This window comes from Bacillus sp. YBsi01, assembly GCF_038406745.1.
Classification (GTDB): Bacteria; Bacillota; Bacilli; order Bacillales; family Bacillaceae; genus Bacillus; species Bacillus siamensis.
Genome location: NZ_CP151679.1, coordinates 2,006,791 through 2,121,069 on the forward strand (window position 1 = coordinate 2,006,791; position 114,279 = coordinate 2,121,069).

The 114,279-nt window shown below is 46.5% G+C and carries 106 protein-coding genes, 22 tRNA genes, 3 rRNA genes and 1 riboswitch (2 of these 132 cut by a window edge); of the genes, 43 read left to right on the forward strand and 88 right to left on the reverse strand.

Features of this window, described 5'->3' with window-relative positions; genetic code table 11:
• The 3 genes in view from AADZ70_RS09925 to AADZ70_RS09935 are tightly spaced (at most 58 nt apart) and all read left to right on the forward strand, a layout consistent with a single transcriptional unit that may run on beyond the window.
• Nucleotides 1-1,069, forward strand: partial view of a cytochrome ubiquinol oxidase subunit I gene (locus tag AADZ70_RS09925; RefSeq protein WP_029575342.1) — the 3' portion only. The gene continues 263 nt to the left of window position 1, outside the view; 1,069 of the gene's 1,332 nt are visible here — the last part of the coding sequence; its start codon lies off the left edge, out of view; its stop codon occupies nt 1,067-1,069.
• Nucleotides 1,070-1,090: 21 nt separating this feature from the next.
• Entirely contained in the window at nt 1,091-2,131 is a 1,041-nt protein-coding gene (locus AADZ70_RS09930; RefSeq protein ID WP_016938470.1) for a cytochrome d ubiquinol oxidase subunit II, read from the forward strand.
• Nucleotides 2,132-2,189: 58 nt separating this feature from the next.
• A complete protein-coding gene (locus AADZ70_RS09935; protein WP_016938469.1) occupies nt 2,190-2,351 on the forward strand; it encodes a DUF1540 domain-containing protein in 162 nt (53 codons plus the stop codon).
• 325 nt (nt 2,352-2,676) lie between these two features.
• Here AADZ70_RS09935 and menC read toward each other — a convergent pair whose 3' ends face one another.
• The 6 genes from menC to AADZ70_RS09965 form a co-directional block, all read right to left on the reverse strand.
• Nucleotides 2,677-3,792 (reverse strand): o-succinylbenzoate synthase, encoded by a 1,116-nt coding sequence (gene menC / locus AADZ70_RS09940; protein ID WP_342006980.1) that lies wholly within the window; start codon nt 3,790-3,792, stop codon nt 2,677-2,679.
• Nucleotides 3,789-5,252 carry an o-succinylbenzoate--CoA ligase gene (locus AADZ70_RS09945; protein WP_342006981.1) on the reverse strand — a complete coding sequence of 488 codons (1,464 nt, stop codon included), beginning with the start codon at nt 5,250-5,252 and terminating at the stop codon, nt 3,789-3,791. The genes menC and AADZ70_RS09945 overlap by 4 nt, the downstream gene beginning before the upstream one ends.
• Nucleotides 5,253-5,339: 87 nt before the next feature.
• A complete protein-coding gene (menB, locus tag AADZ70_RS09950; RefSeq protein ID WP_016938465.1) occupies nt 5,340-6,158 on the reverse strand; it encodes a 1,4-dihydroxy-2-naphthoyl-CoA synthase in 819 nt (272 codons plus the stop codon).
• Between the two features lie 58 nt (nt 6,159-6,216).
• A complete protein-coding gene (gene menH, locus AADZ70_RS09955) occupies nt 6,217-7,041 on the reverse strand; it encodes a 2-succinyl-6-hydroxy-2,4-cyclohexadiene-1-carboxylate synthase (RefSeq protein WP_342006982.1) in 825 nt (274 codons plus the stop codon).
• The gene (gene menD / locus AADZ70_RS09960; RefSeq protein ID WP_342006983.1) at nt 7,029-8,765 is read right to left on the reverse strand and encodes a 2-succinyl-5-enolpyruvyl-6-hydroxy-3-cyclohexene-1-carboxylic-acid synthase; all 1,737 of its coding nucleotides are present in this window, start codon (nt 8,763-8,765) and stop codon (nt 7,029-7,031) included. Before menD ends, menH begins: the two co-directional genes overlap by 13 nt.
• Nucleotides 8,762-10,177: an isochorismate synthase MenF gene (locus AADZ70_RS09965; protein ID WP_045926396.1), complete on the reverse strand. Its 1,416-nt coding sequence runs from the start codon at nt 10,175-10,177 to the stop codon at nt 8,762-8,764. The genes menD and AADZ70_RS09965 overlap by 4 nt, the downstream gene beginning before the upstream one ends.
• A gap of 284 nt (nt 10,178-10,461) precedes the next feature.
• On the opposite strand from AADZ70_RS09965, the gene AADZ70_RS09970 reads away from it, so the two are divergent.
• Both AADZ70_RS09970 and AADZ70_RS09975 read left to right on the forward strand, forming a co-directional pair.
• Nucleotides 10,462-11,181, forward strand: a complete 720-nt coding sequence (locus AADZ70_RS09970; RefSeq protein ID WP_016938461.1) for a TraR/DksA C4-type zinc finger protein — start codon at nt 10,462-10,464, stop codon at nt 11,179-11,181.
• A gap of 133 nt (nt 11,182-11,314) precedes the next feature.
• Nucleotides 11,315-11,785: a tryptophan-rich sensory protein gene (locus AADZ70_RS09975; protein WP_016938460.1), complete on the forward strand. Its 471-nt coding sequence runs from the start codon at nt 11,315-11,317 to the stop codon at nt 11,783-11,785.
• A 35-nt stretch (nt 11,786-11,820) separates the two neighbouring features.
• Here AADZ70_RS09975 and AADZ70_RS09980 read toward each other — a convergent pair.
• The 24 genes from AADZ70_RS09980 to AADZ70_RS10095 form a co-directional block, all read right to left on the reverse strand.
• Nucleotides 11,821-11,892 (reverse strand) — tRNA-Glu (locus AADZ70_RS09980).
• A gap of 3 nt (nt 11,893-11,895) precedes the next feature.
• A tRNA-Ser gene (locus AADZ70_RS09985) sits at nt 11,896-11,986 on the reverse strand.
• A gap of 3 nt (nt 11,987-11,989) precedes the next feature.
• A tRNA-Asn gene (locus tag AADZ70_RS09990) sits at nt 11,990-12,064 on the reverse strand.
• A 9-nt stretch (nt 12,065-12,073) separates the two neighbouring features.
• A tRNA-Ile gene (locus AADZ70_RS09995) sits at nt 12,074-12,150 on the reverse strand.
• A 15-nt stretch (nt 12,151-12,165) separates the two neighbouring features.
• Nucleotides 12,166-12,239 (reverse strand) — tRNA-Gly (locus tag AADZ70_RS10000).
• Nucleotides 12,240-12,246: 7 nt separating this feature from the next.
• Nucleotides 12,247-12,322, reverse strand: a tRNA-His gene (locus tag AADZ70_RS10005).
• A 21-nt stretch (nt 12,323-12,343) separates the two neighbouring features.
• A tRNA-Phe gene (locus AADZ70_RS10010) sits at nt 12,344-12,419 on the reverse strand.
• 12 nt (nt 12,420-12,431) lie between these two features.
• Nucleotides 12,432-12,508 (reverse strand) — tRNA-Asp (locus tag AADZ70_RS10015).
• A gap of 5 nt (nt 12,509-12,513) precedes the next feature.
• Nucleotides 12,514-12,590 (reverse strand) — tRNA-Met (locus AADZ70_RS10020).
• Between the two features lie 19 nt (nt 12,591-12,609).
• A tRNA-Ser gene (locus AADZ70_RS10025) sits at nt 12,610-12,702 on the reverse strand.
• Nucleotides 12,703-12,709: 7 nt separating this feature from the next.
• Nucleotides 12,710-12,786, reverse strand: a tRNA-Ile gene (locus AADZ70_RS10030).
• 2 nt (nt 12,787-12,788) lie between these two features.
• A tRNA-Met gene (locus AADZ70_RS10035) sits at nt 12,789-12,865 on the reverse strand.
• A 20-nt stretch (nt 12,866-12,885) separates the two neighbouring features.
• A tRNA-Ala gene (locus AADZ70_RS10040) sits at nt 12,886-12,958 on the reverse strand.
• A 4-nt stretch (nt 12,959-12,962) separates the two neighbouring features.
• Nucleotides 12,963-13,039 (reverse strand) — tRNA-Pro (locus AADZ70_RS10045).
• A gap of 18 nt (nt 13,040-13,057) precedes the next feature.
• A tRNA-Arg gene (locus AADZ70_RS10050) sits at nt 13,058-13,134 on the reverse strand.
• Between the two features lie 9 nt (nt 13,135-13,143).
• Nucleotides 13,144-13,229 (reverse strand) — tRNA-Leu (locus tag AADZ70_RS10055).
• A 19-nt stretch (nt 13,230-13,248) separates the two neighbouring features.
• A tRNA-Gly gene (locus tag AADZ70_RS10060) sits at nt 13,249-13,323 on the reverse strand.
• Nucleotides 13,324-13,332: 9 nt separating this feature from the next.
• A tRNA-Leu gene (locus tag AADZ70_RS10065) sits at nt 13,333-13,416 on the reverse strand.
• Nucleotides 13,417-13,428: 12 nt separating this feature from the next.
• Nucleotides 13,429-13,504, reverse strand: a tRNA-Lys gene (locus AADZ70_RS10070).
• 37 nt (nt 13,505-13,541) lie between these two features.
• Nucleotides 13,542-13,617: transfer RNA gene (locus AADZ70_RS10075), tRNA-Thr, on the reverse strand.
• 29 nt (nt 13,618-13,646) lie between these two features.
• Nucleotides 13,647-13,722: transfer RNA gene (locus AADZ70_RS10080), tRNA-Val, on the reverse strand.
• A gap of 23 nt (nt 13,723-13,745) precedes the next feature.
• Nucleotides 13,746-13,861, reverse strand: a 5S ribosomal RNA gene (gene rrf, locus AADZ70_RS10085).
• Nucleotides 13,862-13,912: 51 nt separating this feature from the next.
• Nucleotides 13,913-16,834, reverse strand: a 23S ribosomal RNA gene (locus AADZ70_RS10090).
• Nucleotides 16,835-17,008: 174 nt separating this feature from the next.
• Nucleotides 17,009-18,558, reverse strand: a 16S ribosomal RNA gene (locus AADZ70_RS10095).
• Together the 16S, 23S and 5S rRNA genes with 21 tRNA genes alongside form the textbook arrangement of a ribosomal RNA operon.
• 429 nt (nt 18,559-18,987) lie before the next feature.
• Nucleotides 18,988-19,088, forward strand: a riboswitch (TPP riboswitch).
• 99 nt (nt 19,089-19,187) lie between these two features.
• Here AADZ70_RS10095 and thiT point away from each other — a divergent pair.
• Nucleotides 19,188-19,769: an energy-coupled thiamine transporter ThiT gene (gene thiT / locus AADZ70_RS10100; RefSeq protein WP_342006984.1), complete on the forward strand. Its 582-nt coding sequence runs from the start codon at nt 19,188-19,190 to the stop codon at nt 19,767-19,769.
• 30 nt (nt 19,770-19,799) lie between these two features.
• Here thiT and AADZ70_RS10105 read toward each other — a convergent pair whose 3' ends face one another.
• Both AADZ70_RS10105 and AADZ70_RS10110 read right to left on the reverse strand, forming a co-directional pair.
• Entirely contained in the window at nt 19,800-21,329 is a 1,530-nt protein-coding gene (locus AADZ70_RS10105) for a flotillin family protein (RefSeq protein WP_342006985.1), read from the reverse strand.
• Nucleotides 21,330-21,348: 19 nt separating this feature from the next.
• Nucleotides 21,349-21,879: an NfeD family protein gene (locus AADZ70_RS10110; RefSeq protein ID WP_016938182.1), complete on the reverse strand. Its 531-nt coding sequence runs from the start codon at nt 21,877-21,879 to the stop codon at nt 21,349-21,351.
• A 145-nt stretch (nt 21,880-22,024) separates the two neighbouring features.
• Here AADZ70_RS10110 and AADZ70_RS10115 point away from each other — a divergent pair, with 145 nt between their 5' ends.
• Entirely contained in the window at nt 22,025-22,513 is a 489-nt protein-coding gene (locus AADZ70_RS10115) for a DinB family protein (RefSeq protein ID WP_016938181.1), read from the forward strand.
• Between the two features lies 1 nt (nt 22,514).
• Here the strand turns inward: AADZ70_RS10115 and AADZ70_RS10120 are convergent, their stop codons facing one another.
• The 3 genes from AADZ70_RS10120 to betB form a co-directional block, all read right to left on the reverse strand.
• Nucleotides 22,515-23,096: an MOSC domain-containing protein gene (locus AADZ70_RS10120; protein WP_342006986.1), complete on the reverse strand. Its 582-nt coding sequence runs from the start codon at nt 23,094-23,096 to the stop codon at nt 22,515-22,517.
• Between the two features lie 71 nt (nt 23,097-23,167).
• Nucleotides 23,168-24,376, reverse strand: a complete 1,209-nt coding sequence (gene gbsB / locus AADZ70_RS10125; protein ID WP_016938179.1) for a choline dehydrogenase — start codon at nt 24,374-24,376, stop codon at nt 23,168-23,170.
• A 17-nt stretch (nt 24,377-24,393) separates the two neighbouring features.
• Nucleotides 24,394-25,866 (reverse strand): betaine-aldehyde dehydrogenase, encoded by a 1,473-nt coding sequence (gene betB / locus AADZ70_RS10130; RefSeq protein ID WP_342006987.1) that lies wholly within the window; start codon nt 25,864-25,866, stop codon nt 24,394-24,396.
• A gap of 200 nt (nt 25,867-26,066) precedes the next feature.
• Here betB and AADZ70_RS10135 point away from each other — a divergent pair, with 200 nt between their 5' ends.
• From AADZ70_RS10135 to AADZ70_RS10145, 3 genes are all read left to right on the forward strand, one after another.
• Nucleotides 26,067-26,627, forward strand: a complete 561-nt coding sequence (locus tag AADZ70_RS10135; RefSeq protein WP_016938177.1) for a GbsR/MarR family transcriptional regulator — start codon at nt 26,067-26,069, stop codon at nt 26,625-26,627.
• A gap of 164 nt (nt 26,628-26,791) precedes the next feature.
• Nucleotides 26,792-27,331, forward strand: a complete 540-nt coding sequence (gene bslA, locus AADZ70_RS10140; protein ID WP_016938176.1) for a biofilm surface layer hydrophobin BslA — start codon at nt 26,792-26,794, stop codon at nt 27,329-27,331.
• A gap of 159 nt (nt 27,332-27,490) precedes the next feature.
• Entirely contained in the window at nt 27,491-28,159 is a 669-nt protein-coding gene (locus AADZ70_RS10145; RefSeq protein WP_016938175.1) for a TrkA family potassium uptake protein, read from the forward strand.
• 32 nt (nt 28,160-28,191) lie between these two features.
• On the opposite strand, the gene AADZ70_RS10150 is transcribed toward AADZ70_RS10145, so the two are convergent.
• Nucleotides 28,192-29,037 carry a glucosaminidase domain-containing protein gene (locus AADZ70_RS10150; RefSeq protein WP_264819036.1) on the reverse strand — a complete coding sequence of 282 codons (846 nt, stop codon included), beginning with the start codon at nt 29,035-29,037 and terminating at the stop codon, nt 28,192-28,194.
• A 137-nt stretch (nt 29,038-29,174) separates the two neighbouring features.
• Entirely contained in the window at nt 29,175-30,350 is a 1,176-nt protein-coding gene (gene hmpA / locus AADZ70_RS10155) for an NO-inducible flavohemoprotein (protein WP_342006988.1), read from the reverse strand.
• A 214-nt stretch (nt 30,351-30,564) separates the two neighbouring features.
• On the opposite strand from hmpA, the gene AADZ70_RS10160 reads away from it, so the two are divergent.
• A complete protein-coding gene (locus AADZ70_RS10160) occupies nt 30,565-31,206 on the forward strand; it encodes a cupin domain-containing protein (protein ID WP_045925814.1) in 642 nt (213 codons plus the stop codon).
• A gap of 57 nt (nt 31,207-31,263) precedes the next feature.
• Here the strand turns inward: AADZ70_RS10160 and AADZ70_RS10165 are convergent, their stop codons facing one another.
• Nucleotides 31,264-31,584 (reverse strand): hypothetical protein, encoded by a 321-nt coding sequence (locus tag AADZ70_RS10165; RefSeq protein ID WP_342006989.1) that lies wholly within the window; start codon nt 31,582-31,584, stop codon nt 31,264-31,266.
• A 1,143-nt stretch (nt 31,585-32,727) separates the two neighbouring features.
• Nucleotides 32,728-33,858, reverse strand: coding sequence for a Rap family tetratricopeptide repeat protein (locus AADZ70_RS10170; RefSeq protein WP_342006990.1), 1,131 nt, complete (start codon nt 33,856-33,858; stop codon nt 32,728-32,730).
• Nucleotides 33,859-34,175: 317 nt separating this feature from the next.
• Here AADZ70_RS10170 and AADZ70_RS10175 point away from each other — a divergent pair, with 317 nt between their 5' ends.
• The gene (locus tag AADZ70_RS10175) at nt 34,176-34,379 is read left to right on the forward strand and encodes a hypothetical protein (RefSeq protein ID WP_342006991.1); all 204 of its coding nucleotides are present in this window, start codon (nt 34,176-34,178) and stop codon (nt 34,377-34,379) included.
• Between the two features lie 290 nt (nt 34,380-34,669).
• Here the strand turns inward: AADZ70_RS10175 and AADZ70_RS10180 are convergent.
• From AADZ70_RS10180 to AADZ70_RS10190, 3 genes are all read right to left on the reverse strand, one after another.
• Nucleotides 34,670-34,742 (reverse strand) — tRNA-Ala (locus tag AADZ70_RS10180).
• A 125-nt stretch (nt 34,743-34,867) separates the two neighbouring features.
• The gene (locus tag AADZ70_RS10185; protein WP_045925819.1) at nt 34,868-35,698 is read right to left on the reverse strand and encodes an undecaprenyl-diphosphate phosphatase; all 831 of its coding nucleotides are present in this window, start codon (nt 35,696-35,698) and stop codon (nt 34,868-34,870) included.
• A gap of 91 nt (nt 35,699-35,789) precedes the next feature.
• Nucleotides 35,790-36,950, reverse strand: coding sequence for an AI-2E family transporter (locus tag AADZ70_RS10190; RefSeq protein ID WP_016938165.1), 1,161 nt, complete (start codon nt 36,948-36,950; stop codon nt 35,790-35,792).
• Between the two features lie 179 nt (nt 36,951-37,129).
• Here AADZ70_RS10190 and AADZ70_RS10195 point away from each other — a divergent pair, with 179 nt between their 5' ends.
• A complete protein-coding gene (locus AADZ70_RS10195) occupies nt 37,130-38,116 on the forward strand; it encodes a Gfo/Idh/MocA family oxidoreductase (protein WP_016938164.1) in 987 nt (328 codons plus the stop codon).
• Between the two features lie 31 nt (nt 38,117-38,147).
• Here the strand turns inward: AADZ70_RS10195 and AADZ70_RS10200 are convergent, their stop codons facing one another.
• From AADZ70_RS10200 to AADZ70_RS10220, 5 genes are all read right to left on the reverse strand, one after another.
• Complete coding sequence (locus tag AADZ70_RS10200; RefSeq protein WP_016938163.1) at nt 38,148-38,672, reverse strand: type 1 glutamine amidotransferase domain-containing protein; 525 nt, start codon at nt 38,670-38,672, stop codon at nt 38,148-38,150.
• A 65-nt stretch (nt 38,673-38,737) separates the two neighbouring features.
• Nucleotides 38,738-40,744, reverse strand: a complete 2,007-nt coding sequence (locus AADZ70_RS10205) for a methyl-accepting chemotaxis protein (protein ID WP_016938162.1) — start codon at nt 40,742-40,744, stop codon at nt 38,738-38,740.
• Between the two features lie 115 nt (nt 40,745-40,859).
• Complete coding sequence (locus AADZ70_RS10210; RefSeq protein ID WP_342006992.1) at nt 40,860-42,845, reverse strand: methyl-accepting chemotaxis protein; 1,986 nt, start codon at nt 42,843-42,845, stop codon at nt 40,860-40,862.
• 127 nt (nt 42,846-42,972) lie between these two features.
• Nucleotides 42,973-44,961: a methyl-accepting chemotaxis protein gene (locus AADZ70_RS10215; protein ID WP_342006993.1), complete on the reverse strand. Its 1,989-nt coding sequence runs from the start codon at nt 44,959-44,961 to the stop codon at nt 42,973-42,975.
• Nucleotides 44,962-45,144: 183 nt separating this feature from the next.
• Entirely contained in the window at nt 45,145-47,130 is a 1,986-nt protein-coding gene (locus tag AADZ70_RS10220; RefSeq protein WP_045925866.1) for a methyl-accepting chemotaxis protein, read from the reverse strand.
• 142 nt (nt 47,131-47,272) lie between these two features.
• Between AADZ70_RS10220 and AADZ70_RS10225 the strand changes: the two genes are divergently transcribed.
• Complete coding sequence (locus tag AADZ70_RS10225) at nt 47,273-48,010, forward strand: protein-glutamine gamma-glutamyltransferase (protein WP_326352410.1); 738 nt, start codon at nt 47,273-47,275, stop codon at nt 48,008-48,010.
• Between the two features lie 17 nt (nt 48,011-48,027).
• On the opposite strand, the gene AADZ70_RS10230 is transcribed toward AADZ70_RS10225, so the two are convergent.
• From AADZ70_RS10230 to AADZ70_RS10260, 7 genes are all read right to left on the reverse strand, one after another.
• Entirely contained in the window at nt 48,028-48,279 is a 252-nt protein-coding gene (locus tag AADZ70_RS10230) for a hypothetical protein (protein ID WP_016938157.1), read from the reverse strand.
• A 25-nt stretch (nt 48,280-48,304) separates the two neighbouring features.
• Nucleotides 48,305-49,336, reverse strand: coding sequence for a nitronate monooxygenase (locus AADZ70_RS10235; RefSeq protein ID WP_342006994.1), 1,032 nt, complete (start codon nt 49,334-49,336; stop codon nt 48,305-48,307).
• Nucleotides 49,329-49,751 (reverse strand): secondary thiamine-phosphate synthase enzyme YjbQ, encoded by a 423-nt coding sequence (locus AADZ70_RS10240; protein WP_095241426.1) that lies wholly within the window; start codon nt 49,749-49,751, stop codon nt 49,329-49,331. Before AADZ70_RS10240 ends, AADZ70_RS10235 begins: the two co-directional genes overlap by 8 nt.
• 121 nt (nt 49,752-49,872) lie before the next feature.
• Entirely contained in the window at nt 49,873-51,531 is a 1,659-nt protein-coding gene (locus AADZ70_RS10245) for an alpha-glucosidase (protein WP_342006995.1), read from the reverse strand.
• A gap of 90 nt (nt 51,532-51,621) precedes the next feature.
• Nucleotides 51,622-52,911 (reverse strand): hemolysin family protein, encoded by a 1,290-nt coding sequence (locus tag AADZ70_RS10250; RefSeq protein ID WP_269774397.1) that lies wholly within the window; start codon nt 52,909-52,911, stop codon nt 51,622-51,624.
• Between the two features lie 42 nt (nt 52,912-52,953).
• Nucleotides 52,954-53,631: a zinc metallopeptidase gene (locus AADZ70_RS10255; protein ID WP_007408641.1), complete on the reverse strand. Its 678-nt coding sequence runs from the start codon at nt 53,629-53,631 to the stop codon at nt 52,954-52,956.
• 46 nt (nt 53,632-53,677) lie between these two features.
• Nucleotides 53,678-53,941: a hypothetical protein gene (locus AADZ70_RS10260; RefSeq protein ID WP_045925825.1), complete on the reverse strand. Its 264-nt coding sequence runs from the start codon at nt 53,939-53,941 to the stop codon at nt 53,678-53,680.
• Between the two features lie 133 nt (nt 53,942-54,074).
• Here AADZ70_RS10260 and AADZ70_RS10265 point away from each other — a divergent pair, with 133 nt between their 5' ends.
• Together AADZ70_RS10265 and AADZ70_RS10270 are read left to right on the forward strand one after the other, a co-directional pair.
• Nucleotides 54,075-54,329: a protein mistic gene (locus AADZ70_RS10265; protein ID WP_016938151.1), complete on the forward strand. Its 255-nt coding sequence runs from the start codon at nt 54,075-54,077 to the stop codon at nt 54,327-54,329.
• A complete protein-coding gene (locus tag AADZ70_RS10270; RefSeq protein WP_047477012.1) occupies nt 54,326-55,312 on the forward strand; it encodes a potassium channel family protein in 987 nt (328 codons plus the stop codon). Before AADZ70_RS10265 ends, AADZ70_RS10270 begins: the two co-directional genes overlap by 4 nt.
• Here AADZ70_RS10270 and AADZ70_RS10275 read toward each other — a convergent pair.
• From AADZ70_RS10275 to AADZ70_RS10285, 3 genes are read right to left on the reverse strand one after another with little or no spacing between them, the layout of a single operon-like run.
• Nucleotides 55,309-55,713, reverse strand: a complete 405-nt coding sequence (locus AADZ70_RS10275; RefSeq protein WP_016938149.1) for a YugN-like family protein — start codon at nt 55,711-55,713, stop codon at nt 55,309-55,311. The two genes, AADZ70_RS10270 and AADZ70_RS10275, sit on opposite strands and share 4 nt — an antisense overlap.
• 22 nt (nt 55,714-55,735) lie before the next feature.
• Nucleotides 55,736-56,134, reverse strand: coding sequence for a transporter (locus AADZ70_RS10280; protein ID WP_198698063.1), 399 nt, complete (start codon nt 56,132-56,134; stop codon nt 55,736-55,738).
• Nucleotides 56,135-56,152: 18 nt separating this feature from the next.
• On the reverse strand, nt 56,153-57,505 hold the full coding sequence (locus AADZ70_RS10285; RefSeq protein WP_342006996.1) for a glucose-6-phosphate isomerase: 1,353 nt from the start codon (nt 57,503-57,505) through the stop codon (nt 56,153-56,155).
• A gap of 328 nt (nt 57,506-57,833) precedes the next feature.
• Between AADZ70_RS10285 and AADZ70_RS10290 the strand changes: the two genes are divergently transcribed.
• Both AADZ70_RS10290 and ycaC read left to right on the forward strand, forming a co-directional pair.
• A complete protein-coding gene (locus AADZ70_RS10290) occupies nt 57,834-58,400 on the forward strand; it encodes an NADPH-dependent FMN reductase (protein WP_099744224.1) in 567 nt (188 codons plus the stop codon).
• Nucleotides 58,401-58,503: 103 nt separating this feature from the next.
• The gene (gene ycaC, locus AADZ70_RS10295; protein WP_016938145.1) at nt 58,504-59,148 is read left to right on the forward strand and encodes an isochorismate family cysteine hydrolase YcaC; all 645 of its coding nucleotides are present in this window, start codon (nt 58,504-58,506) and stop codon (nt 59,146-59,148) included.
• A gap of 125 nt (nt 59,149-59,273) precedes the next feature.
• Here ycaC and AADZ70_RS10300 read toward each other — a convergent pair whose 3' ends face one another.
• Together AADZ70_RS10300 and AADZ70_RS10305 are read right to left on the reverse strand one after the other, a co-directional pair.
• A complete protein-coding gene (locus tag AADZ70_RS10300) occupies nt 59,274-60,446 on the reverse strand; it encodes an iron-containing alcohol dehydrogenase (protein WP_198698066.1) in 1,173 nt (390 codons plus the stop codon).
• Between the two features lie 86 nt (nt 60,447-60,532).
• A complete protein-coding gene (locus AADZ70_RS10305) occupies nt 60,533-61,696 on the reverse strand; it encodes an iron-containing alcohol dehydrogenase (RefSeq protein WP_016938143.1) in 1,164 nt (387 codons plus the stop codon).
• A 230-nt stretch (nt 61,697-61,926) separates the two neighbouring features.
• On the opposite strand from AADZ70_RS10305, the gene AADZ70_RS10310 reads away from it, so the two are divergent.
• Nucleotides 61,927-62,163 (forward strand): DUF378 domain-containing protein, encoded by a 237-nt coding sequence (locus AADZ70_RS10310; RefSeq protein ID WP_003152104.1) that lies wholly within the window; start codon nt 61,927-61,929, stop codon nt 62,161-62,163.
• 47 nt (nt 62,164-62,210) lie between these two features.
• Here AADZ70_RS10310 and yugI read toward each other — a convergent pair whose 3' ends face one another.
• The 3 genes from yugI to AADZ70_RS10325 form a co-directional block, all read right to left on the reverse strand.
• Nucleotides 62,211-62,603, reverse strand: coding sequence for a S1 domain-containing post-transcriptional regulator GSP13 (gene yugI, locus AADZ70_RS10315; protein ID WP_007408653.1), 393 nt, complete (start codon nt 62,601-62,603; stop codon nt 62,211-62,213).
• Between the two features lie 197 nt (nt 62,604-62,800).
• A complete protein-coding gene (locus AADZ70_RS10320) occupies nt 62,801-63,970 on the reverse strand; it encodes an aminotransferase (protein ID WP_095241419.1) in 1,170 nt (389 codons plus the stop codon).
• A complete protein-coding gene (locus AADZ70_RS10325; protein WP_016938141.1) occupies nt 63,971-64,471 on the reverse strand; it encodes an Lrp/AsnC family transcriptional regulator in 501 nt (166 codons plus the stop codon).
• Between the two features lie 151 nt (nt 64,472-64,622).
• Here AADZ70_RS10325 and AADZ70_RS10330 point away from each other — a divergent pair, with 151 nt between their 5' ends.
• Complete coding sequence (locus AADZ70_RS10330; protein WP_095241418.1) at nt 64,623-65,444, forward strand: alpha/beta hydrolase; 822 nt, start codon at nt 64,623-64,625, stop codon at nt 65,442-65,444.
• A gap of 23 nt (nt 65,445-65,467) precedes the next feature.
• Here the strand turns inward: AADZ70_RS10330 and AADZ70_RS10335 are convergent, their stop codons facing one another.
• Nucleotides 65,468-65,728: a DUF1871 family protein gene (locus tag AADZ70_RS10335; RefSeq protein ID WP_045925833.1), complete on the reverse strand. Its 261-nt coding sequence runs from the start codon at nt 65,726-65,728 to the stop codon at nt 65,468-65,470.
• 86 nt (nt 65,729-65,814) lie between these two features.
• Between AADZ70_RS10335 and AADZ70_RS10340 the strand changes: the two genes are divergently transcribed.
• The 3 genes from AADZ70_RS10340 to AADZ70_RS10350 all read left to right on the forward strand — a co-directional run bounded on the left by AADZ70_RS10340 (nt 65,815) and on the right by AADZ70_RS10350 (nt 68,816).
• A complete protein-coding gene (locus tag AADZ70_RS10340; protein WP_342006997.1) occupies nt 65,815-66,981 on the forward strand; it encodes a MalY/PatB family protein in 1,167 nt (388 codons plus the stop codon).
• A gap of 119 nt (nt 66,982-67,100) precedes the next feature.
• A complete protein-coding gene (locus AADZ70_RS10345) occupies nt 67,101-68,384 on the forward strand; it encodes a HAMP domain-containing sensor histidine kinase (protein WP_095241416.1) in 1,284 nt (427 codons plus the stop codon).
• Between the two features lie 45 nt (nt 68,385-68,429).
• Nucleotides 68,430-68,816 (forward strand): kinase-associated lipoprotein B, encoded by a 387-nt coding sequence (locus tag AADZ70_RS10350; protein WP_342006998.1) that lies wholly within the window; start codon nt 68,430-68,432, stop codon nt 68,814-68,816.
• 24 nt (nt 68,817-68,840) lie between these two features.
• Here the strand turns inward: AADZ70_RS10350 and kapD are convergent, their stop codons facing one another.
• A complete protein-coding gene (kapD, locus tag AADZ70_RS10355; RefSeq protein ID WP_342006999.1) occupies nt 68,841-69,458 on the reverse strand; it encodes a 3'-5' exonuclease KapD in 618 nt (205 codons plus the stop codon).
• Between the two features lie 151 nt (nt 69,459-69,609).
• Between kapD and AADZ70_RS10360 the strand changes: the two genes are divergently transcribed.
• The 3 genes from AADZ70_RS10360 to AADZ70_RS10370 all read left to right on the forward strand — a co-directional run bounded on the left by AADZ70_RS10360 (nt 69,610) and on the right by AADZ70_RS10370 (nt 73,254).
• The gene (locus AADZ70_RS10360; RefSeq protein ID WP_342008057.1) at nt 69,610-70,854 is read left to right on the forward strand and encodes a multidrug efflux MFS transporter; all 1,245 of its coding nucleotides are present in this window, start codon (nt 69,610-69,612) and stop codon (nt 70,852-70,854) included.
• 90 nt (nt 70,855-70,944) lie between these two features.
• Nucleotides 70,945-72,819 carry a transglycosylase domain-containing protein gene (locus AADZ70_RS10365; protein WP_016938134.1) on the forward strand — a complete coding sequence of 625 codons (1,875 nt, stop codon included), beginning with the start codon at nt 70,945-70,947 and terminating at the stop codon, nt 72,817-72,819.
• A 21-nt stretch (nt 72,820-72,840) separates the two neighbouring features.
• Nucleotides 72,841-73,254 carry a thiol-disulfide oxidoreductase DCC family protein gene (locus AADZ70_RS10370; protein WP_016938133.1) on the forward strand — a complete coding sequence of 138 codons (414 nt, stop codon included), beginning with the start codon at nt 72,841-72,843 and terminating at the stop codon, nt 73,252-73,254.
• 14 nt (nt 73,255-73,268) lie between these two features.
• On the opposite strand, the gene AADZ70_RS10375 is transcribed toward AADZ70_RS10370, so the two are convergent.
• Nucleotides 73,269-73,826, reverse strand: a complete 558-nt coding sequence (locus AADZ70_RS10375) for a YufK family protein (RefSeq protein ID WP_045925838.1) — start codon at nt 73,824-73,826, stop codon at nt 73,269-73,271.
• Nucleotides 73,827-74,000: 174 nt separating this feature from the next.
• On the opposite strand from AADZ70_RS10375, the gene malK reads away from it, so the two are divergent.
• The 6 genes from malK to AADZ70_RS10405 all read left to right on the forward strand — a co-directional run bounded on the left by malK (nt 74,001) and on the right by AADZ70_RS10405 (nt 81,446).
• Nucleotides 74,001-75,602, forward strand: a complete 1,602-nt coding sequence (malK, locus tag AADZ70_RS10380) for a malate sensor histidine kinase MalK (RefSeq protein WP_342007000.1) — start codon at nt 74,001-74,003, stop codon at nt 75,600-75,602.
• Nucleotides 75,595-76,302 carry a response regulator gene (locus tag AADZ70_RS10385; protein ID WP_016938130.1) on the forward strand — a complete coding sequence of 236 codons (708 nt, stop codon included), beginning with the start codon at nt 75,595-75,597 and terminating at the stop codon, nt 76,300-76,302. Before malK ends, AADZ70_RS10385 begins: the two co-directional genes overlap by 8 nt.
• 399 nt (nt 76,303-76,701) lie before the next feature.
• Nucleotides 76,702-77,775: a BMP family protein gene (locus tag AADZ70_RS10390; RefSeq protein WP_342007001.1), complete on the forward strand. Its 1,074-nt coding sequence runs from the start codon at nt 76,702-76,704 to the stop codon at nt 77,773-77,775.
• A 139-nt stretch (nt 77,776-77,914) separates the two neighbouring features.
• Nucleotides 77,915-79,447 (forward strand): ABC transporter ATP-binding protein, encoded by a 1,533-nt coding sequence (locus AADZ70_RS10395; RefSeq protein ID WP_342007002.1) that lies wholly within the window; start codon nt 77,915-77,917, stop codon nt 79,445-79,447.
• Nucleotides 79,440-80,486, forward strand: a complete 1,047-nt coding sequence (locus AADZ70_RS10400) for an ABC transporter permease (RefSeq protein ID WP_047476991.1) — start codon at nt 79,440-79,442, stop codon at nt 80,484-80,486. The genes AADZ70_RS10395 and AADZ70_RS10400 overlap by 8 nt, the downstream gene beginning before the upstream one ends.
• On the forward strand, nt 80,487-81,446 hold the full coding sequence (locus tag AADZ70_RS10405; protein ID WP_049627257.1) for an ABC transporter permease: 960 nt from the start codon (nt 80,487-80,489) through the stop codon (nt 81,444-81,446).
• 44 nt (nt 81,447-81,490) lie between these two features.
• Here AADZ70_RS10405 and AADZ70_RS10410 read toward each other — a convergent pair whose 3' ends face one another.
• The gene (locus tag AADZ70_RS10410; RefSeq protein WP_047476990.1) at nt 81,491-81,709 is read right to left on the reverse strand and encodes a hypothetical protein; all 219 of its coding nucleotides are present in this window, start codon (nt 81,707-81,709) and stop codon (nt 81,491-81,493) included.
• 241 nt (nt 81,710-81,950) lie between these two features.
• Here AADZ70_RS10410 and AADZ70_RS10415 point away from each other — a divergent pair, with 241 nt between their 5' ends.
• From AADZ70_RS10415 to mnhG, 7 genes are read left to right on the forward strand one after another with little or no spacing between them, the layout of a single operon-like run.
• On the forward strand, nt 81,951-84,353 hold the full coding sequence (locus tag AADZ70_RS10415; RefSeq protein WP_342007003.1) for a Na+/H+ antiporter subunit A: 2,403 nt from the start codon (nt 81,951-81,953) through the stop codon (nt 84,351-84,353).
• Entirely contained in the window at nt 84,350-84,781 is a 432-nt protein-coding gene (locus AADZ70_RS10420; protein WP_016938123.1) for a Na(+)/H(+) antiporter subunit B, read from the forward strand. The genes AADZ70_RS10415 and AADZ70_RS10420 overlap by 4 nt, the downstream gene beginning before the upstream one ends.
• Complete coding sequence (locus tag AADZ70_RS10425; RefSeq protein ID WP_003152063.1) at nt 84,781-85,122, forward strand: Na(+)/H(+) antiporter subunit C; 342 nt, start codon at nt 84,781-84,783, stop codon at nt 85,120-85,122. Before AADZ70_RS10420 ends, AADZ70_RS10425 begins: the two co-directional genes overlap by 1 nt.
• Nucleotides 85,115-86,596 (forward strand): Na+/H+ antiporter subunit D, encoded by a 1,482-nt coding sequence (locus AADZ70_RS10430; protein WP_049627261.1) that lies wholly within the window; start codon nt 85,115-85,117, stop codon nt 86,594-86,596. Before AADZ70_RS10425 ends, AADZ70_RS10430 begins: the two co-directional genes overlap by 8 nt.
• A gap of 5 nt (nt 86,597-86,601) precedes the next feature.
• Nucleotides 86,602-87,078 (forward strand): Na+/H+ antiporter subunit E, encoded by a 477-nt coding sequence (locus AADZ70_RS10435; RefSeq protein WP_016938121.1) that lies wholly within the window; start codon nt 86,602-86,604, stop codon nt 87,076-87,078.
• A complete protein-coding gene (locus tag AADZ70_RS10440) occupies nt 87,078-87,362 on the forward strand; it encodes a Na(+)/H(+) antiporter subunit F1 (RefSeq protein WP_016938120.1) in 285 nt (94 codons plus the stop codon). The genes AADZ70_RS10435 and AADZ70_RS10440 overlap by 1 nt, the downstream gene beginning before the upstream one ends.
• Nucleotides 87,346-87,720, forward strand: coding sequence for a monovalent cation/H(+) antiporter subunit G (mnhG, locus tag AADZ70_RS10445; protein ID WP_016938119.1), 375 nt, complete (start codon nt 87,346-87,348; stop codon nt 87,718-87,720). Before AADZ70_RS10440 ends, mnhG begins: the two co-directional genes overlap by 17 nt.
• 39 nt (nt 87,721-87,759) lie before the next feature.
• Here the strand turns inward: mnhG and AADZ70_RS10450 are convergent, their stop codons facing one another.
• The 6 genes from AADZ70_RS10450 to degQ all read right to left on the reverse strand — a co-directional run bounded on the left by AADZ70_RS10450 (nt 87,760) and on the right by degQ (nt 92,560).
• A complete protein-coding gene (locus tag AADZ70_RS10450; protein WP_049627263.1) occupies nt 87,760-88,143 on the reverse strand; it encodes a hotdog fold thioesterase in 384 nt (127 codons plus the stop codon).
• A 21-nt stretch (nt 88,144-88,164) separates the two neighbouring features.
• The gene (locus tag AADZ70_RS10455) at nt 88,165-88,809 is read right to left on the reverse strand and encodes a response regulator transcription factor (RefSeq protein ID WP_016938117.1); all 645 of its coding nucleotides are present in this window, start codon (nt 88,807-88,809) and stop codon (nt 88,165-88,167) included.
• An 80-nt stretch (nt 88,810-88,889) separates the two neighbouring features.
• Complete coding sequence (locus tag AADZ70_RS10460; protein ID WP_016938116.1) at nt 88,890-91,181, reverse strand: histidine kinase; 2,292 nt, start codon at nt 91,179-91,181, stop codon at nt 88,890-88,892.
• An 11-nt stretch (nt 91,182-91,192) separates the two neighbouring features.
• Entirely contained in the window at nt 91,193-91,357 is a 165-nt protein-coding gene (gene comX, locus AADZ70_RS10465) for a competence pheromone ComX (protein WP_007613432.1), read from the reverse strand.
• Nucleotides 91,357-92,268: a polyprenyl synthetase family protein gene (locus AADZ70_RS10470; protein ID WP_029575319.1), complete on the reverse strand. Its 912-nt coding sequence runs from the start codon at nt 92,266-92,268 to the stop codon at nt 91,357-91,359. Before AADZ70_RS10470 ends, comX begins: the two co-directional genes overlap by 1 nt.
• Before the next feature lie 151 nt (nt 92,269-92,419).
• Nucleotides 92,420-92,560 carry a degradation enzyme regulation protein DegQ gene (gene degQ, locus AADZ70_RS10475; RefSeq protein WP_013353398.1) on the reverse strand — a complete coding sequence of 47 codons (141 nt, stop codon included), beginning with the start codon at nt 92,558-92,560 and terminating at the stop codon, nt 92,420-92,422.
• Between the two features lie 465 nt (nt 92,561-93,025).
• Between degQ and AADZ70_RS10480 the strand changes: the two genes are divergently transcribed.
• Nucleotides 93,026-93,367, forward strand: a complete 342-nt coding sequence (locus tag AADZ70_RS10480) for a hypothetical protein (RefSeq protein ID WP_045925849.1) — start codon at nt 93,026-93,028, stop codon at nt 93,365-93,367.
• A 4-nt stretch (nt 93,368-93,371) separates the two neighbouring features.
• On the opposite strand, the gene AADZ70_RS10485 is transcribed toward AADZ70_RS10480, so the two are convergent.
• From AADZ70_RS10485 to AADZ70_RS10560, 16 genes are all read right to left on the reverse strand, one after another.
• Complete coding sequence (locus AADZ70_RS10485) at nt 93,372-94,595, reverse strand: EAL and HDOD domain-containing protein (RefSeq protein WP_342007004.1); 1,224 nt, start codon at nt 94,593-94,595, stop codon at nt 93,372-93,374.
• 129 nt (nt 94,596-94,724) lie between these two features.
• Nucleotides 94,725-96,191 (reverse strand): nicotinate phosphoribosyltransferase, encoded by a 1,467-nt coding sequence (locus AADZ70_RS10490; RefSeq protein ID WP_095241408.1) that lies wholly within the window; start codon nt 96,189-96,191, stop codon nt 94,725-94,727.
• A 17-nt stretch (nt 96,192-96,208) separates the two neighbouring features.
• Entirely contained in the window at nt 96,209-96,760 is a 552-nt protein-coding gene (locus tag AADZ70_RS10495; protein ID WP_016938111.1) for an isochorismatase family cysteine hydrolase, read from the reverse strand.
• Between the two features lie 88 nt (nt 96,761-96,848).
• Nucleotides 96,849-97,247, reverse strand: a complete 399-nt coding sequence (locus AADZ70_RS10500) for a YueI family protein (RefSeq protein WP_342007005.1) — start codon at nt 97,245-97,247, stop codon at nt 96,849-96,851.
• 65 nt (nt 97,248-97,312) lie between these two features.
• Nucleotides 97,313-97,561, reverse strand: a complete 249-nt coding sequence (locus AADZ70_RS10505) for a YueH family protein (RefSeq protein ID WP_047476977.1) — start codon at nt 97,559-97,561, stop codon at nt 97,313-97,315.
• A gap of 71 nt (nt 97,562-97,632) precedes the next feature.
• Nucleotides 97,633-97,854, reverse strand: a complete 222-nt coding sequence (locus AADZ70_RS10510; protein WP_016938109.1) for a spore germination protein — start codon at nt 97,852-97,854, stop codon at nt 97,633-97,635.
• 61 nt (nt 97,855-97,915) lie between these two features.
• Nucleotides 97,916-99,022 (reverse strand): AI-2E family transporter, encoded by a 1,107-nt coding sequence (locus tag AADZ70_RS10515; protein ID WP_045925850.1) that lies wholly within the window; start codon nt 99,020-99,022, stop codon nt 97,916-97,918.
• A gap of 138 nt (nt 99,023-99,160) precedes the next feature.
• Nucleotides 99,161-99,397, reverse strand: a complete 237-nt coding sequence (locus AADZ70_RS10520) for a DUF2642 domain-containing protein (protein WP_016938107.1) — start codon at nt 99,395-99,397, stop codon at nt 99,161-99,163.
• A gap of 138 nt (nt 99,398-99,535) precedes the next feature.
• On the reverse strand, nt 99,536-100,066 hold the full coding sequence (locus AADZ70_RS10525; RefSeq protein ID WP_007613450.1) for an HD domain-containing protein: 531 nt from the start codon (nt 100,064-100,066) through the stop codon (nt 99,536-99,538).
• Nucleotides 100,067-100,231: 165 nt separating this feature from the next.
• A complete protein-coding gene (locus AADZ70_RS10530) occupies nt 100,232-100,963 on the reverse strand; it encodes a (S)-benzoin forming benzil reductase (protein WP_016938106.1) in 732 nt (243 codons plus the stop codon).
• A 60-nt stretch (nt 100,964-101,023) separates the two neighbouring features.
• The gene (gene essA / locus AADZ70_RS10535; RefSeq protein ID WP_082083383.1) at nt 101,024-101,497 is read right to left on the reverse strand and encodes a type VII secretion protein EssA; all 474 of its coding nucleotides are present in this window, start codon (nt 101,495-101,497) and stop codon (nt 101,024-101,026) included.
• Nucleotides 101,498-101,504: 7 nt separating this feature from the next.
• The gene (gene esaA / locus AADZ70_RS10540) at nt 101,505-104,630 is read right to left on the reverse strand and encodes a type VII secretion protein EsaA (protein ID WP_342007006.1); all 3,126 of its coding nucleotides are present in this window, start codon (nt 104,628-104,630) and stop codon (nt 101,505-101,507) included.
• Nucleotides 104,627-109,102: a type VII secretion protein EssC gene (gene essC / locus AADZ70_RS10545; RefSeq protein WP_342007007.1), complete on the reverse strand. Its 4,476-nt coding sequence runs from the start codon at nt 109,100-109,102 to the stop codon at nt 104,627-104,629. The genes esaA and essC overlap by 4 nt, the downstream gene beginning before the upstream one ends.
• Before the next feature lie 54 nt (nt 109,103-109,156).
• Nucleotides 109,157-110,440: a type VII secretion protein EssB gene (gene essB, locus AADZ70_RS10550; protein WP_188154509.1), complete on the reverse strand. Its 1,284-nt coding sequence runs from the start codon at nt 110,438-110,440 to the stop codon at nt 109,157-109,159.
• A gap of 14 nt (nt 110,441-110,454) precedes the next feature.
• Nucleotides 110,455-110,694, reverse strand: coding sequence for an EsaB/YukD family protein (locus AADZ70_RS10555; RefSeq protein ID WP_016938101.1), 240 nt, complete (start codon nt 110,692-110,694; stop codon nt 110,455-110,457).
• Between the two features lie 74 nt (nt 110,695-110,768).
• Entirely contained in the window at nt 110,769-111,062 is a 294-nt protein-coding gene (locus AADZ70_RS10560; protein ID WP_003152013.1) for a WXG100 family type VII secretion target, read from the reverse strand.
• 315 nt (nt 111,063-111,377) lie between these two features.
• Between AADZ70_RS10560 and AADZ70_RS10565 the strand changes: the two genes are divergently transcribed.
• The 3 genes from AADZ70_RS10565 to AADZ70_RS10575 form a co-directional block, all read left to right on the forward strand.
• Nucleotides 111,378-112,607 (forward strand): PucR family transcriptional regulator, encoded by a 1,230-nt coding sequence (locus AADZ70_RS10565; protein ID WP_342007008.1) that lies wholly within the window; start codon nt 111,378-111,380, stop codon nt 112,605-112,607.
• A gap of 103 nt (nt 112,608-112,710) precedes the next feature.
• Entirely contained in the window at nt 112,711-113,841 is a 1,131-nt protein-coding gene (ald, locus tag AADZ70_RS10570; RefSeq protein ID WP_049627275.1) for an alanine dehydrogenase, read from the forward strand.
• 117 nt (nt 113,842-113,958) lie between these two features.
• A protein-coding gene (locus AADZ70_RS10575) for a YukJ family protein (RefSeq protein ID WP_049627276.1) crosses the window boundary here: on the forward strand, nt 113,959-114,279 show its beginning. The gene runs 357 nt beyond the window's last position; only the first 321 of its 678 coding nucleotides appear in the window; its start codon is at nt 113,959-113,961; its stop codon lies beyond the right edge, outside the window.

Sequence of the window (114,279 nt, forward strand, 5' to 3'; positions counted from 1 at the left end):
CAGAGTGATGTCACTCCCGTTTCAAATTGAAATTTATGCTTTCTTTATCGAAGCGCTGTTTATGTCCATTTATGTCTATGCCGCTGACCGGCTGACTCCGGCGATGCGCATCATTGCGGTTATTTTCGTTTTGATCGGCGCCGCGGCATCTGCCGTCTTAATCACAAATGTTCACGCATTTGAAGGAACGCCGGCCGGCTTTAAAATTTTAAACGGCAAAATCACTGACGTCGAACCGTGGGCCGCATTTTTTAATCCAAGCTTTTTCACCACCGCGGGCCATGTCGTTCTGACGGCTTTCATGACCGGTGCATTTATCGTCGCCTCAGTAGCAGCTTATAAAATGCTGAGAACGAGAAAACAGGAGCAGATATACCGGTTTCACCGAAAAGCGCTGCTGCTCGCTTTAACGATCGGCGGAATCTTTTCCATTATTGCTTCTTTAAACGGACACGAATCTGCCCAGCTTCTTTACGAATACCAGCCTGAAAAGCTTGCGGGCGCAGAAGGGCTGTTCGAAACAAGATCACACGCTCCGCTTGCGATCGGCGGTTTTACCGATCCAAAAGAAGAAAAAGTAAAATGGGCGATAGAAGTGCCGTGGGCTTTAAGCTTTTTGGCTGCAAACAGCTTTGATACCGTCGTTAAAGGGTTGAACGCGTTTCCGAAAGACGAGTGGCCGCCTTTATTCATCCATACTCTGTTTAACGGAATGGTCGGCATCGGAATGCTGCTCATTTTATACTCCATCATCGGCATCGTATGGAGAAAAATCTTAAAGAAAGACAGCTTTCCGACTTGGCTTTTGATTTTATTTTTAACAGCAGGACCGCTCAGTCTGATCGGAATTGAATTCGGGTGGATATTCGCTTGTACGGGACGGCAGCCATGGGTGATTTATCATCTGCTGAAAACATCAGATGTCGTCACCACAACCGGTTCAATCGGCTTGCTGTTCATCCTGTTTACGGTGGTTTACGCCATTTTGGCGGCCGCAGTCATTTATGTGCTGCTTTATTATTTCCGCAAACATCCCGTTGAGGAGGATGTAAAAGCGGCGGAATCTTAACAAAGAAAGGGCTGAATTGAAATGGACATTACCATGGACGCTCTCATCGCGATATCAATCGTATGGGGCTTCGTGTTTATCTACGCGGTCATGGCAACGATGGACTTCGGAGCCGGCTTTTGGTCGATGATTTATTTAAATAAAGAACAAACAAAGGCGACAAACATCGCCAACCGTTATTTGTCCCCGACATGGGAAGTGACCAATGTCTTTATCGTCGCAATCGTTGTCGCCCTTTTCAGCTTCTTTCCCGGGGCAACCTTCGTGCTGGGGACCGTTTTATTGATTCCGGGGAGTATCATTCTGCTGCTTTTAGCGATCCGCAGCGGCTTTCTCGTCTTCTCCAATACGGCGAAGGAAAGAAAAATCATGAGATATATCTCCGGAATTTCAGGCTTCATTATTCCTGCCGTGCTGATTTTGGTCCTTCCGGTCACACACGGGGGATTTATCGACAAGACGGGCGGAGTGTATCACTTAAATTTGGCAAATGTCTTTACAAGCCCAAATGCGTATGCGTTTATCGGCTTTGCCATTTTAAGCACCTTGTTTTTATCTTCGCTGCTTCTGGCTGACTTTTCAAATGTTGCGGAAGAGGAGCATGCGTACCGCATCTACAGACGGAGCTCTTTAATAACAGGGCCGCTGTCACTTCTTTTTGCCATCTTCATTATGGTGACATTACGCTCTGAAGCCGGCTGGCTGTATACGGGGATGATGAAAGACAAGACATGGCTCATCCTGTCTGTCATTACATTTATTATTGCGGGCGCGGCCCTGTTTCTGCCGAATAAACGCTTCGGCCAGAACATCGGCAAACCGAGAATCGCCATGATCGCCATTGCGCTGCAATATTTCCTGGCAAGCTATGCGTACGGACGGGCCCACCTTCCTTATATGATTTATCCCGATATTACGGTCATGTCTGGGTTTACGGAGCCGGCAACCTTCAAGGCGCTGTTTATGACGTATATCGTCGCTTTCATTATTTTGTTTCCCGGGTTTTATTTCTTCTGGAAGCTCTTTATGAAAGACAGACGTTATATCCGCCAAGAGGAATAACAGAAATCAGAGCGGTTCATACTAATGGCGTACCTTTTATCATGGAGGGAGAGTCAGCATGGATCATCAAAAAATACTGTGTGAAGTCAATAACTGCTCTTATTGGGGCAAAGGAAACAAATGCACGGCCGACGCGATTTATGTTGTCAGCCATACAGGCGAAACCGCTGAAAAAAGTGAAGAAACCGATTGCAAAACCTTTAAACCGTATGATTTATAAAAAAAGAGCTGTTTTTATACAGCTCTTTTTCATTTCCGCGCCGATGAGAAGCACGGCAGAAACGGCAAATTTGCGGCGGCAGACGGTACAATCCGTATCGCATTGTCATGACATGCACAGAATTTTTTATCAAAATGTACATGTTTGCCTCAGCCAGAAAACGACGAGAACGATGTTAAGCTGAGACTGTTTGAAAAAAATTATCGCATTCGCCTGCCAAAAAAACCGGCTTTTTCAGCCGGTTCAAACGGGGAAGGGGTGATGTTGAACAGTTTTAATATAACAGCAGCTTACAGTGTACTCAACTTGCTGAAATAAAGTTTTATCAGCTGTTTGTTGTGAAAACGTCCATTTGGGTGACGTATTTTCTCATTACTTCCTGATTCACGCTGACACCCAGTCCAGGATCGTCCGGAACAGAGATAAATCCCTCTTCGATACGGATGTCAGGAGTAACGATATCCTCCTCCCAGTATCGGTCTGATGAGGAAATGTCACCCGGTATCGTAAATTGCGGCAGCGAAGCAAGCGCGACTGTCTGCGCTCTCGAAATGCCGGTCTCGAACATTCCGCCGCACCATACCGGCATGTGATGCTCTCTGCATAAATCATGTATTTTTAAAGCTTCTGTCAGGCCTCCTACACGCGCCGGTTTTATGTTAATGATTTTACAGCTTCCAAGCTCAATCGCCCGCCTCGCGTCATCAAATGAGCATATACTTTCATCAAGACATATCGCCGTTCTCAAATGTTTTTGCAGGTGGCGGTGATCGACAATATCATCTGCCTGAAGCGGCTGTTCTATCATCATTAATTGGAATTCATCCAATTCTTTCAGCCTGCTGATGTCTTTCAGTTCATATGCCGAGTTGGCATCTGCCATCAGCGGTAAGTTCGGGAAACGGCTGCGGATGGCTCTGACCAAATCAACGTCACGGCCGGGCTGAATTTTTATTTTTATACGTTGATAACCTTCTTTTAAATATTGCTCAATTTCCCGAAGCATCACATCATCCGAAGCAAGACCCACTACGACCCCGGCGGGCACTTTATCTCTTTTGCCCCCTAAGGCTTCTGCGAGAGATATCCCCTTTTTCTTGGCATATAGATCCCACACGGCTGATTCGAGCCCCGCTTTTGCCATGCGGTTTCCTTTGAAACGCGCGAGACTGTCAGGCACTTCTGACGGATGGAAAAACTCGCGGCCTACGATATTTGGGATGAAAAAATCTCTCAGCATATGCGCGCATGTCTGAATCGTTTCTTCTGTATACCAAGGAGAAGAAAACGCCGATACCTCCCCCCAGCCGGTTCTGCCGGTTTCATCGATCGCCTCCACGATCAAAAATTTGCGGTCCTGCAGCGTTTCAATACTTGTTTTAAACGGTTTTTTCAGCCTCATACTTACATGATAAAGGGTGATTTTTTCAATCTTAATCATGACAATTCTCCTTTACGAAGCTCATTCAGCCGATGTCTCATCAGTTTATTGGACGCGTTCCGCGGGAGCTCGTCAACCGCGAAAAAAGCAGCCGGTACTTTATATTTTGCAAGGCGTTCACGGCAAAAGGCGGCCAGCTCTTCTGCACTGACAGAAGAAGTCAGCACGAGAAAGGCATGCGGCACTTTCCCCCACTTTGGATCTTCGGCTCCTGAAACACCTGCTTCCGCTACAGCCGGATGGGCAAGCAGCGCCGCTTCCACTTCAGCCGGATAGATGTTCTCTCCGCCTGAAATGATGAGATCCGACCGTCTGTCCAGCACATATAAAAACCCTTCGTCATCTAAATAACCAAGATCGCCCGTTTTAAACCAGCCATTATGAAAAGCGGCCTGATTCGCTTCATCACGATGATAGTAGCCTTTCATCACATTCGGGCCTTTTACCGTGATTTCACCGTGTTCAAACGGCGCACAGCGATTTCCTTCTTTTTCAATTCTGATCTCGCATGAAAACAGCGGTTTACCGGCCGAGCCGAGCTTTTCCATGCTGAATTCAGGTGACAGCGTGACAATCTGTGAGCAGGTTTCGGTCAAGCCGTAAGACTGGAAGACCGGAAATTGCTTTCTTCGGCATTCTTCAAGGAGCGGCAGCGGGGCCGGCCCTCCGCCAAGCAGAATGCACCGCAATGATTCCGGACATTGTTCGGTTTCTGAAAGCAGGCCTGAAAGCATTGTCTGCACCGCTGATATGATCGTGACCCGGTGTGAGCTGATGCTGGCAAGCACATCAGTAACTGAAAATTTTCGGTGCAGCACGACGGGCATACCGTAAATGACCGACTTAAACAGTGCAGACAGACCGCTGATATGAAACAGCGGCAGCGCAATAAGCCAGCGGTCCCGCTCCGTGACCCCCAGATTCAGCGCAGACGATACAGCGCTGGAATAATGGTTTCCGAAAGTCTGCTGCACCCCCTTCGGTCTTCCCGTTGTTCCTGACGTATACATAAGAGTCGCCGTATCATCAAGTGTTACATAAGCTTCCGGCTCCATGTCACCCGCCTTTTCAGCTTGCAGCTCGTCCACATCTGCGACAGCGACTGCAGATTCATAATCTTCGCGGCAAAAACCGTCTTCCGTCAATAAAAGCTTCGCCTCTGAATCTTCGAGCTGAAACAGCCGTTCTTGTTTTGAGAGCTTCGTATTTAACAGCACCGCTTCCGCTCCTAATAAGAAGCAGGCGTGAACGGCATAAATCATTTCTGGGCGGTTAGAAAGCAAAATTGCAACACGGTCTCCTTTTTTAAGCTTGCAGTATTCGGACAGCCGCGCGGCCATTTGTTCAGAAGCATGATACAATTCTCTGAATGTCATCTGTTTGTTTTCAAATATGAGAGCGATTCTCTCAGGTGTCAGCTGAGCCCTTTGAATGAGCCAATTTGGCTGTTCTGTCAGCATGTTATCATCTCCGAGGTAAAAGTACTGTGTTTGAAAAGAAAACAGCTTGGACCAGAGCGGCTCAAGCTGTTTCGTAGTGTCATCTGATCACGGAAAACGAGGGAACTGACCGAAATCCGGACTGCGTTTTTCTTTAAAGGAATCGCGGCCTTCTTTCGCTTCGTCTGTCGTGTAATAAAGAAGTGTTGCATCTCCCGCAAATTGCTGAATTCCGGCGAGGCCGTCTGTATCTGCGTTAAATGCCGCTTTAAGGAAACGAAGGGCTGTAGGGCTTTTCTCAAGCATTTCCTCACACCATTTAATGGTTTCCTCTTCAAGTTTCTCTAATGGGACAACCGTATTGACAAGACCCATGTCGAGCGCTTCCTGCGCATTGTATTGACGGCACAGATACCAGATTTCACGGGCTTTCTTATGTCCGACGATACGCGCCAGGTAGCCTGAACCGTAACCGGCATCAAAGCTTCCCACTTTCGGTCCGGTCTGACCGAAAATCGCGTTATCAGCCGCAATCGTTAAATCACAGACGATATGAAGCACATGGCCTCCGCCGATCGCGTAACCTGAAACCATTGCTACAACCGGTTTAGGAATCACGCGGATTAAACGCTGAAGATCAAGCACGTTCAGACGCGGGATCTGATCGTCTCCGACATATCCGCCGTGACCGCGGACTTTTTGGTCTCCGCCTGAACAGAATGCTTTATCTCCCGCTCCCGCAAGAACGATGACACCAATATTAGAGTCATCACGCGCACAAGCAAATGCGTCAATCATTTCTGATACCGTCTTAGGAGTAAATGCGTTATGTACCTCCGGGCGGTTAATTGTTATTTTTGCAATACCGTTATACGTCTCGTACAAGATTTCATCGTACTGACGTTCAGTTTTCCATTCTGCAGCCATTGATATGACCTCCTTCATTTTTGCCTGAGTCCGGCCGAAAAGCTATTTTCTATATGCTTTACAAGCCGTATAAAAACTCACTTACTATCTTACCAAAAATTCGCGGCTGTTCCACATGTACCGTGTGCCCCGCCTGTTTGACAACCTCTATTTTACTTGATGGGAGCAGGTTATGCACCTTTTGATTAATCACGCAAAACTTTTCGTCCCATTCACCGCATATAAGCAGAACGGGCGCCTTGATGCGGTCTAATGCATCCCACCAGGAAGGCTGCGAGCCCGTCCCCATTCCGAGCAGACTGCCTGCAAGTCCGGACGGATTATTTTTCAGCCTGCCGGCACGGATGGACGCCTTTACGCTGTCCGGCAGAGAAAGCTGCGTGGCAAACAACGGAATGCCCTCCCAATAATCGACAAACGATGTGATGCCTTCCTTCAATATAAAGTCCGCAAGCTTCCGGTCTGACTGAATCCGCTTTTTGCGTTCCTGAAGCGTGCTGAGACCCGGAGTGGAGCTTTCCAAAACAAGCGCTGACACCCGATGCGGAAATGCCTGTGCAAAGGAATACGCAAGTCTTCCCCCCATAGAATAACCAATAAGTTTCACTTTGTGAAGTTTTAATTGATCAAAAACGGCGGCAAGGTCCGCAACCTGCCGGCTCGTACTGTACCTTGCCGCTTGCACAGGCGCGTCTGTCTCCCCGTGACCCAGGCAGTCAATCATCACCATTCGCTCGCTGGGAAACATCTCGCGCAGAAACATCCATGATTCTTTACTGCCCGTAAATCCGTGCAGGCAAACAATTACTTCAGACGAGCGGTCACCGGTATCATTCACCCGGTAGCACACTCCGTCAGCCATTTTGACAGTTACAGTCTCCATTCTTTTTTCACTTCCCGCACTGCGGCCTGCAGCAGATCGCGATGGAATTGAACTCTTGATGTCCGATCTGTTTTCAGCTCGATAATATGAAGTCCGGGCTTGTCCGCCTGCGGCTGATACGCATCCTTAAATGCTTCCCATGTCTCAGGGCAAGTATACGTCCCGCCATACAATGCTGCGGCATGCTTGAAATCAAGGCCCGTCGGCGTACCGAACAGTTCTTCAAAATGAGTTTTATCAGATGCCTGCGGCAAAAATGAGAAAATCCCGCCGCCATCATTGTTTATTAAAATAACCGTAAGCGGAATTCCAAGTTTTTTAGCCGCTAACAGCCCGTTTAAATCATGGTAAAACGATAAATCTCCAATCACAAGCGTGACGGGAGCTTCTGTTCCCTCACATACGCCCATAGCCGAGGAAACAACTCCGTCAATTCCGTTAGCACCGCGGTTGGCATAGACGCGGAAGGAACGATCTTGCTTTTCAAAGAAAGTATCCACATCGCGAATCGGCATGCTGTTGCCGACAAAAATCGAACTGTCTTCAGGAACAAGGTGCTGAAGGTGACGATATACATTTCCTTCGAATGACAAGTTATCCATGCCCGCATGCTGTAAATGGCCGCGGAACCGTTCATTGACAAACTGCCATTTCTCCAGCCATTCGGATAGCCGTCTTCCCGTTTCAACTGAACGGACCGCTTCCAAAAACACCGACGGATGGCAATGAATCATATGCGCGCCGGCCTGAGTGGGATCTCTCCACCCTCCGTCTTCATCGACGATAAACTGCTCAATGGCAGGATCATCCCTGAGCCATACAAAGAGCGGTTTGGAAACCGGCATCGGACCGAAGCGAATCACAGCTTCCGGACGCAGCACTTCTTTTATCTCCTCATCTCTTAAGAACGAGTCATAAGCATCAATGATCAGCGCCTTATCATGCTTTCCGTTTCGCAGATTTGAAAGCGGATCAGCCAAAATCGGGAATTGAAGTATCTCGGCAAGCGCGAGGATCTGCTGTTTTTCTGCTTCACCGTGAATTTCGCCGCAGACGATCATACCCTTTTCGGTATTCGCAAGACGCTCTGTAATATGACGCAGTGAGGCCGGATCGGCAGACTGAATCCCTGTTGTGACAGAGACATGCCGATCTGCTCTCATTCTTTCAAAAGGCCGGGCTGACAAATCAGGCATCAAAGGCTCCCTGAGCGGCACATTGACATGCACCGGTCCCATTGGCTGCTTTCCCGCTTCACTTGCGGCTCTGTCGGCCAAAGTTCTGATATAACTCAGCATTTGAGGATTTTCCTCGGGAAGAGCCGAGTCTGTGAAAAACTTAACAAAGTTACCGAACAGAAAATGCTGGTTAATCGCCTGAGGCGCCCCTACTTCCCTTAATTCATGGGGCCGGTCAGCAGTCAGGACAATGAGAGGCACTCTTGAATAATGAGCCTCAATCACGGCCGGATAGAAGTTAGCCGCTGCCGTTCCTGACGTACAAATCAGCATGACCGGACGCTGGCGGGCTTTTGCAAGACCGAGTGCGAAAAAACCTGCGGATCGTTCATCAATTTGTATATGGACTTGAATATCCGGGTGGGCCGCTGCCAAAACCGCCAGCGGAGTCGACCTCGATCCGGGACAAACGACCGCGTCGGTTACACCACAAAGAGCGAATTCATCAATAAAGCTTCCGATATAATGTGTAATCGGGTTTGTCAAAGCCTTTCACCTCCTAAAGCAGAGATCATCGGCTTTAGTTTAATTTGTGTTTCTTCATATTCTGATTGCGGATCTGAATCTTCAACAATGCCGCAGCCTGCAAAAAGGCGCGCCCTTTTGTCTTCAATCAATCCTGATCGGATGGCCACGACAAATTCTCCGTTTTCCCTGCCGTCCATCCAGCCGATCGGCGCCGCGTACCACCCGCGTGTCATCGGTTCAATTTCAGCAATAACATCAACAGCTTTCTGCTGGGGCGCTCCGCCCAATGCCGGTGTGGGATGCAGCTTTTCAATTAAATCAAACAGCGAAGCAGACGTTTTAAGACGGCCGGTGATCGGCGTATATAGATGCTGCACACTTTTTGTTTTATATAATTGCGGACCTGCAGGCTTTTTCACACCACTGCAGCTCGATAAAAAAGCATCGTTTATCATTTGAACCACAAAATCATGCTCCGCCAGGTTTTTTTCGTCATGCAGCAATTCTTCGCCGAGAACGTCATCTTCTTCCTGACTTTCTCCGCGCTTAATTGAACCTGCCAGACAAGAGGACATGACGTCTTTGCCGGATTTTTTGATCAGCCGTTCCGGTGAAGCGCCGACAAAGCATTTATTTCCCTGCTCAATCGCAAAAACATAGCTTGTCGTTTGGTCCGTCAAAAGCTTGCGGACAACGCTCTCCGCCGGAATTGGCCCGTCATATGACAAAACGACTTCCCTTGCCAGCACGACTTTATCATATTGATTTGCTTTCATATCATTTGTTGCTGTTTTAATGGCGTCAAGCCAGTTTTCTACATCAAGTTCTTCCGCTTTTGTTAAATCAGGATATTCCTCATACGTCATTGAAGAAACTGTAAAAGCTTCAGAAAAAGATTTCAGACGTTTCAGCACATCTTCTGCCTGATTGCCGTCTGCCGCCCATTGATTGACGGTTAAATAATCACCATCCGCCGTCTTTGTCAGCATGAGTGAGGGAATAAAAAACAGTCCTTCTTCGAACCCATCCCATTCGTCTCCTCTTTCTTCAGCGGGATTAAATGAAAAACCGCCGAATAAGACAGGGCCGACCGCGGTTTGCGCCGCCTCTTCTTCTTCATGAATATGATAAGCCGTCTTTTTAAAGCGCTCCCATTGTTCAAAAACGTCTTGATAACGTTTTTCGTTTTTTTCATTCGATTGGAACAGCGCTTCTGTGCCAAGACCGACTATTGTTAATTCACTACCGGGTTCTGACCAAAAAAATCGTTTGCCTTTATATTTTTTTGCTCCGTCTTTGAAAAATGATAGAGGGTCTAAAGACGCAATACGTCTTGAATAGCTCAATAAGACAGCATGGTTGACTTGTTTGGCTTTATGTAATGCATGATCTGCTTCCTCTCGGAACGTATGCTGCACCGTTGTCACCATGAGACATTCCTCCATAATCCGTTAAATGCTTTTAATACAATACACCTGTGATGACTTTGTGTCAAACACACAGATTTGCGCACGACAAAATGCCTGCATTTCTTATTATAAACCTTTTTGCGCAAATGAATAAAGAAACAAACTTGAATTTTCTTTCCCCACTCTCGGCAATCACTGTATCCTTTACTTTACTGTGGGAAAACGACCATTTTTATCCACCATTTTTCTGCACAAAAACGTTCATACTAACAGTCATAAGCATCACATAGAAACGAGGGAATGATGTGCTTACAAACGAACAGATCACACACTTGAAAAAAGAGCTCGAAGAAGCCAAACATGATATCTTAAGTCGTTTTAAAGAGAATGACCAATTTCAATTAACAGATGAATTCCCGTATCAGTCATCCGGCGAATTGTCTTCCTATGACAATCATCCCGGCGATCAGGCGACTGAATTATACGAGCGTGAAAAAGATCTGGCGCTCCTCGACCATGAACGGGAGCACCTTCGCGACATTGATTACTCCTTGAAACAAATTGAAAACGGCACATACGGTATTTGTGAAGTCAGCGGCAAAGAAATCCCTTATGACAGACTGGAAGCTCTGCCGACGGCTACCACCTTGGCGGAATATTCCTCTCAGGATGCCGTTTCTAAAGACAGGCCGATTGAAGAGGAAACACCGTTCGGACAGTTTGAATTTGATGATGATGAATCAATACGGCCGCCTTACGATAGTGAAGACTCATATCAGGATGTAGAGGAATACGGAAACTCAGAAACACCTCAAGATTTAGAGGTTCCGCCTCTCAGCTACAACGATATGACAATGAACTCAGAAGAAAACATCGGCTATGTTGAGGATTATGAAAATTTTATCGCCACAGATATTACCGGAAAAAACATTTCCGTGTATCCAAGCAGAGACCACGAAAAATATGAACAGGAACTGGATGAAGAAGGAATTATGACGACTTTCGGCGATCTTCATGCTGACTAAAACCCCGGTAAGCCGGGGTTTTTACATTTGTTGCATTTTTGCAATGGAAACTCATACACTTATTGATGCATAGCTCTCAAAAAGGTTTGACCTTTCTAAAATCGGGAATGACATTGAACAATGGAGGGAAGAGATGAAAAAGAAGTATATCGGTGCGATCATTGTATTTATCATTACATATGCCTTGTTTTCCTTAGCGGGGTTTCTCTTTCCCGTAGATCGGGAATGGTACGACGCGCTTCAAAAACCTGACTGGACGCCGAGCGGATCAGTAATAGGCATCATATGGGCGGTTTTGTTTGCACTTATCTCCCTGTCAGCAGCCTTGGTATACGTAAAGCTTTCATGTAAAGAATCCAAAGCTTTCTGGGTGATGCTTCTCATCAATTATATCGTGAATCAAGGATTCAGCTTTTTTCAATTCACACAGAAAAATTTGCTTGCTGCATCTATCGATTGCCTGCTTGTAGCCGTTACAACACTCATTTTATTGATGATTGCCAGTAAATACAGCAAAGCTTCAGCCTGGCTTTTGGTTCCTTATTTATTATGGAGCGCTTTTGCCACATACCTGTCTTTTACCATTTACAATATGAACTCATAATAAAAAACCTTGCATAGTATGCAAGGTTTTTTTAATGACCCGTACGGGATTCGAACCCGTGTTACCGCCGTGAAAGGGCGGTGTCTTAACCGCTTGACCAACGGGCCTTATGGCGGAGAAGGAGGGATTTGAACCCTCGCGCCGCTTACACGACCTACACCCTTAGCAGGGGCGCCTCTTCAGCCACTTGAGTACTTCTCCATATGGCTCCACAGGCAGGATTCGAACCTGCGACCGATCGGTTAACAGCCGATAGCTCTACCACTGAGCTACTGTGGAAAATTATCATGGTGGGCCTGAGTGGACTCGAACCACCGACCTCACGCTTATCAGGCGTGCGCTCTAACCAGCTGAGCTACAGGCCCACGACAATATAAAAATGGAGCGGGTGATGGGAATCGAACCCACGACATCAGCTTGGAAGGCTGAGGTTTTACCACTAAACTACACCCGCATTTGTTTGGGGCGATTGATGGGAATCGAACCCACGAGTGCCAGAGCCACAATCTGGTGCGTTAACCACTTCGCCACAACCGCCAAAACAATATTAAATTAAAATGGTGGCTCGGGACGGAATCGAACCGCCGACACACGGATTTTCAGTCCGTTGCTCTACCAACTGAGCTACCGAGCCTTTTTATATAAATGGCGGTCCGGACGGGACTCGAACCCGCGACCTCCTGCGTGACAGGCAGGCATTCTAACCAACTGAACTACCGGACCATTTTTGGTTGCGGGGGCAGGATTTGAACCTGCGACCTTCGGGTTATGAGCCCGACGAGCTACCGAACTGCTCCACCCCGCGATGATGATTAAATTAGATATGGCGGAGGAAGAGGGATTCGAACCCCCGCGGGCTTTGACACCCCTGTCGGTTTTCAAGACCGATCCCTTCAGCCAGACTTGGGTATTCCTCCGTATAAGTGGTGGACCTTGTAGGACTCGAACCTACGACCGGACGGTTATGAGCCGTCTGCTCTAACCAACTGAGCTAAAGGTCCAATGGTAGCGGCGGAGGGGATCGAACCCCCGACCTCACGGGTATGAACCGTACGCTCTAGCCAGCTGAGCTACACCGCCAAAAAACAATTAAAATCAAGTGGAGCCTAGCGGGATCGAACCGCTGACCTCCTGCGTGCAAAGCAGGCGCTCTCCCAGCTGAGCTAAGGCCCCAAAGTGGTCGGGAAGACAGGATTCGAACCTGCGACCCCATGGTCCCAAACCATGTGCTCTACCAAGCTGAGCTACTTCCCGATTTTTCAAAAGTATGTATGGCGCGCCCGAGAGGAGTCGAACCCCTAACCTTTTGATCCGTAGTCAAACGCTCTATCCAATTGAGCTACGGGCGCAACAATAAGTGCCGAGGGCCGGACTTGAACCGGCACGGTAGTCACCTACCGCAGGATTTTAAGTCCTGTGTGTCTGCCAATTCCACCACCCCGGCATGGATGGTATAGTTTAGTTGGAGCGGAAGACGGGATTCGAACCCGCGACCCCCACCTTGGCAAGGTGATGTTCTACCACTGAACTACTTCCGCGTTTGGCAATGCGGATGAAGGGACTTGAACCCCCACGTCTGTAAAGACACTAGAGCCTGATTCTAGCGCGTCTGCCAATTCCGCCACATCCGCAAGAAAAAAACATGGTGAGCCATGAAGGACTCGAACCTTCGACCCTCTGATTAAAAGTCAGATGCTCTACCAACTGAGCTAATGGCTCTTTTTACAAGAGACTTATATAGTATAACATATAAAAGTGGTGCCGGCAAGAGGACTTGAACCCCCAACCTACTGATTACAAGTCAGTTGCTCTACCAATTGAGCTACACCGGCCTAATACGCCAACTTATGTATGATAGAAATGGTGGAGGATGACGGGCTCGAACCGCCGACCCTCTGCTTGTAAGGCAGATGCTCTCCCAGCTGAGCTAATCCTCCGTATATTACACTTACGTGTAATGGCTTGGCGGCGTCCTACTCTCACAGGGGGAAACCCCCGACTACCATCGGCGCTGAAGAGCTTAACTTCCGTGTTCGGCATGGGAACGGGTGTGACCTCTTCGCTATCGCCACCAAACCATTGAGAGTGTTCTCTCAAAACTAGATAACAGTAAGCATACATTCAAAAATGGTTAAGTCCTCGATCGATTAGTATCTGTCAGCTCCATGTGTCGCCACACTTCCACCTCAGACCTATCAACCTGATCATCTTTCAGGGATCTTACTTCCTTGCGGAATGGGAAATCTCATCTTGAGGGGGGCTTCATGCTTAGATGCTTTCAGCACTTATCCCGTCCGCACATAGCTACCCAGCGATGCCCTTGGCAGAACAACTGGTACACCAGCGGTGCGTCCATCCCGGTCCTCTCGTACTAAGGACAGCTCCTCTCAAATTTCCTGCGCCCGCGACGGATAGGGACCGAACTGTCTCACGACGTTCTGAACCCAGCTCGCGTACCGCTTTAATGGGCGAACAGCCCAACCCTTGGGACCGACTACAGCCCCAGGATGCGATGAGCCGACATCGAGGTGCCAAACCTCCCCGTCGATGTGGACTCTTGGGGGAGATAAGCCTGTTATCCCCGGGGTAGCTTTTATCCGTTGAGCGATGGCCCTTCCATGCGGAACCACCGGATCACTAAGCCCGACTTTCGTCCCTGCTCGACTTGTAGGTCTCGCAGTCAAGCTCCCTTGTGCCTTTACACTCTGCGAATGATTTCCAACCATTCTGAGGGAACCTTTGGGCGCCTCCGTTACCTTTTAGGAGGCGACCGCCCCAGTCAAACTGCCCACCTGACACTGTCTCCCCGCCCGATAAGGGCGGCGGGTTAGAAGGTCAATACAGCCAGGGTAGTATCCCACCGATGCCTCCACCGAAGCTGGCGCTCCGGTTTCCAAGGCTCCTACCTATCCTGTACAAGCTGTACCAACATTCAATATCAGGCTGCAGTAAAGCTCCACGGGGTCTTTCCGTCCTGTCGCGGGTAACCTGCATCTTCACAGGTACTATAATTTCACCGAGTCTCTCGTTGAGACAGTGCCCAGATCGTTGCGCCTTTCGTGCGGGTCGGAACTTACCCGACAAGGAATTTCGCTACCTTAGGACCGTTATAGTTACGGCCGCCGTTTACTGGGGCTTCAATTCGCACCTTCGCTTACGCTAAGCGCTCCTCTTAACCTTCCAGCACCGGGCAGGCGTCAGCCCCTATACTTCGCCTTACGGCTTCGCAGAGACCTGTGTTTTTGCTAAACAGTCGCCTGGGCCTATTCACTGCGGCTCTCTCGGGCTTGCACCCTAACAGAGCACCCCTTCTCCCGAAGTTACGGGGTCATTTTGCCGAGTTCCTTAACGAGAGTTCTCTCGATCACCTTAGGATTCTCTCCTCGCCTACCTGTGTCGGTTTGCGGTACGGGCACCTCTCACCTCGCTAGAGGCTTTTCTTGGCAGTGTGGAATCAGGAACTTCGCTACTATAATTCGCTCGCCATCACAGCTCAGCCTTCACGGGAAACGGATTTGCCTATTTCCCAGCCTAACTGCTTGGACGCGGATATCCAATACCGCGCTTACCCTATCCTCCTGCGTCCCCCCATTGCTCAAATGGTGAGGAGGTGGTACAGGAATATCAACCTGTTATCCATCGCCTACGCCTTTCGGCCTCGGCTTAGGTCCCGACTAACCCTGAGCGGACGAGCCTTCCTCAGGAAACCTTAGGCATTCGGTGGAGGGGATTCTCACCCCTCTTTCGCTACTCATACCGGCATTCTCACTTCTAAGCGCTCCACAAGTCCTTCCGGTCTTGCTTCACAGCCCTTAGAACGCTCTCCTACCACTGTTCGAAGAACAGTCCGCAGCTTCGGTGATACGTTTAGCCCCGGTACATTTTCGGCGCAGAGTCACTCGACCAGTGAGCTATTACGCACTCTTTAAATGGTGGCTGCTTCTAAGCCAACATCCTGGTTGTCTAAGCAACTCCACATCCTTTTCCACTTAACGTATACTTTGGGACCTTAGCTGGCGGTCTGGGCTGTTTCCCTTTCGACTACGGATCTTATCACTCGCAGTCTGACTCCCAAGGATAAGTCATCGGCATTCGGAGTTTGACTGAATTCGGTAACCCGGTAGGGGCCCCTAGTCCAATCAGTGCTCTACCTCCGAGACTCTTACCTTGAGGCTAGCCCTAAAGCTATTTCGGAGAGAACCAGCTATCTCCAGGTTCGATTGGCATTTCACCCCTACCCACACCTCATCCCCGCACTTTTCAACGTGCGTGGGTTCGGGCCTCCATTCAGTGTTACCTGAACTTCACCCTGGACATGGGTAGATCACCTGGTTTCGGGTCTACGACCACGTACTCCTATTCAGACTCGCTTTCGCTGCGGCTCCGCATCTTCTGCTTAACCTTGCACGGGATCGTAACTCGCCGGTTCATTCTACAAAAGGCACGCCATCACCCGTTAACGGGCTCTGACTACTTGTAGGCACACGGTTTCAGGATCTATTTCACTCCCCTTCCGGGGTGCTTTTCACCTTTCCCTCACGGTACTGGTTCACTATCGGTCACTAGGGAGTATTTAGCCTTGGGAGATGGTCCTCCCGGATTCCGACGGAATTTCACGTGTTCCGCCGTACTCAGGATCCACTCTGGAGAGAACGAAGTTTTGACTACAGGGCTGTTACCTCCTATGGCGGGCCTTTCCAGACCTCTTCATCTACCTCGTTCCTTTGTAACTCCGTACAGAGTGTCCTACAACCCCAAGAGGCAAGCCTCTTGGTTTGGGCTGATCCCGTTTCGCTCGCCGCTACTCAGGGAATCGCATTTGCTTTCTCTTCCTCCGGGTACTTAGATGTTTCAGTTCCCCGGGTCTGCCTTCTCATATCCTATGTATTCAGATATGGATACCACTCCATTACGAGTGGTGGGTTTCCCCATTCGGAAATCTCCGGATCAAAGCTTGCTTACAGCTCCCCGAAGCATATCGGTGTTCGTCCCGTCCTTCATCGGCTCCTAGTGCCAAGGCATCCACCGTGCGCCCTTTCTAACTTAACCGTTAAAAAGAATCACTACGTGATATCTTGCATTACAATTGAATGTGAATTACTTCTGTTATCTAGTTTTCAAAGAACATTATCTCGAAGAATCGAATGATCCTTCAAAACTAAACAAGACAGGGAACGTTCTGTTTATAAGACCCAAGGTCTTATATTCCGTTAAAATCCTTAGAAAGGAGGTGATCCAGCCGCACCTTCCGATACGGCTACCTTGTTACGACTTCACCCCAATCATCTGTCCCACCTTCGGCGGCTGGCTCCATAAAGGTTACCTCACCGACTTCGGGTGTTACAAACTCTCGTGGTGTGACGGGCGGTGTGTACAAGGCCCGGGAACGTATTCACCGCGGCATGCTGATCCGCGATTACTAGCGATTCCAGCTTCACGCAGTCGAGTTGCAGACTGCGATCCGAACTGAGAACAGATTTGTGGGATTGGCTTAACCTCGCGGTTTCGCTGCCCTTTGTTCTGCCCATTGTAGCACGTGTGTAGCCCAGGTCATAAGGGGCATGATGATTTGACGTCATCCCCACCTTCCTCCGGTTTGTCACCGGCAGTCACCTTAGAGTGCCCAACTGAATGCTGGCAACTAAGATCAAGGGTTGCGCTCGTTGCGGGACTTAACCCAACATCTCACGACACGAGCTGACGACAACCATGCACCACCTGTCACTCTGCCCCCGAAGGGGACGTCCTATCTCTAGGATTGTCAGAGGATGTCAAGACCTGGTAAGGTTCTTCGCGTTGCTTCGAATTAAACCACATGCTCCACCGCTTGTGCGGGCCCCCGTCAATTCCTTTGAGTTTCAGTCTTGCGACCGTACTCCCCAGGCGGAGTGCTTAATGCGTTAGCTGCAGCACTAAGGGGCGGAAACCCCCTAACACTTAGCACTCATCGTTTACGGCGTGGACTACCAGGGTATCTAATCCTGTTCGCTCCCCACGCTTTCGCTCCTCAGCGTCAGTTACAGACCAGAGAGTCGCCTTCGCCACTGGTGTTCCTCCACATCTCTACGCATTTCACCGCTACACGTGGAATTCCACTCTCCTCTTCTGCACTCAAGTTCCCCAGTTTCCAATGACCCTCCCCGGTTGAGCCGGGGGCTTTCACATCAGACTTAAGAAACCGCCTGCGAGCCCTTTACGCCCAATAATTCCGGACAACGCTTGCCACCTACGTATTACCGCGGCTGCTGGCACGTAGTTAGCCGTGGCTTTCTGGTTAGGTACCGTCAAGGTGCCGCCCTATTTGAACGGCACTTGTTCTTCCCTAACAACAGAGCTTTACGATCCGAAAACCTTCATCACTCACGCGGCGTTGCTCCGTCAGACTTTCGTCCATTGCGGAAGATTCCCTACTGCTGCCTCCCGTAGGAGTCTGGGCCGTGTCTCAGTCCCAGTGTGGCCGATCACCCTCTCAGGTCGGCTACGCATCGTCGCCTTGGTGAGCCGTTACCTCACCAACTAGCTAATGCGCCGCGGGTCCATCTGTAAGTGGTAGCCGAAGCCACCTTTTATGTCTGAACCATGCGGTTCAAACAAGCATCCGGTATTAGCCCCGGTTTCCCGGAGTTATCCCAGTCTTACAGGCAGGTTACCCACGTGTTACTCACCCGTCCGCCGCTAACATCAGGGAGCAAGCTCCCATCTGTCCGCTCGACTTGCATGTATTAGGCACGCCGCCAGCGTTCGTCCTGAGCCAGGATCAAACTCTCCGATAAACGGATCACAGACTAAGTTCACTGCATCCTGCAGTAACGTCTGTGTGATCTGCATCATGCAGACCTTAGTTTGACTGACTACGCACATCACTGTGCGATTTATTTAAAACTTTGAATTAACAGGTACGTTTTGTCTTGTTTAGTTTTCAAAGATCATTACCGCTTGTCGAAGCAGCTTTATTATCTTACCACTCAGCCTCTTTTATGTCAACAACTTTTTCCAAGTCGTTTTCGAAGCTTTTTGTTGTTGTCTGCTGTTCATCAGCGACGTTTAATAATATAACACCCTTTTGAAAGTATGACAATAGTTTTTCAAAAAAAGTCTCCGTTTATTTTCTTTCTTACTTATTTCAGTTTCTCTTCTATAGAAAGAATGCAGTCTTGTGGTTTGGTATATTTTCTTGTATAGTAAGATTGAACTAAATACTTGATGACCACAAGGGGAGCATTAAAGCTGAGAGTGAACGTTTTGTTCTGACCCTTTGAACCTGTTAGTTAACGCTGGCGTAGGGATGTGGCAAAGCCAAATGAATTGCAGTTTTGTAAGCAGCGCGCGGACCTTTTCCCATCCTTCCCCGCGCTGCTTTTTTGTTTATCCTTGATACGGTTGTCTGAGCAGGGGGAAAACTATGAATCATTCAACACAGCTTGTGCGCTTAATAGAAATAGCGATTATGACCGGAGCGGCCGTCATTCTGGACATTGTGTCAGGTATGTTTCTCCGGATGCCCCAAGGCGGATCAGTCTCTATTATGATGATTCCGATTTTTTTGATTTCATTCCGCTGGGGAGTGAAGGCCGGGCTTACGACAGGCTTTTTAACAGGGATTGTCCAGATCGCCATCGGCAATTTGTTTTTACAGCATCCGGTGCAGCTATTTCTTGATTATACCGCGGCGTTTGCAGTTCTCGGTTTCAGCGGCTTGTTTGCTTCCGGTGTCCGTGAAACGGCATTGGCTAAAAAAAGAGGCGCATTAACGGTGTATGTGGTAAGCGGCGTTTTTATCGGCAGTGTACTGCGGTATGCGGCACATGTAATCTCCGGAGCGGTCTTTTTCGGAAGCTATGCTCCGAAGGGCACTCCGGTCTGGATTTATTCGCTCGTCTACAACGCGACTTATATGATTCCTTCTTTTATCCTTTCAGCCATTGTCCTTATCTTATTATTCATGACAGCGCCGCGGCTTCTTGAATCCAAGCGGGCAAATTGAAACAGCAGGCGGGTTATGCCTGCTGTTTTTTTATCCAGAGCTGCGTTCTTCTTTCGAATCGCTCAGTTCTTTTGTAAGTTCATTTATGCTTTGTTTTATGTTTCCTTTGCCTGAAAAATTCTCAATGATCTCTTTTACATTGATTCCGGAAGATGCTTTTAAACTTTCCTGAAGACCGGCCATTAAATTGGTTGCATAGCCCGTGACTTTATTGGCTCCGCCGTTTTCACCGCTTCCTCCCGTATCAACAACGGTTATTTTATCAATGTTGGCAAGAGGCGCCGAGACTTGCTTCGCATACTCAGGCAGCATTTTCACAATCATATCGAGGATTGCGGCCTGCCCGTATTTTTCGAAGGCTTCAGCAATTTTCTCTTTAGCTTCCGCTTCCGCAAGACCTTTCAGGCGGATGACTTCCGCTTCGGTTTTTCCTCTCGCCTTTTCAGCCTCCGCTTTAGCAAGACCGTCAATTCTCACGCGTTCAGCTTCCGCTTTGGCCATCGCTTCAATACTATACTGTTCGGCATCTGCTTCTGCGAGCTGCTTCGCTTTTGCAGCTGCGGCCGCTTGTTCTACCGAATAACGGTCGGCATCGGCCTTTTTCTTCACTTCAGAGTCATACTGGCGCTCACGGCGGAGAATTTCTTTTTCTTCCAATTCAATCTGCTTTTGCCGCTCAATAATTTTAATCTGCATTTCCTGCTCTGTCACCTGCTGGCGGGCTTTTGCTGTTTCGAGGTCATATGCCTGGTCGGCATTGGCTTTTGCTGTGTCCTGCTCTCTTCTGTATTCCGCCATTTTCAGCTGATTGATTTTTTCCGCTTCAGCTATTTCCGTCGCCCGCTCCAGCTCTGATTTTTTTGCGTCTTTATCAGCCGCCGCACGTTTAATTCTCGTCTCTTTATCCGCTTCTGCCGTGGCAATGTCCGCATCCCGCTTGACTTGGGCGATTCGCGGCTTACCTAACGATTCTAGATAGCCATTTTTATCGCGGACATCTTTAATCGTAAAGGAAACGATCATCAGTCCCATTTTGGCAAGATCCTGAGACGCGACCCGCTGGACTTCCTGAGAAAACTTTTCCCTGTTTTTATAAATTTCTTCAACGGTCATGGAGCCGAGAATAGATCGCAGATGGCCCTCCAGCACCTCACGCGCCTCCTGCTCGCGGTCATCCTTAGACTTCCCTAAAAATTGTTCAGCGGCTGTTGCGATTTCCCCGATGGAGCCGCCGATTTTTATAATGGCGGTTCCGTCGGCCATTACCGGCACGCCTTGCTCTGTATAAACTTCAGGTGTAGAGACATCAAGTTTGCTTGACAGTAAACTGAGAGGTTCTGCCTGCTGGAATACCGGGAGCACGAATGTTCCCCCGCCCCGGACGATTTTCAAACGATTTCCGCCTTCATCAACGTGGACGTTCTTATTTCCCAAATAACTTCCGGTTACGATAAGGGCTTCGTCCGGCCCCGCCGTCCGGTACTTCGTAATAAATACAGCAATAAGTGCGATGAGTAAAAAGAATACGATTCCGATAACAATGATAATCGGCATAGTCATAACAGTTCCCCCTTAGATATCAGATTGGTTCATGCGGCGTCACAAAAAGCACTCCGTCTTTCACATCAATCACTAATACGGCCGTTCCGTACTTGATCTGTTCTTGATCAAAGCTGACCGCAGATTTAGAAATGGCGCCTCCGATTCCCTCTATGATCACTTCCCCATAGCCGTCTTTCGGAACGGAAGTAATAACCCTGCCGATTCTGCCCTTTAAATCCGACTCCCGATATACGAGCGACTCTTCCGCTGATGAAAGCGGTACAAGGATGAAGAAGTAAAGCAGGCTGACCAAAAAAACTGAAAGCACAAATGAAAGTAATGCAATGACAGGATTTGAAAGCGAAGTTGCGATTTCGCCGATGTAACCTGAGGCTGAAAAGATGGTCAAAAACGATAAAATCAATGTTGGATTTACGAATGAAACAGGAATGGCTTCCGAGAGGCCGTGAAACACATCTTGAAAAAACAGAATCAAAAGCGTGAGGCTCCCCGCAATAATCAGTGTGTAAAGATAGATCGTTTCAAGCGGCAGATGAAATATGTCCACATACTTTCCTCCTTTCGGCCGGGTCTCGGAGTGTTACTTTATATACGGGTGTAAAGGGAAATGGTTTCAATTTTCTGATAAGAAAGGCTGATTACATGATTATCCAATCCGGATATGGTATGTTTACTCCAAAGGAGGAGATAGAATGAGCATTTTTAATGAAGCCAGACAGCAGACTTGGGAAGAACTGAAAGGACTCTCTGATGAGGAATTCAACCAAAAGCCTGCGGCTGATGAATGGAGCGTGCGCGAAGTCCTTGACCATTTAAAGAAAATTGACGAATCAGCGCAGAATCTTTTAACAAAGCAGGCAAAAGACGCACCGTTTAAAAAAATCGAAGAAAAACCGATGGAGTTTATAGAGGACAGAACAAATAAACGGCCGGCGCCGTCACAGCTTGAACCTGAGCAAAACCGAATATCAGTCATTGAAGCGAAACAAGAATTAGATACGGCAAGACAGCAGCTGACCGCCGTTATTTCATCATTAAACGAGGAAGACTTTGAACGGGTGCTTCCGCATCCCGTTTTTCAAGAACTGACGATCCGCCAGTGGATTGATTTTATCGGCCATCATGAAAAGCGTCACATCAATCAAATAAAAGAAATCAAACAAAAAATCGAAAAGGTCTGACTCAGACCTTTTCGATTTTTTTCTTGACGCGTTTCGGTTCATAAGAATGAATGTCGACCGAATCACCCGTGCATATGTCTCCCGGCCGTTCAACAATACACACAATTCCCCTTCTGCCCATCGCGTGTCTCACAAACGCCGCAGCGAGTTTTGGCTGATCCGGGTAAAAGGATTGAATGATTTCTCCCGGCTGAATGCACGGATCATTTTCTCCCTCGCACAACAGAGACGCACCGCTTGGAAATATTATTCTGCTTCCTTCTTTAAGCGACGTCAGTGCAGAAAAACCGCTGATCGCGATATTAGCGCCGAGCCATTCGGGAAAGATATGAGAAACCCCTATCGCCGCCGCAATCTCATCACATTCCTCCATGGACACGATTGAAATTTGTCTCCGGTTAAAAATTTCCGTCCCTCTTTGATACATCGGCTCCCGCGCACCTGCTTTTTTTGTCAGTCCGAAATGAAGGTCACCGGGAAACCCGCCGTATTCCGCACGAAACTTGTCCATCTTTTTGGTAACAAATTGTTCCGTATCCGCTATATATACGCCTTCCGCCTTTGCTGTTATGCACTTCCACATCACCCGTCACCGCCTTTTTCTTGACATTATCCTTAAAAAACCCCGCTCTGTAAAGAAGCGGGGTTCAATTATTATACCGTTTTCGGCGTTAAGTCAAAGCAGCGTTTGTAAATCCAGTTGTATGCTTTCTCATTCAAGTCTCTTGGATTTCCGAAGGTTTGCGGATCTTTCATGGCTTCTTTGGATAAGCGCTCAATCATGTCCGGAGACACACCTTGTTCTTCTAAGCTCGGCACCTCTAAATCTTTTACAAGGTCATACATCCAATTGACGGACGCTTTGGCCGCTTCTTCGGTTGTCATTTTGCTTGTATCAATTCCGAATGCTTTGGCGATGCGGGCAAATTTTTCCGGATATCCCTTCCAGTTGTATTCCATTACCGGCCCCATCATTGCTGCGACGCATTGCCCGTGAGCGACAGGGATGATGCCGCCGAGTGTCTGGCTCATTGCATGCGCAGCGCCAGCGGATTCACTGCCGTATGAAAGTCCGGCAAGCATCGCCGCCTGTGCCATGCCGTATCTCGCTTCCAAATCCTCTCCGTCCGCGAACGCACGCTTAATATAATGCGCCGCATATTCAATAGCCATTAAAGCCACGGCATCAGTGATCGGCTGCGCGAATTTCATCGTATAGCACTCAATGGCGTGCGCGAGGGCATCGATACCTGTCATAGCCGTCACATGCGGAGGCATGGACGTATGCAGCTCAGGATCAATGACTGTTAAATGCGCGGCGATAAGCGGTCCGCCCGTATTGAATTTAAATTCTCTTTCCTCGTCTGTAATGACCGCCCATTGTGTAACCTCTGAACCTGTTCCGGCAGTTGTCGGGATCGTTGTCAGCGGAGGAATACGGTTTTCCAGCGGCTTTTTGCCTTCCGCTGCTTCATAATCAAGCACGCTTCCTTCGTGTGTCGCTTCTACTCCGATCGCTTTCGCCGTATCCATGGAGCTTCCGCCGCCGACAGCCACAAGGCCGTTGCAGTTTTCTTTTTTATACAGTTCAGATCCTTCGTTCACAAGACGTACAGGCGGGTTCGGCTCCACTTTGTTAAACAGGACGACTTCGATGCCCGCTTCCTGCAAAGATTCAATAACCGGGTTTGCCACTCCCGCGTTATAAATTCCCGGGTCTGTTACGAGCAGCGCTTTTGTGACGCCAAGCGCTCTGACTTCTTTTCCCGCATGCTGAATCGCGCCGATTCCGTGCTTAATAACTGTCGGGATTTCGAATGTATGGAATTTATGCATGCTTTCTACTTTCATATTTAATGTCATATTATATCTCCTCCTCGTTATGCTTGAAACCAGTTCACAGGTGCGGGTTTCGTGTTGCGGTAAATATGTTTGACTTCCGTGTACTCTTCCAGACCGATTTTGCCGAGTTCGCGGCCGAAGCCTGATTGTTTGTACCCGCCCCACGGCGCTTGCGCGAAATACGGATGAAAATCATTGATCCAAACCGTACCCATCCGCAGTTTCGCGGCTACGCGTTCGCATTTTTCAATATCCTTTGACCATACCGCTCCGGCCAGCCCGTAAATGGTATCGTTGGCGAGTCTGACCACTTCTTCTTCAGAAGAGAATGACTCGACTGTTAAAACGGGGCCGAAGATTTCCTCTTGGACAATTCTCATGTCAGACTTGCAGTTTGAGAAAATAGTAGGTTCATAGAAGAAACCGTTTTGAAGAGCGGGATCATCAGGACGTTTGCCGCCTGTTTCCAGCTTTGCCCCTTCTTCGATGCCGATTTCTACGTATTTTTCAACTTTGGCCCGATGCTCGGCGGAAATCAGCGGACCGCTTTCCGTATCTTCATGAAAACCGTTTCCTAATTTGATGCTTTTCGTGCGCTTGATCAGCTCGGCTAAAAATTCATCATGAATGGCTTCGTCCACTAAAAGGCGCGAGCCTGCAGAACAAACTTGGCCGGCATGAAAAAACACGGCGTTGAGCGCTTGATCTGCAGCTGTTTCGAGATCCGCATCTTTAAACACGATATTCGGATTTTTGCCGCCAAGCTCAAGGGCAATCTTTTTCACATTGCCGCTTGCCGCCTGCATGATTTTTTTGCCTGTTTCAATTCCGCCCGTAAAGGACACCAAATCGACGTCAAGGTTTCTCGCCAGCTCATCCCCGACAGAAGCGCCCGGTCCAAGCACAAGATTGGCGGCTCCTTTCGGAATACCGGCTTCTTCTATTAATTGAAAGACTTTAATCGTTGTCAGCGGAGTTATCTCGCTCGGCTTTAAAACGATCGTGTTTCCGGCCGCAAGAGCGGGAGCAATTTTCCAGCTCGCCTGAAGGAGCGGATAGTTCCACGGCGTAATTTGTCCGCATACGCCGATTGGCTCTCTGACGATTTTACTTACGGAATTAGGAATCGGAGATGAAATGACCTCGCCTCCGTCTTTATCCGCCAAACCGGCATAATACTGAAAAACATTTGCGATATCATCCATGTCGGCTTTGCTTTCTTCAATGGTTTTACCTGTGTCCAGCGATTCCAGCTCAGCTAATTCGTTCAGATCGCGTCTGATTAATTCCGCAATTTTCAGAACAAATTGACCGCGCTCCAGTCCGGAAAGCACCGGCCACTCCCCTTCATCAAATGCTTTTCTGGCTGCGGCGATGGCTTTCACCGCATCGTTCCGGTCTCCTTCGCATACTGTTGCAATTTCTTCCTGATTAAATGGATTGATGATACGGCGGGTCTGCTTTTTTTCTGCACTGATCCATTCGCCGCCGATATAAAGCGTTTTGCTCATGAGAGTCCTCCTTACCGAAAAGTAAGTTTGTTAAATAAAAATTTAATGTTTTTAACAATGTTAATTTAACACATGTTTTTTAACCTGTCAAAACCTTGTTTGTCCGCTTAGGTTTTGACATTTTGCCATGATTCGTTAAGATTAAGAACATAAAGAAATGACTTAATCAATTTAATCTTCAAGAGGAAAAGAGGGACAGTATGGATGAGAATCCAGAATTTGCAGCTATAGAACAAGCAAGGGATCTTGTTATTGATTCCATTGCTGAGACGATGGATCTGTACGGAATCACCCGGAGTGTCGGGATTTTATACGGAACAATGTATATGAGAGATGAAATGACACTTGATGAAATGCGTGAGGAACTGCAGATGAGCAAACCGAGTATGAGCACAGGCGTCAAAAAGCTGCAGGATTTAAACGTGGTCAAAAAAACCTTTCACCGCGGCACGCGGAAGCATACATTTGTGGCGGAAAAGGATTTTTTTACGTTTTTCACGAATTTCTTCCCGCCGAAATGGGATCGGGAAGTTCAGGTGAATTTGTCCGCCATCGTACAGGCCCAGGCGGATTTGCAGGCCGTTTTGCTGGCAGAGGAAGGCAGCGCGGAATTACAGGAAGAAGCACGGCAGTTATATGATCAGCTTGAAAGCTCGAAGGCCTATTATCATTGGCTGAAGCGGCTCGCCGATTCAGTCCGGAGCGGAGAGATTTTTAACTTTATTCCGATAGAAACAGACGAAAAAACGCCTGAATCGTAATCAGGCGTTTTTTCTTCGTCATTTTTCGACGCGATTTAATTATTTTCGAGGAAATATAGGAACATAACCCCATTTACTTCCATTAAAATTGATGGTAAATTTTTATAGGTACCGTCGTTCTTTTTTAAGAACGATCGGCAAATTTTTTAAAGGGGGATTTTGATATGAAACAAAAGTTTTTCTCAACTGTCATGGCAAGTTTATTCGGCTTGGCTTTACTGCTTTCTCTGCCGACAGCGTCATTCGCCGCTGAATCAGGTTCAACCGTTCACGAGCCGGAAATGTCCACAAAGGCGACCGCTACTTTATTTGCAAAATACACAGGTGCCAGCCAGCAGGAATGGTCATTTTCTGATATCGAATTGACGTACCGCCCGAACACGATCCTAAGCTTAGGCGTTATGGAATTTACCCTTCCTAGCGGATTTGCGGCTACAACAAAAGATACAATCAACGGACACGCTTTGCGTGAAAGACAGATTCTGAATAACGGCAAAACAGTCAGACTTCCGTTAAACATTGATTTGCTCGGCGCAGCGGAATTTAAGCTTTCTCTTAATAATAAAACATTGCCTGCTGCAGGTACATATAAGTTCCGTGCAGAAAATAAATCATTAAGCATCGGCTCTAAATTCTATGCTGAGGACACAATTGTTGTTCAAAAACGCAGCACACCGCCGACACAGCCTTGCAACTGCAAATAATTGCGAAAAACGGACCGGCACAAGCTCCGCTTGTCAGCCGGTCTTTTTTTGTGCCGTTTTATCTTACGGCTCTCACATTGACAAACCTTTGAAACAGGAGTACATTCTTGTTTGTTGTATTTGGAGTGACGAAAACAGTTTCTTAAGGAGTTATGAGGATTGGGAAAAATCAAAAATAAACAATTTGCCGTCATCGGACTCGGCCGTTTCGGCGGAAGCATCTGCAAAGAGCTTTTTAAAATGGGGCATGAGGTGCTGGCCGTCGATATCAGCGAAGAGCGGGTCAACGCATACTCCTCTTATGCCACTCATGCCGTGCGGGCAAATGCGACGGAAGAAAGCGAACTTCAATCGCTCGGCATCAGAAATTTTGAATATGTCATCGTGGCAATCGGCGCCAACATTCAGGCAAGCACGCTGACGACGCTGTTATTGAAAGAACTGAACATCCCTAACATTTGGGTGAAGGCGCAAAATTATTATCATCACAAAGTGCTTGAGAAAATCGGCGCTGATCGTATTATTCATCCGGAAAAGGATATGGGCGTGAGGATTGCGCAAAGCCTTTCGGATGAAAATGTCTTAAATTATATTGATCTGTCAGATGAATACAGTATCGTAGAACTGTCAGCCACGAAAAAACTCCATTTAAAAACCATTCTTGACCTCGGCGTCCGTGCCAGATTCGGCTGCACCATTCTCGCCGTGAAACATAATGGAGACATTCAGCTGTCCCCTTCTCCGGAGTCTGTCATCCATGAATGTGACTGCCTTGTGCTGATGGGGCATAAACGTGATATTAAAAGATTTGAAACAGAGGGAATGTAAAAAAAGCCGGCTGCGGCCGGCTTTTGTGATGCTTATGTTTCTTCATTTAACTGGACGGCGGTTTGGTCAACCCAACCGATCAGCTTGTCTTTCACCTGAAATTGATACCAGACGGATCCGCCGTTTTGCTTCTCAGAGACAACTTTAATATGCTGGCCGGTAAACTTTTGCGCCGATGCCAGTTTAATAGAATGCTGCTCTTTCGACGGCTTGGACCAAACGTCTTCCATGGCTTGGTCTTTGATGGCGCCTTTCTTATCAACTGCTTTAAGAGAGGCATTGATTTTGTCAAACTCATTCAGGTTATAGGTTTCTATGACATCTTTAATTTTTTCCGCATAGTCGGGATCTGTGGCATAGCCGGATTTTTGAAGGGCTGCCGCAGCTGTTTTATAATCGTCCGCTTCTATGACGGGTTTATACTTCTTTTTATTCCAAGACGTTCCTTTGACAAATAATTTGGCGTGGTCATCCATGGATTCAAAAAACGTGTTGTACTTACGGAATTTTGCCCGAATCGTTTTTCGTTTCCCTTTTTCAAATTCATCTGTTTTCATCGTGACGTGTTTTCCTTTATAATCACCTTTTACACCGAACAGGTTGCGCGCTTTTCCCGCAAGCTCACTGTTCCCCCAATCCGATTCGAGAATGGCCTGTGCAAGGGTGATGCTCGGAAGGACATGATATTTCTCATATAAAATCTGAGCATGCCCGGAAAGGCTGTCAATAAAGACCTGCTGCCCGTCCACCTCTTCAGGCGGTTTTTCTTCCGTCGCTATGAATTTCGAAAACACCATTGATACCAGAAATAATCCGAATATAAGAGATACAGCAAAAAGGCATCCAAGCACCCTTTTGGTCTTTGCTTTCTTTTTCATATCAACCTTCCTTTAATTCCGGAATCACTAGATTTATAATTTTACTGGTCATTGATGAAAATTTCAATAAAATAGGGAAAAAGACGGAGAAAGAACATGTATGCAAACAAAAAACCCCTCAAAGAGGAGTCTTTTTTTTATGCCATGCTCAGCTGAGGACCGAACAATTCAAATTGAACGGAATCAGAGTTAAACCCGAGTGCAAGAATCATATCTTTCATTTGCGTCATAAACGGTGCTGAACCGCATAAGTAAAATTCAGTATCTTGATTCAAGTGAAGCTGCTCTAAGAAGCTTTGATCAATCCGGCCGCTGTAAAACGGCTTGTCCCCTGAGCAGTCTTGTTCTGACGGTTCACTATATACATAAATGACGTTAATATTCGGATTGCCTGCCGCAGCTTGCTCGACTTCTTTGCGGAACGCGGCGTACTCTCCGTTTTTCGCGGCATGAATAAAAGTAATGGAACGCTCCGGCTGTTTTTCGGCGGCTGTTTTCAGCATGCTCATCATCGGCGTGATTCCGGAACCGGCACTGAGAAGGACAGCCGGTTTTTCGGCGGAAGACAGTTTGAAATCCCCGGCGGGTGCGCTGACTTCAAGTTTATCTCCTTCATGAACTTCATTGTGGAGATGAGAAGAAACCGCCCCGTCCTTTTTCACGGAAATCCGATATTCCCCTTTTCGGGCAGCATCAGACAGGCTGTATTGGCGAATGTGCGTATAAGGAGAATCTGCAATCCGCACTTTAATGCTGATATATTGCCCCGCTTCAAATTCAGGAAGCGCAGAGCCGTCGCTCGGTTTGATATAAAATGATGTGATGTCTTTGCTTTCTTCGGTTTTCTTTATCACCGTAAATTCTTTATATCCCTGCCATCCGGCCGCATTGTACATATCTTTTTCAATGCCGATGAAAGCCTCTGCAATGACGCCGTAAGCTTTTTCCCAAGCCTCCATAATATCAGGAGTTGCAGCATCCTGCAGCACCTCCTTGATCGCCAGAAGCAGATATTTTCCGACAATCGGATAATGCTCCGGCTTCACCCCGATGCTTGTGTGTTTATGGCCGATCTGTCTGACCGCCGGAATGATTTGTTCTAATTGATCAATATTCGCCGCAGCCGCAATGACTGCATTTGCCAATGCTGTGCGCTGCGTCTGTTTCTTTTGGTTCGTTTGGTTAAACATATTTAACAGTTCGGGATGATCTTGAAACATCAGGTTATAAAAGCGTCCTGTGATGTTTTCTCCATGTGTTTTCAATACGGGTACTGTGCTTTTGATGATGTCTATTGTTCTCTCATCCAGCATGTTAATCCTCAACCCTTCTAAAGATGTATTTTAAATATATCTTTATAGTAAGAGATATTTCGAATAAAAGATATATCTTAAATGAATCTTTAGAAAAGTCGTCACAATATTGTTGTCAATTTGGAATCATTGGTTTTTATTCCCTTTTTCACCTATTGGAACCGGGACACATATTCTAGAAATTATACGTTTACACATGAAAGCAGGGGATTGTATGGTTTCTTATATGGATTACACGTCTCCGAATACACAGTTCACATATGATGTGAATGAGAGCCGTTTTTTCACTAAAGATCATCGGAACTTTATCAATGTATTGGGGATTAAACAGTTAAACACGCTTGAAAATATTTCATTATTGGATATCTTTTTGAGCAAGACAAATGTGATTGAACCGCATACCCATCAAAATGCCGCTGAATTGGTGTACTGTATTTCGGGTTCCGCAACCGTGTCGATGCTGAATCCGTTCACCCAGAAAATACGAAATTATCCGATCACCCCCGGGCAAGTGGCGAATATTCCGCAGGGGTGGTGGCATTATGAGATCGCGACTTCAGATAATACCCATCTTTTGGCCATATTTGACGCCCATACGCCTGAAGTGATTTACGGCTCGGATATTCTCCGCCTCACACCGCCCGAGATCATGGCGCATACGTACTGTCTGAATGAACAGGAATGGGAAAAAGCTGTTTCACCGATCCGCAAATCAACTGTGATAGGTCCCGATAAATACTGCGGGCAGTCTGAAAATACGGGTATTCACGATATGAATAAACCTTATCAGCCAAATACGCATTATCCGAATGATCCGTATCGGCATTATGATCCGCCGTTATATTGGGGGTATTAAACGGAGAGCAGGAGCGGCATTAAAAAAAGCCCCTCATGAAAGAGGGGCTCTTAATCATTACGGTCCGGTTCCGCAGCTTACTTTGTACTCACCTTCGGGCAATTTTTTTGAATAACATAAGTGCGGCGTCTGTCCGGTTTCATCTTTCCAATCGAACCAATTTACATCATAAAGGTTCCCGGCCTCATTGTTGTTTTCTTCTTTTCGAAGAATCGCAAAGTAGCTTTGATACGGATAGCCTTTTTTATAAATGTCATGCCTGATGGCTCCTTTTTCTGAAGCAGACGTGAAGACGACAGGAGAAAGAACGGGGAGCGCTGTTAAAAGAGGTGCCACTGCCGCTGAAAGAGTTAGTAGAAGATAGATTTTCTTTTTCATTTTCCTCTTTTTCCTTTCATTTAGTTGTTAGAAATGAAGCAGAACACAGAGGCTGCTGCAGAGGATTAAAAACTTATAAAGGTATGGAGCCAAGGGGCTCGCACCCCTGATCTCTACACTGCCAGTGTGGAAATGATAGGGGTTGCTGACGAATCTTTCTGATAAAAAATCTTCTGTTTGGCGAAAAATGAACAAGTTGGTCCCCAAATAGGATTGTAAATGAAAGTTAATTCCCCACTAGACCTGCCATCAAAACGCCCATCACAATCAATAATAATAGTAAAAGTAAACAAAGTGCCAGGATAACAAAAGAAATATTCTTTGCAATTCCTTTAGGCGATTTGATTGCCAGAGTACTCCCCACGACAATTCCTAGCATTCCAAGCGCCCAATGAATATGAGGCAGAAAGCACAATGTGAATAAAAGGATGATAAGCGACACGATCCCAAAATACTTTCTCATTACTCTCCTTTCTATTTTCCCTCCATTAAATTGATAAATTGAAAAGAAAATTGAACTTATAAATATTGAGTGCCATATTTTTTAAATATTAGCATAGATTTATCGTTCGAGCTGATGGCGACCGATACATACGCGAAGTTATCTGCGCAGTTCATTACGGGACCACCTACGGAAGGATTTCGTGTGAGGGACTTAAAGGGGGATACATGGCTTATTGTATTTGATTCTTTTTTATCCGTTGAGACTTATGAAGTTGGGGGATGATCAAATGACTGATTTTGAACGAAAAGTTATTATATGTCCCGCTTTGGGAAAAATCCCTCCATGGAACAATTGAAAAGAAAAACCAGGTGGATGTTTTGAAACTAATGAAGAAACTAAAAAAACCTTTTCCGAAGAAAAGGCTTTATACGTTCAAGTTTGAAAACGATCAGAAGCTACTTTGATTGTATCCTGTGCTTGTTTTTCTACCGAGTTCATACCCAACCCACATACTAAAGTCAATGTCAGACCCAGGACGATGAAGATGCTCTTTTTAAAATTCATACAGGCACTCTCCTTCTTAGGTTTGATTACGATCAGATGAAACTTGATATGATCCATCAAATGAAACAGCCGAGGCCGTTAGACCGACCCCTGACATTAAAACGACAGCCGATACAATGATAAATACGCCTTTTCTAAAATTCATACAGGCATTCCCCCCTCTGAATTTGTTTTTGCGTTTGAATCATTTTTTGATGATAAACATAAGATTTGTCATATTGTTTTGACTCTGCATAAACAGCAGCCGTATCAAGAGCAATATCTTCCACATACGAATAGTTTTTATTTTTCTCAAGGTAATCAATTGTTTTTTTGATTCCCATTTGGTCTATTGCATTAATATATAAAGCATCCAAATATTTTTGCAGAGATTCAAACAGCTTATCCCCGTGATGTATCGCTGATGAAAGTCCCTTTTTGCTGATTTGAATCGCCTCATTTGTTTTCCCTTGTTTAAATAGAAGCTTTGCGTATGTAAACAAGGAATGCGGAAGGTTACCCAATTTATACTTTTCAGATAACTCTGCTGCTTTTTTTAAGTAGATTTCAGCATTACTATATTCTTCTAGGTCTCCGTAATTCTTTCCTATGTTGTAATAAGCAGAACTGAGCAGCCTTTCATTATTATTTAGTTGTTTCGACAACTCTAAAGCTTTTTCTAAATGCGGCAAACTTTTTTCAAAGCGTTTAAAGTCAACATAATTCCCTGATATGACGAATAGACATTGAATTTTCCGGACTTTATACAACTCATACTGATCGTAAATATCGAGCGCTTGCTTTACGTGATGCATGGAGACGTGGCTTTGTTTCATACCGTAATATGCTTCAGCCAATTTAAAATGAAACTCCGCTCTCTCAATTTCATCATGCACATGAACAAGTTGTTTTTCAGCCTCTCTATAAAAACCGATCGCCTTTACATACTGCTTTTGATCAAATTCATACATGCCGCGGAAAAATAAAGAGTAATAGCATAGCAGTCCGGAAATTCCTTTATTTGATGCTTCGATTTTTTCCAGCAGCTCGTCAATTGTCGGTCTCACGCGGGTAGTCACCGGTTCTAAATAATCCAGCATGAGCTGATGGCGGAATTTCATGAGGGTGTAGTAAATCAGTAGATACTCGTCTTCTTCCATCTCATTTATTTCTTGCTCCACTTCCGCTTTCAAAATTTCCGCATCCGGAACACTGAACTGACGTATCATTTTGTACCATTCATTAATTTTAACGCCTACCTCCGATGATGGTAAAACAGAACTCACAAGGCCACTCCTCCTTTTATATAATATTCTAACATTTCCAAATTATGCTTGGATAAAAAAACCGCAATTTGTTTACGGTCTGCCATATTACTTATTTTCACATAACTGTTGGAATCGTCCATTCCATTTGCGATAATAAAACTAATGCATGGGGAATATAATTGGGAGGATTAAGGATGTGTCATTTTAAAATGCGCCTTACTTTATCACTCAAATGTTTTAAGCTTATGAAAATGTGTACTTTGGAATTGGTTTATAAGTAGACTCTCTACAAGTCTACTTTATTTTTTTCTCATAAATAAACGAGGTGAAAATCAATGGATGGTATAAAATTTTTAGAAGATATAACACGACTCGGAGTAATCATTTTGGTCTTCTCCGGATATGCTGTTTATTGGAAATTAGGTAAAACAAAAAGAGAGCGAGGGCTTACAAAATTTGAAGCTTGTCTTAGGTTCTCTGTGATGTTCGGTATATTAGCTTGGGGGTTTTCGACTCTTGCTTTGAGTTTATGGTCATAATCCTTTTTGTCAATATTCGACTTATCCTGTCTAAACAGATTAAAACCAGATAAATGTACCCTAATTCGGAAAACCACCTAGGCTCTCCTTATAGAAGCCGGTGAAAATATGAGCGCCATTCGAAATGCGCCGGTCATGCAAGCCGAAGACATGTAACCGAAAAACTTGAAAATGAGACAGCTCAATATTTTGAACCATTCAATCTTAATTTGAAGGCGAGGCTTTTTTGGGGCTGTTGGCTCTGTTCCTGACAAATAAAAAAACCCTTATAGAATAAGGGTTTAAAGGTATGGAGCCAAGGGGGCTCGAACCCCTGACCTCTACGCTGCCAGCGTAGCGCTCTCCCAGCTGAGCTATGGCCCCGTGCGATAACGTCATGTTTTATTATAGACGAGTTTCCTTCGAATTTCAAGCCGAAAATTCAGTTTGCTTACATTTTTCCGAGACGTTTTTCAAACATAGAAAAGACCCTCTGGGGGCCTCTTCGTTTATCGCACGAGCATGATTAAAATGATGCCGAGGATGACACGGTAAATGGCGAACGGGACAAGCTTAATCCGATTAATAAGCCGAAGAAAAAATTTGACGACTAAGAGAGCGACGACAAAGGCGCAGATAAAACCGACAAGAAAAAACGGAATCATGTCAGGAGAAAGACTGCTCCAGTATTTCACCAGCTTCAGAAGGCTTGCACCCGCCATAATCGGAATGGCCATGATAAATGTAAAGTCTGCGGCTGCCCGGTGATTCAAGCCGAGAATGACACCTCCGGCAATCGTTGAGCCTGATCGGGAAAAGCCGGGCCACAAGGCGAGACATTGGAATAAACCGACACAGAAAGCCTGTTTGTAGGTGATTCTGTCTACCGTATTGATCGTATCTTTTCTTTTATTGACCCAGTCCGCAATCAGCATAAGCACGGCTCCGGCAATTAGTCCGTAAGCAACCGTTCTGACGGAGAATAGATAGCGGTCAATGAAATCCTCAAATAAAAAGCCGAGCACTGCGGCCGGAACAAGACCGACAGCGATTTGCGCGATGGTCAGCCTGTATCCTTTCTGCTGGTCGCGCGTCACGTTTTTTTTGAGGCCGAGTAAATTTAATATCCGATCCTTAAACACAATGGCCACCGCCAGGATCGAACCGAGCTGGATCACCACTTTGAAGGAATTGGCGGCTTCAGGATTCATCAGGCTTCCGGATTTCAGCCAGATGTCATCCGCTATGATCATATGTCCCGTGGAAGAAACCGGCGCGTATTCCGTCAGCCCTTCCACGATTCCCAAAACGGCTGCTGTGAACATCTCCCATAGTGTCATCCTATTCTTCCCTTCATTTATCATTTACAAAAGAGAAGCTCTCCTCTGAAGGAAAGCCTGTCTTATAATAAATATCATGTCGGTTCCGATTTTATGACTTCGATACTTCATCATTTTTTTCTTCTTCATATAAATGCGAGCGCATTTTGAACCAATCAAACAGATGGGTCGTGACCACTTTGATGACCGCGTAGCCCGGGATGGCTAAAATAATGCCGACAACCCCGAACAGCTTTCCGGCGGTTAAAAGAACAAAGATGATGGTAATCGGGTGAATGTGAAGATTTTTCCCCATGATCTGCGGAGAAATTAATTTTCCTTCCACGAGCTGGACAACGGTCCATACAATCGCAAGCTTCAGCAGCATAAGGGGCGAAGTGACCAAAGCGATAATAATCGCCGGCGTGATGGCAATGGTCGGCCCTAAATACGGAACAACGCTCGTACAAGCGGCAATGACCGCAAGCAGTGACGCATAATCAAGTCCGATAATCAGATAGCCGATAAATAATAAAAACCCGATGCAGAAGCTGACGATGACCTGTCCTCTGATATAGGAGCTTAATCTGTGGTTCATTTCGCTCAGCATCGTATACGTTTGTTCTTTCAGACGGGTGGGCACAAATTTCAAGATATAGATTGGCAGTTTTTTGCCGTCTTTCAGCAAATAGAACAGAATAAACGGCACGGTCACAATCGAAATAATCACTTCCGTCAGCGCACCGATAAAATTCCCGACTCCGGTAAATGTGCTGTTTGCAATTGTCGCCGCCTGCGCCGATACTTTATTGGCAAGATCGGAAATGTTGATATTCATCGTCTTTTGCGCCTGATTTACAAAATCGCTTCCGATCAGGCTTTTCGTCTGATCTTCAACGATGTCCACATATTTCGGCAGATTGTCGATCAAACTCATGATCTGTTCCTTTAAAAACGGAATAATAGAAACGATCGTAATTGTAATCAGCCCTATAATAACGAGGTAAAGGAGCAGGATGGAATAGACCCTTTTCACTCTTATTTTTTCCAATATATCTACGATCGGATTAAGCAGATAATAAACAATTCCTGTCAAAATAACGGGGAGCGCAATCGTTTTGAGCAGGACGATAATGGGTGTGAAAATAAAAGATGTCTTCATAAAGACAAGGATATTGAGACCGATGAGCAGCAATACAAGTAAAAACAAGACAAATTTATTGTCTAAGAAAAACTGTTTAAATCTGCCGCCCCATGTTTGCAATGTTTCCACTATTGTTCCTCCATCATATGTATTTTACTTAAATTGTACACTATCGTTCCTGTAATGAAAAATAATAACCGGTCTCTATGGGAATTTTTCCTATACTTTTGGCGGACAGTCTTTTTTCCATTTATGTTTCTTTGAAAAAAAGCTATAATGTAAGCCAATACATAGAAGGAGCGATAGCAATGATTCGATTTGCAACAGTCGGAACGAATTGGATTACAGAACGATTTCTGGAGGCGGCTTCTGCTATTGATGATTTTCAATTAACGGCGGTTTATTCCAGAACTGAGGAACGCGCGGCGGAATTTGCCGGCAAGCACGGCGCAGCTCATTATTTCACCAGCCTGAGAGAAATGGCGGAAAGCGAAGCCTATGACGCGGTGTATCTCGCCAGCCCGAATGCATTTCACAAAGAGCAGGCGATCCTTTTTATGGAACACGGCAAGCATGTGCTGTGCGAAAAACCGTTTGCGTCTAACGCAAGGGAAACGGAAGACATGATTCACGCAGCCAAATCAAACGGCGTTCTCTTGATGGAAGCCATGAAAACGACGTTTTTGCCGAACTTCAGCATGCTTCAACACCACTTACATAAAATCGGACCGATCAGGAGATTCACGGCAAGCTACTGCCAATATTCATCACGATATGATGCATATAAAAACGGAACGGTGCTTAATGCGTTTAAGCCTGAATTATCGAACGGTTCGTTAATGGACATCGGCGTATACTGCATTTATCCGGCCGTCGTCCTGTTCGGCAAACCGAAAAACGTCATTGCGACTGGTCACAAACTAGCATCCGGCGTTGACGGCGAGGGCACGGTTATTTTGTCATACGACGGGTTTGAAGCGGTACTGATGCATTCAAAAATTTCAAATTCGTTTGCCCCTGCGGAAATACAGGGTGAAGACGGCACAATCGTGCTGGACAGCATTCACGGGCCGGAGCGGGCGGAAATCCGCTATCGTGACGGACGGATGGAGGACATTTCCGTTCCTGATCTGAAACCGGCGATGTATTATGAAACGGCTGAATTCATCAGCCTTCTTCGGAACGGACAGCAGGAGTCTTCCGAAAATACCTTTGAACGCTCTTTCATTACGGCAAGCATTATGGAAGAAGCGAGAAAACAAATCGGAATTGTCTTTCCCGCCGATCAAAACTAAAACATCCGCCCGGGTTTCGGGCGGATGTTTTTTATTTGGACGCTAACAAGTCAGCGAACGCTTTTGCATACTGCGGAAGGTCGGGCGGGCGGCGGCTTGATACAATGTGGCCGTCAGTTACGACGGCTTCATCCAGCCACTGTGCCCCGGCATTTGTCATGTCGTCTTTGATGCCGGGCGTGCTCGTTACTTTTTTTCCTGCGAGAATTCCGGCAGATATGAGCACCCAGCCAGCGTGGCAGATCTGGCCGATCGGCTTTTTCTGCTCGTTCATCGTACGGATGATGTCCAAAACTTCCGGATATCTTCTCAGTTTGTCAGGAGCCCAGCCGCCAGGCACGAGCACGGCATCATACTCCTGAATAATCAGGCTCTTAAAATCGTAATCCGCCGTCGCGGGCACGCCGTATTTTCCTTTGTATGAACGGCCGGCTTCTTCTCCTATTAAATGGACGATCGCGCCTTCCTCCCTCATCCGGTAGACGGGATACCAAAGCTCTAAGTCTTCAAAGTCGTCACTGACAAGCGCTATGACTTTCTTGCCTTCTAATCTCATCACTGCCACTCCCTTCTTTTTTTCAAGTGTATCGCTTTTTTCAGCTGAGGAAAAGAAACAGCTCGTTACAGCTGTTCTTCGCCTTCAGACTGAATCGTAAATTTCCGTGTGACCTGCTGCAGTTCTTCTGCCATGTGCGCAAGCGTTTCAGCAGAGGAACTGATTTCTTCCATGGAAGCCAGCTGCTCTTCGGCTGACGCGGCGATGTCTTGAATGCCGGCGGACCCTTCTTTGGCGACTGAGGTAATGTGCTCCACCGCGTTTGTCACGTTTTGCGACCCGGCCGCAAGCTGCTCAAGCGTTCCGTTCATATGCTGCAAAGCGCCTGAAATCTGAGTCGTCATTTCCGAGATTTTTTTGAAGCTTTCGGCCGTTTGGTCCGTAATATCAAGGCCTTCTTTCACGTCTTGATTCACTGCTTGGAATACAGAAAGCGATGTGGCGATTTCTTTGACGATTTCCTGAATCAGCGTTTCGATTTCCTTGGCGGAGTCGGCTGATTGGACAGCAAGCTTTCTCACTTCTTCCGCAACGACGGAGAAACCGCGTCCGTATTCGCCGGCTCTGGCTGCTTCGATAGCCGCGTTTAGAGCAAGCAGGTTTGTTTGATCGGCAATGCCGTTAATGACGTTCAGAATGCTCTTAATGTCGTGCGACTTCGTTTCCAGTCCTTTTACGACGGCTTCCGCCTGCTGTACGGAACGATCAATTGTTTTCATCTGGCCGACCGTTTTCGCCACTAATTTTTCTCCGCTTCCGGCCGTATCAGAGGTTTGAATGGCCGATTCGGTGATTTCCGCCGATACATTCGCCGTCTCGGCAATGCCCGTATTCATTTGGGACAGGTGATCAGCACTTTCTTCCAATTTCTCGCTTTGTGATTCGTTTCCGTTTGAGAATTGTTCAATCGCAAGTGTGATATGCTCGGTCGCCTTGCTTGTCTGACCGGCAGATGCCGTCAGCTCTTCGGATGAAGAAGCGACATGTTCGACGGATGATTGAATGACGCCGATGACAGACCGGAGTGATGCCGACATCTCATTGAAGCTTTGGCTGAGCTGACCGAATTCATTTTTCGACCTGATGTTAATCACTTCGGTTAAATCGCCGTCACTGATTTTAGCTGATGTCGAGACAAGTTTTTTGAGCGGTTTTGAAATCGAGCGAATGATAAAGAAGATTAAAATCCCGCCGACGATAAGAGAAACCGCAAGAATGATCAGCGCCATTTTCATGACAGGCGCGGCTGCGTCATGTATCTCACTGACAAAGAATGTGCCGGCGATTTTCCAGCCCGTCAGTTTATTTGTCGTGAAGGCCATTTTCTTTTGCTGTCCTTCAAACGTGTATTCAAACGATCCGCTTGATTTAGAAAATACTTCTTTCGTCCACTCTCCGGAGCCTTCCGTTCCCGCTTTGATGGTCGGATGGGCGATGTATTTTTTATCTCCCGTTGTAATGAAAGCAAATCCTTTATGACCGATCTGTACGCGTTCGGAAGCGTTCAAAAGGTCGCCCAGTTTAATATCCAGCGCTACAACGCCTGAGCCGTCTTTTGTCTGCTGGGCAATCGTAACGACCGTTTGTCCGGTTGCAGCGTCCTTATAAGGCTCGGTAAACACCGGCTGTCCGCTTTTTTCAACCGCTTTTGTATACCACTCGCGTGTGAGCGGATTGAAATCGGACGGCACGTCAGCGGACGGATATGTCACAAACGCTTTGTCGGCGGACGCGGCATAAATTGATGTGACATCGTCATTTACGGTGACATACTGCTTCATATTTTCAAGCAGGTCGGATTTATTTTTTTTGTTCATTTTGTCCTTTGTGATTAATTCACTGTAATAGTCAAGTCCTTTCAGCTTGCCTTCGAGCATGTTTTCCAGCACGCTGTTCAGTTCGCTGACATTTCCTTGCGCGCTGTGGGTCAGTTCGTTTTCTAATGTACTTCCTGCCGTTTGGTAGCTGAAATAGGCAAGTATGCCGACTGGAAGCACCAATACGGCTAAAAATGCCGCGATAAGCGGCTTGCTGATGGATGGCTGTTTGATCCAATGTATCAGTTGTTTCATTTTTTCAGTCTCCTTCTTTGAAAAGCTAAATCTATTATCGACAGCTAGGACAAAAGATTTATTAAAAAAACTAAAAAAAACACCCAAACAGCACATTTGGGTGTTCTATGGACTATTATTCTATTTTAAATTGTTTCGTCATATCACGTAATTCTTCCGCCATCTGGGATAACGTTTCTGAAGACGAACTGATTTCTTCCATGGAAGCCAGCTGTTCTTCGGCGGATGCCGCGATATCCTGAATGCTGGCTGAACTTTCTTTTGCGATGGACGCGATTTGCTCGGAAGCACCTGAAATCTGCTGCGAACCGGCTGTCAGCTGTTCTACCGTGGCATTCATGTTTTGAATTTCTCCGGCGATCTGGTTCGTCATTTCCGAAATCCGCCTGAAGCTCGTTTCGGTCTGATTCGTAATATCCAGCCCGCTCTCCACCTCTTTGTTGACGGATTGGAACATGCCGAGAGATGTATTGATTTCGTTGACGATTTCTATAATTAAGCTTTCGATTTCTTTCGCTGAATCGGCAGACTGCACCGCAAGTTTTCTCACTTCTTCTGCGACGACGGAGAAGCCCCGGCCGTATTCACCGGCACGCGCGGCTTCAATTGCCGCGTTCAGCGCAAGCAGATTTGTCTGATCGGCGATTCCGTTAATGACACGGAGAATGTTTGTAATGTCTTTTGATTTTGTTTCAAGCCCGCGCACCACTTGTTCAGCTTCTTTCACTGACCGGTCAATGACGTTCATTTGACCGACTGTCTGATGAACGAGCTTTCCGCCTGAATTGGCGACTTCCGCTGATGTGACGGAGGATTCAGTAATGACAGCAGATGCTTTCGCCATATCTTTGAGCCCGCTGTTCATTTGGTAAATATGTTCCGCGGCGCTTTCAATTTTTTCACTCTGGCTTTCATTTCCGTTAGAAAATTGTTCGATTGCCAGTGTGATATGTTCGGTTGCCTGGCTTGTCTGCTCCGCTGAAGCCGTCAGCTCCTCTGAGGAAGACGCGACGTTATTCACGGAATCCTGAATGGCATGGATGAGAGACCTGAGTGAAGCGGCCATATTGTTAAAGCTTTTGCCAAGCTCGCCTAATTCGTCTTTTGACTGGATCTCGATCGTTTCGGTTAAATCGCCTTCACTGATCTGTTTCGACGATCTCACAAGCTGCTTGAGCGGTTTTGTGATTGAACGGATAATCAGCACCATGACGATGGTTCCGATGGCAATTGCTAACACCAGAACGAGCAGGGACAGATGAAGGATCGGCAGCGCCGCTTCATGAATTTCGTCCAGATACATCGTTCCGCTGATTTTCCAGCCTGTCAGCTCGTTCGTATCATAAGCCATTTTCTTTTCCTGGCCGTCATATTTGTATTGAAAATCACCTTTTTTGCTGCCGTACAGCTGTTCAGCCCAATCTCCGTCTAATGCTGTGCCTGACGTGCGGTTCGGGTGGGCGACCACTTTTTTGTCTTTCGTCAGGATGAAAGCGTAGCCGGATTTTCCGAGTTTTACTTTCTTTGTCGTTTTCAGAAGTTCTTCGATTTTCATATTGATAGCGACGACCCCTGAGCCGTCCTTCGTCTGCTGGACGATCGTCACGACCATCGTATTGGTGGAAGCCGTGCGGTAAGGATCTGTTACAACAACTTTCCCCTTGTTTTCCACGGCTTTTTTATACCAGTCCCTTTCAAGCGGATTATATCCTTTAGGCATCTGCAGATCGGGATACCGTGTGAAATGGCCTTCCGTGTCACTCGTATAGATGGATTCCACATCTTTATTGATTTTCATATACTCTGTGAATTTATCAGTAATTTGCGATTGGTTTTTCGGCTTGTACCGATCCTTGGTGAGCCAATCGCTGAAATATGCCGTTCCGTCTTCCTTCTGGCTGATGCTGGTATTGATCATATCATTAATCTGCTGCACATTATCTAATGCGCTTCCCATCATCTGCTTGTCAAGCGTGCTTACCGCCGATTGATATGCGATAAAAGCCAGAGTTGAAATCGGCAGAATAAGAATGGCCAAAAAAGAAATGAGCAGTTTTCTTGTAAGCGATCTCTGCTTGATGATTTGCATGATTTTTTTCATCTGCTATATCTCCTCTTACGTGTTTACCCTTCATATCGGCGATTATGGGTAAATATACATATCCAAAAAGAAGAAATATAACAAAACATACTTTTTACCTATTACAAAAGTAGTCTTTTAGACTTAATTAAAAACTTATTTTAAAGCGTTTTGTCAGCTTGCGTAATTCTTCCGCCATTTTTTCCAGCGTGACGGCGGATGAGCTGATCTCTTCCATAGAGGCGAGCTGCTCTTCAGCAGAAGCCGCAATGTCCTGAATGCCGGCCGCGCTTTGTCTGGAGACGGCCGCGATATCCTCTGAAGCGTTCGATACTTCCTGAGATCCGGCGGAAAGCTGTTCTACGGTTGCATTCATATTTTGCAGTTCACCGGCAATCTGATTTGTTTTGACGGAAATGTCCCGGAAGCTTTTTTCCGTTTCGTCCGTCAGCTGAAGTCCGCTTTTCACCTCGTGATTGACGGATTCCAGCATTCCGAGCGATGTATGAATTTCTTTAACAATTTCATGGATTAAGGTTTCGATTTCTTTTGCTGAATCGGCTGATTGAACGGCAAGCTTTCTCACTTCTTCGGCAACGACTGAAAAACCGCGTCCGTATTCTCCCGCTCTTGCCGCTTCAATGGCTGCGTTTAAAGCGAGAAGATTCGTTTGATCGGCTATGCCGTTAATGACGCGCAAAATGCTGGTGATGTCCTGCGATTTGTGCTCAAGCCCTTTTACGACTTGTTCCGCTTTACTTACGGATTGATCAATGGTGTCCATCTGGCCTGCTGTTTTCTTAACAAGCCGCTCTCCGGCACCGGATATCTCCGCCGATTCAATAGAAGTTTCCGTCACAACGGCTGCCGCTTCCGCCAGATCGCTGAGCCCGTCTTTCATCTCATTCACTTGGGCTGTCGCTTTTTCAATGCTCTCACTTTGGTCTTCCGTTCCATTAGAAAACTGTTCAATCGCAAGGGTGATATGTTCCGTTGCTTTGCTCGTCTGCTCGGCGGAAGCCGTCAGCTCCTCTGAGGAGGAAGCGACATGTTCAACAGAGTCCTGAATCCCCTGAATAAGCGTCCGGAGTGAATCTGTCATATGATTAAAACTTTTACTGAGCACGCCAAGCTCATCTTGAGAGCTGACTTGAATGGTTTCCGTCAGATCTCCGCTTCTGATTTTTTCCGCTGACGCTGCGAGACGTTTTAACGGTTTTGTAATAGAGCGGATGACAAAATAAATGAAAACCATTCCTGCGGCAACCGCTATGGCCAAAATGATAATGGCTGTGATCAAAACCGGTCTTGCCGCGTCCTTGATTTCATCAACGGACATGGTTCCGCTGATTTTCCAGCCTGTCGCCTCATTGGTGACATACGCCATTTTTTTCGCTTTTCCGTTCATCGTATATTCAAAATCGCCTTTTTCCCCGCTGTATAATGTATCAACCCATTTTCCCGATACCGCCGCGCCGGATTTTTCATTGCTGTAGGCAACGGCTTTTTTATTTTTGCTGAGGATAAAGGCGTATCCTTCTTTTCCGATATTGACTTCTTTTGTCATCGTAATGAGATCGTCGATTTTAATATCAATGGCGACGACCCCTGAGCCGTCCTGAGCCGCACGGGCCATGGTAACGACCATCTTTTTGTTTGAAATGGACTGGTAAGGGTCTGTGATGATGGTCTGGCCTTTATTCTCCATGGCTTCTTGATACCAGTTTCTCTCAAGCGGATTGAAATCGGCCGGCATATCGGCATGAGGATAACGTGTAAACGTTCCTTCCTTGCTGCTTGAAAATACAGCGGCAGCTTTATCATTGCTTTCTATGAACTGCTTGAATCTGTCTTTCATTTCCGTTTGGTTTTTTTCTTTAAATTTTGCGCTTGTCGCCCATTCGCTGAAATATGCTGAGCTTTTTGTAAACGTTCCGATCCGGTCATCAATCATATTGTTTAAGATTTGCACATTCCCTTCGGCGCTTTCCATCATTTGATTTTCAACGGATGAGGCAGCCGAACGATAGGCGCTGGCAGCCAGCACTGCTACCGGAATGATTAAGATCAGTAAAAATGAAATGATGAGTTTTCTGGCTATTGATTTTTTTGCGATGTTTTTTGCTGTTTTTTTCAATTTTGTAAACCTCTTTCAATCATTTACTGTTTATATCGGCAATCTCCCTTTTTATTACATTGAAAATTTAGTCATAAATGAAAAATAGTTCTATGTGCTCTTTTTCAGATAAGACTTTTTATTTAATTTTCCCGATGAAGCCATAAAAAAAGACGCCTTCCATCCGGAAAGCGTCCTTTTTTACTAGTTGATTTTAAATTGTTTCGTTAATTCCCGCAGTTCTTCGGCCATTTGCGCCAAAGTGTCGGCGGATGTGCTGATTTCTTCCATAGATGCAAGCTGTTCTTCTGCGGATGCGGCAATATCCTGAATGCTTGCTGCGCTTTCCCGTGAAACGTCCGCAATATCGGTTACCGCGGCTGAGACGTGCTGAGAGCTGTCTGACAGCTGTTCAACCGTGCCGTTCATGGATTGCAGCTTCTCGGCGATGTCATTTGTCATGCCGAAGATATTCTGGAAGCTTTCTTTTGTTCGGTCCGTCACCGCAAGTCCTGATTGCACTTCTTCATTAACGGATGTAAACATGTGAAGCGACGTATTAATTTCAGACGTGATTTCCTGAATGAGTTTTTCAATCTCTTTTGCAGAACCGGCGGATTGGACGGCAAGCTTTCTCACTTCTTCCGCTACTACTGAGAAGCCCCGCCCGTATTCACCGGCTCTTGCCGCTTCAATGGCTGCATTTAATGCAAGCAGGTTTGTCTGATCGGCAATGCCGTTGATGACTCTCAAAATATGAGCGATGTCTTTTGATTTGGCCTCAAGGCCTTTTACAACAGCTTCCGCCTGCTGGACGGATTGATTGATGAGATTCATCTGCCCGACGGTTTGCTGCACATATTCTTCCCCGGTGCCGGCAGCTTCTTTCGATTGTTTAGATGCTTCCGTAATGGATGATGATGTGCGGGAAACGGCGGCGAGCCCGTCATTTATATGATTCAGCTTGGCTGAGCTTGAATCGACTTTTTCACTCTGCTCTTCGTTCCCGTTTGAAAACTGCTCAATCGCCATCGTAATATGCTCCGTCGCTTTGCTTGTCTGCGAAGCTGAGGCGGTCAGCTCTTCTGATGACGCGGCCACGTTGTCGACCGAGCTTTGGATCGCGCTGATCAGTCCGCGCAGAGATTCTCCCATTTCATTAAAGCTTGCGCCCAGTTCGCCCAGTTCATCTTTCGAGCGGATCTCAATGGTTTCAGTCAGGTCTCCGCCGCTGATTTGTTTAGACGAGCGGACAAGACGTTTCAGCGGTGATGTGATGGATCTGACAATAAACAGAATTAAAATTCCCCCGATGATAATGGATGCTGCAAGGACGATCATTCCCATCGTCAGCACCGGTTGTGAGGCGTCTTTAATTTCGTTGAGCTCCATGCTCCCCTCTATTTTCCACCCGGTCAGTTTATTTGTCGTAAATGCCATTTTTTTATTTTCATCATCAAGCTTGTATGAAATAATCCCGCTGTCTTTGCTGTATACCTCGTTCAGCCACGGGGTTGAGACTTTATCGCCCGGTTTGTGGTCTTTATGCGCGACATAGGTTTTATTTTTAGATGTGATAAACACGAAGCCTTTTTGCCCGATTTTGATTCCCTGCATCTGCTTCAGCAGCTGGTCAATCGTAATATCCATGGCCACTACGCCTGTTCCGTCCTGCATCTGCTTTGCCACGGTGACGACCATGCTGCCGTCGCTTGCCGCGGTGTAAGGATCGGTGACAACGAGCGTGCCGCCGGCCTTTACAGCGTCTTTATACCATGTCCGTGTTCTCGGATCGTAATCAGCCGAAATATTTTCCTTCGGCGCCTGTGTGTAGCTGCCGTCTTCCGTTCCTCCGTAAATACGGGCTACGTCCTTATGAATAGACGTGTATTGCCCGAACTTTTCTTCAAGAGCGGACATGTTTTTCTTTGAGAATGATGACCCTTTTAAGGTTTCACTGAAAAATTCAATCGCCTTTGCTTTTGCGCCGATATCATTTGTAATGGTTGTGTTAAAAGATTCGATGTTGTTTTTCGCGTTGCCTGAAATCTGATCATCCAGCGAATTGCTCGCCGTATGGTATGAACTGAATTCTAACACGAGAATCGGTATGATTAAGATCACGATAAATGAAATGATTAATTTACGTGAAATCGATGCCTTTGTGCACCAATTAATGAATTTTTTCATATTAAGCTGCTCCCTCATGTGTGATACCTTATATATCGGCTCAGACTTCACATTTTGTTAACATTTCCTCCTTTTTTATGACTTGATTTTCATTTCCCAAGCTTCCTGCATACCTTATAAAAAAAGATAGGGGGGCGCGCAGATGATTATCATTTCCGGCCAAGTGCTTCGGCCCCAGGACATTGCGAACTGGCAGACGGAAGAAAGCCTTGTTCCGTATCTAAATGAACTGACCCATTCTCCCGTACAATTTGATTACGGATCGATTGCTGAACTGATGTTTGAAGCACGGCTGCGGCGCCATATTGTGGAAGCCGCAAGAGAACTGCACGGATCAGGCGCAAAATTTGCGACTTTCGCCAAAACATACGGAAATACGGCTTATTGGAGACTGACGCCGGAAGGAGCCCTGGAGCTGAAGTACAGAATTCCCGCTTCAAAAGCGATTCGGGATATTGTTGAAAACGGGGCGTTTTATGCATTTGAATGCGCGACGGCCATTGTCGTGATTTATTATCTGGCCGTTTTAAAGACAATCGGTGAAGAGCGGTTTGACCGCCTTTTCCGGGATATTACTTTGTATGACTGGCACTATGAGCATCTGCCGATCTACACGGAAACCGGCAGCCACTTTTTAAGGGGAGATTGTTTATATTTTAAAAACCCTGATTTTAATCCTGCAAAGGCCCAGTGGCGGGGAGAAAATGTCATTGTGATGGGGAATGACCAATATTTCGCCCACGGTCTCGGGATTCTGACCGCTGAACAGATTATCCAGAAATTGAATTCTTTAAGAAAAAGAGATGCCGTGCAGTCGGCTTATCTGCTTTCTCAGGCGACAAGGCTTGATGCGCCCGCGCTATATCGGATGATGCATTAAAACAATCCCATCGTCTGTCAATGTGACGATGGGATGTGGAATGCTTTTCTTTTTCGGTAAAAAGCCGTCGTGCCGAGCGCTTGATTTGCCGCCCATTCAAACTTCTCTAAATCATGGCTGGTGACGGCTCTGTCCCGTCTGCTCCATTTAATGGCCCGGACAAAGTAATACCCTTTAATCGGCGCCATGGTGACTTTGGAATGCGGAAAATCTTCAAAGACAAACTCAATATTTCCTCTTTTTTTATAGGACATTTGAAGAATCTTCATCTTCCATCACCTCACAGCATCTTGATTATGATCGGCACAAGCGGTCCAAAACGGCTTTCACATCTGTCGGCCCTTCAAGTTTCGCGGCGGACTGGCCCGCCCATAAAGACATGTACTCCGCATCTCCCGATTGAGCCGCATGCCCGCGCATCGGCTTTGTGAGCGTATTATGCAGCGGATAAGGCAGCGTTTTTCCCTCGTCAGCTTCATATGTTTTCATGAACTGATTCACGATTCCGCGCGCCTGTTTTCCCGAAAACAAGGTGGTCAGCCGTGTGTCGGCTCCTTTTGATTCGGCAATGGCTTTTTGATATGCCGGTGAAGCGCTGCTTTCTTCACAAAGGAGAAACGGCGTGCCGACTTGAACGCCGTCCGCACCCAAACATCGGGCTGCCTGCACCCCGCGGCGGTCAAAAATGCCGCCTGCCGCAATGACCGGGATATTCAGCGCATCTTTAGCCTGCGGAATGAGCGCCATAAGACCGAGAGCCGGTTCTCCTTTAACCGGCAGAAACGATCCGCGATGTCCCCCGGCTTCTATTCCTTGTAGGATAACGGCGTCCATTCCCCGCTCTTCAAAAGCCTTCGCTTCCTCCGGCGTTGTCGCCGTGCCGAACAGGAAGCAGCCGTTTTTCTTCAGCTTTTCCGCCGTTTCTTCCGGCGGCAGGCCGAAGGTGAATGAGCACGCTTTGACCCCGTAACGGATCAGAAGCTCCGCTTTTTCTTCAAAATCGTTCCACTCTTCTTTCAGATCGGAGAACGGCTTGGCGTCTTTTGCCCTCGGGATGCGCGCTTTCCATTGTTCAACCAGTTCCTCCTCGGGCATCTGCCTTTCTTCCGGGACGAACAGATTCACTTGAAAGGAGCGGCCGGTCAGGTCTTTCATCTCGATAAGCTGTTTTTCAAGCGCCGGCGGGCTGACGTATCCTGAAGCGAGGCTTCCGAGCGCCCCTTCATTTGATACCGCCGCAGCCAGGCGCGGCGTGACAAGCCCTCCGGCCATCGGCGCCTGAATGACTGACTTTGTTAATGATAAGGCGTCCATCCACTCACTCATTTGCGGCTGCCTCCGTTTCAGCGTGGATTTTGATATAACATGTTCTGTTTCTCGGACCGTCAAATTCGCAAAAATAAATGCCCTGCCACGTTCCGAGGATCAGGCGCCCGCCTTCTATGATGACATGCTGGGATGCGCCCGTTGTACTCGCCTTCATATGTGCCGCCGTATTTCCCTCCATATGCCGGTCCAGTTCGTGCTCCCACGGATACACTTCGTCAAACCTGCGGAGCATATCCCTTTTCACATCCGGGTCGGCATTTTCATTGATGGTAATGCCGGCGGTGGTATGGGGACAGTATATGAGCGCCAAACCGTTTTTCACGCCTGTTTCGCGGAGAAACGCTTCCGCTTCATGTGTGATGTCGATCATTTCATCCCGTCTGTTTGTTTGAATCTGCAATTGTTTCAGCATATGAATGCCTCCTCTCTTTTTCTCTCCCTTTCCCATATTCGTTTCTGTATTTGTCTTTTCCTGTCGGATCGCGATGATAAACGCAGATCATAAAAAACTTCAGCCCCAAAACTGAAGTTTTTCACCATATATATACGCGGGCCTCATAAGGCTTTAAAAGGAAGGATGTCACATGCCGATGCGGCGGCGTTTCCATGTTTGCGAGCACGAGCGCATCGGCGGCAAGCGGATAACCGGGGTGCCTGTATAATGCGGGAGTTTTAGACAGATTGGTGATGATCAGGGCGGTTGTTGTTCCGTTTTTTCTTAGGTAGGCATAAATCTGCCGGTCTTTTGGAAGCAGCAATTCATAAGTTCCGCTGATCAATACGCCATGTTCTTTCCTGAGGGCGATCAGCCGTTTGTAGAAATGGTATACGGAGGTTTCATCCTTCATTTGCGATGCAGCGTTCAGCCATGTGTGATTCGGATTCACCCCGAGCCACGGAGAAACTTCAGAAAACCCGCCGTTCGCCGTCCCGCTCCATTGCATCGGTGTCCGTGAATTATCCCGGCCCTTCTTCCAGATCGTCTTCATCACTTTTTCATGCGGAACGCCGCGGGACGTCTCTTTTTCATACAGCTGTTTGATTGTGACGTCGTCGTAATCTTCAATGGATGGGAACGAAACATTGGTCATGCCGAGCTCCTGTCCCTGGTAAATAAACGGCGTGCCTTTCATCAGCATATACATCGCGGCAAGTGCCTTAGCGCTTTCTGTCAAAAACCGTTCGTCACCCCATACCGAAACGGATCGGGGCTGGTCGTGATTTTCCATAAATAACGCATTCCAGCCTTTTCCTTCAAGGCTGTTCTGCCAATCGGACAAAACGCGCTTAAGCGCCGGGATGCAAATGCTTTGATCATCATCCGTATCCCAAAGGCCGAGGTGTTCAAATTGAAAAATCATATGGAAGACGCCGTTTTCTTCACCGGCCCAATCAGCCGCCTCCCAAGCCGTCACCCCGTTCGCCTCGCCGACCGTCATGATCGGATAATGTGAAAATGTTTCCCGCTTCAGCTCTTTTAAGAGATCCACGATGCCTTCTGTATTCATATGATACGGGAAGGACGGGACATACGGGAGACCGTCCGGATTCGGCATGTCAGGGAGCCCTTCTTTTTTCTTGATGTGAGAAATGGCATCCACCCGGAAGCCGTCAATGCCTTTATCAAGCCACCAGCGGATCATCTCATAAACGGACTGCCTCATCGTTTCGTTTTCCCAATTTAAATCAGGCTGTTTTTTATCAAACAGGTGAAGGTAATACTGGTTTGTCTTTTGATCATATTCCCACGCCGATCCGCCGAAAATGCTTTCCCAATTGTTCGGCTCTTTGCCGTTTTTTCCGTCTCTCCAGATGTACCAGTCCCGTTTTTCGGAATCTTTCGCTGAGCGCGATTCGATAAACCAAGGATGTTCATCACTCGTATGGTTGACGACGAGGTCTATAATCAGCTTCATGCCGAGTGCATGGATATCCCCGAGGAGCCGGTCAAAATCCTCCATCGTCCCGAATTCTTCAGCAATTTGTTTGTAATTTCGAATATCGTAGCCGTTGTCGGCGCCCGGCGAGTCAAAAACGGGGCAAAGCCAGATCACATCAGCCCCCAACTCTTTTATGTAATGAAGCTTTGCTCTGATGCCGTTCATGTCGCCGATTCCGTCCCCGTTCGAATCCATAAAGCTGCGGGGATAAATTTGATAGACGGACGCCGTTTTCCACCAATCCGTTTTCATACCGTCCACTCCTTTCTTTACAGCATATGAAGGAGCGGGATGAAGAAGCATTTTTTTCGCAAAAAAAGCCTCATTGCAAAAGCAGGAGGCTCAGAAATCTGTTTTTTTAATTTCAACAAAGCGGATATGATGGTCTTCTGCTTCAAGCACCTTGAATTCGCACCCTTCAGCATGAAACACATCACCGTTTTTCAGCTCCATTTTTTGTGTGAGGAGCCAGCCCGCAATCGTGTCTATGTCTTCATTTTCGATCGCGATATCAAGAAGATCATTCACCTCTTCTATCAGCGCTTTTCCGTCCATCACATAATGATGCTCGCCTTTTTTGACGATGTGGGGCATTTCATCCTGGTCATATTCATCACGGATTTCGCCGACGATTTCCTCCAATATGTCTTCGACAGTCACAAGTCCCGCCGTACCGCCGTATTCGTCAACAAGAATCGCCATATGAATCCGCTCCTTCTGCATGCGGATCAACAGCTCTTGAACAGGGATGCTTTCAATGACTCTGATGACCGGACGCATAATTTCTTTTAATTCGATGGAACGGCCGAGAAAATACGCTTTAAATAAATCCTTGTTGTTAATAATGCCGAGAATGTGGTCTTTGTCTTCTTTAATGACCGGATATCGCGTATACCGCTCGTTGATGATCAGATGAATAGCTTCATCAACTGACTGCTCGAGCGAGATGGCGGCGATTTCGGTGCGCGGCACCATGATTTCTCTGGCGACACGGTTATCGAATTCAAATATTTTGTTGACGTAACGGAATTCGGATTGATTGATTTGACCTTTTTTATAGCTTTCAGACAAAATCAGCCGCAATTCCTCTTCACTGACCACGACTTCATGTTCTTTCACCGAATGAAATCCGAACAGCTTGACCAAAAATCCGGCTGAGCCGTTTAACAGCTTGATAAACGGATACATCACTTTATAAAAGAGAATGAGCGGTTTCGCCGTCCACAGACTGACGGCTTCAGCTTTTTGAATGGATATCGTTTTCGGCGCAAGCTCGCCGATGACGACGTGCAGATACGTGACGGCGATAAACGCCGCAATAAACGTGACGACGTGCGTAATGGATGACGGCATTCCGATCAGACTGAAAACAGGATGAAGAAGCCGCTGAATCGTCGGTTCGCCGAGCCAGCCGAGTCCGAGCGCCGTAATCGTAATGCCGAGCTGGCACGCTGATAAATACTCGTCGAGATTTGTAATCACCCTGTGCGCCGCAAGCGCCCGGCTGTCTCCGGTTTCAACCAGCTCCGCAATTTTTGAACCGCGGATTTTGACAATCGCAAATTCCGCAGCGACAAAGATGGCCGTTAATCCGATTAACAGCATAATGAGAATCAGTTTTAATATAAGCAAAAAAACCCCTACCGCAAACGGTAAGGGGCCACCTCCTTCGTGTTAATTCTCATCACGACCATTTAAGAAAATCATCACAAAACGAAGCAGCTCGAATAATGAAACGAGCGCCGCAGCCACATACGTCAGCGCAGCAGCGTTCAGCACTTTATTCACGCCGTGTTCTTCACTGTTGCGAATGAATCCTTCCGACACGATAATCCGCTTCGCCCTCGCGCTGGCATTAAACTCGACAGGCAGTGTGACAAGCTGGAAAAAAACAGCGGCAGAAAACAAAATAATGCCGAGCCCGATTAAATTCAAGCTGCCAAGGAGCATTCCGCCCAAGAAAAGCAGAGGGGCGACCCCTGAGGCAAAATTGACGACCGGAAAAATTTTGTGCCTCAGCACAAGCGCGCCGTAAGATTCCTGGTGCTGCAAAGCATGTCCGACTTCATGGGAAGCGACGGAAATGGCGGAAATGGAGCGGCCGTAATATACCGGCTCAGATAAACGCACCACCCGCTCCGTCGGGTCGTAATGGTCTGTTAAAGTGCCTCTTACCGGTTCTACCGGCACATCATATAAACCGTTTATATCAAGAATCCGTCTTGCCGTTTCCGCCCCGGTCCGCTGACTGGAAGCTTCCACGTCTGAGTATTTCTGAAAATTACTTTTCACTTTAAATTGTGCCCAAAACGACAATCCCAATGCAGCAATTGTTAAAAAGACAAACAGCATATTATCCTCTTCCTTTTTCTCTTATATCGTACGATCTGCTTATATATTATTTTAATGATTGCCCGCTTTCCTGTACAGAAATCCGCTTCTTTTTTCTGACAGGAATCAATCCTCCGAGCAAAATCAGAACACATCCGGCCATTGCAGTATAAAACGGAAACGTGCCGACAGTCCCTTTTGCGAAAGCGAGCCATGAAAAGCTGCCGGACATATGATCATATCCATTTAAATCGAAAATAAGCAATACGGCCGCTGAAGCGAGCAGCTGCGCTCCGGCCAGCGCCGCCAGCAGTTTTTGAATGACTGTCATCTGACTCACCCTTTTTCGGTCCGCTTTCTTTATCATATGAAAAAATGAAGGTGAATATGTTTTCGCTGATTTTTGAAAGACATCAAACGAACTGGGACATACTGTAATAAAAAAGATACAGGTGTGATCCATCATGAAAGTGACAAATGGCGAAAAAGAAAAGCTGAGCAATGCGATAGACAGAATGAATGAAGGGCTTGACGCCTTCATCCAGCTCTATAATGAATCGGAAAACGACGAACCTCTCATTCAGTTTGAGGATGAGACGGCCGATTTAATCAGACAGGCGCGTGACTCATACGGGCAGGAACAGCTGAATGAAAAATTAAACACCATTATTAAGCAGATTTTGTCCATCTCTTTGTCGAAAGAGGAGCAGGCCGAATGAAATCAAACCGTATCTTTATTTCCTGGCTGAGATGGCCGTTATATATCCGGATCGGACTGATCATTATCGCCTTGATCTTATTGTTCGGCCAATTGATTTACATGCTTGAACCGAAGCAATTCACGTCTGTGTTTGAAGGGGTTTGGTGGGCGGTTATTACGGTAGCCACGGTCGGTTATGGCGATTATGTTCCGCAGACTCCGCTCGGACAGATTGCCGCCATGGTGCTTGTATTAAGCGGAGCGAGTTTTGTGACCGCCTATTTCGCTACGCTTTCTTCAGCCGTGTTCAGCAAACAGCACCGTTATATCGAAGGGAAGGTCGCCTTTAAAGGCAAGGGGCACGTCATTCTTATCGGATGGAATGAGAAGTCGCATATGCTGCTGAAAGAACTGCAGCACATCGCACCGTCAAAAACTGTCGTCCTGATTGATGATTCATTAAGAGAAGGCCCGCTTATTGAAAATGTCCATTTCATCCGCGGACATGCCGCTGATGACAGCACGCTCAATAAAGCGAATATTACGGAAGCCGATACCGTCATTCTGACAGCAGACCAGCAGAAAAATGAATCCGAAGCTGATATGCTGTCGGTATTAACGCTTCTCGCCATCAAAGGGCTGCATCCGTCCGTTTATTGTATCGTGGAAATTTTAACGGAACGGTATGTCAAAAACGCCGAACGTGCAGGAGCCAATAAGATTCTGTGCACATCACGCCTGTCGAGCCGGGTGATGTTTGAGCATTACCGGGTCAAGATGCAGCTTGCCAAGCCGCAGACGCTGTCCGACCTGACGCTGGAGAAAAAGGTTCGCATCATTCCCGTCCCCGAGGAATTAAAGGGCTCCTCTTATCATGATTGTGCGCGCTATTATCTCAAACGGAATACAACGATTATCGGCATACAAAAAGAAGAGGGGCCGATGCTGACCCCTCCCCTGTCATACCAAGTGCTCAGCACTGATCTTTTTTTGGCGCTTTAATGCAGCAGGACATCTTCCAGCTCTTTCACGAGCGAGATGCCGATATCTATATATGAGCGGTCAATTGCCGCATCCCGGCGTTTCGGCTCGGAGAATTGGTTGAATAATGATTCAAAAACTCCGCCGCCTGCTGCATCATCCGTTTCCTGCTGATAGACGTGCCTCAGCAAAAAGGGTGTGCCGATTGTAACGGCCGTTCCCCGTTCATCAAGGCGTCCTTTATTTGCTTCAACAGGGATACGGAGAAACAAATAGCCGTCCTGATCGGAAATTTTGTAATCAAAGAATCCCCGGTCATATTCCCAGCCGCCTCCGATGGTATAACCGATCGGTTTCAGCACCTGTTCCAATTCGCGGAGTAAAAAAGACTGTCCTTCAAGTGAAGATGGTATGCTGATCATGTAAATACGCTCCTTTTAGTCTTTAGCGTCCCCGGTCTGCGATATCTTCATACGGCTTCCGCAAAGAATCAGGAGCAGCATTCAGACGCTGAAAAGAGGTAACGGCGCATTCAATCAGAACATACGTCACAATTGCGGAGAGAGCGGCATCCGGCGAAATGAGGAAAACGACGGCATACAGACAGCACTTCGTAATGAGCGAATGCATCCGGCCCATCTTCAGTTTCAGCCGGACCATATCCGTAAACAAGCCGAGGGGAAGAGCGAAAAAAAAGATCGTTTGTAAGAGGGAAGCAGAGGACGGGTTCAGCGCAAAAAAGACAATAGCAGCGGAACAGAAGGAAATGCCGGTATGCTTACATAAGAGCCGTGTCAATTCATCATCACACCTTTCACGGTTTAAAAAAGGCTGACCCGTCATGCGGGCCAGCCATTCTTTTTATTTCTCAAGGCGTTTTTCAAGCTCTGCTTTTTTCTCTTCAAAGCCCGGTTTGCCGAGAAGCGCGAACATGTTCACCTTGTAGGCTTCAACACCCGGCTGATCAAACGGGTTGACTCCGAGCAGATAACCGCTCATTGCCACTGCTTTTTCAAAGAAATAGACGAGATATCCAAATGTATATGCGTTAAGCTCCGGAATGTTGACGATTAAGTTCGGCACTTTTCCGTCTGTATGGGCCAGCATCGTACCTTGGAACGCTTTTTTATTGACGAAATCGACCGTTTTGCCGGCTAAGTAGTTTAAGCCGTCGAGATCATTTTCCGCTTCTTCAATTGTCAGCTCATGCTTCGGTTTTTCTACATTTAATACAGTTTCAAACAGATCGCGTCTGCCTTCCTGCACGTATTGGCCGAGAGAGTGAAGGTCTGTTGAGAAGTTAGCGGAGGAAGGATAAATTCCTTTCTCGTCTTTTCCTTCACTTTCACCGAAGAGCTGCTTCCACCATTCTGCAAAGTACTGCAGGGTTGGCTCGTAGTTAATGAGCATTTCAATGGTTCTGCCTTTATTGTACAGAACGTTGCGGACGACGGCATATTGGTAAGCCGCATTCTCTTCTAATTCCGAGCTGGAAAAGTCTTTGCTTGCATCAAGCGCGCCCTTCATCATTTCGTCGATATCAGCCCCGCTTACCGCAATCGGCAGAAGACCCACCGCAGTCAGAACGGAGAAACGTCCGCCGACATCATCAGGAATAACGAATGATTCGAAGCCTTCTTCGTTAGAAAGCGTTTTTAAAGCGCCGCGCTCTTTGTCAGTTGTCGCGTAAATCCGCGCTTTCGCTTCTTCTTTTCCGTATTTTTCTTCAAGAAGTTTGCGGAAAATCCGGAAAGCGATGGCAGGTTCCGTCGTCGTTCCTGACTTAGAAATGACATTGATAGAGAAATCAGCGTCTTCCAAAAGATCCATAACGTCTTTCATATAAGTTGAGCTGATATTGTTGCCGATAAAGATGACTTGAGGGTTTTTGCGTTTATCTTTCGGCAGGACATTATAGAAAGAATGGTTGAGCGCTTCAATCGCCGCGCGGGCGCCTAAGTATGAACCGCCGATTCCGACGACAAGGAGCACGTCTGAATCTGATTTGATTTTTTCAGCGCTTTTTTTAATGCGCGCAAATTCTTCTTTATCGTAGTTTTCAGGGAGGTCCACCCAGCCTAAAAAGTCGCTTCCGGCGCCTGTTTTTTCATGGATATTATGGTGTGCCGTTTTTACGAAATCACGTGCGTATGTAAGTTCATGTTCATTGAAAAAAGGTAACGCTCTTGAGTAATCAAAGCGTACATGCGTCATTTGCTTGTCCCTCCATCACGGTGAATTGTTTTCTCTTCCACTTTATATGAACTCTACCTCTAAATCAAGTCATGAAGAAGGCCTGACGGATACGGGATTTGCGCTAAAGACGCATTCATTTTTTCATACAATATCTCGGTTTTGAGATAGGTATTGTACAGAACGTTATATTTGTATGTATGGTGAGAAGGATCACTAATCAAATGACGAAAAAGCAGTAAAGGTGAATACACGCACAATAAATCAAATACTTCCATTTTTAAAAATAGTGTCTATATTTGGGTTATCATGTTAAGATGAAAATAATTTTAAACCGGGAGGTGATTTTATGACTAAAACCATTGGTCTTATTTGTGGAAGTTTACGAAAAAACTCGTATAATCGAGCAATTGCTCAATCATTGATTGACTTGGATCATTCGGCGCAATTTCGTTGGATTGAAATAGACCGTCTTCCTTTTTTTAACGAAGATTTAGAAATGGCCGGAGCGCCAGAATCCGTAACATCCTTTAGAGCAGATATACAAGACGTTGACGGCGTCATCATTGTAAGTCCAGAGTACAATTCCGGAATGCCGGGGGTTTTAAAAAATGCATTGGACTGGGCATCGAGACCGCGGACCTCTTCTGTGTTCAACAGAAAACCGGTTGGCTTAATCGGAGCAACCCCCGGAGGGTTCGGTACTGCCTTTGCCCAAATGCAAACGAGAGAAGTACTCGAAGCTATGCAAGTCAATGTGCTGCCCTTTCAAAAAATGCTGATTTCGCAAGTCCATGAGAAAATTGATTCCACTCAAAACATACTTACGGATGAACAAACAAACCGTTATCTTCAACGCTATTTACAACAGTTCATCCATTGGATTGATCATGCTCCGGTTCCCGTTCTAGATTAATAGAAGGATCATAACCCTCACTAAAAGTCACCTCAGAAGCTTTCTACATAATTCTTAGATGCCTTTGACAAACTTACTTAATGAATTTAAGGAGGATGATAAAATGTCTGATCTTTATTCCCGTCTTTCAAAAGATGATGCTGCTGTTCTTTTGGTGGATCATCAAACCGGCCTTATTTCCGGTCTAGTACGTGACTATGGTGTTGATGAATTTAAGAATAATGTATTGGCTCTTGGCGATACGGCTAAATTCTTTGATTTACCGGTTATTTTAACAACGAGTTTCGAAAATGGACCTAATGGCCCACTCATGCAGGAATTGACGGATCTCTTTCCTGATGCACCAAAAATAGCGCGTCCAGGACAAATTAATGCATGGGATAATGAAGACTTTGTGAAAGCCATTGAAGCGACTGGGAAAAAACAACTTATTATCGCAGGTGTAGTTACAGATGTCTGCGTTGCGTTTCCTGCACTTTCCGCAATCAAGGCAGGTTACGAAGTGTTTGTTGTGACAGATGCTTCGGGAACATTCAGTAAGCAAGTAGCAGATGCATCATTAACCCGTATGGCTCATGGGGGCGCACAGCTTATGAACTGGTTTAGTGTAGCATGCGAGTTACAACGTGATTGGCGCAACGATGTTGAAGGGTTTGGCGCATTAATTTCCAGTCATCTTCCTGGTTACCAAAACTTAATGGGGAGCTATATGGGGGCGCAGCGAGATCTTAGTACACAAAATGCATAAAAAGAGCGCTGATTTAATCAGCGCTCTTTTTTATTCTTACTTTCCATAGTTATTTCAGTGCAAGGAGTGTTTCACTTGCTCCTGATTCACTCATAGAAAATCCGGTAGATCTGCAGGATGTGATCTTACAGAGACGCCTTCAGGATGGCAAGCACGTCATCTTTGTTCAGTTTTTGGAAATTGCCGAATCCGCCGTGTTCCATTTCTTTTGCGGCGATATCTGCGATCAGCTCAAGCTTGTCTTCGCCGATGTCATAATCCGCAAGACGGGACGGCGCGCCGAGGCTTGACCAGAACGCTGATAACTTATCGATTCCTTCTAAAGCAATTTCTTTATCTGTTTTGCCTTCGGTATCAATGTCAAACATGTTAAGCATGAGGTTTTTAAAACGGTCTACATTTGTATCAAGCGTGTATCTCATCCAGTTCGGGAACAGAATCGCAAGTCCTCCCGCGTGAGGGATGTCATAAACCGCTGATACGGCGTGCTCCATCGTGTGGGAAGCCCAATCGCCGAAATAGCCCATTTGCAGCGTGCCGTTTAAAGCGATCGTACCCGCGTATAAAATCGTTTCGCGATGCTTGTAGTTCCCGAGGTCTTCCAAAAGTTTCGGCGCTGTTTCAATCACCGTCTGAAGCACCGCAAAGCACATTCTGTCCTGAAGCGGCGTATTTTCAACATTGTGGAAGTATTGTTCGAATACGTGGCTCATCATATCCACCATGCCGTATACGGTTTGGTTTTCCGGAACGCTGAATGTATTCTCAGGGTCTAAAATAGAGAAACGCGGATGAGTGACATCGCTGCCCCATACGTATTTTTCATTCGTTTCCCAATTTGTGATAACGGAATCAGGGTTCATTTCAGAGCCTGTCGCCGCAAGCGTCAGCACCGTGCCGAACGGAAGCGCGTCCTGTGCCGTTACTTTTTTGCTGTAAATGTCCCATGCGTCTCCGTCATACTTCGCTCCGGCCGCAATCGCTTTTGTACAGTCGATGACACTTCCGCCGCCGACTGCGAGAAGAAAATCAATTTCATGCTGTCTGCACAGCTCAATTCCTTTATTCACCGTTGCCAGACGCGGGTTCGGTTCAACGCCCGCAAGCTCATGAACGGCTGCGCCTTCTTCTTTTAAGATGCCTGTTACTTGGTCATACAGGCCGTTTCGCTTAATGCTGCCGCCTCCGTATACAAGCAGCACGTTTTTCCCGTATTGTTTCAGCTCTTTTTTCAATTGGTCGATTTGACCTTTTCCGAAAATCAGTTTCGTCGGATTGTAGTACGTAAAGTTCTCCATTTATCATAACCTCCAAAAAAATCGTAAGGGAATTACTATAACACAGAAAAAAAGGAGCTGCCAGTTCGGCCGCCCCCTTTATTCTATTACAATGATGCCTTCAGTATCGCAAGCACATCTTCTTTCTGAAGTGATTTGAACTGTCCGAATGCGCCGTTTGCCATCGCTTTATCTGCAATTGTATCCAGCTTTTCATCTGAAATATCATAATCAGCGAGTCTGTTCGGAGCGCCGAGGCTCGTCCAGAAAGCAGACAGCTTGCTGATCCCTTCAAGCGCGATCTCTTCATCTGATCTGCCTGCCTCGTCAATATCAAAAACACGGACGGCAAGCTGCTTAAAGCGGGCCGGATTTTCTTTGAGCACATGTCTCATCCAGTTCGGGAACAGGATCGCCAAACCTCCGGCGTGCGGGATATCGTACACCGCTGACACCGCATGCTCGATGTTGTGTGTAGCCCAATCCCCTCTTGCGCCCATTGACAGCATTCCGTTTAATGCGATGGTGCCTGTATATAAAATGGTTTCACGAAGCTCATAGTTCTCCAGATCATTGATCAGCTTCGGCGCTGTTTCAATCACCGTGCGCAGAAGTGATTCACACATCCGGTCCTGATACGGCGTGTTTGACGTGTGGTGGAAATATTGTTCAAACACATGGCTCATCATATCGACCATGCCGTAAATGGTGTGGTCTTTCGGAACGGTAAATGTGTTTACCGGATCAAGAATAGAGAATTTAGGATAAACGAGCGGGCTTCCCCATCCGTATTTCTCCTGTGTCTCCCAGTTTGTGATCACTGATCCGGCGTTCATTTCCGAACCGGTCGCCGCAAGTGTCAGCACTGTTCCGAACGGCAGCGCTTCTTTCGGCTGGTGTTTTTTCGTGACGATATCCCACGCATCACCATCATATTTAGCGCCCGCGGCGATGGCTTTCGTGCAGTCAATGACACTTCCGCCGCCGACGGCCAATAAGAAATCGATGTTGTTTTCTTTACAGAGCGCAACACCTTTGTTCACCGTTGAGACACGCGGATTCGGCTCTACGCCTGCCAATTCATGTACCGTAACTCCTGCTTTTTTCAGCAGCTCGGTTACTTGATCATAAAGACCGCTGCGCTTAATGCTGCCGCCTCCGTATACGAGCAGCACGTTTTTTCCGTACGGCTTGATTTCTTCTGGAAGCTTTTCAACCTCTCCCTTTCCGAAAATCAATTTTGTCGGATTCCAATATGTAAAGTTTTGCATGACATCTCCTCCTTTGGATTTATATTATGCAGAAAGTTGACGTTCAATGTAAAGCAATCCGCTTTTTTGACGGCACATCACACGGTTTCATGACAGCGGGTTCACGGGAAAGGCACTGGTACAGCATGAGACAGGATGCGATTTTCACGCCGGAGAATGAAGCATGTATAGTTTCTTTGCTTTGTCACAATCTATAACTGTTTCACGAATTCATAGAGGAGGTTGTTTACATGAGTGTTATTCAGCGTATCTGTCTCGTTTTAACAATTATCGGCGCGATTAACTGGGGACTGATCGGATTTTTCCAATTTGATTTAGTAGCAGCCATCTTCGGCGGCCAAGGATCAGCTCTGTCGCGGATTATTTACGGCCTTGTCGGCATCGCCGGTCTCATCAATCTCGGCCTGCTGTTTAAGCCGAACGAAGAAACATCCCGCGAGGAAGCGGCAAATCCAGAAGTCAGATAAACATAAAAAAAGCACCGAACATACATATCCGGTGCTTTTTTTGATGCTTATTTTTTGATAAGGTCTTTGCGGTTAGACTGTTCGATCCACTCTTCAAGCTTATCTTTCAGTGTGTTGAAACCTTGCGGAGCAGATGTTTCTTCAGAAGCTTGAGCCGCTTTCGGTTTTCTTGGCTTGCTTTCTTTTCTTTCAGGCGCTGCTTGAGTCGCACGGATAGAAAGGCTGATTTTGCCTTTTTCTTCGTCAACTGCAAGAACTTTTACTTGTACTTCGTCACCGATAGAAAGGTGCTCGTTAATGTCTTTTACGAAACCGTGAGTGACTTCAGAAATGTGAACAAGTCCTTGAGTTTCTTCATCTAATGCAACAAACGCACCATACGCTTGTAATCCTGTTACTTTACCAGTGTAAACACTGCCCACTTCAAATTTTGCTGCCATTCATAACAACTCCTAAGTTAAATTAAATACAGTTTATACGCAATTTAAAATTATATCATACAAGTTTGTTTTTCGCAAAGGGAACTTTTTTGTATGATGATGTTTAAGCACAGAAAAAGGTGGGTATACTATGATTACGAAGGCTTTCTAGTATTCCCCCCCTTTTATTTGGATGCGAACCGGGTTCGTATCTTTTTTTATGCCCTTTTTTCAACAAACCGTTTGATTCTGACGAGCGCTTCCTGAATCTGCTCAATAGATGTTGCATAGGAGCATCTGATGTACCCTTCGCCGCTCGGGCCGAATACATTCCCCGGAACGACGGCTACTTTTTCTTCAAGAAGCAGCTGTTCCGCGAACTCTTCTGAACTCATGCCTGTCGATTGAATGGAAGGAAAAGCGTAAAACGCTCCGCCAGGATGGTGGCAGCCGAGTCCGATTTCGTTCAGTGTTTCCACAATCAGATTTCGGCGTCTCCGGTAGCTTTTTTTCATTCGTTCGACGTCTTCCTGACCGTTTTTCAAACCTTCAAGCGCGGCGTACTGCGCCATAGAAGGCGCGCACATCATCGCGTGCTGATGAATTTTGAGCATGGCATCCCTGATTACGGGAGGCGCCGCCGTAAATCCGAGTCTCCATCCCGTCATGGCAAATGCTTTGGAGAACCCTGAAATCAGAATCGTCCGCTCCTTCATGCCGCGGATGGCCCCCATGCTCGTGAATGGCTCATCATACGTCAGCTCGGCATAAATTTCATCGGAAAGCACGATCAAGTCATGTTTTTCAGCGAAAGCAGCGATGGATTCAAGTTCTTCTTTCGAATAGACGGAACCGGTCGGGTTTGACGGCGAGCAAAGAAGCAGCGCTTTCGTTTTGTCCGTCAGGGCCGCTTCAAAATCGGCCGGGGATGCTTTGAAACCTTTTGCAGCGACAGTCTGAATCGGCACCGGCTTCGCCCCCGTCAGCGTCACGAGTGATTCATATGCGACAAAACACGGTTCGGGAATTAACATTTCCTCTCCGGGATTCATAATGGCACGGACAGCGAGATCAAGCGCCTGGCTTGCCCCTACCGTAACAATCAGTTCACTGTCAGGCGAATAATTCAGGCCGAACCGCTGATCTAAATAGCGGCTGATCTCTTCTCTCAATTCATAAAGACCCGCATTTGCGGTATAAGCCGTGTAGCCCTGTTCTAAAGAAAGAATACTCGCTTCCCTCACGTTCCAAGCCGTCACAAAGTCAGGCTCTCCCACTCCCAGTGAAATGACGCCTTCCATCGTAGCGGCCAGATCAAAGAATTTGCGGATGCCTGACGGTTTAATCTGCTGCACATAATCCGATAAATAAGAAGTCTTCGTTTCCATTTACGGAGACACCACGATTCTTTTGTCATCGTCTCCGCTTTCAAAGACTTTGCCGTCATGCTTATATTTTTTCAGGATGAAGTGCGTTGTCGTGGAAACGACAGACTCAAGGGTGGACAGTTTTTCAGAAACGAAGCTCGCCACGTCTGACATCGTATTGCCGCGGATGACGACAGATAAGTCATACACCCCTGACATCAGGTACACTGATTCGACTTCCTGGAATCTGTATATCCGTTCAGCAACTTCATCAAAGCCGACATTTCGTTTCGGAGTGACTTTTACGTCAATCATCGCCGTGACGCCTTCCAGCCCGTCAACTTTGCGCCAGTCGATCATCGCCGCATAATCAATGATGACTTTTTCCTTTTCAAGCTTTTCAATGATGCTTTTGACTTCATCAGCGGGAATGTTCGCCATTTTGGCGATCGTTTCCGCATCAACGCGGCTGTTTTCGTCTAAAATTTCTAATATTTCTGTTTCTTTTTCGGTCAGCTTCATACGTTTCACACCTTTGCTTAATCAAAAATCTTCATGACATTATATCATGATTTTCGACAAATGCTAAGAAAAACCCGCAAGAAACCAGAGCTAAAATCTGACAATTAAAAAGCCATTACACTACAACACAGAAAGGACGGAGAAGACGCTCATGGAAGCTGTTTCACCGATTAAACGGGCCGCGATACACGGAGTTGAGCTGTATTACGAGCATTATGAGAATCCCGGCAGACAGACGCTCGTCTGCGTACATGGTTTTTTATCTTCGGCATTCAGCTTCAGAAAACTGATTCCGCTGCTCAGAAACCATTATGATATTATCGCCGTTGACCTGCCTCCTTTCGGACAATCGGAAAAGTCACGGACGTTCGTATACACTTATGCAAACCTCGCCAAGCTTCTGATCGGACTTTTGGAAAAGCTCAATATCAGCCGGGCCGCGCTCGTCGGCCATTCGATGGGCGGCCAGATTTCCTTATCCGCGTCTTTGCTTAAACCCGAGCTTTTTACTAAAATCGTCCTGCTGTGCAGCTCGGGGTATTTAAAACGCTCGCATCCGTCGATTATAGTCGGAACGCACCTCCCTTGTTTTGACCTGTATCTTAAGTATTGGCTTTCAAAAGACGGCGTGCTGAAAAACCTGTTAAATGTCGTGCACGACCGGACGCTTATCGACCAGGAAATGATTGACGGCTATGAAAAACCATTTACAGACCGCCAGATTTTCAAAGCGATGACAAGGTTCATCAGACACAGGGAGGGCGATTTGGACTCTGAGGATTTGAAGAAAATACAAAACCCCGCTCTTTTAATATGGGGGGAAGAAGACCGGGTCGTGCCGGTTTCAGTCGGAAAACGGCTTCATCACGACCTGCCGGATTCTATTTTATATTCGCTTAAAGATACGGGGCACCTCGTCCCCGAAGAGCGTCCTGAGTTTGTTTCGGAGCGGATTTTTGAATTTGTCCAATAAAAAAACCGGCGTTTCCGCCGGTTTTAAGGGGTGCAGGAGCTGCTTTCTTTTATGAGCAGAAGCTGCGCGGCGGCCTTTTGACAGTCTTCGATCGGAAGCTTTTGTTCAAATGAAACTTCAAAGATGTCCTGTATGGCTTCTGCCAGCTTGCCGGCGCTGTCTTCACGATATACGGCCTGAACGATATCGACAGCTTCTGTCTCATAAAATTCTTCTCCATATTTAAACGGGTCCCACTTGGCAATGATTTTCATCATTTCCATGACCGCTTGGCTTTCTTCCATTTTCATCACCGCTTATAATAAAGTTTGCAAATCTATTTTATCATAGATACGATGTGAAAAATAATGATACTACAGGAGTGACATACATGAACTTTGACCTTCGAGAAAACCGCTTTGGCACTCAATCGGTGAAATGGGACAAGGCGGAAGCGTTATTCGGCGTATCGGACGCACTTCCGATGTGGGTGGCCGATATGGATTTCCGCGCTCCCGAAGCAGTCACAGAGGCATTAAAAGCCCGTCTTGACCATGGCATATTCGGTTATACGTCTCCTGATGAAAACACAAAAGAAGCCGTCGCTTCATGGCTTGATACACGGCACGGCTACCGGCCAGATCCCGCAAGCATCACGTTCAGCCCCGGAATTGTGACGGCAATCAGCATGGCCGTCCAGGCCTTTACCGAACCGGGAGATGAGGTTTTGATCCAGTCACCGGTATATACGCCTTTTTATCAGATGATCAAGGAAAACAAACGGCAGGTTTTACATAATCCTTTACGGAAAGAAAACGGAATCTACCGCATGGATTTTGAGGACCTTGAGAAAAAGCTGAGCGATTCCGAGGTTAAGCTGATGATTCTCTGTAATCCGCACAATCCGTCCGGCAGAGCGTGGAGCCGGGATGAGCTTTTGAAGCTCGGATCACTGTGCGCCGCCCATAACGTCACCGTCGTTTCTGACGAGATTCACTCCGACTTGATGCTGTACGGAAAACCGCACACGCCTTTTGCTTCTCTGTCTGAGGATTTTGCGCGGATTTCCGTTACTTGTGTCGCGCCGAGCAAGACGTTTAATATTGCCGGCCTTCAGGCATCGGCCATTATCATTCCCGATCGGTATAAGCGGGCGAAATTCTCCGCGGCATTGCATCGGAACGGGATCTCCAATCTCAACACATTTGCGGTTGCAGCAATCGAAGCGGCTTATACAAAGGGAGGCCCTTGGCTTGACGCGCTGATTCCTTACATTGAGGGGAATATGAAATTAGCTGAGGACTTTTTAAAAAAAGAATTATTGAAAGTCCGCATGATGAAGCCTGATGCTTCCTATTTGATCTGGATGGATTTCAGCGAATACGGATTTTCAGACGCCGAGCTCAAAGATAGAATGCTCAAAAAAGGGAAAATCATTTTAGAACCGGGAACGAAATACGGACCGGGCGGCGAAGGATTTATGAGACTCAATGTCGGCTGTTCGGCAGCAGCTGTAAAAGAAGGGCTTGAGAGAATCAAAGCAGCGCTTGCTTCATAATGTAAAGGACGCCTTTATCAGAAGAGATAAGGGCGTTCTCTTTAGAGAAATATATACTTTTTTTGCCGGTAAAGATGTTATAATAGGTTCATATTTACATAAGAAAGGATTTCGCATAAATGGAGATTGTAAAGGATTATCTGCTTCACTTCTCTTTTCTTTTATTTCCTATTTTTCTCTATCAAGTCTTCTGGCTCAGCAAGCCCGATTTGCTTGTGCCGAGAGCGAACCGCCTGCTGGTCGCCGTATTTGCAGCGGCATCTTCATTATTATGTACGGCTTTTCCCATCCAGGAGCTTCATTCCGTCCGTTACGGATTGCAGCTGATTCCCATTATCGTCTGCCTGCTTTATTCCGGAACTGCCGCAGGACTTGCCGCAGGAGCAGCGTCTGTTTTGTTCCAGCTCATATGGTTTGAACCTTCCGCTCTTTTTTTCTTATCCTTAATTCCTTTTTTAATCATCATCTCTATCCAGCTCCAAACGAAATGGCCCTTTTTTTCAAAGCGGAAGAAACTGATTTTCGCTCTTCTCATCGGCTGTACTGAAGCCGCCTTATTAACCGCATCTGTCTTCATCTATTCCGTGACCAATATTTTCAACTTTCAAAATCTATCTTCCGTATATTATGAGGCGGGAGTATCCATTTTTTTTCAGATCAGCGCTCTTGTGCTGTGCATTTATTTGATTGAAATCATTGATGAGAATGCGTCCATGCGGGCAAGGCTGATTCACTCAGAGAAAATGGCTGTTGTCAGCGAGCTTGCGGCAAGCGTCGCACACGAAGTCCGCAATCCGCTCACGGTCGTCAGAGGTTTCGTGCAGCTGCTGTTCAGCGGCGATCAGCTTCAGGATAAATCACACGCCGGGTATCAGAAGCTTGTGCTGTCCGAACTTGACCGGGCTCAGACGATCATAACGAATTATCTGGATATGGCGAAGCAGGATGACTACGAAAAAGAAAAGTTTGATATTTCTCTGCTTGTGAAGGAAACAGGTTCCTTAATGGAGTCATACGCCAATTTTAAATCGGTGACCGTTACTGTTCGAAGCGAGCCGGATTTATATGTGTTCGGGGATGTGAAAAAACTGAAACAAGCCTTCATTAATCTGATTAAAAACAGTATTGAAGCCGTGCCTTCTGAAAACGGCCATATCGAGGTCTCCGTCCAAAAACAGGAACAGATGATTCTCATTCAGATTACGGATAATGGGATCGGCATGTCCGACGAAGAACTTCAAAAACTCGGCAAGCCGTATTATACGCTGAAGACTAACGGCACTGGACTTGGGCTTACTGTGACATTCTCCATTATTCAGCATCATGAAGGCTCCGTCTATTTCACCAGCGGAGAGCACTCGGGCACCACGGCCTCTGTCAGGCTTCCGGCAGCTGTTCTCTAGCCAATCGCGTTGATCTTATATAGAATAAACAGAGAGGTGAACGCAATGAATTCATTTGAAATCGGCACAATCGTAAAAGGGTTTTATAAAACAGGAGTATACATAGGGGAAGTGACAGACGTCAGGCCCAATCACTATTTAGTAAAAATTAAAGCCGTTCTGACGCATCCCGCTCAAGGAGATCTTCATCATCCGAAGCAGGCGGATGTTCCGTTTTTTCATGAAAGAAGAGCGCTGGCATTCGGAGAACAGACAAACTTACCGCATCATATGGTCAAACCGTTTGAAGGCGAAGTTCCTGATTATACGGCTTCCTTACAAGCGGCGGCTGCCCGGCTGAAAGATCAGCTCACAGCGGACGGCTCAGAATGGGCGAAACGTTCGCTCGCCAACTTGGCCGTGTTAGAGCGCGACTATTTTAAAAGACTATGACCCAGTCGGCATGATTGGGTTTTTTTATGTGGCCCGGCGAAACAGTTCAGTCAGATCGACGCGATCGCCGATCGTCGGAGGTTTCGGTTTTTCAAGGTATTGTTTATCCCGTTCGACAAGCTTGAATAATTTATAAGTCGTCTGCGCATCATCAAGCGCTTTATGATGTGTGCCCGTCCCTTTATCGCCATACTCTTCAGCCGCTTTCCAAAGCCCGGTCAGAGTTCTGTCTCCGAAGAAGTTTTTATATTCAAGGGACAAATCCCGGAGTTCTCCTTTAAATGGAAAGGGGATGTGGTTAAACATGCAATTTTGCTTTAACACTTTCATATCCATATTGCCCCAGGTGACGATCGTGCAGTTTTTATCAGGGTCAAGCTCATTTAATTTGCGGATGAATTCATTAAACGTGATTCCGCCGTCCACGTCTTTTTGGGTGATGTTCAGAAAGGTTTTGCATCGTTTTGTCAGCTTCGGAAATTTTTTCGGTTTGATATAACTCGAAAACGTTTCAGTCACTTCATCATCCACTGTCTTGACAATCCCCGCTTCAATAATTTCGGGAAAGAAATTTTGCGGGCTGTATTTTCCGTCAGGCATCGTAAATTCAAAATCAATAATGAGCAGACTGCGCTGATCCACTTTTTTTACACCTGCCTTTCCTCCGATCAAAAATGATATTTTATGATAGTATATCAGTTTCCCCTCTGAAACTTTCTTCATTTTCTAAAAATAATGAATTTTCCTATATCCGCATCGAAAATACAAATACCGGATTCATTCCTATATACTTATAATTAGACACACGAAAAGTAAAGAAGGTGATGTTATTTCTGTCCGTAAGAAGAACTTCGTCGTCATTTGGATTACAAATTTCTTTATTTCCGCCAGCATGACTATGATTGTTCCGTTTCTTTCGTTATATATTGAAACGATCAGCCCCCATTCGGACGGGTATGTGCAGAGATGGAGCGGTTATGTGTTCGGCGTCACGTTTTTAATGGCGTTTGTGATTTCCCCGTTTTGGGGAAGATTCGGCGATAAGCGCGGCTACAAAAAAATTCTCTTGATTACAGGCACCGGCATTGCCGTCAGCATTTTATTGATGGGGTTTGTGACATCGGTTTATCAGCTGTTTGTCCTCCGGCTGCTTATGGGCCTTGTCACGGGCTTTGTTCCGACATCACTGGCGATGATTTCGGCGCAGACGCCGAAAGAGACTGCCGGGAAAACACTCGGCACGCTGCAGATGGGTCAGGTGTCAGGCACTTTATTCGGGCCGATGCTGGGCGGGCTGCTTGCTGACAGCTTCGGGTTTACGTACACGTTTTTTATTACGTCTTTTGTCATTTTCGCATCTGTGCTTCTCGTTTTATTTCAGGTCAATGAGCAGCCGCTCGGCGAGAAACAAAGCAAGCGGAAAACCTACTCCAGAAAACAGGTGCTCTCTTATATTTTTCACCAGCCCGCGCTTTGGGCGATGATGGTGCTTACTATGATCGTGCAGACCGGCAATTTCAGTATTCAGCCGCTGCTCGCTTTATATGTCAATGAGCTGCACGGACCTGTTAATTTAGCTTTTTTCTCCGGAATGGCGTTTTCAGCGACCGGACTCGGAAGCTTGCTGCTTGCCCGGAAATGGGGAGACCTCGGCGACCGCTTCGGCCACAGCCGGATCTTAATCGTGCTTTTGATTGCCTCAGCGGTGTTTTTTATTCCGCAGGCGCTCGCCTCCTCCCTTTCCATCCTTTTAGTCTTCAGATTTCTGTTCGGGATGGTCATGGGCGGGACGCTGCCTTGTATTACGGCAGCGATCCGCGTCAGGGCGCCGGGCAGCATTCAGGGGGAGGTGCTCGGCTATAACGTCAGCTTCCGTTTTCTCGGAAACGTAATCGGCCCTCTGCTCGGCGGTGCGGTTTCGAGCGGTTTTTCCATTTCGGCCGCTTTCTACGTCACCGCCTTTCTCTTTTTGGCAGGCGCGGGGCTTTTATGGCTGGCCGGACATTTGCAAAAAGATACAGCGTCTGATGCGGGCTGACCGATCAGCAATTACGATTTCTTCTAAATTTAACCTTCTCGTATTCTTAAAAGAATGATACGATATGGCTAGAAATCAGGAGAAAAGAGAGTGACCATGGTACGTAAAATAATCGGATGGATTTTGCTGCTCGGCATTATCCCGTTGTTTGCATTTACAGTTATTGCTTCCGGCAAAGAGGTAAAACAAATTAAGCCTTTTGATCAGGTGCTCGATAAACATATTGATTTAAAAGCGATCAACCTGGTTCAAAACAGTTACATGTATGACAGGGACGGAAGCCTTGTTTCTGAGATTGTCAGCGATCATGAGAACCGCGTGATCGTGCCCTTTAATAAAATACCGAATGAGGTAAAACAGCTGTTTTTAACCTCTGAAGACCGTCATTTTTATGAGCATAAAGGGTTTGACTTTATGGGGATGGTCAGAGCGGCCGCCTCCAATTTCAAAGATCATAAAATTGACCAGGGCGCCAGCACCATCACCCAGCAGCTGGCGAGAAATGTGTATTTAAGCCATGAACGCACCTTCAGCCGAAAACTGACGGAGCTGGCCTATTCCTATCAGCTTGAGAAAAAATACAGCAAAGATGAGATTTTGGAAGGCTACTTAAATACGATTTATTTTAATAACGGTGTATACGGTGTCGGTTCGGCGGCACAATTTTATTTCAGCAAGCCGCTGAAATCTCTCACCTTGGGAGAAATGGCCTTTATCTGCGCCATCCCTAATAACCCTACATTATATGATCCTCTCAAGCATTTTGACTATACGAAAAAACGACAAGTCAGATTGCTTAACGGATTAAAAAAAGCGGGTGTCATATCCGGAAAACAGCTGAAAAAAGCCGAAAAGGAAAAGATCAAGCTTGATATAAACGAAAAAACAAACAAATATCCTGACTATGTTTCCTATGTAAATGATGAATTCACACAGCTTGTTTCATCATCTGAAGGCTATGACAAACGCCTTGAAAAAGCTTCCGGAAAGGCGAAACAAAAAATACAGAGTGAGCTTTCCGATAGAGTCGGCACATTGTTAAAAGACGGTGTGAAGATTTATACGGCGCTGAATCCGTATATGCAAAATCAGGTCGTCGCCCAAGTGAATCAAAATCTGCCGTATGCAGGCGTTCAGGGCGGAGCGGCCGTGATTAATCATCAGACGCATCAGATTATCGCGCTTTCAGGCGGGAAAGATTATCATAAATATGATTTCAACCGCGCCTATCAGGCATACAGACAGCCCGGTTCATCCATTAAGCCGCTGCTTGATTACGGGCCTTACATTGAAAAGACCGGCGCAACGCCGCACAGCAAGATTGACGCAAGCAAATTCTGCAGTGCGGATTACTGCCCGCAGAACTATAATAACCGCACGTACGGGACGGTTACGCTGGAAACGGCGTTTAAATACTCGTACAATACACCGGCCATCAGAATCATGGACCGCGTGGGCGTCAATAAGGCGTTCAGCTACCTTGAACCGTTTCATTTCGCGAAGCTGGTCAGCGCGGATTACCGTCTGCCTGCGGCGCTTGGCGGTTTTACAAACGGCATGACGCCGCTTGAGATGACCAATGCGTACACCACGTTCGGAAACAACGGCGTTTATACGCCGAGTCACGCGATTACGAAAGTGACTGATTTAAAAGGAAAAACGATATTAAAATGGAAAGATGAGCCGACGCAGGTATTCAGCGTGCGGACCAACATGCAGATCAAAGAAATGATGAAAGCCGTCGTGAAAAGCGGAACAGGGAAAAAAGCGAACTTTAAAGCTCCGTACGTCGGCGGAAAATCAGGGACGTCAAATGACTATCACGATATGTGGTTTGTCGGCCTGACGGATGCTTACACGATGGGGGTATGGGTCGGCAAGGATACACCGTCAAGCGTCGAATATCTACATGACGCAAGCCCTCAGCTTTCGATCTGGAAAAACACGCTGCAGGCAGCTTATTAAAGATAATGGAGGGGATCCGACTTGAAACCAGCTCAGCTTCCGGACCGCGTGCTTTTGTTTGACGGCGTCTGCAACTTATGCAGCGGCGCCGTTCAATTCATCATTAAACGCGATCCGGCCGGCCTGATCTCATTTGCATCATTGCAATCAGATACCGCCCGGGAGCTTTTGGCATCAGAAGGACTTCCGACAGAACAATTTGACAGCATGATTTTTATCGAAAACGGGCGGATCTACAAAAAATCCGCAGCCGTATTAAAGGCTGCCCGGCATCTCTCCGGGGCCTGGCGGCTGTCAGCGGTTTTTTTCGCAGTGCCCCGCCCTCTCAGGGACAGAGCTTATTCTTTCATCGCCCGGCGCCGTTATAAATGGTTCGGAAAGAAGGAAGCATGCATGCTCCCCTCCCCTGAGATCAAAAACCGATTTCTATCCTAATAAAAATGGCTAGCTTACACAGGTAAGCTAGCCATTATGCTATTATAAAGCTTGATAAAGATGTACAAAATACCGATAACAAAAGTAAACCAAAACAGAATCTCAAGCAATATGAAACCGATCAGCGAAACGACCGAGAGCGTTGAATAGATTCTGTACACCATGAAGATCAAATAAACGAGCGTGACAACGGCAAAAAACGCCGCAATCCAGAAACCATTCTGCACAAGCGCAAAGGAAAGAATTCCGCCGCCTACATAAATTAAAGAGCCTAATCTGATTTTTTTCAGGTTTTCCCCTTCAGGGTCATTTGTGAAAAATAATAGAGACAGCTCTGTCACTGTGTTTGCAATCAGCTTCAAAGCCGAAAAAAGCATAAAATACACAAGGGCGAACGCTGCAAAAAGCGCCAGTCTGATCCCTTTCTCAGAGAAATAATCCAGCATTCCCTGATACATGCCGAGCGTCTGAAGCATCTTCATGACATAAAGCGAGGTAGAAATGGATAATGACGAACTAAAAAGCAGAATCGCAACGAGCGGAAAATAACCCGTCCAATAAGTATTTTTCATATAAAAAGTCCCTTTCTGTAATCTACTTCACTTATTATGGAGGACTTAAAACACATTGACAAGATAAAAAATTCCATTTTTCCTCACTTTTACGAAATAAGAGCCCGATCTTCACAAACCGGCTTTTTCGGAGTAAAGTAGAACGCGGGAATGATAAACGTAAGGAAGGCTGTCATGAAAAAAACATTAAAATTGCAAACCCGATTAACGATATTCGTCTGTATTGTCGTTCTTATCGCACTTTGTATCACCTTTTTCACCATCAGCGTCCAGACCGCAGACCGCGTGAAAGAAGAAGAACGGACAACCGCCCTGCGCACCGCAAAGCTGGTCGCAGAAACACCGAGTGTCGCGCAGGCATTGCAAACAAGAAAAGGGCTGCAAGAGCTCCGGCACTATACACTGGATGTCCAGCATACGACAGGAACCGAATTTGTCGTGGTGATGGATATGAACAGCATCCGTCTCACCCACCCCGACGCAAATAAAATCGGCAAGAAATTCACCGGCGGAGACGAGCAGCCGGCGATGCACGGCCATATCAAAACGAGCACATCAGCAGGAACGCTCGGGAAATCCATGAGAGCCTTCGTTCCGATCTACGGAAAAGATAAAAAACAAGTGGGCGTCGTTTCGGTCGGAATTTCGCTTAACAAAATACAGGATGTCGTCAGCCACAGTTTGAGACCGCTTTATTTCATTATCTGCGTAAGTATTTTTGTCGGCGTCATAGGAGCCGTCATTGTCGCCCGCACCGTTAAAAACATTATGTACGGTCTTGAGCCTTATGAAATTGCCACTCTGCTTGAAGAGCGGAGCGCCATGCTCGAATCCACGAAGGAAGGCATCCTCGCGGTTGACGCGCGGGGAAAAATTAAGCTTGCCAATGCCGAAGCGAAACGCCTCTTTATTAAAATGGGTATTCCGACTAATCCGGTCGATCAAGATGTGAACGATATCCTTCCGAAAAGCCGGCTGAAGCAGGTGATTGAAACGAAAAAACCGCTTCAAGACAGGGATATCCGCATTAACGGACTTGAGCTTGTTTTTAATGAGGTTCCGATTCATCTGAAAGGACAAACCGTCGGAGCGATCGCCACTTTCAGGGACAAAACGGAGGTCAAACATTTAGCAGAACAGCTGTCCGGTGTTAAAATGTATGCAAACGCATTAAGAGCACAGTCCCATGAATTCATGAATAAGCTTCATGTCATTTTAGGACTTGTCCAGTTAAAAGAATACGATGATCTCGGCACTTATATTAAGGATATCGCCATTCAGCAGAAGACGGAAACAAGCGAGATTATCAGCGATGTCAAAAGTCCGGTTCTTGCAGGGTTTCTGCTAGGAAAACAAAGCTATATACGCGAACAGGGCGCTGACCTGGACATTCAGCTCGGCAGCATGATTCCGAATGCGGCGGATCCCGCCGTCATCCATGAGCTCATTACGATTATCGGAAATCTGCTGAACAATGCGCTTGATGCGGTGGCGCAGATGCCGAAAAAAAACATTACGTGTTCGATGCGGTTTCAGGATCGACTGCTTGATATAGAAATTACGGACACCGGAGCCGGAATGTCCGCCAAAGACCAAACCCGTATTTTTGAACAAGGCTATTCCACGAAAGGGACAAACCGGGGATTCGGTCTCTATTTTACCCAGCAGGCAACAGAAAATTTAAAAGGCCACATGATTGTGACAAGTGAAAAGAATGAAGGAACGACTTTCAGTCTTCGCATTCCGTATGAACCGAAGGAGGAAAATGATGATTAATGTACTCATAGTTGAAGACGACCCCATGGTGGGTGAATTAAATAAACGCTATCTCAGCCAGATTGAAGGCTTTCAGCTGAAAGGGATCGCTTCATCCTTTCAAAGCGCGCTGCACGTGTTAAGCGAGCATCATATCGACCTCATCCTCCTTGACATTTATATGCCGGGAAAAAACGGTCTTGAGCTTTTAACGGAAATCCGCAAACAAAATGAATCGGTCGATGTCATCGTCATTTCAGCCGCAAGCGAGCTGGATGTCATCAAAAAAACACTTCGGTACGGCGCCGTCGATTATTTAATCAAACCATTTGAGTTTGACCGCTTTCAAACCGCCCTTTCCGACTACAGACGCAAGCAGAAGGTTTATCAATCACACAGAAGCATGACACAGAAAGAATTAGATGCGGAGCTTTTTCAAAAGAAAGTAGCGGCGGAAAAGGTTCACCTTCCGAAAGGACTGACAAAAAGCACGCTTAAACTCATCTGGGCGAGCATCGAATCTTTCGGCGACAGCTCTTTTACTACGGAAGACCTCGCCAAGCATACTGAAATCTCGCAAGTCTCCATCCGGAAATACCTTAAATTTCTTGAAGACATTCAAGTGCTGAACGTAGAGATGGCGTACGGCACGATCGGCAGACCCGTCTTTCAATACCATATCAACACCGGCAATGTCAGCACCATAAAACAATATTTATAATGTCAAAAGCGCCGTTCCGCCGTGAACGGTGCTTTTTACTGTCATATCCCCTGACAAAAGGCTTGAGATTCCGTTTTGATATGCTATATAAGAATAATGACCCGACGGAGCCGCCGATGATTTATCCAAATGAGGAAACAGATTCATAATATTGATATTTTTTTAAAAATAAGCAAATTTCTATTTATTTATGCTGGGTAAAATGATAAATTATGATTGGTTAGCTGATCTTTTCAGATATGACATAAGTCCCGAACTAACACGAGACAGCCGCTCAAAGCGGGAAAAAGAGAGACGTCTCATCACTATTATCAGAAAGTTTTTTCGATTCTGTATCCTGTCGGCGGCTCAAGTCTGAAAAAAACGGCATCAGCCATATTTTACAGGGGGGTTATATCTTTGAAAAAACGCAAAATCGGAATGGCGGTAGCGCTCATCGCGGCGGCCGGAACCCTATTAAGCGCATGCGGTTCGAGTGACAAAGCAAACGGCTCCGGCAGCAAAAACTTTACCGTCGGCATGGTCACGGATATCGGCGGAGTCGATGACAAATCATTTAACCAGTCCGCCTGGGAAGGCATTCAGGCATTCGGAAAAGACAAGGGGCTTACAAAAGGCAAAAGCGGGTTTGACTATCTCCAATCAAAATCAGATGCAGATTACACAACGAACTTAAATAAATTAGCACGGGAACACTTTGACCTGATTTACGGCGTCGGGTACCTGATGCAGGATTCCATCAGCGAAATCGCCGATCAGCGCAAAGACACGAATTTTGCGATTATTGATGCCGTTGTCAAAAAAGACAACGTGGCGAGCCTTACATTTAAAGAGCAGGAAGGTTCATTCCTCGCGGGAGTAGCGGCTGCGTTATCGAGCAAAACGGGAAAAGTCGGATTTGTGGGCGGAATGGAGTCTGAATTGATCAAAAAATTCGAAATCGGCTTCCGCGCCGGTGTACAAGCCGCAAATCCGAAAGCGGCCGTCGAAGTGAAATATGCGGGCGGATTCGACAAAGCCGATGTCGGCAAAGCGACGGCTGAAAGCATGTACAAATCAGGCGTTGACGTCATTTATCACGCGGCCGGCGCAACGGGTACGGGCGTCTTCACGGAAGCCAAAAACCTTAAAAAAGAAGATCCGAAACGCAACGTATGGGTCATCGGCGTTGATAAAGACCAGTATGCGGAAGGTCAAGTTGAAGGCACAAAAGACAATGTCACGCTCACATCAATGATCAAAAAAGTGGATACAGCCGTGAAGGACTTAACGAAAAAAGCAAGTGACGGCAAATTCCCGGGCGGCAAAACATTAACTTACGGATTGGCACAGGATGCAGTCGGCATCTCGGATCACAAGGAAAACCTTTCTGACGATGTCATCAAAGCAACAGACGATTGGAAGAAGAAAATCGCGGACGGACTCGAGATCCCTTCAACTGAAAAAGAATTGAAATCTTTCAAGGCTGAGTAAGAATCAGGGGATAAGGAGACTTTCGTGCTTATCCCCTCTCTTTTTTGGAAAGAGCGGTGAAGGAAGAGCTGCATCTCTTGCAGCTTTTCTTTTGCCAAGCTTTTTCATCAAAGCATCTCTGAAAAGGAGCGTCAAATCGGTGGATTATATCATTGAAATGCTTAATATACGCAAAGAGTTTCCCGGAATCGTTGCCAATGATGACGTCACACTTCAAGTGAAAAAAGGTGAAATACACGCCCTGCTCGGGGAAAACGGCGCGGGGAAATCGACACTCATGAACGTTTTATTCGGCCTGTATCAGCCGGAAAAAGGTGAAATCCGGGTGCGGGGTGAACGTGTTCACATCAACAGCCCGAACAAAGCCAACGATCTCGGCATCGGAATGGTGCACCAGCATTTTATGCTCGTGGATACCTTTACTGTCTCAGAAAATATTATTCTCGGAAAAGAGCCGAAAAAATTAGGACGGATTGACAGACAGCGCGCCGACCGGGACGTGCGCGATATTTCCGACCGTTACGGCCTGCAGATTGATCCTGAAGCTAAAGTTGCCGATATATCTGTCGGTATGCAGCAGCGGGCGGAAATATTAAAGACCCTCTACCGGGGCGCGGACATTCTCATTTTTGACGAGCCGACCGCGGTGCTGACCCCGCACGAAATTCAAGAACTGATTCAGATTATGAAAAACCTGGTCAATGAAGGAAAATCCATTATCCTCATCACCCACAAATTAAAAGAAATCATGGAAGTCTGCGACCGTGTCACCATCATCCGGAAAGGAAAAGGCATTACAACACTCGATGTCGCACATACGGATCAGGATGAACTGGCAAGCCTTATGGTCGGACGCGCAGTTTCATTCAAGACGGATAAACAGCCGGCTATACCGAAACAGGAAGTGCTTTCGCTTTCTGATGTAACGGTGAAAGACGCGCGCGGAGTTGAGGCGGTCAAACAGCTCTCCCTCTCTGTCAGAGCCGGTGAAATCGTCGGCATTGCGGGCGTTGACGGCAACGGCCAATCTGAATTAATCGAAGCCATTACAGGTCTCAGAAAAACACATGCCGGCACGATCACGTTAAACGGCAAACAGCTGCAAAACATGCCGCCGCGGAAAGTCACTGAATCAGGAATCGGGCATATCCCCCAGGACAGGCATAAACATGGACTCGTTCTAGATTTTCCGATCGGAGAAAATATCGTGCTGCAAAGTTATTATCAAAAGCCCTACTCTTCTTTCGGCATATTAAATAAACACGCGATTTATGACAAAGCGCGAAGCCTGATTGAAGAATACGACGTCAGAACGCCTGATGAATATACGCCCGCGCGCTCTCTCTCGGGAGGAAATCAGCAAAAGGCCATTATCGGCCGGGAAGTGGACAGAAATCCCGACCTATTAATTGCCGCCCAGCCGACGCGGGGGCTCGATGTCGGCGCGATTGAATTCGTCCATAAAAAGCTCATTGAGCAGCGTGACGCCGGTAAAGCTGTGCTGCTGTTGTCTTTTGAGCTTGATGAAATCATGAATCTCAGCGATCGCATCGCCGTCATCTTTGAAGGCAGCATCATCGCAAACGTCAATCCGCCGGAAACAGACGAGCAGGAGCTTGGTCTTTTAATGGCGGGAAGTAAGCAAATGGAGGCAGGGAACATACATGATTAATCGACTTTCTCATCTGGCTGTGCCGCTGATTGCAATCATTCTTGGTCTGGCTGCGGGCGCGGTCATCATGCTTGCCAGCGGCTACAATGTCGCAAGCGGGTATTCGGCTCTTTGGAACGGCATTTTCGGTGAAATGTATTATCTCGGGGAAACGATCCGGCAGATTACGCCTTATATTTTATCCGGATTGGCCGTGGCGTTCGCATTTCGGACCGGCCTGTTCAATATCGGTGTTGAGGGACAGCTCCTTGTCGGCTGGACGGCCGCGGTTTGGGTCGGGACTTCCTTTGACGCTCCCGCTTACATCCACCTCCCGCTTTCGTTATTGGCGGCTGCTGCCGCGGGAGGCATTTGGGGGCTGATTCCCGGATTTTTAAAAGCCCGTTTTTTTGTTCACGAAGTGATTGTCACGATCATGATGAATTATATCGCTCTTCATTTAACCAATTACCTCATATCCGATGTCATGACGGACCACAGGGACAAAACAGACAAAATTCATGAAAGCGCGTCGCTCCGCTCGCCGTTTTTAGAGCAGCTGACAGACTACTCCCGCCTTCATTGGGGGATACTGATCGCTTTGTTTGCGGCAGTCTTCATGTGGTTTATCATTCATAAAACAAAAAGCGGATTCGAATTTCGGGCTGTCGGCTTTAATCAGCACGCGGCACAATACGCCGGAATGAGCGTCAGAAAAAATATGATGTATGCCATGATGATTTCCGGCGCCTTCGCGGGGCTTGCCGGGGCGATGGAAGGACTCGGAACCTTTCAATACGCGGCGGTTAAAGGCGCGTTTACCGGAGTCGGCTTCGACGGCATCGCGGTTGCGCTTCTAGGGGGCAGCACGGCAATCGGCGTGGTTCTTGCGGCCTGTCTTCTCGGCGGCCTTAAAGTCGGCGCCTTAAATATGCCGATTGAATCCGGTGTGCCTTCTGAAGTCGTTGACATCGTCATCGCCATTATTATTTTGTTTGTGGCATCAAGCTACGCCATCCGGCTCATCCTTGATAAATTGAAGAAAAAGGGGGCGAAGTAAGTGGACTTCCTGCAGATTTTATCCATAATTGTCCCGGCCACACTCGTTTATGCGGCTCCGCTTATTTTAACCGCTCTCGGCGGCGTGTTTTCTGAAAGATCGGGGGTTGTCAACATCGGTCTGGAAGGCCTGATGATTATCGGCGCCTTTACAAGCGTCATGTTCAACTTATTTTTCGGACGTGAGCTCGGCGCCGCTGCCCCGTGGCTCGCCCTGGCTGCGGCTATGATTGCCGGCGGACTGTTCTCGCTGATTCACGCGGCTGCCGCGGTTTCTTTCCGCGCCGATCAGACGGTAACCGGGGTGGCGATCAATATGCTCGCGTTAGGAACGACGCTGTTTATCGTTAAGCTGATATACGGCAAGGCGCAGACTGATAAAATCCCGGAGCCTTTTTACAAAACGAACATTCCGGGGTTAAGCGACATTCCGATTTTAGGAAAGATCTTCTTTTCAGACGTATATTATACTTCGATTCTAGCCATCGTACTGGCCTTTGTTTCTTGGTTTATTTTATTCAAAACACCGTTCGGCCTTCGCATCCGTTCTGTCGGAGAACACCCGATGGCGGCAGATACGATGGGAATCAACGTGTTCGCCATGCGCTATATCGGCGTCATGATCAGCGGGCTGTTCGGCGGCCTCGGCGGCGGTGTGTATGCTTCTACAATCGCGCTTGATTTCACGCACTCCACCATTTCCGGACAAGGCTTTATCGCTCTTGCCGCGCTTGTTTTCGGCAAATGGCATCCGATCGGCGCGCTCGGGGCTGCGCTGTTCTTCGGATTTGCGCAGAGTTTGAGCATTATTGGCTCGCTTTTGCCCCTGTTCAAAGACATTCCGAATGTATACATGCTGATGGCTCCTTACATTCTGACCATTCTCGCGCTTGCCGGGTTCATCGGCCGCGCGGATGCGCCTAAAGCCAACGGCATCCCTTATATTAAAGGAAAACGCTGATCATCATACAAAAAGAGTTCCGCGCCCTGATGCCGGAACTCTTTTCATCTATAAACGATTCTAATATATTCACGCGGCTGAAACGGCTTTTGCATTGATTCAGCCGCACTCAGCTTGTCGTTCGCGTATTCTGTCCCGAGAAAAAAATACTCCCATTCATCTGCCTCCGTCTCCTGCCTCCCTTTGCAGAAATCGTCCGCTATGAATGTTCCTGCAATAATAGAACAAAATATTCCAATACAGGCCGCCGCCTTTCTTTTCATCTGACCAGCTCCTTTTGTAAAGCTTGATCTGAAAGCTAAATGTATATACAAAGATCCGGATATTTGATAAATTAATTTTAGGTTCAAAAGACCACAAAAACATAGAGAGGAATACATTATGCCGTAGCAGGGTAAAAAAAAGTGCGATATAATTTGTACTGGGTCCTATGACCGTGAATTGATTTTTTCACTCTTACATAAAGCAGTTGCTTGATGAAAAACAAGCAAAGGAGGTCTTCTGTTGCAGCTGTTACATTTCGCGATTTTGGCGCCTTTTTTATTTGCATTTATCGTTCCCTTTCTTTATAAACGGGTAAAACAAGTCCATACAGGCTGGTTTGTGCTGATATTGCCCGTTGTGCTGTTTGTTTACTTTATCAGCAAGCTCCCGCTGACAATGGCGGGAGAAACCGTCCGGTATGCGGCCGAATGGATTCCTTCCCTCGGTATTAACTATACCGTTTATATTGACGGACTCGGGCTGTTATTCGCTTTATTGATTACGGGCATCGGCTCTCTGGTGACACTTTACAGTATTTTTTACTTATCGAAGGACAAAGAAAAGCTCGGCCCCTTTTACGTGTACCTGCTGATGTTTATGGGTGCGATGCTCGGCGTTGTGCTCGTCGATAACGTCATTGTGCTTTATATGTTCTGGGAGCTGACAAGCCTGTCATCCTTCTTATTAATCGGGTATTGGCATAAGCGGGAGAAATCACGCTACGGGGCGGAAAAATCACTGCTGATTACCGTCGGCGGCGGACTGTGCATGCTCGGCGGCTTTATCCTGCTATATCTGATGACGGACTCATTCAGTATCAGGGAAATGGTCAACCAGGTGCATATTATCGCCGGCCATCCGTTCTTTATTCCGGCAATGGTTCTCCTGTTATTGGGGGCCTTTACGAAATCAGCGCAGTTTCCGTTTTACATCTGGCTTCCTGATGCCATGGAAGCCCCGACTCCTGTCAGCGCCTATCTGCACTCGGCAACAATGGTGAAAGCGGGCATTTATCTGATTGCCAGATTCAGTCCGGTTTTTGCGTTTTCACCCGTCTGGTTTTGGACGGTTGCCTCAGTCGGTCTGATCACGATGGTATGGGCTTCCTTCAACGCGATTAAACAAACCGATTTAAAAGCGATTCTGGCTTTTTCCACAGTCAGCCAGCTCGGTATGATTGTATCGATGCTCGGCGCAGGAGCCGCCGCGCTTCACTTTCAGCATTCGGAGTATTTCACGGCAGCTGTGACCGCGGCTGTGTTTCACTTAATTAACCATGCTACTTTTAAAGGAAGTTTATTTATGGCGGTCGGCATTATCGACCATGAAACGGGAACGAGGGATATCCGCAGGCTCGGCGGACTGATGGCGCTTATGCCGATAACGTTTACCGTTTCATTGATCGGAACGTTTTCCATGGCCGGCCTCCCTCCTTTTAACGGCTTCTTAAGTAAAGAAATGTTCTTTACAAGTATGCTGCGGATTGCTCATGCAGATATTTTCAGCCTGGATACGTGGGGCGTGCTGTTCCCCGTTCTGGCGTGGATCGGCAGCGTCTTCACGTTTATCTACAGCATGAAGCTGTTTTTCAGAACGTTCAGTGGCGCGCGCAAAACGGATCAGCTTGAAAAGACGCCGCATGAAGCTCCGCTCGGCATGCTGATTTCGCCGGTGATTCTTGCCGCTTGCGCCGTCAGTCTGTTTTTCGCACCGAATGTTTTGTCCTACAGCCTGATTGAACCGGCGATGAATTCCATTTATCCGGCTCTGTTAACCGGCGGAGATACATTCCATGTCCACATTTCCCAGTGGCACGGTGTGACGGCTGAAGTGCTGATGACCGTCGGCATTATCATTGTCGGCACGATCGGTTACGTGTCTCTGTCTAAATGGGAGCGGATATACGGTCTGTTTCCGAAAAAACTGACGCTGAACCGGCTTTACAATGCGGTGACGGGCAGTATGGAAAAAAGATCTTACCAGCTGACGTCATCTTATATGACCGGATTTTTGCGGGATTATCTGCTGTATATTTTTGCGGCGTTTATCATTCTCATCGGAGCGGCGTTCGTGATGAAAGGCGGCTTTTCCATGACAACGAAAGGAATGGCTGAGATCGGTCTGTATGAAATCGTGCTGTCGCTCGTTATGGTGAGCGCAACGATTGCGACTGTGTTCGCCAAATCGCGGCTGACGGCCATTATCGCACTCGGAGTTGTCGGGTATACGCTCGCGCTGTTTTTCGTGATTTTCAGAGCGCCCGATCTGGCGCTCACGCAGCTTGTCATTGAGACGATATCCGTCGCCTTGTTTCTTCTTTGTTTTTATCATCTGCCGAAAATGCGGCGGAAAAAGAAGACCCGAACATTCCGGCTGACGAATTTTATCATTTCTCTCGGTGTCGGCGTCATCGTGACAATGCTCGGAATCGCGTCTTCCAGCGAAAAAACAAAAGACAGTATCGCCTCTTTTTTCACAGCTTACAGCCATAAGCTTGGCGGAGGCAATAATATCGTCAACGTCATCCTCGTTGATTTCAGGGGATTTGACACAATGTTTGAAATCACGGTGCTGTCGATTGCCGCACTCGGCATTTACGGCATGATCAGAACGAAAGTAAAAGAGGAGGGAGAAGAGCGTTGAGACAGCAAAAAACAAACGACATCATCCTTCAGACGGCAACGAAACTTGTATCTTTTATTATTCTGCTTTTCTCTTTCTATTTATTTTTATCGGGGCATAACGCTCCCGGCGGGGGATTTGTCGGCGGGCTGATTACATCTTCGGCCATTGTGCTTTTGCTTTTGGCCTTTGATTTAAAAACCGTCAAGTCGATTTTGCCCGTCAATTTTATTTATGTAGCGGGCGCGGGTCTGCTTATCGCGATTGCAACGGGTGCAGGTTCGTTCTTTTTCGGAGCGCCCTTTCTCACCCATACATTCGGCCATTTTCATCTCCCGGTGCTCGGGAATACGGAGCTTGCGACGGCCACTTTGTTTGATTTAGGTGTGTATCTCGTTGTTGTCGGCGTGACGATGACCATTATTCAAACGATTGGAGAGGAAGAATAGTGGAAATCTTAATGTCTGTCATTGCCGGTATTTTGTTTATGGCGGCAACCTACCTGCTGCTTTCTAAAAGTCTGCTGCGCGTAATTATCGGCACCGCGCTTTTAAGCCACGGCGTCCATTTGCTGCTTCTGACCATGGGCGGACTGAAAAAAGGCGCCCCTCCCATACTGGGCGGAAAAAGCACATCGTTTGTCGATCCGCTGCCGCAGGCACTCATACTGACGGCGATCGTTATTTCGTTCGGCGTCACGTCCTTCCTGCTTGTGATGGCGTTTCGCGCCTATCAGGAACTGAAAACGGACGATATGGATCGAATGAGGGGAAATGATCAACATGAATAACTTTGTGATATTGCCTATTCTGGTGCCGCTGCTTTGCGCAGTGCTGCTGATTTTTATGAACAGGCACGTAATGCTGATGCGGATATTCAGCACTGCCGCTTCCTGTGTCTCCATCGCCATCAGCGCCGTTCTCGTTCAGACGGTTTTTACACACGGAATTCAGACGCTGACACTCGGCGGCTGGAAAGCGCCGTATGGCATTGTGCTCGCCGCTGATCAGCTCGCCGCACTGCTTGTTTTGACAACCGCCGTCATCGGGCTGCTCGTCATTTTGTACTCCTTCCGCTCTATCGGAGAAAAACGGGAGCGCGCTTTCTATTATTCAGGGGTGCAGTTTCTTCTGGCGGGGGTAAGCGGAGCGTTTTTGACGGGTGACCTGTTCAACATGTATGTCTTTTTTGAGCTTCTGCTTATCGCGTCCTACATGCTGATCGTGCTTGGCGGAACGAAAATTCAATTAAGAGAATCATTGAAGTATATCGTGTTTAACATTGTGTCATCCGCGTTTTTTGTCATCGGTGTCGGTTACTTATATGCGGTGACGGGGACGCTGAATATGGCTGATTTAAGCGTGAAAATCAGCGAATCGGGCCAGACCGGGCTGATAACTGTCATCGGCGTCCTGTTTCTCGTCGTTTTCGGTTTAAAGGGCGGGATATTTCCGCTGTATTTCTGGATGCCAGGCTCTTATTACGCCCCGCCGGCTGCGATTTCGGCCTTATTCGGATCTCTTTTGACGAAAGTCGGCCTGTATGCCATTTTGAGAGTATTCACCTTGATTTTCATTCACGATGCAGGCTTTACCCACCAATTGATGATGTGGCTTGCGATGCTGACGGTGTTATTTGGCGTAATCGGGTCTATCGCCTTTTCGGATGTCATGAAAATCGTCATCTATAATATTATTACAGCCGTCGGCGTGATTTTGTTTGGCATCGCCATGAACACCCCGGCCTCCATTCAAGGAGCGGTTTATTACTTGATTCACGATATGCTGATAAAAGGAGCGCTGTTTATGCTGGCGGGAACGCTTATCACGCTGACCGGCACGGCGAGTCTGCATAAAATGAGCGGCCTGATCACCCGTTATCCCGTTTTGGGATGGATGTTCTTTATCTCCGCCATATCTTTGGCCGGCATCCCGCCGTTCAGCGGATTTGTGGGCAAGCTGAAGATTGCTGAAGGCGGTTTTGATCAGGGGGAAACATTGTTCTCCGTATTGATTCTCTTGTCGAGCCTGCTTGTGCTGTATTCCGTGCTGAAGGTTTTTACGACGGCTTTTTGGGGAGAAGAAAAAGAAATCCCGGGCGCGGGCGGACGGTCCGCAAAAGGGCTTCTTTATCCGGCAGCCGCTTTTCTCCTTTTGTCGCTTCTGTTCGGGCTCGGAACCGAATGGGTTTCACCGTATGTCAATCAGACGGCTGAGAATCTGCTGAATCCGGAAAAATACATTGAAGCTGTTTTGAAGGAGTAGATGGCATGGCTTTGCAACTATTATTAAATGTTCTTCTCGCTGTTTGCTGGATGTTTCTTACAAACAGCCTCAGCGCGGCGGGATTTGTTACCGGATTTATCGCGGGCTTGGCGGCGCTGTTTTTTTTCCGGCGCTTCTTCTCGCGGCCGTTTTACATTTGGAAAATATGGTCGGTCATCAAACTGATGCTGATCTTTATAAAAGAATTATATCTGGCCAATGTCAGCGTGCTGAAAACCGTTATTTCGCCGAAGATGAACATCCGCCCGGGCATTTTCGCGTTTAAGACGGAACTGACGGAGGATTGGGAGATCACACTGCTCTCGCTGTTAATCACTCTGACGCCGGGTACGCTTGTGATGGATATCTCCGATGACCGGTCGATTCTCTATATACACGCTATGGACATTGAGGATGCGGAGAAAGCGATTCATGACATCCGCGTCTCTTTTGAGAAAGCCATTCAGGAGGTGAGCCGCTGATGTTTACGTTTATTCTGCAATTATCACTCGGCATTATGGCGGTTTCGACGCTTCTGTACGTCATTCGAGTCATTAAAGGGCCTACGATACCGGACCGGGTCGTCGCGCTTGATGGGATCGGCATCAATCTGATTGCCATGACCGCGCTCGTATCCATCCTCTTAAGAACAACGGCCTTTTTGGACATCATTCTGCTGCTCGGCATTTTATCATTTATCGGCACGATTGCCTTCGCTAAGTTTTTGGAGAAAGGAGAGATTATCGAAAATGATCGAAATCGTTAAATGGGCCGTCGCCGTTTGTATTCTGATGGGATCGCTGATCTGCCTGGTCGCGTCTTTCGGCACACTCAGACTTCCTGACATGTATACACGCGCCCACGCCTCTTCAAAAGGCTCGACACTCGGCGTTAATTTGATATTGCTCGGGGTGTTAGGTTACTTGTGGATGCTGACCGGAGAAATTTCCGTAAAAATACTGCTCGGCATCATTTTTATCCTGCTGACGGCGCCGGTCGGGGCGCACCTCATATGCAGAGCCGCGTATAACTCGGGAACGGCGCTTGATAAACGAAGCGTTCAGGATGATTATAAAGGGATCAGAAACTTTGTGATCAAACGAAAAGAAGATTCATATTTGTAAAAACAAACAGCCGGACGATTCAGGGTTCCGGCTGTTTGTTTATTTTGTTATAACAGCCAGCGTGCAGCGGGACACACAGATCAGCCTTTCTCTTTCATCGAAAATGTTAATCCCGTACACAATGGTTGTCCTGCCCGTGTGAACGGGTTCCGCAATCGCCGTGACCGTACCGCCCTCTTTCACGGATTTTAAATGATTGGCATTAATCTCAAGCCCGACACAGGCCTGTTTCGACTGGTCGATAAAATGCTGGGCACCGATGCTTGCAACAGTCTCCGCCAGCGCTACGGACGCGCCTCCGTGCAGATATCCGAAAGGCTGCACCGTCCTCTTATCCACCGGCATAACAGCGACGCATCTCTCCGCCGTGTTTTCAGTGATTTCAATGCCGAGTGCGCCGAGCAATGTATGATTCAGATTCATAGGTCATTCTCCTTTCAAGGTTTATAGTACATTATCCGACTTGGCGATCAGCACCGCTTCAGTGCGGGAGCCGACATTCAGCTTATTAAAAATGGATGTCAGGCTGTATTCAATCGACCGCTTGCTTAAGTGAAGCGCATCGGCGATTTCCTGATTGGTCAAACCTTTTTCGACCTCTTGGAGAATATGGCGCTCTCTCGGGGTTAACCGATCCTGCTCACTTTGAGGGGAAGAAGACGTTTTTGTTTTTTGCTGGGTCATCAGCTGTTTGAAATAGGAGAAATCAACTAAAATCTGTCCGTTGAGCACGTGATATATGTATTGCATGATTTTCTCTTTAGATTCGGTTTTGCTGATGGCGCCATGCAGGCCCGCGCGGATGGATTCTTCAAAATAATCTTCAACTTCATAGCCTGTGTAGACAATGATTTTACAGAGAGGATTCTCTTTTAAGATTTTCTTGGAAAGCTCTATGCCGCTGAGGTCATCACCCAGATTTAAATCCATTAATATGAGATCGTAAGCTGAAAAATCATGCCGGAGAACGAACTGTTCACTGGCATCGGGACTGAGGCAATCGACAGAAAGATTCGTGTCCGTTTCCAGAATCGTCTTGGTGCCCTCCATGACAGCCGGATGATCATCAATCACTAGTATCTTTTTCATGGTTTCCTCCCTTTTACTCATTCATTTCCATTTTATTAAAAAGACTTGGCTTCTGCCAAGTCGATTTGGTGATAAATTGGTTACAATTCCATTTCAATATCCGCTTTAAAACCATTTCCTTCACTTGTGTCGATTTTCATCCGGCCGTCAAGCGCCCGGACGCGCTCCTTAATGCCCGAAAGCCCCATGCTCATCGACTGTCCGCCGCCTTCTTCCTGATTGCACCCGACCCCGTCATCTTCATAATGCAGAATCACTTTATTTTGAATGCTGATCAGCATAATCAGCACCTCATTGGCCTGTGAATGCTTCATGGCATTCGAAAGAAATTCCTGAATGATGCGGTACAAATTCAGCTGCGTATCCAAATCCAGCGCCGCCGTAAACCGGCCCGTATTCAGACGGATATGAAACGGCGCACGCTCCTGCTGCTGTGCGGCAAGCTTGGATACCGCCTTGACCAGACCCAAATCATACAGCAGCTGAGGCCGAAGCTCATGGCACGTCTCCCGGGTCATCAAAATAACATCCGACATCTGCTCATTCATCTGATGAAGCTTGTCCTGCACCTCTAACTGGCAAGGCTCTTCTCTTTTAAAATCAGCCAGAAACAGCTCACACTGGCGCTTCAAAGAAATCAAATCCTGCAGCACCGAATCATGCAGATCACGGGCCAGATCCGACCGCTGCTTTTCCTCGATCGTAAACATCAGCTTTTTGAGCCAGACTGGGTTTGTCTCCTGTTTCTTTAAATCTTCGAGATGATTCATCAGTTCTTCGATTTTCATCACGTTTTCTATTGAAACATTAACGTAAAAAGATAATGTTTTTAACCAAGAAATTTCTTCACGTGATAAGCGGGGCGTATTCATTTTAGACAAACAGAGAACAACGAATGATCTATCTCCCCGTTCTCCTACTTTCATTACGAAACCTTGATTAAACTCCATTATTTTTCCTATCTCAACAGTAACACTATTTAAAAGCACTTGATAATCATCTATCAAACTTGAGTCTCTTTCGTCAAATGCCTTTACATTTCCGTCATACGTGACTTCAAATATATACACTTTACTCGTAAGAGTTACTTCGAGAATGGTGGTTTTTAACTCTCCAAAAACCTGATTTAAAGAAGATGAGTTTCTGATTAATTGGGTAAACTTATAAATGCTGTCTTGGTAATTGAATCTTTCTGAGACCCTTTTTAATTTAAACCGGAAATCGAGTATTTCTTTATAATAAAAAACAGCTAACATTAAAATGTATATTAAAAATGTCAGTTTGAGATTGTAAAAATTCTCTTCCGGCTCACGTAATAACTCTATTGTCGTAACCAGAATTATAGTTGGAGTTAAAGCTAAAAAGCCGTAATATTTTAACTTACTTAAGATAAAATCAACGTTATATATTTTATTCGACATGAATTGATATACAAGTGAAAAAGGTATTAGCAGCATAAATGATGCTGTTAAGAAAGAAGAGACATAATAATCATTAAAAAATACATATGGTATAAGATACAGACATAAAAAAGGCGAAAATGCCAATATATTTATTACTACAAGCACCTTTATAATATGTGCCTGATCAGTATCTTTGTTTCTTCTCAAAATAACAATAAAATAATATGCTACAATTAAAAAAAGAAGAAAAAACGAAATCAAATTAAATTTTGGAATAAAATCACCAAAAAATAATCGCGACCGAAATAATTCAAATAATATATTTATAGTTGGAAATAAATACAAAACAAAAACTTTTTTGCTGAAAAGCACTGTACCTAATTCTTTAAAGTAATGATAAAGAAACAGAAGATAATTTAATGGTACAGTTATTAATGTTAGCAACATGATACATCTGCTGAGCAGATCGCCTTTTGCCGACCCTCCAGCACTAATATATGCAATTGAAGCAGATAAAAGAAATACAATTAGTACCAAAGCAGATTTCAAGTTTTTTTCTTCATTTATTTTGATGATGAAGAAACAGCAAAATAAACATACTACATAAAAAATTATCGGTATTAAGTAAGTACTGAAGTTCCTGTCATTAAATAAATTGAGCTTAATCTCAATATCATGACCGTTTCTATCAACAACCATAGAGTTTACATTTTTCAGCTTATTCATTTGAATATTAATTGACTTTACATTTTGGTGATTAATATTCTTTACTATATCTCCCTTTTGCACTCCGGCGTAATATGCCATTGTAAAATCTTCTACATCTTTTATTTTAATTTCGCCCTGTTTATTTTCAGAAATTGTGGCGCCGACTAAGAGATTATTTGTGCTTATATAAGTCAGATAAATGACATATACCAATGTAAGCAGAATTAAGACAACTGAAATCTTATTGTACTTGGACTTCATTTATATCAGCCTCAATATTTCCAGTCACCGCCGAAGGAAATAACATCTATACCCTTAAACGCATTTATAACACAATCTGTTTGATCCTGGCTAACTCCAATCAGACTAGCATTGCCTTCAATCACTTTATTTAAAACTTCTGGATTTTTGGTTAAGTATCCTACAATTTCCTGCATTATCTTTCATCCTCCTCTAAATTAACAATCGCATTTAATAAAGTTTCCGATTTATTTCTTTCTATTTCCAATTCAAATATCTTACTTTTTATTTTCTTTAACGACAAATGTTTCAAAACCAATAAGTATTGAGTTACACCTGCTTCAATTAATTTCTTTTTTATGTCTCGAGTCTTTAAGGTTTTGAATAGCTCTGGGTTTTCATACCACTGTAAGATTTCTTCAGAAGCTTTATTGAATCTCTTTTTTAAATATAAATAAGCAAGTGTATTTTTTCGTTGAACAAAATCATTATTCAAGTAAAACAAACCTTGATAATCATTATCAATCTGGGATATTATTCCGAGTTCATACGAATATGATTGAACGATTGGATTTAAATTTCCTGTAGCCAGCATCGCTCCCATAACGCAAGGCATTGCAGTTAAAGAGCCGGATTTATTCTTAATCATTTCCAAGCACTCTTCTTCAGTTTGCGGTGCATTCAAAATATCATCTTGCTGGCCCTCAATTGAATTCAAAGCAAAGTTTAAAATTTGCTTAAGAAAATACGGGTTTTCACTAACCTGATTCATAACCTGTATACTTAATGTATAGAGAGCTGTTACAGTATTCAGCGTAATGGGGAGACCTGTTTTCATCCATTCCATTTTCAGATTATCATTATCTTCTAAATCATCATAAATGTCGTATGACAGGACTAATAATTCTAAACCTACGGCTAAGTTTAAAATCGCCTCTGTGTCTCTGCCATTGAACGCCTTGTAATGTTGATATGCCAATTCAGCAAACCCAAATGAATCTTTTGATGCAATAAATTTCAGAAGGTACATTTTCAGGTTAGTATTGCATATATTGTGCTCCACAATTTCCTTCATCTTCTCTTTAATCGTTTCGGCATCTAAACACATTTGCTCAATAATTGTCTTCACCCTCCCATTCTATTTTACTAAATGCAGGTGATGAAAGACAGCGGGTTTTTGTTTTTTTAACAATCGTATAATACTTTATCCATGAAATGGGTGAAAAATGCACAAAAAAAAGACTTGTTTCCAAGTCTTTTTAAGAAATTTTCATTGCATATGAGAATTTATCGAGCTGATCAATGCTTTTGTTAATGTTTCGTAAAGAGTCGGTTGTTTCTCTGATATCATTTTCAAGTCGGAATAATAATTGCTTTACTTCTTCTAATTTCTTTTCCACCGTTTCCACACTCCTTTTTTTGAAAGATCAATGAATTGTGTATGGTGAACGAGTCCTAGGTATTTGATCTGTTACTAATAGTGTAAACGTTTTTGCGGGATTTTTCACCGAAAAGTATGTGTAAAAGTATCTGCGTGACACCGCAAACCTCGATAATCCTATAGTCCTGAATGGAGCATTTAAAGAACAGGACTATATAACTATGATAAAGGCAGACGTTTGGGGTGAAGCAGATCAATTTTGTGGTTCTGCTGTTTTTTTAACGGTTTTCCGACAAACCGACAAGGACTATAGTCCCCATCGTCGCAATTTCAAAACAGAATGGGCGAACAGCGTCGCATATCCACCGACAAACACCGAAAAGACCGCAACCCCCGCATTGTGGTCTTTTTGCATGTCATAACTCGTGATCACGCGGCCTATACTCATATATAACGAATGTTATCTCAGGAAGGAGGCCGCCGCATGCATTATGTGTATCTATGCTGCCCTGTTTTCGCCGCGCCGTACCGCAATCCTGCGCCTGCTCCCCAGGCTTCCGCAAATATTTTGACAGCGTCCGCAAAAGACGCTGCGGGCATGCTGGAGGATGCCCGCCTGCTTCTTGCGCGGCTGTCGGCGTCAAAAGAGCTTGCGCGCCGCATCCTCACCGCAGCGGAATCATCTGACGCCGCAGCGGTCAAGCGGCTCATTAAGCAGACCGGCATCAAAAATGACTTTGACGTGACATTTAATCCCGACGGCATCCGCGTCAGTCTGATCAGGGAGCAAAGCCGGTTCATCATCGCCCTCAAGTGGTCGGCTTAAAGCATCAATCCACGATCAGCTGCCGGCACCATTCAATTGCCTGCAAGTAACATTCATACGCTGCTTCTTTGTCCAGTTCTTTTCCCCACTCGTCACAGTCCCAGTTGTTGCATTCAATGGCTTTGACGAGCCCGAGCATCTTATAATAATCGTTTTCATAACCGAGCAGCGCCTGTCCGACTTCATCAATTAAAGGCAGTTCTTTGACGATATCCTCCAGCTCCCTGTGGAGAAGCGTATCGATGAGTGAAAACATGCCGATCAGCATGTAGGAAGCGGGCTGCGGTCTTCCGGTCCTTTTCGCAAGCAGTTCGCACAGCTTGGCCCTGATTAAGGAAATCTTAATGATTTCTTTTTGGCTTGAGTGGCTTTTCGCCGTTAAATCTCTGAATGAAAGAATGTAAATCAAGCGCTTAATCTCATTCAGCCCAAGCATCATGATGGCCTGCCGGATGCTGTCTATCTTTTTTTTCAGCCTTGTCTGCGATCCGTTTAAAAAACGCAGAATCTGATACGATAATGTAACGTCCCGCTCTATGTATTCCGTCACGCGCTCTATATCGGGCTGGTCTTGGTTTAATTCGTTTAAAAGCTGGTAGTAAGAATGAAAATGAAACGTCAGATCATTCCCGCTGATGACACGCGGTTCACTGAAAAAATATCCTTGAAACAGGTGAAAGCCGTCTATGGCCGCCTGTTTGTAATCTTTTCTTGTCTCCACTTTTTCCGCTAAATAAATCAGACTTTTACAGCTGTACGTCTGAATGATTTTTTTGCGTTCCAGACGCGAGGATTGCAAAAAGTCGATTTTTAAAATATCAATATATTTCATCAGCTGTTCCAATAATTCTTCATTTGCCGGATTGATGGCGTAAAAATCATCAAGTGCTAATGTATATCCTAATTTCTTCAGCTGTCTGCATCTTGAGATCAGAGCCGGAGTAATCGGTATGTCCTCAAGAATTTCGATAATGAGCTGGTCAGGATCAAAGGAGGTAGGGAGATCTGAAAACATCAGGCTTTCTGTAAAATTCACAAAGCAGCGTTTTCCCTCAGTCAGTTTTTCGATTCCGATGTTGATAAAGCTGTTAATAATGAGATCAGTCGTAGCTTTATCTCCGTCTGCGGCCGAATAACGGTTCTCTTCGCTCTCCCGGTAAAGAAGTTCATAAGCAACAACCTGTTCATTCCTGTTGAAGATAGGCTGTCTCGCAACAAACACCTTCATTCATTTACCCCCTTAGATGCGGCCTTCGAACATAAGTATATCAAATAATTTGACGAATTTTGTCTAAATGTGAAAAATATTATCGCAAACAAAAAGCCTTTCCAGAGAAAGGAAAGGCTGCTTTGTCTTCTATTCAAGTTCCCGTTTCAGCTTGCTTTTGATCTCATGAATCCGCTGCATCTTGTTGCTCCAGCAGTCTTCGCTTAAATCAACCGGATATTCTTCCGGCTTGCTGATCCGTTTGTATTCCTCCCACAGAAGTTTGAGGTTATCCTGCACGTATTGCTGGATGTCGGTGATTTCGGGATTATCATAGCATAAAACGCCGTTTTCAAAAATCGGCTCATGCAGGTCTTTCGCATAGAAATCAGTGACGAATTTGCTGACGAACGTGTGAACGGGATGGAACATTTTTAAACGTTTCTGGTCATTTACCCGCTCGTCATAAAGAGCGATATAATCCCCTTCCGAGTGGTGGTTCAGCTTGTTGATAATCCGGTATACTTTCTTTCTTCCCGGCGTTGTCACTTTTTCAGGGTTCGACGAAATCTTGATGGTGTCGGTCAGTTTGCCGTCCTCTTCAATGGCGACAAGCTTGTAAACCGCGCCGAGGGCCGGCTGATCGTATGCGGTAATCAGCTTTGTGCCGACTCCCCATGTATCGATTTTCGCTCCCTGCGATTTCAGATTTAATATCGTGTGCTCATCAAGGTCGCTTGAAGCAATGACCTTCGCGTCTTTGAAACCCGCTTCATCAAGCATTTCTCGCGCTTTTTTTGACAGGTACGCCAAGTCCCCGCTGTCTAAGCGGATGCCGATGAAGTTGATCCGGTCGCCGAATTCTTTCGCGACTTTAATCGCATTCGGCATGCCTGAACGGATCGTATCGTACGTATCGACGAGGAACACGCAGTCTCTGTGCGTCTCCGCATATTTCTTAAAAGCCGTGTACTCATCGCGGTACGCTTGTACGAGTGCATGAGCGTGCGTGCCGGATACCGGTATATTAAAACGCTTGCCGGCTCTTACATTACTCGTCGCGCTGAAGCCGCCGATCAGAGCCGCTCTCGCTCCCCACATAGCCGCATCCATTTCATGGGCGCGCCGCGTTCCGAATTCAAGGGCGTCTTCATCACCGACTACGCCTTTAATGCGGGCCGCTTTCGTGGCGATTAATGTTTGGTAATTCACAATGTTAAGCAGAGCCGTCTCAATCAGCTGCGCTTCAATGAGGGGCGCTTCGACCCGCATAATCGGTTCGTTGTTAAAGACGAGCTCTCCTTCTTTCATGCTGTAAAGAGATCCGGTAAATGACAGATCCCGCAAATAATCAATGAAATCATCAGCATAGTGCAATTCCGTTTTTAAATAGTTCAGATCGCTGTCAGTAAACTTGAAGTTCTCCAAGTATTCGATTGCTTTTTCTAAGCCCGCAAATACCGCATAGCCGTTTTCAAAAGGAAGCTTTCTGAAAAAAAGCTCAAAAATTGCTTTTTTCTCATGAATGCCGTCTCTCCAGTACGTTTCGGCCATATTAATTTGATAAAGATCTGTATGTAAAGACAAACTGTCGTCTTTAAAACCATGCTCCACCAAAATTGTTTTCCCCTTCCTTACTCTGCCACTTGCGCTCCGATGCTGTTCTTAAAATGGGACAGCGCCCATTCATGCCCTTCCGGATTAAAGCTTGCCACAGCGTTTTGATGAATGACGATCTGAAAGCCCTTGTTGTAGGCGTCAACCGCCGTGTGAAGAACGCAGATGTCGGTGCACAGGCCCGCAAGATGCAGTTCAGTGATCTGCCGTTCCCGCAGTTTCAGCTCTAAATCCGTTCCAGCAAAAGCAGAATATCTCGATTTTTCCATGTAGCTTACGTTTTTTGCGTGTTTATGTTTCTCATAAAGAGGCGAGAGCTTTCCGTACAGCTCTTTGCCCTCCGTGCCGTTGATATTATGCGGAGGAAACAGGCGTGTTTCCGGATGAAAGTCATCGTCTGCATCATGTGAATCTACCGCAAAGACAACGTAATCACCATTTTCTATAAATGCTTGTGTCAAACTGACAATCTTATCCTCAATTTGCCTTGCGGGTTCTCCGCAGGTTAATGCTCCGTTCTCTGCTGCAAAATCATTCGTATAATCAATGCAAATAAATGCTTTTTTCATAGCCGGCCTCCCCGCCATTCATATGAAAACCATTATATCCTATCTCCACTTGTAAGTGAATTGGCATTATAAAATGACACTTGCTTTTCTAAGATTTCAGGAGTGAGCGCTTGAAAATGTCATCCTGAACGTAAATGCCGTCAAGGTTCACCGCATGATCGGCGGCAAATATCAGGCCGAGCGGCGTTTCGAATTGAAGATCCGAGATCACGGAGCTTCGGACACCTTCCAGTGCGGCAAGCTTCATATAGGGTGAATAAGCATGATACGGGAGCCTTCCGTTTATATAGAGCACCGCATCTTTTCGTTTTTTCAGCGCCTGTTTCACTTCTTCATACGGCTTCTTTTGCAGCACCTGCCCCTTCGTCAGGGCAATGATGACCCGTTCACGCAGCGAGCCTAAAAATAAATGCCGTTCATCCGGTTTCGTCTGCAGAGGGCCGTACATACCCTGCTGTAAATAAAGGTCAACCGTTTTGTCGCTCATCGGCCTTCCCTCCTCAGCTTGTTTTACAATTATCGCCCCGGACGGGACGCGGTAAACCGTCTTCGTTACATTTCAGCCGCCCAATGGGAGATCTTGCCTGCGAGCTCTCCGGCGGGCTCTTCATCCATCAGCTTGCTGAATGATTGTAAAAGCCGCTGCGCCAGCGCCTTTTTCTCTTCCTCATAGGAAATGATCGTGCTCCACTCAAGTTCCGGAACGGCTACGAGGGTATGCTGTTCTTTTTTATTTTCATGCAGATACACGTCGCCGATCATTCCGGACTGAACGGTAATATTCGCTTTTCTGATTTTCATAAAAATTCCCCTTTTATAAAAGACTGATTCTATTATACTACAAAAAAGCGACAGCCTCCTAAAGGAGGCTGTCACGCGTTAAACCAATCAGGTTCGTCAAACAGATCAATGTCTTCAAAGCGCGTTTTGCTGAATTTATTAGTGACTTTGACAAAATCTCCGGAATGAAACGCCCCTGACCCCGCGCCTGAGTGGTCAACGGCTTTGGGAGAAATGGCAAACACGTCACCGAAGCTCGCCGCAGCGTCTCCGGCTAAGCTCATAATATAAATCGGTCCCACAATTGCAGGCATACCCACACCTCCGCTTTTCTTTACAGCAGTTTATGCGCTGCGTCTGGAGTTGTGCCCGTTTTTATTTCGGCTTGCGGCTGTCTTCGTGCTTCGATCGCTGACGAAGTTTGATAAGCCGGACGATATTTAAGACGAATGCTTTTAAGACCGCGTAAACCGGCACGGCCAGAATCATTGCGAGAATGCCTCCGAAACTGCCCGCTCCGATAAGCAGAAGAATAATGGTGAGCGGGTGGGTATTGAGCCGCTTCCCGATAACAAGCGGAGAAAGCAGGTTTCCGTCAAGCTGCTGGACGACAACGACAACAATCACGGCAAACAGCGCCTTAGCCGGAGAATCCATAAACGCGATAATGACCGCCGGTGCCGCCCCGAGAAACGGTCCCAGGTACGGAATGATATTGGTGACGGCGATCACCATCCCGAGAATTAACGCATACGGCAGGCCGATGATCCAATAACCGATAAAGCATGCCGTTCCGACAAAGAGACAAATCAGCAGCTGGCCTTGGAAATATGCGGCCAATGTGACATATAAGTCGTTAAATATTTTCCGGCCCTCCGCACGGTAGGAAGAAGGCAGAATTTTAACCGCCAAAAGCGGAAAACGCCGGCCGTCCTTCAGCATATAAAACAGAATGAACGGAACGGTGATCACGACAAGCGTAATATTCGTAACGACGCCGAACACGGCCGACAGGCTTGCCGTAATATTTTGCGGAAGACTTTGTAAAAATCCCGTCAGAGACTGCCGGATTTTTTCTATCGACACATAATCCTGCGTCATCATCCACGTAAACCATTTGGAATGGGATAATTGTGTAATCAAGCTTTGAATCTGATTAATGTAATCAGGGAAATTGTTAATCAGCCCCGTGACCTGAGAAGCCACGATCGGTCCGATTGCGGTGAACATAAAGGCGATCAGGCCGATGAAAACGAGATAAATGAGCAGGATCGCCAATGTCCGGGGGATTTTTTTCTCAAGCAGGCGGACGATCGGATTAAAAATGAAAAACAAAATGCCCGAGATCAAAATCGGAAAAAACAGAGTAGTGATGAAACCGAAAAACGGCTGAAAAATAAACGAGACTTTCGTTGATACGTAAATAATGAGCAAAACGAGCAAAATTTGCAGCGTCCAAAAATGGACCTTTGATTTCAACAAGCGGTTTCCTCCTATTGTCATGTGAACTTGTACTGTGATTGTACCAAAAAAAGGTGCCGTGCATCTATGTATCTCAAAAAAGAAGACGCACCGGGGTTCTGTAAGGGCCGCCTCCGGTCTGCGCCTTATCCTGGGCTGTTACACACGTTCGGTATAATCAGGCATGACAGAAACCACATGGCGGTTCCTGATATATAATACGCGGTCATGCGTTTCTTCAATGGCGATATGATCCGGAGCGGCATCAATCAGCCGTCCCCTGACAATCCGTCTGACGGTTTGAATGATAAACCTTGAGCCGATAAGCTTATGGATGGTCTGATAAACGTAAGGATCTACTAACGAGACGAGTTGCGGGCTTCCTTGATGGGCCATTTTCGCTGATCCCCTTTACTATGTTTTCCTTCATCATATGCAGCGGACAAAGGCTTTGACACAGTACGTCTATCGGAGCGGAAAAGGTGTTAGTGAGTTTGCGGGGTTATGTAAAGCGGAAAAGGCCGCATGAGTGGCCTAGACTGAGCTTCTTATGGGATATTGGGCTTGGTCAATTAACTGATCAAGCTTTTGGATTTGTTTGAGCGCGGCCGTGTGATCCATTTGGCGGTAATGATGATGTCCGCCAGGTTCTTCATCGAGTTCGTCCGCTTGTTTCACGATTTGCTGGAGCGTATTCTTGTCCAGTTCGCCTTCAGGCAGATAGGAATCGGTGTGGAGCAGAATCGCCAGCGCAATGTCTTTCGCCGCTTTCGGTTCTTCACCGAGCCGGATGAGCAGCTTATGCGCCCGTTCCGCGCCTTTTATGGCATGGATATCGTTTCTTCTGTACTTTTCATAGTCCCATTTGCCGTCTGTGTACCATTCGTAATGGCCGACATCATGCAGTAAAGCCGCTTTCGCCGCAAGATCGGGACTGACACCCGCTTTTACGGCAAGACGGTATGCATGAAACGCGCAGGCAATCGCATGGGCGACACCGGAGCGCTGTAAATACTTTTGTGCGATTGGATGGGTGAAGACATCCATTAACGTTACATTTCTCATGGAAACCCCTCCTTAATTATATTTTTAGAATCCTAACATAAATCGAGAAGAAACTCAATTCATCTGATACATTTCTTATACCCCTTACACGGTGTTTCATTCATAATATGCCGCCGGGCGCCGAAGTGATTGTACAAACAAAAAAAGAGCAGCGTAAAAGCTGCTCTACAAAAACTCTTTAATATCGTATATCCGTCCGTTTTCCGGCTCACCCGCGATCAGTGAGTGAATGACACTGGCGATGTATTCCGGGCTTCTGAGGTTTTTCGTTTCTTTCAGATTGCGGAACCGCTCGATGTCATGGAAATCTTCTTTTGACGAAGAACGGATGACAGCCTGCATGTCTGTATCCATCACTCCCGGCGAGAATGATATCATGCGGACCGGCAGCTCTTCATCTTCCTGTTCGAATCCGAATGTTTTCGTAAACATATCAAGTCCCGCTTTTGAGCTGCAATACGCGCTCCATCCTTTATAGGGATTTTTCGCCGCGCCAGATGTGATGTTGACAATTGTTTTGCTGCCGCTGAACGCTTCGAAACGCTTTGTGAACATTTGGCTGAGCAAAACGGGCGCCGTCAGATTAAGGGTGTAGTGGCGGTTCAATTCTTCCGCGGAAGCCTCTTTCGCCCGCTTGATCGGCTCCACCATTCCGGCATTATTGATCAGTGTGACGGCGGAATACCGCTTCTTCTCAGCTTGATCAAGAATCGCCTTCATCTGCCGCTCTGTATCTGCCAGATCAGTTAAATCAACACTGTATTCTGTCAGTCCCTCACGCTTTTCCCCGCTTATCGTTCTTGAAAGCGCGGCGACTTCGGCTCCTTCTTGCAGCGCCTGTTCCGTCAGCGCCCGTCCCAATCCTTTTGACGCACCTGTTATAAGAAAAAACTGCATGAAACTCCTCCTTTTTTTCTTATTTTACGGGCTGTCTTCCCGCAAACACAAGCGATCCGTTTACCGCTTTGCCTTTTCCTGCGCCGTGACCTTCGGAATCAGATAGATCATTGCGGCAATGCCGAGGAGGATCAAGACGGCATAAATGACAGGCAGCAGAAAGGAAGTCTTTTTCTCATCCGTTTCCATGTCTGCTGAGGTGTGCCGCACGGCAGGCTCGGCAAATGTGATACCCAGTTTTTTCGATTGCGCTTTGATCGTATTCGGCTCCGTTTCTGACGATGTAAACAAATTTGATATCAGTTTTTCATCCGGGTTTTCTGCCGGCTGATCGAACGTGATGTCCTTCTGTTCTTTCGGAAGCGCCGTTTTTTCCTCGGAATAGGCATCGTCATGAAGATAATCCGTACGAATTTCAATGTCCTTCTTTTCATATTCATTCGGCTTGACATCAGTATTGTCCTCATTCGCAGCTGCGGCATGCGGGAGAAAAAGGAGAAAGGAAAGAGCAAACAGCAAAACTCCTTTTTCCACGATTGTATTACGCCTCATAAGACTGATCACTTTCCTCCGTTTTTTCCGCAAGCAGCCGAATGATGAGCGGAAGCGCCGCCGCAATCAGCGTAATGATCGCAAGAACCGTTATGCCCATCGCAAACAGATGGCCCGTTCCGTATTGAATATCGATATACACTTTCGATACCGGGCTGTCAAAGCTGAAGTTCGGCATAATCAGGTCGATCAAAGGCGCCACATAAAAGAGAATGAGCGCTGATGAAGCGATCCACCCGGTGATTGAGCTAAAGACAAAGGCTGCCCGGATGAAAGCTGAACTCGCCGCAAGCAGGAGAATCGTAAAGACTGACCATTTAATCGTCTGATCGTCCGGAAGCGAGTAGATATTCAGACCGAACAGACTGATCATCAGTCCGACCATTATGTTTAAAATCCCAAAGAGCGCGCCTTTGACAAGAAGCGGCGCCTGCTGATAATACGAGCTGAAATAGCCGATCAGAAGACTGCTGATCAGAACGATTACCAAAATGACGACCGGCGGAACATTCTGAACCCGGTCTTCCGGCACCTCTCCGCTGATTTTAAGCGGATTGGCGAGATAATCGTAAACATATCCGTTTTCCTGTCCGTCAACGAGCGCGTTCCCTAAAATGCCGTACACGTCATTTCTGATCAATTTCGTGGAATCGACATTTTTACCCCAGTTGCTGTTCAGGGTGTCCGCTTTATGCTGGACGTCATTTACGCTTTGCTGCATATTGTCGGTATAGCTGATGATGCCGGACTGGCGTTCTGACAGATGGCCCATCGTGTCAGACATTTGCAGCACTTCGCGGCCGACGGTATCCTGAGCGCCGAGCGCCATCGTCCCAGTTAATCCGTCTCCGCTGAATGCGGCCGCTTCCTGCACAGCGCCTTCAGCCAGCTGATCGGATGCTTTCGCCGCGCTGTCTGAAATGCTGGCGATCTCATTGAGCACTCCGGCTTGTTCATCTCTGATATATGAGCTGTAGTTGTCCGAGAATTCGGTCATGCCTTTAATGAAATTGCTGATGTCTTCATCTGTCTGCATCTTATTGTTTTTCAGATTTTCCCAGCTTGCCGTTTCTTCCGGTTTGATGGCGAGAACGGTTTGGACTTCGCCTTGCTGGGCTTTCAGCACCCTGTTTTTCACATCAGGCAGCGAGCCTGCGTCAAGCGAGTGATAGAGTGTTGCCTCATACAAAGATAAATCATTATAGTAACTCATTAAATCGGATATATCTGTTGTATTGATGTCAGCGGCAAACATCAGTTCGAGAGCAGATTTGCGGCCGCTATCCAATAACGGGTAGTTCAGAATGTTCTGTTCTGTCTTTACAATCATTCTGTAAATGGTATTGAAGTCTTGTTTTCTCTTTTCTTTTGATTCTTCCAGCTGTTCACGTAATTTGTCCGCTCGTTTTTTCGCGTCATCAATTCGGTCTTTAAGGCCTTGGATTTCTTCATCAAGATCATCGAGACGTTTTTTCAGTTCTTCATTATGAGTCTGCTGTTTCTCTTCCAGCTCTTTTTCAATTTGCTGAATGCGCTCTGCGGCTTGGTTCAGCCTTTCTTTCGCGTCAGAAACTCCCGTGCCGCCGTCTCCTTCTGAATCGTTTGAATCATCCGTCGGCTCAACAGCAGGCGGAGTGACGTTTTTAGCGGCCGATGCGGTTTGGACGGTTTTTGGCTCTTCGCCGCCAGTGTTATCGGAATCAGGCTGCTGATCTTTTGTGCCGTCTTCCGTTTTTCCGTCTTCTCCGGGAGCCGTTCCGTTATTCGGATCGGTACCTCCGGGTTTTTCACCGTCATCGCCTTGGCCCGGTTTTTCAGGGTCAGGATTTTCTTTTTCCGGTTCTTTTAGTCCGTCTGAAATTTGATTGATTTCAGCGGAGATGCGTTTTAATTCGTCACGCTGATCGTCAAGGTCAATTTTCAGATCGCCGGGTTTTTCTTCTTCCGGTTTTTCTTCTTCTTTCGGTTCATCTGAGCCGTCATCCCCCGGATCATTTTCCGGAACGGTTAATGCGTGCCGATCCCTTTTCATAAGGGTTTGGATGCTGTTCAGTGTTTCAAATCTTGCTTGAGCTTTATATTGGGTCAAATAATTGTTCAGTAAATTGGATTGAATATCTGCCATCCCGTGTTCCTGCTCAGGAACCTGCGCTTCTCTCACCTGCTGGGCGGCAGACAGAGCCGCTCCTGTCTGGTCAAGCTGTGTCTGCGCCTGGTTTATGCCTGAAGACAGCCCGCTCATCATGGCGCTGAACTGATTGGCGGCCTGCTGTGCTTTAATGGCGTTCAGGCCGGTTGTGATTTGCTTTTGATTTTGTTCCTGCGCGGCCATCAGCAGTTTTTTCTGATTTTCCTGATATTGTTTATAGCGCTCAACCGTATCGGCAAAGTCTTTGAGCGTGTTTTTGGCTTCATCTGCCGAAGTCAATTTTTCTTTGGCCGCGCCTTGTGCTTCATTCATTGATTTTTTCAGTTCGTCAATCAGGTCTTTTTGCCGTTTGATTTCACCCGCTAAGTCATTTGAGCTCGGCTTGTAAAAGTTGTACATGACGTTTTGAAATTCTGATTCTTTATTGACGATCTTGTCAAAATCGCCTCTGACATTGTTCACTTTTTGTGAGACGAAATTCCAATACAATGCCGACATTTTTTTATTCATTGATTTTTGGGCGTCTTCAAGCTCACGCTGCACTTTTTCTTTGTTGACGGCGTTCAGGCTGCTTTGAATATTGAATGTCAGCGTGGCTTTTTGCGGACGCTCTTGGTCATAGCTTAAAATGTCTTTTGAAAAATCGGATGGAATGTAAACGACGGCGTCATACTTCTTAGCCGCCAGACCGTTTTCAGCCGCGCTCCTGTTGACAACCGTCCAGGAATAATCCGGACGGCCGCCGAGAGCCGCCGCCACTTCTTTTCCGAAATGGACGGATTCCTGCCCCTCATTTTCATCTGTTTGTAAGCCCATGTCTTCATTCACGACTGCGATTTGACGGGTGGCATTGATTTTTTGTTTTCCCGGGTCATCGCCGATAAATCGGAAAAACAGCACCGGCAGCACCAGAATGATAACGACCGCGGCTATTAATTTGATCAGGCTTTTTCGTTGTTCTGTCATCTGACGGCCTCCCTTTCCGCTGAACATAGAGGTATTTGGATTTTTTGCTCCTTCCCGTTTTCAACCAAATAGCCGAAGCCCGGCTGAATGTCCGGTTCCTGCCTTTGGTAAGGCAGCGGAATGACGTTTTGTTCGGATTTTTTCACAAGCAGCATCGCGTGGCGGATCTGTTTCATTTCCGTCGTTAAGGAATCATAGCCTTTTGAGAATTCGCTGTGATTGCCCGCCGGGATAAAACTGAAGCCGACATGCGCGTAAGATTTCATAAACATCGCCAGCTTGTCCTGAATGGCGGTGTCGATTGTCTGCTGGAATCTTGTAATGCCGTCGGCCATTAACACGATCGGAGAGAAACTGAGTCTGTGCATATCACCATTTTTAACGGCCTGTGCATACTGGGCTTCACGCTCCGTGAATAGGGCTTCAGCAGATTCGATCCACTGCTGTATGTCTTCTTTTGTGTCCAGATAACTGACCTTTGTTTCCTGCGCATATTGCGACAGTCCGCGATCAATTGAGTCAAACAGTCCGATCTGTTCCGTTCCTTCACGCAGCAGGTGATTCAGCATGACTTTCAGGATGTTTGTTTTTCCACGCTGTGTCTGTCCTAAAATGAGGCAATGTTTATATTTACCCAGATCAAAGTACACGGGGCTGACCTTTTCCTCATGCAGCCCGACAGGAATTCGGAACGGTTCTTGACCCGGTTCGAGACGGAGCGAAAATTCGCCGGCCGTCAGCATGTCCGGGAGCATCGGAATCGGTTTTGGACCGGCCGTTCCGGCATGGCTAACAGCTAAAGCTTTGACATCGTCTTTCAGCGCTTGGAACATCTCGAGGTCATTTTCCGCTTCTGCCGGAAGAAACATTTGCGCGAAATGCAGTTCTTCTTTTTGGATCATGACGCGGCCCGGAATCGGTTCGAGACTGAACGGCGGACGCCCGTATATGGAGTATCCTTCTGACTGATCCATTAAATAATGAACGACTTTCGTTTTTAAATTGTTTAACAGCGACTGGCGGACGGCGTTTACCCTCGTTGCGGTCAGCAGGAAGTAAATGCCTAAACTTTGCCCGTCGCGTGAAATCTGGATGAATTCCGTTTCCAATTCATGCATTTCGTCTTTGACGATATCGAAATTATCAATTGTGATAAATATAAACGGCAGCTCTTCTTCACTGAGCGAATTGTACATTTTAATATGGCTGACTTCTTTTTCTCTGAACAGCCGTTTCCGCCGCTCGATTTCTTCCTTGATGCGGATCATGAATTTTTCAATCTTTCTCATTTGATCCATTAAGAAATAATCTGCGGTGTGCGGAAGCTTTGCCAATGGCAGAAGCGTTCCGTTGCCGAAATCAAAGATATACATGTGAAGCTCTTGTGGCGTGTACCCTTCCGCGAAGTTCATCAGGAACGTGATGGCAGAAACTGACTTGCCGTAGCCCGATGAGCCGAAAATACCGATGTTGCCGTCATCCATCATCGTATAAGCGAGAGGCGCCTGTCTTTGCTGATCAGGCTCATCCACGCAGGCGATGAAGAAGCGGTCTTTTTCCTTCGAAGGATAAAGCGTGCGCGGAATACGTTCGGCAAGCGGCGGCAGCCAAGGGCTCGGCAGCTTTTCAATGCCCATTTCTTTTTGAATCCGCTCGATTTCTTCGACTACGGCCTCTATTTCTGCCGGGGCGTCTTTTTTCGCCGCATCATCCGCGTCCACCTCAGACAGCGGAATTAAGCCGGTATCGGTAACGATGGCAATGTCATCCTCGGTGCCGTATACATCTTCCATGTAAGGGGCGCCGCTCCAGGCAGACTGGAACTGCTCATACACTTCATTATTTCCGACTTGCAAATAGCCGCGTCCGGTGACGGTAATATTCGCCGCATCACTGTTTTTCAGGATTTCTTTACTGTCGCTTGCATCCTGCACTTTCAGGGCGACCTTAAAGCGTGAGTTGCTCCATATCTGGTCGTCAATGATGCCGCCCGGCTTTTGCGTGGCGAGGATTAAATGCACACCGAGGCTCCGCCCGATGCGCGCCGCGCTGACAAGCTCCCTGATAAAGTCAGGCTCTTCGCTTTTGAGCTCGGCGAATTCATCTGAAATCAAAAACAGGTGCGGCATCGGAATATCCGTTTCTCCCTGTTTATACAGCTTTGTATAGTCATTGATGTGATTGACGCGGTATTGATCAAACAGCCGCTGCCGTTTTTTCAGCTCGCTTTTGATGGAGGCAAGCGCCCTGATACTGAAGTTTCTGCTTCCTTCGATGTTCGTGATGGTTCCGAGAAGGTGCGGCATCTTGCGGAACGGCTGCGCCATTCCTCCGCCCTTATAGTCAATCAGCAAAAACGCCGCTTCATGCGGGTGGAAATGAACGGCCAATGACAGAATATACGTTTGCAGAAATTCACTTTTCCCGGAGCCGGTCGTTCCCGCCAGCAATCCGTGCGGCCCGTGGGCTTTTTCATGCAGGTTTAAATACACGATATCGTCTTTTCCCTTGTAGCCGATCGGAACAGCCAGCGATTTAGCAGACTCACTTGTCTCCCACTTCTGCCTGATGCCGATTTCTTTTACTTCCTTCGCATGAAACAGTTCCAGAAATGAGACCGTTTCAGGAATGGAATTCGTCATCCCGACCTGATGGTGCAATGTCCGAAGCGTCCGGGAAAACCGCTCGTTGTCTGTCCGTTCATGCCTGTCCAGCTTAAACGGGATCTGCACCGCTTTTTTCTTCTGAATGAGAATGTCGCCCTCATCCTCATTAATGTAGCGGACGAGGGTGTGAATGTTTTCTGCCAGGCTTTCCTTCGTTTCCGCGGCAATGATCGCCGAGATGCCGAGATGCTCATGCCGGCCTTCGATATATTCTAAAATGACGTGCTCTGCAATCAGCTGCTGATTTGTGATGACAAAAACAAAATGCGGCTGGAAGATCTTTTTTTCTTTCTCGTCTTCCAAATCCCGTTCCCGCAGCAGCTCATAAATGGACGATAACAATTGATCGCGCGTCTGTTCATTGTAAATAAACCCTTTCGCATACATATGAGGCAGCTGAAATTGCGGCAGCCACTTCATCCATTCCCAATCCTTATATTCCTCTTCATGAAAGATAAAGACGAACCGCAGGTCATGGTAGCTGTTGAAGAAAGCGAGCTGGCCGATGAGCTGATGAATTTCATTTTTGACGATCTGGGGTTTCCCGACGAGCCCCATCGGCCCTTCTTGTAAATCAACGGTCACGGGCGCATGGCGGATATCTTTATACACACGCTGCATGTGCTGCGACTGCTCCATCAAATCATCGACATCCCGGTTCGCCAGGTCTCCGCCGCTCATCGAAATCTCGTAGCTTGCCGGAACCGTGCCCGTTCCGAGCCGGAGCATCAGGAAATCCCTGCTTTCCAGCGATTTCTCCCAAATGCGGCCGCTGATTTCAGAGGTTAAATATTTCATTTTTTCAAACGGGGGAAAGTGATGCGTCAGCACTTGCAATTGTTTTTCCGAAAGCGTCTGAAGCTCTTTCCGTTTGTTTTCTAAATACTGCTTGTACACACGCTCCCGCTTTTCCTCCCGTTTTTTCCGCTGCGTTTTTTCTCGGAAATACTGCACGGTGGACGTAATGAGAGTCATCATAAACATCGCCAAAGAGACGAGAATGAAGATACCCCTCGGCTGTATAATGGCGACAACCCCCATTACAATCAGCATGACCACAGGAGGCAGAATGACGAGCCACAGCCCCCGGTTATTCTGTTCGCTTTCCTGCGAAGGGAAACTGAATGACACGCGGTCTTCGGGAAGATCGTAGACCATCCGCGGCGTTCTTCGATATTGCGGGTATTTCTTTTTCATTTCAGTGCTTGGCTTTAACGTTTTGATTAAGCCGCTTTGAAACGGTTCGTGATGAATGACTTCTAAAAGGTCATCCTCGGTCAGCCTCACACGCAGAAAATTCCACAGCAGCTCATCTCCCGTCCGAAGCTTTTCAGGAGCTTTTGTGAGCTCTCCGTTCAGATAAACTTCCCGGCCGCCAGGAACAACAGACCAGCTTCCTCCCGCTTTTCGCAGATAAAAATCGCCTGTTTGAGCGGACGACGGCTCTTTGTATATATCCGCTTCCTCTGTTGCTGATGAGAAAACGATCTCGTCCTTCCCGCCGATAAAGTAAACGGAGGATTTTTCCTGATCAGGAGTGAGAAGAAGCCGCAGCGTCTCTTCTTCAATCCGGCAGGGCATTTCATTTCCTATTGTCAATTCGCCGGCACAGTTATTTCCCAGGAAAACTTCGTAACGATCTGTTTCCTTACGATAAAGGGTTGCGGCAGGCTGCCGTAACGGCAGTGTGCCGAACGTGATCGTATCCTTTATTTCCGGGCCGATCGTAATCGGCTGAGACGGCGGGAGTTCAGACAGCTGAATCTTTTGTACGTGCTCCCGGTAAAAGACCCATAACAGACTCATATGGCGAACCTCCTGACTGCCTGATCGTTATTTACGGCCAGTTGATATACGCTGTTATTTTTTTTCATCTTTTTTCTCATCTTTCTTGTCGCTCTCTTTGTTATCCTTTGCTTCGTCCTTTTTGCCGTCTTTATCCTGTCCTGCGGAAGCTTCAGCGGTGTTTTCATCCGCTTCTTTGTTTTGCTCTTCCTGCTCTTTTTTCGCCTTCTCCAGCTCGCTTTCCACAGCGTCCAGTTCTTTCTGCTTTTCGTCGTCTTTCATACTGTCGTCCGCCAATAATTGCTGCTTATATTTTGTAAGCCCGAGCCAGATATACGGGTTGTACTCAAGATTGCGGCCGATATTGATGGCTTCTTCATTTTCCCCTCGGCCGATATCAATCCAATATAGGAAGTGCTTCGGATCAGATTGCAGAGTGACCAGATTTCCGATGTTTTTCCGCTGTTCTTCGCTCAGTTTTTCTACTGCCACATAAGAAGAAGCAAGCTCGTACTGCACCGATTCAGGAAGGCTTTCCGCATCGTATTTGGCGAGTGTGTCAATGACTTTGCTGTACTGCTGATTTAAAAAATAGCGGTTGCTTTCGGTGATTGCCTCTTGCTTCGGCTGGGCGAAAAACAGTGCGTACAAGGAATACAGAAGTGCCGGCACAAGGAGGACGGCAAGCGCCAGTCCGGCGTATCTTTGAATTTTCCATTTCTTTTTCGGCAGTTTTATGTATGTCTTGTCCCTTGCTTCGAGGGAATCAATTACGGTTAGAATGGTTTCTTCCAGGTCCTCAAACGTTTCCGCTTCTAACACGCTTTTTACCTCGGGAGAGAATTGAAGTGTCTCCTTGTACTTCAAATATTCTTCGAAGGTGAAAGCCCCGTCAGCCGCAAGCGCCGCACATGCTTTGAGCTCCTTTAACACCCTTTCTCTGTCTTCCTCATAAGGCGGGAGGCTCTCCTTTACGCCGTAATGCAGAAAGTAAGGTGTCAGCGCTTTATCAAACACGATATTTTCCGGGGCCGCAATCAGATTGAGCCGTTTCAGCTTATGCTGTTTCACGGCTTGAACGAGACGGTAGGCAAATTGCCACCTGCTTTTTTTATCTTTTCCTTTTATATAGCGGAAAGCCTGGTAAGAAGAAGGGGGTCTGATCGTTATGGTTACTTCGTCTTCTGAGACTGAAACCTCTTTTTGAAAAAAAGGATCGGCCTCTTTAATCACGTTTGCTTCCAGCCCGTCAAGAAGTTTGACTTTTTCCCGCTGGAAGGTGAACGTGAAGCCTGATTCGGTTTCTTCCCGGACGGCGTCCAGTTCTGTTTCTAAATAAGATCTGTTATGACCTGTCATTCCACCATGTCCTCTCATAAAATTTCAAGGCGGTCTCCGTTCGTAATGCCGCAGTCAGATAATTTTTGCTCTCCGGAAAAAACCGTTTCTTTATTGACCACTCTGATCCAATAGCCTTCACGCGGCGGAACGGATACTTGCTGAGCCTGCCGGGCAATATCAATGACTTTTTTCACAGAATGGTAATCTGACAATCTGAGATCGAAGACGCTGCCGTTATAATGTGTTAAATCTATTGTAATATCGATATACATATTCATATCACCCTTACATAGAAAGAGCGCCGTCTTCTTGATTGAATCAGGCGCTCCGTTCTTCATTCATCTTATTATCCGCGAATTTGGTTAGCGATATCTTGGTCAGTAGACTCAAGCGTATTTGCCGTTTGATCGAGCTGATGATTCACATCTTGAAGCAATTCAGACATTTTAATAAATGAAGGTTTCAGCTGCTCATATTGATCCGCGAATGCTTCACTTGAAGCACCTTCCCACATGCCTTTCAAATCAGAAATCATGCGGTTCAGGCGGTCAACCTGATTCATGACTTCCTGACTTTCAACGCCATATTGCTTAGCCATCGCTCTTAGCTCTTCGGGTGTGACACGAATTAATCCAGACATATTCCTTATACCCTCCTGTGTCATCAGCCTAAATATGGGCTAATTCACTTATTTTTTGAACGTCATTATTATAAAAACAACAATTCGGCACAGTCAAACAAATCTGTTTTAATTTTACAAAATGAGTCTTATGATATATTGGATTTTTCGTTATATTTACACATTTTGTAAATATAATAGTATGATTATCTTATTCTTTTCCATTTTTTCAAATGATCCTATTTTCCTACTCCGTTTCCGTTCAAAGATGCCTTTCAGTCTGAAAAACAAGATGGTAAGATCAAGATATGAAGCTATGAAAAAGTAGGGATACAGATGACCAATCCAAAAGATCCATTTAAGTACAGTTTCGACAGGCTTGAAGATGTAGCCGACCATATCAGCGAGGTCCTCCAATGCCCCATTACAATAGAAGACGTTAATCATAAACTGCTTGCATACAGCACGCACAGCGATTGTACAGATCCGGCCCGGACGTCGACGATTATCGGGCGGAGGGTGCCTGAAAAAGTCATCAATAAACTGTGGAAAGACGGAACCATTCCGGCCCTTTTAAAAACGGACCAGCCGATCAAAGTGAAAGAAATTGACGAGGTGGGCCTGAGCAACCGCGTGGCGATTTCCATCTGGAAAAACAGTCAGGTTCTCGGATTTATTTGGGCGCTTGAGATCAAAAAAAAGCTCAATGACGAGGACCTGAAGACGCTTCAGCTGGCAGCCAAAGCGGTGCGGAACAAGCTTTTGCACCTGCAGATCCGCAAAACGAAAATCGAAGAGCGGGGCCAGGAGTTTTTTTGGAAAATGCTGACCGGCCATATTTATCAGGAAGCCGAGATGGCCGAAGGATTTCATAAGCTCGGAATGGCGCTGCCGTCCGTATTCAGCGTCATGATCATCCGTTTGCATGAGGAGCTGACTGAAAAGACGGAACAGCAGCTGCAATATTTGCAGGAAACGACACAGCAGATACATGTCATGCTGGCGACTGTTGATTCAAATGAATTAATCTTATTAGCCGCGCCGAAAACCGATCAGCCTTTTAAAGATTTAAAGCACTTCGCTCTTCATATTCAAAAACAGCTGAAGGAACGATATAAAATTGAGGATGCGTCGATTGCGATCGGCGGTATTTACGAATCGATTTCTTACGTTTACCGCTCCTATCAGGAAGCGCTCTCCGTATTAAAAGCGAAAGAACGGTTTGTGAGAGAGACCAAACACCTTTTCAGTTTTTCTGAACTCGGCATTTATCAGTACCTTGATGTGTTGGATGAAAAACGCAAGCACAGCGGCTATATGAACTATTCCCTGTCAAAGCTTGAGCAGTATGACAGGGAGCACCAAGCCGATATGGTAAAAACGCTCGAACATTTTATTGATGCCGACAGCAACGTCAACACCGCCGCTAAAGCGCTTAACATTCATGTCAATACATTGAATTACAGGCTGAAAAGAATCAGCCAGATCGCAGAAATCGACTTAAAAAACGTGAATGAAAAGTTTACGATTTACCTTGATATCAAGCTTCGCAACATGGGTTCGTGAAATTTCACAAATCCGTGTTTTTTTATTTTCTGTTTCAAACAAAGAATTTTCGCAAAAATCGCGCTACACTTGAAGCATCACACAAACATTGGAGGAAACAGACATGATTATCGGGGTTCCAAAAGAAATCAAAAACAATGAAAATCGAGTGGCATTAACACCTGGAGGCGTTTCACAGCTTATCGGAAACGGCCATCGGGTTCTTGTGGAATCCGGAGCGGGACTCGGAAGCGGTTTTACTAATGAAGATTATGTATCTGCAGGCGCGGAAATTCTGGAGGACAGACAGCAAGTATGGGATGCGGAAATGGTCATGAAGGTAAAAGAACCGCTGGCTGAGGAGTATGCGTATTTCCGTCAAGGCCTGATCTTATTCACTTACCTTCATTTAGCCGCAGAGCCGGAATTAGCTAAAGCGCTTACAGAAAAAGGCGTGACAGCTATTGCGTACGAAACGGTAACGGACGGACGTTCACTTCCGCTGCTTACGCCGATGTCTGAAGTTGCCGGAAGAATGGCCGCTCAGATCGGTGCTCAGTTCCTTGAAAAACCAAAGGGCGGAAAAGGAATTTTATTAGCCGGCGTACCGGGTGTATCCCGCGGGAAAGTCACGATCATCGGAGGGGGCGGCGTCGGAACAAATGCCGCGAAAATGGCTGTCGGCCTCGGTGCCGATGTGACAATGATCGATTTAAACGCAGACCGCCTGCGTCAGCTTGATGATATTTTCGGGCATCAGATTAAAACACTGATCTCAAACCCTGTAAATATTGCAGACTCTGTCGCGGAAGCGGATCTTCTGATCTGCGCCGTACTCATCCCGGGAGCCAAAGCGCCGACTCTCGTTACCGAAGAAATGGTCAAACAGATGAAACCGGGTTCCGTCATTGTTGATGTTGCCATTGATCAGGGCGGCATTGTGGAAACCGTTGATCATATTACAACACACGATAATCCGACTTACGAAAAACACGGTGTCGTTCATTACGCTGTCGCCAATATGCCGGGCGCCGTACCGCGTACATCTACGCTCGCATTAACGAATGTGACCGTTCCTTATGCGCTTGAAATCGCCAATAAAGGCGCGGCGAAAGCCATTGCCGAGAGCCCGGCGCTTAAAGCGGGGCTGAATACGGCTAACGGACATGTCACGTATGAAGCGGTAGCCAAAGACTTAGGCTATGACTACGTGCCTGCTGAAAAAGCGATGCAAGGTTCAGCTGCAAAAGCTTAATAGATATGAAGAGGACAGCCTGATCAGCGGGCTGTCCTTTTTTCTTTCTCATAAAAGGAAAAACGGACACCTGTCTCGAATATCAATTCATATCCCGGAAGAAAAAGGAGGATTCATATGGCTGTTCAGCACTATGGTGTATTAAAAGGCACTGTGTTAGATATGAGAAGGGAAACAGATGATGATTCTCCGCATTTTCAAGTCGAGGTGCTAGGCGAGCCTGATACGCACTATCGCTGTGCGATCAATGTCATGTCAAGTTCAAAAGAATCAGAGGTTCTGTATGCGGCGCGCGATCATTTTGACGCAAGCGCGATCACCCTGCTGCCGAACATACCGTATGGGTACACCCCAATTGATGAAACGAGCCGTGAGCTGGCGCTGGATTATGTCCGCGGCGGATTGTTTGATCCCCGGAACATGGCGCCGCTCCCGCAT

What these genes read in the sequence shown, in the direction of transcription:
- AADZ70_RS09965 (WP_045926396.1), bottom strand. Translation starts at nt 10,177, where the DNA reads ATGGTGACAACGGTGCAGCATACGTTCCGAGAGGAAGCAGATCATGCA.
- AADZ70_RS10470 (WP_029575319.1), bottom strand. Translation starts at nt 92,268, where the DNA reads ATGTGTTTAGATGCCGAAACGATTAAAGAGAAGATGAAGGAAATTGTG.
- menH (WP_342006982.1), bottom strand. Translation starts at nt 7,041, where the DNA reads ATGGAGACTGTAACTGTCAAAATGGCTGACGGAGTGTGCTACCGGGTG.
- menC (WP_342006980.1), bottom strand. Translation starts at nt 3,792, where the DNA reads ATGATTAAGATTGAAAAAATCACCCTTTATCATGTAAGTATGAGGCTG.
- essB (WP_188154509.1), bottom strand. Translation starts at nt 110,440, where the DNA reads ATGACAGGTCATAACAGATCTTATTTAGAAACAGAACTGGACGCCGTC.
- AADZ70_RS10560 (WP_003152013.1), bottom strand. Translation starts at nt 111,062, where the DNA reads ATGTCTGGATTAATTCGTGTCACACCCGAAGAGCTAAGAGCGATGGCT.
- AADZ70_RS10335 (WP_045925833.1), bottom strand. Translation starts at nt 65,728, where the DNA reads ATGGAAGAAAGCCAAGCGGTCATGGAAATGATGAAAATCATTGCCAAG.
- AADZ70_RS10230 (WP_016938157.1), bottom strand. Translation starts at nt 48,279, where the DNA reads ATGAAGATTCTTCAAATGTCCTATAAAAAAAGAGGAAATATTGAGTTT.
- AADZ70_RS10280 (WP_198698063.1), bottom strand. Translation starts at nt 56,134, where the DNA reads ATGACGGGTCAGCCTTTTTTAAACCGTGAAAGGTGTGATGATGAATTG.
- ycaC (WP_016938145.1), top strand. Translation starts at nt 58,504, where the DNA reads ATGTCTGATCTTTATTCCCGTCTTTCAAAAGATGATGCTGCTGTTCTT.
- AADZ70_RS10105 (WP_342006985.1), bottom strand. Translation starts at nt 21,329, where the DNA reads ATGACTATGCCGATTATCATTGTTATCGGAATCGTATTCTTTTTACTC.
- esaA (WP_342007006.1), bottom strand. Translation starts at nt 104,630, where the DNA reads ATGACAGAACAACGAAAAAGCCTGATCAAATTAATAGCCGCGGTCGTT.
- AADZ70_RS10240 (WP_095241426.1), bottom strand. Translation starts at nt 49,751, where the DNA reads ATGCTGAAACAATTGCAGATTCAAACAAACAGACGGGATGAAATGATC.
- AADZ70_RS10525 (WP_007613450.1), bottom strand. Translation starts at nt 100,066, where the DNA reads ATGAGAAATGTAACGTTAATGGATGTCTTCACCCATCCAATCGCACAA.
- AADZ70_RS10325 (WP_016938141.1), bottom strand. Translation starts at nt 64,471, where the DNA reads ATGAAGCTGACCGAAAAAGAAACAGAAATATTAGAAATTTTAGACGAA.
- AADZ70_RS10450 (WP_049627263.1), bottom strand. Translation starts at nt 88,143, where the DNA reads ATGAATCTGAATCATACATTGCTCGGCGCACTCGGCATTGAAATCACT.
- AADZ70_RS10235 (WP_342006994.1), bottom strand. Translation starts at nt 49,336, where the DNA reads ATGAGTGAGTGGATGGACGCCTTATCATTAACAAAGTCAGTCATTCAG.
- AADZ70_RS10330 (WP_095241418.1), top strand. Translation starts at nt 64,623, where the DNA reads ATGGAAGCTGTTTCACCGATTAAACGGGCCGCGATACACGGAGTTGAG.
- AADZ70_RS10270 (WP_047477012.1), top strand. Translation starts at nt 54,326, where the DNA reads ATGAAATCAAACCGTATCTTTATTTCCTGGCTGAGATGGCCGTTATAT.
- hmpA (WP_342006988.1), bottom strand. Translation starts at nt 30,350, where the DNA reads ATGCTGGATGAGAGAACAATAGACATCATCAAAAGCACAGTACCCGTA.
- AADZ70_RS10430 (WP_049627261.1), top strand. Translation starts at nt 85,115, where the DNA reads ATGAATAACTTTGTGATATTGCCTATTCTGGTGCCGCTGCTTTGCGCA.
- AADZ70_RS10385 (WP_016938130.1), top strand. Translation starts at nt 75,595, where the DNA reads ATGATTAATGTACTCATAGTTGAAGACGACCCCATGGTGGGTGAATTA.
- AADZ70_RS10200 (WP_016938163.1), bottom strand. Translation starts at nt 38,672, where the DNA reads ATGAGATTAGAAGGCAAGAAAGTCATAGCGCTTGTCAGTGACGACTTT.
- AADZ70_RS10440 (WP_016938120.1), top strand. Translation starts at nt 87,078, where the DNA reads ATGTTTACGTTTATTCTGCAATTATCACTCGGCATTATGGCGGTTTCG.
- AADZ70_RS10505 (WP_047476977.1), bottom strand. Translation starts at nt 97,561, where the DNA reads ATGAAAATCAGAAAAGCGAATATTACCGTTCAGTCCGGAATGATCGGC.
- AADZ70_RS10195 (WP_016938164.1), top strand. Translation starts at nt 37,130, where the DNA reads ATGATTCGATTTGCAACAGTCGGAACGAATTGGATTACAGAACGATTT.
- betB (WP_342006987.1), bottom strand. Translation starts at nt 25,866, where the DNA reads ATGAGCAAAACGCTTTATATCGGCGGCGAATGGATCAGTGCAGAAAAA.
- AADZ70_RS09935 (WP_016938469.1), top strand. Translation starts at nt 2,190, where the DNA reads ATGGATCATCAAAAAATACTGTGTGAAGTCAATAACTGCTCTTATTGG.
- AADZ70_RS09975 (WP_016938460.1), top strand. Translation starts at nt 11,315, where the DNA reads ATGAAAAAGAAGTATATCGGTGCGATCATTGTATTTATCATTACATAT.
- menB (WP_016938465.1), bottom strand. Translation starts at nt 6,158, where the DNA reads ATGGCTGCAGAATGGAAAACTGAACGTCAGTACGATGAAATCTTGTAC.
- AADZ70_RS10255 (WP_007408641.1), bottom strand. Translation starts at nt 53,631, where the DNA reads ATGCTGTTTGTCTTTTTAACAATTGCTGCATTGGGATTGTCGTTTTGG.
- AADZ70_RS10205 (WP_016938162.1), bottom strand. Translation starts at nt 40,744, where the DNA reads ATGAAACAACTGATACATTGGATCAAACAGCCATCCATCAGCAAGCCG.
- AADZ70_RS10345 (WP_095241416.1), top strand. Translation starts at nt 67,101, where the DNA reads ATGGAGATTGTAAAGGATTATCTGCTTCACTTCTCTTTTCTTTTATTT.
- AADZ70_RS10555 (WP_016938101.1), bottom strand. Translation starts at nt 110,694, where the DNA reads ATGTATATCGATATTACAATAGATTTAACACATTATAACGGCAGCGTC.
- AADZ70_RS10175 (WP_342006991.1), top strand. Translation starts at nt 34,176, where the DNA reads ATGGATGGTATAAAATTTTTAGAAGATATAACACGACTCGGAGTAATC.
- bslA (WP_016938176.1), top strand. Translation starts at nt 26,792, where the DNA reads ATGAAACAAAAGTTTTTCTCAACTGTCATGGCAAGTTTATTCGGCTTG.
- AADZ70_RS10375 (WP_045925838.1), bottom strand. Translation starts at nt 73,826, where the DNA reads ATGAAAAATACTTATTGGACGGGTTATTTTCCGCTCGTTGCGATTCTG.
- AADZ70_RS10265 (WP_016938151.1), top strand. Translation starts at nt 54,075, where the DNA reads ATGAAAGTGACAAATGGCGAAAAAGAAAAGCTGAGCAATGCGATAGAC.
- essC (WP_342007007.1), bottom strand. Translation starts at nt 109,102, where the DNA reads ATGAGTCTGTTATGGGTCTTTTACCGGGAGCACGTACAAAAGATTCAG.
- AADZ70_RS10510 (WP_016938109.1), bottom strand. Translation starts at nt 97,854, where the DNA reads ATGCCTGCAATTGTGGGACCGATTTATATTATGAGCTTAGCCGGAGAC.
- AADZ70_RS10185 (WP_045925819.1), bottom strand. Translation starts at nt 35,698, where the DNA reads ATGACACTATGGGAGATGTTCACAGCAGCCGTTTTGGGAATCGTGGAA.
- gbsB (WP_016938179.1), bottom strand. Translation starts at nt 24,376, where the DNA reads ATGACATTAAATATGAAAGTAGAAAGCATGCATAAATTCCATACATTC.
- AADZ70_RS10530 (WP_016938106.1), bottom strand. Translation starts at nt 100,963, where the DNA reads ATGCAGTTTTTTCTTATAACAGGTGCGTCAAAAGGATTGGGACGGGCG.
- AADZ70_RS10480 (WP_045925849.1), top strand. Translation starts at nt 93,026, where the DNA reads ATGCATTATGTGTATCTATGCTGCCCTGTTTTCGCCGCGCCGTACCGC.
- malK (WP_342007000.1), top strand. Translation starts at nt 74,001, where the DNA reads ATGAAAAAAACATTAAAATTGCAAACCCGATTAACGATATTCGTCTGT.
- ald (WP_049627275.1), top strand. Translation starts at nt 112,711, where the DNA reads ATGATTATCGGGGTTCCAAAAGAAATCAAAAACAATGAAAATCGAGTG.
- yugI (WP_007408653.1), bottom strand. Translation starts at nt 62,603, where the DNA reads ATGGCAGCAAAATTTGAAGTGGGCAGTGTTTACACTGGTAAAGTAACA.
- AADZ70_RS10305 (WP_016938143.1), bottom strand. Translation starts at nt 61,696, where the DNA reads ATGCAAAACTTTACATATTGGAATCCGACAAAATTGATTTTCGGAAAG.
- AADZ70_RS10300 (WP_198698066.1), bottom strand. Translation starts at nt 60,446, where the DNA reads ATGGAGAACTTTACGTACTACAATCCGACGAAACTGATTTTCGGAAAA.
- AADZ70_RS10410 (WP_047476990.1), bottom strand. Translation starts at nt 81,709, where the DNA reads ATGAAAAGAAAGGCGGCGGCCTGTATTGGAATATTTTGTTCTATTATT.
- AADZ70_RS10150 (WP_264819036.1), bottom strand. Translation starts at nt 29,037, where the DNA reads ATGAAAAAGAAAGCAAAGACCAAAAGGGTGCTTGGATGCCTTTTTGCT.
- AADZ70_RS10135 (WP_016938177.1), top strand. Translation starts at nt 26,067, where the DNA reads ATGGATGAGAATCCAGAATTTGCAGCTATAGAACAAGCAAGGGATCTT.
- AADZ70_RS10320 (WP_095241419.1), bottom strand. Translation starts at nt 63,970, where the DNA reads ATGGAAACGAAGACTTCTTATTTATCGGATTATGTGCAGCAGATTAAA.
- AADZ70_RS10495 (WP_016938111.1), bottom strand. Translation starts at nt 96,760, where the DNA reads ATGAAAAAAGCATTTATTTGCATTGATTATACGAATGATTTTGCAGCA.
- comX (WP_007613432.1), bottom strand. Translation starts at nt 91,357, where the DNA reads ATGCAGGAAATTGTAGGATACTTAACCAAAAATCCAGAAGTTTTAAAT.
- AADZ70_RS09945 (WP_342006981.1), bottom strand. Translation starts at nt 5,252, where the DNA reads ATGCTGACAGAACAGCCAAATTGGCTCATTCAAAGGGCTCAGCTGACA.
- mnhG (WP_016938119.1), top strand. Translation starts at nt 87,346, where the DNA reads ATGATCGAAATCGTTAAATGGGCCGTCGCCGTTTGTATTCTGATGGGA.
- AADZ70_RS10310 (WP_003152104.1), top strand. Translation starts at nt 61,927, where the DNA reads ATGAGTGTTATTCAGCGTATCTGTCTCGTTTTAACAATTATCGGCGCG.
- AADZ70_RS10275 (WP_016938149.1), bottom strand. Translation starts at nt 55,713, where the DNA reads ATGATCAGCATACCATCTTCACTTGAAGGACAGTCTTTTTTACTCCGC.
- AADZ70_RS10460 (WP_016938116.1), bottom strand. Translation starts at nt 91,181, where the DNA reads ATGAAGTCCAAGTACAATAAGATTTCAGTTGTCTTAATTCTGCTTACA.
- AADZ70_RS10220 (WP_045925866.1), bottom strand. Translation starts at nt 47,130, where the DNA reads ATGAAAAAATTCATTAATTGGTGCACAAAGGCATCGATTTCACGTAAA.
- AADZ70_RS10565 (WP_342007008.1), top strand. Translation starts at nt 111,378, where the DNA reads ATGACCAATCCAAAAGATCCATTTAAGTACAGTTTCGACAGGCTTGAA.
- AADZ70_RS10165 (WP_342006989.1), bottom strand. Translation starts at nt 31,584, where the DNA reads ATGAAAAAGAAAATCTATCTTCTACTAACTCTTTCAGCGGCAGTGGCA.
- AADZ70_RS10455 (WP_016938117.1), bottom strand. Translation starts at nt 88,809, where the DNA reads ATGAAAAAGATACTAGTGATTGATGATCATCCGGCTGTCATGGAGGGC.
- AADZ70_RS10120 (WP_342006986.1), bottom strand. Translation starts at nt 23,096, where the DNA reads ATGTGGAAGTGCATAACAGCAAAGGCGGAAGGCGTATATATAGCGGAT.
- AADZ70_RS10290 (WP_099744224.1), top strand. Translation starts at nt 57,834, where the DNA reads ATGACTAAAACCATTGGTCTTATTTGTGGAAGTTTACGAAAAAACTCG.
- thiT (WP_342006984.1), top strand. Translation starts at nt 19,188, where the DNA reads ATGAATCATTCAACACAGCTTGTGCGCTTAATAGAAATAGCGATTATG.
- AADZ70_RS10520 (WP_016938107.1), bottom strand. Translation starts at nt 99,397, where the DNA reads ATGGCCCATCAAGGAAGCCCGCAACTCGTCTCGTTAGTAGATCCTTAC.
- AADZ70_RS10485 (WP_342007004.1), bottom strand. Translation starts at nt 94,595, where the DNA reads ATGAAGGTGTTTGTTGCGAGACAGCCTATCTTCAACAGGAATGAACAG.
- AADZ70_RS10500 (WP_342007005.1), bottom strand. Translation starts at nt 97,247, where the DNA reads ATGAGCGACAAAACGGTTGACCTTTATTTACAGCAGGGTATGTACGGC.
- AADZ70_RS10225 (WP_326352410.1), top strand. Translation starts at nt 47,273, where the DNA reads ATGATTATCATTTCCGGCCAAGTGCTTCGGCCCCAGGACATTGCGAAC.
- AADZ70_RS10260 (WP_045925825.1), bottom strand. Translation starts at nt 53,941, where the DNA reads ATGACAGTCATTCAAAAACTGCTGGCGGCGCTGGCCGGAGCGCAGCTG.
- AADZ70_RS10115 (WP_016938181.1), top strand. Translation starts at nt 22,025, where the DNA reads ATGAGCATTTTTAATGAAGCCAGACAGCAGACTTGGGAAGAACTGAAA.
- AADZ70_RS10160 (WP_045925814.1), top strand. Translation starts at nt 30,565, where the DNA reads ATGGTTTCTTATATGGATTACACGTCTCCGAATACACAGTTCACATAT.
- AADZ70_RS09930 (WP_016938470.1), top strand. Translation starts at nt 1,091, where the DNA reads ATGGACATTACCATGGACGCTCTCATCGCGATATCAATCGTATGGGGC.
- AADZ70_RS10340 (WP_342006997.1), top strand. Translation starts at nt 65,815, where the DNA reads ATGAACTTTGACCTTCGAGAAAACCGCTTTGGCACTCAATCGGTGAAA.
- AADZ70_RS10210 (WP_342006992.1), bottom strand. Translation starts at nt 42,845, where the DNA reads ATGAAAAAAATCATGCAAATCATCAAGCAGAGATCGCTTACAAGAAAA.
- AADZ70_RS10285 (WP_342006996.1), bottom strand. Translation starts at nt 57,505, where the DNA reads ATGACGCATGTACGCTTTGATTACTCAAGAGCGTTACCTTTTTTCAAT.
- AADZ70_RS10435 (WP_016938121.1), top strand. Translation starts at nt 86,602, where the DNA reads ATGGCTTTGCAACTATTATTAAATGTTCTTCTCGCTGTTTGCTGGATG.
- AADZ70_RS10245 (WP_342006995.1), bottom strand. Translation starts at nt 51,531, where the DNA reads ATGAAAACGGATTGGTGGAAAACGGCGTCCGTCTATCAAATTTATCCC.
- AADZ70_RS10400 (WP_047476991.1), top strand. Translation starts at nt 79,440, where the DNA reads ATGATTAATCGACTTTCTCATCTGGCTGTGCCGCTGATTGCAATCATT.
- AADZ70_RS10350 (WP_342006998.1), top strand. Translation starts at nt 68,430, where the DNA reads ATGAATTCATTTGAAATCGGCACAATCGTAAAAGGGTTTTATAAAACA.